The following is a 113,705-nucleotide window of genomic DNA, read 5'->3' as shown; positions in this document are numbered from 1 at the left end:
ATGATTAATTAATCATGAAACCCGCCACCTTGCCACAAGACATCATGTTCAGTGATGAGTTTATGACAGCCATGCGGTCGTGAAGCTGACGGCTGGCTGACATTTTTGTCAGCTAACGCCGCCGCCGGATAAAAAACGCGTTAACTGACACGAATGTTATCTGCGGGTCACGTTGAGGTCAGTTTGCCGCTCGTACAGTAACCTTTGGCCGCTTTGTGGCGCGCCGCGCAACCCTTGACCCAGCATCTAAAAGGATACGGACTCATGAGCCTCAAAATCGCCTCTCTTGCTGTCGGCGTGGTGGTGGCCGCTACTTCGCTCTCTTTGTGGCTGGTGGTGGCCGCTCGCGATACGCCGCCAACTGCACCGCCGCCACCGCCACGGGTCGGGGTGGTAACGTTGAAAAACGAACCTATACCCCTGACCAGTGAACTGCCGGGACGGGTTGCCGCCTTTCGCAATGCGGAAGTGCGGCCACAGGTCGGGGGCATAGTGCAAAAACGCCTGTTTACCGAAGGGGAACAGGTCAAGGCGCAGCAACCGCTTTACCAAATCGACCCGGGGCTGTTTCAGGCGGAATACGATCGCGGCAATGCGGCCTTGGTGCGAGCGCGGGCACAGCTGCGTACCGCCGCGTTGTTGATTCAACGTTACCGGCCGCTGGCAGAGAGCCGGGCCATCAGTCGTCAGGTGTATGACGACGCCGTAGCCGCTCATCAGCAGGCGGTGGCCGACGTGCAGTCTGCGGAGGCCCAGTTGGAAACGGCACGTATCAATCTGGTTTATACCCGGGTGCTGTCACCCATCGACGGCATTATTGGACGTTCGCTGGTGACCGAAGGGGCGCTGGTGACGGCGCAGCAGGCCGAGGCGGTGGCGGCGGTGCAGCAGATAGATCCGATTTATGTGGACGTGACCCAGTCCAGCGTCCAGCTTTTGCGGTTGAGAAATGCGCTGGAAAGCGGCGCGGTTGCTCAGGCCGACGGCCCTCAGTCTGCGGCGGTCACTCTGACACTGGAAGACGGCTCTCGCTATGTCCACGGTGGCAAATTGCAATTTTCAGAAATCACGGTGGATCGTTCCACCGGCTCGGTGGTGCTGCGCGCGGTATTCCCCAATCCGGAACGCAAGCTGCTGCCGGGCATGTTTGTGCGAGCCCGGCTGTTAGAGGGCATGGCCGCGCAAGGGGGGCTGCTGGTGCCGCAGCGGGGCATTACCCGCAACCCGCGCGGTGAAGCGACCGCCCTGGTGGTGAACGAGGCGGGCAAGGTTGAGCTGCGCGAACTGACCACCGAACGGGCGATGGGGGACAGTTGGCTGGTGTCGACCGGGCTGGCGGCGGGCGATCGGGTGATTGTCGAAGGCGTGCAGCAGGTCAGGCCTGGCGCACAGGTCAATGCGGTGGAGTGGGCTCCGGCTGCCACAACGCTGTTAAGCAGCACTCGTAAGGAGCCGGCGCATGGCTAAATTCTTTATCGAGCGCCCGGTGTTTGCCTGGGTGCTGGCCATCATCATGATGCTGTGTGGCCTGCTGTCGATTGCCAATCTGCCGGTGGCGCAGTACCCAAGCATCGCGCCACCCACCGTCAGCATTCAGGTCAACTATCCCGGTGCCTCGGCGAAGACGGTGCAGGATACGGTGGTGCAGGTGATTGAACAGCAGATGAACGGTCTCGACAATCTGCAATACATTTCCTCCGAAAGTAATTCCGACGGCAGCATGAGCATTGCGTTGACCTTTGCGCAGGGCACCGATGCCGATACCGCTCAGGTACAGGTGCAAAACAAGCTGGCGCTGGCACAGCCGCTGTTGCCGCTGGAGGTACAGCAGCAGGGGATCCGCGTTACCAAGTCCACCGCCAACTTTATGATGGTGATGGCGTTTGTCTCGACGGATGGTCGCATGACCCGGCAGGACCTGGCGGATTACGTCGCCTCCTATGTACAGGATCCGATCAGCCGCACCAACGGCGTGGGAGACTTCCAATTGTTCGGTGCGCCTTATGCGATGCGCATCTGGCTGGATCCTGCTGCGCTGGTGAACTACAGCCTGACCGCCACCGACGTCAGCAATGCGATTCAGGAGCAGAACGTTGAGGTTTCATCCGGTCAGTTGGGGGGACAACCGGCGTTGCCCGGCCAGGAGCTGAATGCCACGGTAATTGGCCCCTCACGCTTGCAGACCCCGGAGGAGTTCGGCCAAATCCTGCTGAAAACCGATCCGGACGGTTCGCGGGTTCGCCTGGCCGACGTGGCGCGCATTGAGCTGGGCGCGCAGAACTACGCGATTGATAGCTACTACAACGGCAATGCGGCGGTCGGGCTGGGCGTGCGTCTGGCAACCGGTGCCAATGCGCTGCAAACCGCGCAGGCGGTGCGTGCCACGCTGGCGGAGCTGAAACCCTTCTTCCCACCGGGAATGGAAGCCGTGGATGCCTATGACACCATTCCATTCATTAGCCTGTCGATCGAAAACGTGGTGCGTACGCTGGTGGAGGCGGTTGTGCTGGTGTTTGCGGTGATGTATCTGTTTTTGCAGAACTTCCGGGCCACGCTGATCCCGACGCTGGCGGTGCCGGTGGTGCTGCTGGGGACCTTTGGCGTGCTGGCGGCCTTCGGTTACTCGATCAACACGTTGACCATGTTTGGCATGGTGCTGGCGATTGGCCTGCTGGTGGATGACGCCATCGTGGTGGTGGAAAACGTCGAGCGGCTGATGCATGAGGAGGGGCTTTCACCTAAGCAGGCAACCCGTAAATCGATGAGCCAGATCACCGGTGCCTTGATAGGCATCGCCATGGTGCTGTCGGCGGTATTTGTGCCGATGGCGTTTTTTGGCGGTTCAACCGGCGTGATCTACCGGCAGTTCTCCATCACCATTGTCTCCTCGATGGTGCTGTCGGTGATGGTGGCGGTGGTGTTTACCCCGGCGCTGTGCGCTACGCTGCTCAAGCCGGTAAAGCCGGGAGAGCATGCCGCACGCAAAGGTTTCTTTGGCTGGTTTAACCGCCGCGTCGAGTGGGCCAACCGCAGTTACGCGGCTTCGGTAATGCGCGGTCTGGGCCGCCCACGTCGGCTGATGCTGATTTATCTGGTGATTGCCATTGCCACCGGCTGGCTGTTTACCCGCATTCCGACCTCGTTCCTGCCGCAGGAAGATCAGGGCATGTTGTTCGCGCAGGTACAGGCACCGGCCGGGGCCACCGCAGAACGGACGCAGGCCACCTTGCGCGGTGCCACGGAGTACCTGTTGAAAATGGAGAAGGACAGCGTGCGTTCGGTGTTCGCTATCTCCGGGTTTAACTTCGGCGGTCGCGGGCAGAACGTCGGCACCCTGTTTATTCGCCTGCATGACTGGGACCAACGGCCGGACGCCTCGCAAAAGGCCGACGCGGTCGCCACCCGCCTCAACGCCATGTTCGCACGCGACTTTCGCGATACCCGTATCTTTGTGGTTTCGCCCCCGGCCGTACGTGAATTGGGCAACGTGGCGGGCTTTAACTTCCAACTGATGGATCGCGGCGGTATTGGGCATCAGCCATTGCTGGCGGCGCGCGACAGGTTCCTTGCCGCTGCCCGGCAGAGTCCGGTGTTGAACAACGTGCGTGCCAACGGCCTGGAGGATGCGCCCCAGTATGAACTGCTGATCGACCGCGAGAAGGCGCGGGCGCTCAGCGTACCGATCACGGAGATTAACCGCACGCTGTCGCTGGCCTGGGGCTCGGGTTATGTGAACGACTTTATCGATCGCGGTCGGGTGAAGCGGGTTTATGTGCAGGGAGATGCCTCGTCACGCATGCTGCCGCAGGATCTGGAACAGTGGTTTGTGCGTAACGACAACGGGGATATGGTGCCGTTCTCCGCCTTTGCCAGCGCCGAATGGACCTACGGTGCGCAGAAACTCAATCGGTACAACGGCGCACCGTCGTTTAACCTGCAGGGCGAACCGGCGGCGGGCTTCAGCTCCGGCGACGCGATGGCGGAAATGGAACGCATTGCCGCCACCATGCCGCCCGGCGTGGGCTACGACTGGACCGGACTGTCGTTTGAAGAACGGTTGTCCGGCGCCCAGGCACCGGCACTCTATGCGATTTCACTGCTGGTGGTCTTCCTGTGTCTGGCGGCGCTGTATGAAAGCTGGAGCGTGCCCAGCGCGGTGATGCTGGTGGTGCCGCTCGGGGTGATTGGCGCGGTGGTGGCCACGTTGCTGCGTGGGCTGGCCAACGACGTTTATTTCCAGGTGGGGTTGCTGACCACCGTCGGGCTGGCGGCCAAAAATGCCATTCTGATCGTGGAGTTCGCCAAGGCGCACTTCGAAGCCGGCGCCAGTCCGGTAGAGGCGGCGGTGCAGGCCGCCAGACAGCGGCTGCGGCCGATCCTGATGACCTCGCTGGCGTTTATTCTCGGCGTGGTGCCGCTGGTGATTGCCAGCGGGGCGGGCTCAGGCAGTCAGAATGCCATCGGCACCGGGGTAATCGGCGGCATGCTGACCAGCACCTTCCTGGCCATTTTCTTCGTACCGGCGTTTTTCGTCATCATGCTGCGGCTGTTTCGGGTGAAACGGCTCAGCGAACGCCGCCGGGCGGAGGATGAAGCGGAGATAACTGCCCCGGCGCCGGGAGCTGAGCCATGATAAAACTTTTGGCTATCATGCTGGCCACTGCCACCCTGACGGGCTGCTCGTTGACGCCGGACTATCAACGCCCCGCTGCGCCGGTAGCGCCAGCCTATCCGGATTATGGCGTCGCGCAGGTCGACGGAACGGCAGCGGCTATCGGTTGGCGTGAGTTTTACCGCGATCCGCTGCTGCAAACGCTGATTACGCAGGCCCTGACGAATAACCGTGACTTGCGCATTGCGGCGCTGAACGTGGAGGCGGCTCGCGCCAGCTACCGCATTCAACGGGCAGATACGCTGCCCACCCTGGCGGCGCAGGGCAGTGGTTCGGTACAGCGTACCCCGGGCAGTCTGTCCGCAGGCGGGCAGTCTGCGGTGGGGCGCAGCTATCAGGTCGGGGGAGCGCTGTCGTGGGAGCTGGATCTGTTCGGGCGGCTTCGCAGCCTCAACCAGCAGGCGTTGGAATTGTATTTGGCACAGGATGAAACCCGGGCCGCCGCGCAACTGGCGCTGATCGCCGAAACCGCCAACGCTTATCTTTCGCTACGCGCCGATAGCGAACTTCTGGCGCTGGCGCAGGAAACGCTGAGCTCACAGCAGGCGGCCTTTGGGCTGGTGGAACAAAGCTTCCAGCTCGGTGTGGCGACCGAACTGGATCGCAGCCAGGCGGAGGTTGGGGTACGGACGGCGCAGCGTGATTTGGCTCAGTATCGGCGTCAGGTTCGGCAGGACACCAATGCCCTGACGCTGTTGGTTGGGCAGCCGTTGGGCTCGGCGATGAGTTCGCGTCTGGCGCAGGCCAGCACCTTGCCGGACGATCTGTTGCCGGAAACCATTCCGGCCGGGCTGCCGGCAGATTTGCTGACCCGGCGGCCGGATATCCGAGCGGCAGAGCATCAGCTACGCGCCGCCAATGCCAATATCGGCGCGGCGCGGGCGGCGTTCTTTCCGTCCCTCAGCCTGACCAGTTTCGGCGGCACGGCCAGCGCCGGCCTGGACGGTTTATTTTCTGCCGGTTCCGGTGCCTGGAGTTTTGTGCCGCAGCTCTCGCTGCCTATCTTCTCCGGCGGCTCTTTGCGTGCGGGATTGGATCTGGCGGAGGTGCAAAAACGCATTGAGGTGGCGCGTTATGAGCAGGCGATACAACAGGGATTTCGCGAAACCGCCGATGCGCTGGCCGGTCGCGACACGCTGGATGAGCAAATCCGGGCGCAAACGCAGTTGGTGGCGGCCAATCAACGCGCTTACAGCCTGTCGCAGCAGCGTTTTCAGCAGGGCGTGGATAACTACCTGACCGTGCTGGATTCCCAGCGTTCCCTGTATGCGGCGCAGCAGGTGTTGGTGGATACGCGCCTGGCGCGATTGACCAATCTCGTCGATCTTTACCGTGCGTTGGGCGGCGGGTGGCGCGAATAAGGGTTTTGCCAACAGGCGCGGCCTTCACCGCGCCTGACGTGGTTGCCGGTTAGCTGAGCTGGTAACGGCTGTCCGGCCGTGCGGCCGCCGGTAAATCCGTTTCGTCGTTCATTTCGCGCAGGTTGATCTCAATCGCGTTGCACATGGCATTGAGCGGCAGGTCATTGGCGGCGGTGCCGAATGGATCTTCCAGTTCCTCTGCCAGCGAGTCCAGCGAGATGAAGGTGTAGGAGATAAACACCGACACCAGCGGCGTCATGTAATGCAGATCCGGCACCAGCGCGAAAGGTAGCAGGGTGCAGAACAGGTAGACCGTGCGATGAACGATCAGGCTGTAGGCAAAGGGGATCGGCGTATTGGCGATGCGTTCGCAGCCGCCGAGGATCTCCGACAGCCGGTTGAGGTTTTGGTCGATGCTGTGAAACAGCATGTCCGACAGCTGTGCCGATTGTCGTTTTTCGCCCAGCCATTGGCCCATCATCAACAGCAGCCGGTTGCAGGGGGACATGCTGTTTTCTATCGCTCGCAGATCGACGTTGGGCAGCAGCCGTTGCAGGTCGGCGCTGCTATCGGTGCCGCGCAGCTGGTGTTTCAGGCAGTAGCTGAACGCGATCAGCAGGGCGGCAAACTCGCGCGCCGCCTGATCCTGCTGCGGTAGCAGACTCTTGATCTGGCGCAGCAGCGAGCGCTCAACGATCAGCAGGCTGCCCCACAGCAACCGCGCCTCGGTGAAACGCGCATAGCTGACGCTGTTGCGGAAGCCGAGAAAGATAGCGATCGCCACGCCCAGCAGGCTGAAAGGCGCCAGGGTCAGTTTGACCCCCAGATGTTCGTACCATTGAAAACACAGCACGGCGACGATGGACATCGCCACGTTAAGGCTGAGGCGAAACAGAATTTTGGATAGCACTGAACCGTGCCAGACGAAGAGCCGCCTGAACCAGTGTTGCTGAGGTCTGACAATCATATGTGTGGTGATGTCTGGGGAATGAGAGCCGCTGTTGTAACAGATTTGCGGTCGGTACATCAACGATCTGAGTATGAAAAGTTAAAAAGCCCGCCGAAGCGGGCCCAGATCCTTCATCATCAGCGGAACGGCGGCTCGTTAAAGGTACGCAGCTTGCGGGAATGCAGGCGATCGCCCTCGGCGCGCAGCAGGTCGATAGCGCAGATACCGATCTGCAGGTGTTCCGAAATGGCCCCTTCATAAAAGCGGTTGGCCTGGCCGGGCAGCTTGATTTCACCGTGCAGCGGTTTGTCGGACACGCACAATAGCGTGCCGTAAGGCACCCGGAAACGGTAGCCCTGAGCGGCGATGGTGGCGCTTTCCATATCTACCGCGACGGCGCGGCTGAGGTTAAAACGCAGCGCCGACGCGGAATAGCGCAGCTCCCAGTTGCGATCGTCGGTGGTGACCACGGTGCCGGTGCGCAGGCGTTGTTTTACCTCTTCGCCAGGCATGCCGCTGACCATTTTGGTGGCGTCATACAGCGCACGCTGTACTTCGGCAATGCTGGGGATCGGGATATCCGGTGGCAGCACCGAATCCAGCACGTGGTCGTCCCGCAGGTAGGCGTGCGCCAGCACGTAGTCGCCAATCGACTGGCTTTCGCGCAGGCCGCCGCAGTGGCCGATCATCAGCCAGGCGCTGGGGCGCAGCACCGCCAGATGGTCGCAGATGGTTTTGGCGTTGGAGGGGCCGACGCCGATATTGATCAGCGTGATGCCCTGGCCGGTGCGAGAGATCAGGTGGTAGGCCGGCATCTGGTGGTTTTTCCACGCCAGGTCGGAGACCGCCTGATCCGGTGCGGTGGTTTCTGGCGTGATATAGATGCCGCCGGCGCTCGACAGCGCAATATAAGGACTGGCCGGATCGGCTATTTCGGCGCAGGCCCAGCGGACAAACTCATCCACATAGCGGGTGTAGTTGGTGAACAGCACGAAGGGCTGAAAATGCTCCACCGGGGTGCCGGTGTAGTGCCGCAGCCGCGCCAGCGAAAAGTCGGCGCGCAGGGCGTCGAAGTGTGAAAGCGGGAAGGTGCTGGTGGCGTGAAACAGGCCATCGGCAGTCTCATCGCCAATTTGCGCCAGCTCGGTGGTGGGGAAATGCTGCGCCAGGCTGGCGCTCATCGACCGATCCAGCATCAGGTTTGAACCGTCGATCACGTAAGGGAAAGGTATTTCCTGCTGTGACGGTCGCACTTCGATATGCGCATCGTACTCCCCGGCCAGCAGGGTCAACTGTTCGGTCAGATAATGGCGGAACAGATGCGGGCGGGTGATGGTGGTGGTATAGCAACCGGTGTGGGTGAAACGGCCATAGGCGCGGGTTTTGGTTTGACCGGGCGATTTTCCGTCCCAGCTGACGCGCAGCTCAGGGTAAACAAATAGCCCTGCCGCGCGGGTCTGCGCGTCGGGCAGACTGCCATGGCTGATAAAGTCACCGACCGCCTGGCGCAGCGCCTCAACCGAGGCGACATACAGCGCTTCCAGTTGTTCGACTGCCTGAGCGGGGGTGAGGCCGGTGCCGGATTGCTGACTGCTCATATTCTCTCCTTGGTTCTCCCGGCTATGCGGCGGGGAGGCATACGGATGCCGATATCAATTCACAGCAACAGGTTAGCCGAAGATGGGCGCAAAAGCTTTGGACAAACGGCAGGGGGCGAATAAATTCGCCCCGAATAACGCGGGCGCCGCATGCAGCGCGATGATCAGGAGGCGGGGGCAGCCTGTTCCACTTTCAGCGAGACCAGGCCAATACCCAGTTTCTTCGGTACAAAACCGCCGCTGGCACCTTCTTGTGGTTCCGTGGGGGCCGGCGGCGTGATGCTGATGTTTCTGGCTCCGGCAGGGTTGTCGAAGCGCAGCGTCACGGTGGTGTCCTGTTCGCTGAGCGTCACAAACTGTTCCTGATTGCCGACGCGCACCGAGATAGGTTCGCCGACGTTTTTACCGTAGGCGCGGGCGCGCAGCACCAGATCGAATGCTGATGGCAGGGGATCGACGTAATCAATATTCACCGTCGGCGCCAGGTTGGCGTCTGACCAACGGCCCCAGTCTTCGACGCTGGAAACGCCGGTGATCGCCTTCACCTGTTCCGGCATGCCCGGCAGCATAAAGGCGATGGCGTCCGCGTGGTATTTAACGGCGGCGTCGTCGACTTTCAGCTTGTCGACGGCGCTTTGGTAGGTGGCGATGCTATCGTTTGGCGGACGCTCAAAGTCTATTTTGCCGCGATAGCTGCCCCCTTTGGCCTGCACGATGTGCGGTGGGGCGGCCAGGCTGCCCGACGCGATGCAGGTGTCGGTGCTCAACGCCAGTTCTGGCGACCACACCCGACCGATTTCATAACACTTGTCGACCCAGACGAATTTCTCGCCCGCCCCCAGTCCGGCAAGCTGTTTTTTCAGCGGCGTGGACAGGTAGACGTTAAACATCGGCTCAATTTTGTTGTCCGTCACCTTCAGAATAAACGGCACCTTAAAGGTGATGCCGGAGAAGGTAAAGCGGTTGCCCCGATCGTCGAGACTGTAGTTTGTGATGCTGTTCGGGAAGCCCCATTGCTTGACCACCGCTGGTTTCCAGGCGTTGATTTTTTCGTCGATATTCAAAAACAACGTCGCCAGCGTTGGGCTGGACAGGCTGCTGCGACCGAGGCCAATGTAGTTATCGCCACCCATCACGTCCAGCACGGTAGCGCCGTTGTCCAGCGTGCTGCGCTTCTCGTTATGCAGCGCGGTCTGCGGGCGGGTGCCGTCGATAATAAAGAACAGGTTGCGGCGTTTCTGCTTGGTCAGGATGTCATAGGCGGTATTGTTCATCGCCAGATGGTCAGAAGACACCACGATAACGGTATTTTTGAAGTAGTCGGACGCCTTGATTTTGTCGATCAGCGCGGCGATATGCTGTTGGCTGCAGGCCACTGCGCTCAGCGACCGATTCTCTTTATTCTGCCAACGGAACGACTTTTTGCTGCAGCTGGCGGAGATAAAGCCGTCCGGGTGATGGGTGTCCACGGTCAAGGCGAACAGCGAGAACTTTTTGTTCTGCTTCGACAGCTCGACGAATTTGTCGAACACCACGTCCAGCACGGTATCGTCGTACCAGCCCCAGTCATTTTTGTAGCCCGGGTCGCTGACCTGTCCGCGTAATTCCTTAAAGCCGTAGGCATGGTCAAAACCGTGCGATTTCAGGAAGGTGTCCTTGCCGGCGAAGGCCAGCTCGGCGCCCTGATAAAAGTAGTTGTCGTACCCGGCGGATTTCAGCACGTCGCCCAGGCAGACGTTTTCCGGGTAAAAGGTGGATACCGCGCTGGAGGCGTTGCCGTCAAAGGGCGCAAACAGTGGGATACCACACTGTGAAGACACCATACCGGCGATGGTGTAACCGGTGCCGGGCAGCTGTTGGGTATTGCTGAAGTCGATGCTGTTTTCGCGGTGCTGGTTCAGTTCGTCGGTCAGGCCGGGGAAGGTTTGTTGGTCGAAGTAGGTTCTCTCCAGGCTTTCAGCATAGATATACACCAGGTTCGGCGCTTTGCCCTGTACGGTTTTCTTCGGCGCTTTGTAATAGGTGTCAAAGTCGGCGGTATCGCCGCTAATCTGGCTCTTCACCAACAGCGAGATGTCCTGAAAGGCGGGAGTAGTGCCGACGGAAAACAGCGCCAGCATCACGGCGAGCACGCTGTAAACCACGCTGCTGCTTTTCGCCTTGCGCCGTACCAGACTCCAGGTCAGCAGGGTGAAGATCAGCGCCAGCACCGCCAGCAGGCCGACAAACGGCAGCAGGTATTTGCCGACGCCGGCGCCCTTCAGGCTGCTGGTGAGGGTGTAGATCACCGCATCGGTAATGCCGTCACCGGTAAAGTAGTTGCTGGCGATCAGCACCACGTTGAGGATCAGATAGCTGCCCAGCAGCGTCAACAGGGTGGCCAGCCACCAGCGGTTGGCGGCGGCACGGGTGCGGTAGATTAAAATTGAGGCTAAAAAAAGTGCAAACGAGATTAATGCTGAAACCATCCACCGTACCCTGTCTGATTAAAAAGGAAATCTTAACTGCCCTGGCAAACGCCGCCGACCCAAGCACGACGCGAAAGAGGAAGGGTATAGCGCATTGAAAGCGCCAGGGTCAATGCGTGTTTGCGCTGCCCTGGCGTGGCAGAGTGCGATCGGTCGTTTTTGTGACAATAGTGTGACATGAATCACGCCAGCGAGGCGAAAAGCGGCTGAATGTTGCTCATCCGAGGTTTGGCTCTAGCCTTAACGGAGAGCGTTGACGAAACACCTACACCCTTTTTTCAGGAGAAAGCCATGCATAGCATTCCCGCCGCCGTACTCGATGATTTGGCTCCGCAGGGGATCCTGCGTGCGGCCATCAATCTGGGCAATCCGGTGTTGGCGCAGAGGGGGCCAGACGGCGAACCTCAGGGGGTATCCGTGACGCTGGCCGGCGCGCTGGCCCGCGAGTTGGGCGTGGCGCTGGAGTTGGTGACCTATGATGCCGCAGGCAAGGTTTTTGCCGCGTTGGAAACCGGAGACTGGAACATCGCCTTTATGGCCATCGAACCGGTGCGGGCGGCGCAGATCGCGTTCAGTGCGCCTTATGCGATCATTGAGGGGACCTACCTGGTGGCCCAGGCGTCTGCCTGGCAACAGGTTGCCGAACTTGACCGGCCCGAGGTGCGCATTGCCGTAGGCCAGGGAGCGGCTTACGACCTGTATCTGTCGCGAACCTTAAAGCAGGCGCAACTGGTGCGTGCCGATACCTCCGCCGACGCGATCGCCTTGTTCCTCGAACAGGGGTTGGATGCGGCTGCGGGCGTGCGTCAACCGTTGCTGGCTGCCGCAGCGCAAAACCCGGGGTATCGGGTGCTGGCCGGGCATTTCACTGCCATCCAGCAGGCCATGGCGGTTCCGCGACAAAAAGCGTCGGGGGCAGCCTATGTGCGTGATTTTGTGGAGCGGTGCAAGGCGAGTGGCCTGGTGCTGCAGGCTTTGCAGCGCAGCGGTCAGGGTGACGTTACCGTCGCGCCTTCTGCCTGAGGGGGAATGGCAGGGGCGCGGCATACTGCGCCCCTGATAAAGCGAATAACCTTTAATTCAGCTCCACCGCGTATTGCTCCACCGGCGTGATTTTTTTGATCAGCTTGTTGTCGAACAGGAATTGTTCGTAGGCTTGATAGCGCGCTTTATCCAGCTTCGCCGGATCGGTTGCGAACAGCGGCAGGCTGGCTTGCCAGGCCTGTTTGTTCAGCTCGGTATTGAGTTCCGGATGGGCTTTGGCGAACGCCAGCCAGCTTTCCTGCGGATGGGCGTGCAGATAGTCGCTGCCTTTTTTCAGCGCCGCGAGGAATTTTTTGATTTTCGGCTCGGCCAGCGAATCGCGATTGGCGACGATAATCAGCTCGTCGTAGCTCGGCACACCGTAGTCTTCCACGTTAAACACCACCGGATCTTTGCCCTGCAGTTTCAGCTCCAGCGCTTCAATGTTGCGATAGCCGCCGATTACCGCATCGACCTGGCCCGCCAGCAGGGCGCTGGTCAGTTGGAAATTAACGTTAATCAGTTTGGTTTCATTGGGGTTGAGGTGTTCATGCTCAAGCATGGTCGCCAAGGTGGCTTGTTCGATGCCGCTGACCGAATAGCCGATTTTTTTACCCTTAAGTCCTGCCGGGGTGGTGATGCTTTTATCCAGCGTCATCACGGTATTGAGCGGTGAGTTAATCAGGGTGCCTACGCGCACCAGCGGCAGGCCCTGATCGGCAAAAAAGTGCAGCTGCGGCTGGTAGGTGATGGCCAAATCGGCCTGTTTTGCCGCCACCAGGCGCGGCGGCAGCGCCGGGTCGGAAGGGGGCACAATCTTGACGTCCAACCCTTCGGCCTTGAAGGCGCCGATCTGCTCGGCCACCATGATGGGCGCGTGGTCGGGGTTAATATACCAGTCGAGCACCAGCGTCAGTTTTTCCGCGGCATTGGCCTGGCTTGCCAGCGTGGCGCCGAGCAGCAGCCCGCAGACGGTATTTTTAAGCATGGTTGTTACCCTTGTTGTTGTGAGGCGATCAATCATTTTCCGGTGCCCAGTCGATCAGGCGCAGCAATAGCGCGTCTACCGTCACCCATAGCAAGACGGTCATCAGCACCAAAATAAACAGCGCGGCAAAGCAGATGTCGGTCTGCATGCGCGCGTTGGCGTTAAGCATGACGTAACCCAGGCCTTCCGCCGAGCCAACCCATTCGCCGATGATGGCGCCGATAGGGGCGACGGCGGCGGCCATCCGCAGCCCGGAACCGAAAGCCGGTAGCGCCGCCATCAGCCGCACGTGACGCAGTTGGGCCCAGGGAGAAGCACGTAGGGTACGGGCCAGATCGAGATAATCGTTATTGACCCGGCGTAGCCCATCGAAGAAGGCGGAAGTCACCGGGAAGAAAATCACCAGCACCGCCATTACCACTTTGGCGCTCATGCCAAAGCCGAACCACAGCACCAACAGCGGCGCCAGCGCAAACACCGGGATCGCCTGGCTGGTCAGCACCAACGGCATCAACCAGCGCTGCAGGCGCGGCGAAAAGATCATGCACAGCGCCAGCGTGGCACCGAGCAAAACCCCGGCCAGCAAACCGCAGGCGATCTCCGAGGCGGTGATCAGCGTGTGATAAGCGAGGTACGCCCGGTTGTCCCACAGCGCCTGTGCCACCGCCGAGGGGGAGGGCAACAGGAAGGCGGGGATATCGCCCAGCGTGACCAGTGCCCACAGCAGCAACAGGCCGGCGAACACCGTCAGGCTGCGACGCATCCGCGACAGACGGCTTTCAGGGAGGGTTTTCATCCGGCGGCCCTCACCAGTTGCAGCAGCAACTCGCTCTGGCTTTTCAGCAGTTGAGGATTGTCCGGCGCTCGCGGCGGTAAGCCCTCGATAACATGACTGTCGTCCAGCCCCGCCGGATAACGGGACAGCACCAGCAGGCGGTGGCTTAGGCGGCAGGCCTCCATGGGGTCGTGGGTGATCAGCAGCACGGTATGCTGCGCCAGCAGTTCGGCGGCCAGCTGCTGGATCATGGCGCGTGTAATGGTATCCAGCGCGGAGAAGGGTTCATCCATCAACACAATCGGCTGGCGCTCATACAGCGTGCGGGCAATAGCGGCACGTTGACGCATGCCACCGGACAGCGCGGCAGGCAAGCTGCGGCCATAGCCGGTCAAGCCCACGCGTTCCCGCAGATGTTCCGCCCAGGCGCGGTCGACCTTTTCGCCGCGCAGCCGCGCACCGAGGCTAATATTCTCGTCAATTGTCAGCCAGGGATAGAGCAGATCCTTTTGCCCCATATAGGCGATACGCCCGGTTATCGGCAGGCCATCGCTGCCGATAACCGTACCGGAGGTGGGTTTCGCCAGCCCGGCGATGATCTTCAGCAGGCTGGTCTTCCCCGCGCCGCTGGCGCCGAGCAGGGCAACGAAGCTGCCGCCGGCGATATCGAAATTCAGACCATCGAAAATCACCTGCTGACCAAAGCGCAGGGTCAGATCCCGTACCTGAATACCGGGCCGGGCATTGCCGTGCTGCGTGTCGCCGAGGCTCATTGGGCATTCAACCCCATCTGCCAGAAGGCGGATTCCAGGCGGGTGGCGGTGGTGAAAATCGCCGACAGTTCGTTCAGGCGGCTTGGGGCACCCCGCTGGAGGCCAACGTTTTCCAGCAGGTCGAGGGAGGCTTGTACGCCGCTCAGATACGCGGGATCACCATAGTTGCGGATCCACGAGGCATAGGGATTGCCTTCCATCACGGTGTTGGGATCGTTGAGCAGGCGCAGGCCGATTTCGGCATAGCCGGCGACGCAGGGCATTAACGCTGCCAGCAGATCCAGAGCATCTCCGGCGTGGCCGATATCGAGCACATAGCGGGTGTAATTGAGGGTTTCCGGCGCTTCTGGTTCGGCGGCTATCTGCGGTTCGCTCAATCCCCAGTCGGCACAATAGGCCAGGTGCAGGGGCAGTTCGGCGACAATCGCATTGAGCGAAGCGGTAGCGGCACGCATTTCCGGCAGGGTGCGCAGTTTGCTGACCAGCAGGGCATAGGCGCGGGCAAAGTGGATCAGGAACAGATAATCCTGCGTCAGGTAGCGGCGAAAAGCGGGTTCCGGCAGCGTACCGGCGGCCAGTTGCTGAATAAAGGGGTGTGCCACATAGTCCTGCCAGTGACCGCCGGCCTGTTGGCGCAGCTTTCCGTAAAGACCGTTATCGAATAAGGGAGTAAACATGGGACCTCCAAAAGTGAGTGGAGATCCGGGCGCGCTGAGGTGAGGTATGAACAGGCAACCGCCGTGAGGGGATTGCCGACCGTCCCTTCGCTGGCATGACCCAGATCAGGTTCAAAGGGTTCGGCTTGCGCCATCTCAGCCCGTAACAGGACACCCCTCGGAGGAGCCTGTTATACGATATTTACTTTTTGATTACAATGCTCAGGCAGTGTGGCGTCGTGGCGTAAAAGGATCCGTTTAGTGCGATCGGCCACGATATTTCTGGCCGGAAGGGGGCGATTTTTGTCACTGTAATCCGGTCATTAATGAATCTAAGGATCACCCCATGAAGAAAATCGGCTTCCTTTCTTTCGGCCACTGGACGCCTTCGTCGCAGTCGGGCACCCGTTCGGCGGCAGATGCGCTGCTGCAATCCATTGATCTTGCCGTGGCGGCAGAAGAGCTGGGGGCGGATGGGGCTTATTTTCGCGTACACCACTTTGCCCGCCAGCTTGCCTCACCATTCCCGCTGTTGGCGGCCATCGGCGCCAAAACCCAGCGTATTGAGATCGGCACCGGCGTGATCGACATGCGCTATGAAAATCCGCTTTATATGGTTGAAGATGCCTGCGCCGCCGACCTGATTTCCGGCGGGCGGCTGCAACTGGGCATCAGCCGCGGTTCTCCCGAACAGGTGATTGATGGCTGGCGTTATTTTGGTTATACGCCTGCCGAAGGCGAGACCGAAGCCGATATGGCGCGCCGCCATACCGACGTCCTGTTGGAGGCGCTGCGTGGCGAAGGCTTTGCTGAACCTAACCCGCAACCGATGTTCCCGAACCCGCCGGGCTTGCTGCGGGTAGAACCTTTCTCCGCCGGGCTGCGCGATCGCATCTGGTGGGGCGCCAGCTCAAACGCCACGGCGATCTGGGCGGCGAAGCTGGGCATGAATCTGCAAAGCTCAACGCTGAAAAACGACGAAACCGGCGAACCTTTCCACGTGCAGCAGGCCAAGCAGATCCGCGCTTATCGCGATGCCTGGAAGGCCGCAGGTCATGCACGCCAGCCGCGGGTGTCGGTCAGCCGCAGCATCTTTGCGCTGATGAACCAGCAGGATCGCAGCTATTTCGGCAACAGCGGCCAGGACAGCGATCAGGTGGGGTATATCGATCAGCAGACTCGCGCGGTATTCGGCCGTAGCTATGCCGCCGAGCCGGAACTGCTGATCAAGCAGTTGGCGCAGGACGAAGCGATTGCCGAAGCCGATACCTTGCTGCTGACCGTGCCCAACCAGCTAGGCGTTGACTACAACGCCCACGTGATTGAGTCGATCCTGACTCATGTCGCCCCGGCGCTGGGCTGGCGCTGATGAGAGAAACGCTTCTCAAACCGGGAGGCGTTATTGACTTATTTTGTCGATTTTGTATTTTAAGGCCATGCATACATTTCTGATTATCGTCCCCGAAGGGGGCATGCTGTTCGAATCGGCGGGGATCGCCGACATCCTGATGCAGGCCAACCGCTTGCGGCCCGATGACGCGCCGCTCTACCAGATGGCGATAGTCACCACGCAAACCCACCGGGTGGTGCATGGCTCGTCCGGTTTGAATCTGTTGGCCGATCATCGCCTGGCGGATCTCGACCCTGAGGTGGCACGCGATACCATTATCGTTACCGGCAAAGGGGCGACCGAGGAAGAAAGCGCCTTTGTGGTGGATTGGCTCCGCCGTGCGGCCCCCAAGGCGCGGCGCGTGGCCTCCGTTTGCGGTGGGGCGATGCTGCTGGCCGAAGCCGGTCTGCTGGACGGCCGCCGGGCAACCACCCATTGGCGGCTGCTGGAAACCTTGCAGGCCCGTTTCCCCAAAGTGAAGGTCGAAAATGGGCCGATCTACGTGCAGGATGGTGCGGTCTGGACCTCTGGCGGCGTCAGCTCCGGGTTCGATCTCACGCTGGCGCTGGTGGAGGACGATTACGGTTTCGTGCAGGCCCGCGAAGTGGCGCAGGATCTGGTGATGTTTTTGCGCCGCCCCGGCGGGCAGGCGCAGTTCAGCCGTTACCCACTGAATCAGGCCAAAACACCGGGCCCTATCCGCGATCTGCAGAGCTGGATCCTGGAGAATCTGGCCGAGGATCTTTCCGTTGAGAAACTGGCCGAACGGGTTGCCATGAGTCCGCGCAACTTTACGCGTGTGTTCACGCGCGAAACCGGCATTTCACCCGCCAAATTTGTCGAAGAAGGGCGCTTGTACATCGCCCGCCAGCGTCTGGAACAGAGCTCACAAGGCATTGAACAAATCGCCACCAGCAGCGGTTTCGGCAATGCGCTCAATCTGCGCCGCGTTTTCGAACGGCATCTGCAACTGACCCCAACCGAATACCGCGATCGCTTCCATTCACGCACTTTGGCGTAAATTGATCTACAAACGTCATTTACGACATGCTCCCTGCGGCTTAAATTTACACCAGAGCCAATAACGAAGGAGTAGATCATGGTCAAAGTAGGCATTAATGGATTCGGCAGAATCGGCAGGAATGTTTTGCGTGCTGCGTTAGGTCGCAGCGACTTTGAAGTTGTGGCGATCAATGATTTGACCGACAGCAAAACCCTGGCGCATCTGCTGAAATATGATTCGCTCTCGGGCCGGCTGGCGGCCAGCGTGGAGGCCGGTGAAAACCAGCTGCTGCTGGACGGCAGGCCGATTCATGTCTTCTCTGAAAGAGATCCGGGCGCCATTCCATGGAAAAGCGTGGGCGTTGACGTGGTGATCGAAGCGACCGGTTTTTTTGCCGACAAAGCCAAGGCGGAAGTGCACATCACCCGTGGCGGCGCCAAGCGAGTGATTATCTCTGCGCCGGCAAAAGACGACGACATTACGATAGTGATGGGCGTTAACCAGGATCAGTACGATCCGGCCAAGCATCGGGTGGTCAGCAACGGCAGTTGTACCACCAACGGTTTGGCGCCCGCCGCACAGGTGCTGCATCAAGCCTTTGGTATTGAGTACGGCCTGATGAACACCACCCATGCCTACACCAACAGCCAGGCGCTGCACGATCAGCCGGAAAAAGATTTACGGGGCGCCCGTGCCGCCGCGGAGTCGATTGTGCCTTACTCCAGCGGCGCGGCCAAAGCGCTCGGCAAGGTGATCCCGAGCCTGGATGGCCGCCTGACCGGTTATTCGCTGCGAGTGCCGGTGCCGGTGGTCTCTATTGTCGACCTGACGGTCACGCTGAAACGCGAAGTGACCAGCGAAGAAATCAATGCCGCTTTCCGCCAGGCTGCGGAGTCAGGGCTACTGAAGGGCATTCTCGGTTACAGCGATGAGCCTTTAGTGTCGAGCGATTATAAAGGCGATCCGCGCTCGTCGATTATTGATGGGCTTTCCACGCTGGTGATCGGCGGCAAGTTGGTCAAGGTGCTTGCCTGGTACGACAACGAGTGGGGGTTCTCTAACCGCCTGGTCGATCTGGCGGTGCTGATGGAAAAACGCGGGTTGTAAATGCCTCGCGGTCGAATATGTTCGTCCTTTCACTCAGGCAATAGCCCCCTCCAGGGGGCTATTCAACGTCAATTCAGAGCTGTGCAATACGCATTAACTCTTCTTTCGCCCCAGGGGCCACCGCCAGCACCGGCCCGCCGCGCAGTAAACGTTCCCCTTCGGTATTGAACGGGTGGGTCCAGCCACCGGCTTCGTTCACCAGACAGTAACCTGCCAGACAGTCCCAGGCGTGCATGTAGGGTTCGTAATAGCCCACCAGCCGTCCTGCCGCCACCCAGGCCAACATCATAGCGCCGGAACCGTTGCGGAAGAAACTGCCGCCCACGGCGGTGATTGCGGCGGCAATTTCGCCGACGCGTTCCGGTTTAACATAGCTGTTGGCACCAAAACCGGTGACGTGGTTTTGCATGGTGCGTTTGGGATCCACCCGCAGTGGTTTGCCGTTGAGGGTAGCCCCCGCGCCGCGCGCGGCCTTAAAACACTCCTGCTGGCAGGGGGCAACAATTACGCCGATCACCGGTTCGCCCTGATGGATCACCGCCACGGACACGCACCAGTTCGGCATGCCGTTAACGAATGGGCTGGTACCGTCGATCGGATCCACCACCCAGGTGTAACCGGAATCGCCGGGTTGCAGGCCAAACTCTTCGCCCAGAAAACCGTCTTGCGGGAATTGGCGGGCGATGTGTTCACGGATCAGCAGTTCAACCTCGCGATCGGCAATCGAAACCACGTCTTGCGCATCGCGTTTGGTTTCAATCACCAGGCTCTCGCGGCGGTTAAAATAATCCAGCGCCTTAGCTCCGGCTTCGCGGGCCGCCTGTTCTGCCAGCGTCAGGCGCTGAGTAATCTGTTCGTTCATTTTCATTCCTTAACGTTGTTAGGATCACTGGGCAATCAGTGCCAGACCCTGAGTTTTGAAGTCAATGGCCACACGGGTGGTCGGTGCCAATTGGCGTTCCATCTGCACATCGACAATAAACAGCGCGCCGAGATCGGTTTTTACTTCATATTCGATATGGTCCCCAAGCCAGGTGCTATGGGTGACTTCGCCGTTCAAGGCGCCGCTTTGCTCCGGCAGTAGGGTGATAAACTGCGGGCGTACCGACAGTTGCGCTGCGCCGGGACGCGCCTTACCACCCGGTACCCGGTACTGGCGGCTGCCGAGGGTGATCAGCGCTTCGCCGCCGACCACTTGTTCTATGTCACAGGGCAGGATATTGGCCTCGCCCATAAAGTCGGCGATAAACACCGACGCCGGCGAATGGTAAAGCTCCTGCGGCGCGCCCTGTTGGGCAATATGCCCTTCTTTCATGACGATAATCTTATCGGAGACCGCCAGGGCTTCTTCCTGATCGTGGGTCACATAGACCGCCGTGAAGCCGAGGCGCTGCTGCAAATCGCGGATCTCGGTGCGGACGCGGCGACGCAGCCGCTCGTCGAGGTTGGATAAGGGTTCGTCGAGCAGCAGCACCTGCGGTTCCAACACCAGGGCACGCGCCACGGCGATGCGCTGTTGCTGGCCGCCGGAGAGCTCAGAGGGCAGGCGTTGGCCCATGCTTTCCAGACCGACCAATTTCAGCCCTTCACGTGCCCGATCCTGTGCCTCTTTGCGCGACAGGCCGCTGGCGAGCAGGCCGTACATCACGTTATCCAGCGAGTTCATGTGCGGGAACAGCGCGTAGGATTGAAACACCATCGCGACGTCGCGCTCGTTGGCGGGCAGATGCGTGACCTCCTTGCCGCCAATCAGAATACGGCCTGAGGTCGGATGTTCCAGACCGGCCAGCAGGCGCAGGGTAGTGGTCTTGCCGCAGCCGGAAGGGCCAAGCAGCGTCACCAGCGTGCCGGGCTCGACGGTGAGTGAAAGCCCGGGCAAGGCGGTGAAATCGGCAAACTGTTTGGTGACGTTCTCAAACACCACCGAGCCGGAACGAATGGCAGTCATACGGCATTCTCCTGATGTAAGGCCGGTGGTGGCGTCACCGGCGGTGTGGTAATACGGATGGCGCGGCGCAGGCGACGTTCGCCCACCAGCAGCTGGAAAGTGAGGATCACCGCCAGCATCACCACGATAAGCACGGAGGAGTAGGCGATGGCCACGCCGTACTCCCCGTTTTCGACCAGCCCGACGATGTAGGAGGTGGCCATGTTGTACTGGGCGCTGACCAGGAAAATCACCGCGCTGATGGAGGTGATCGCGCGCACAAAGGCGTAAACCAGTGCCGCGCTGATGGCCGGTTTCAACAGCGGCAGGATCACTTTGCGCAGGGTGCGGAAACTGCTGGCGCGCAGGGTCAGCGAGGCTTCATCCAGGCTGCGATCCAACTGACTCATGGCGGCGATCCCGCCCCGGACGCCGACCGGCATATTGCGGAACACAAAGCAGGCGACCAGGATCAGGGCGGTGCCGGTGATTTCCAGCGGCGGCAGGTTGTAGGCCATGATGTAACTGACGCCAATCACCGTGCCGGGGATGGCAAAGCTGAGCATCAACATAAACTCGAAGGTCTGGCGGCCGGCAAACTTCTGCCGCACGATCAGCCAGGCGGTGAGCAAGCCGACGATGGCCGTGAGCGGTGCGGCGATCAGCGCGATTTCCAACGTGGTCCAGAACGAGTTCCATGCGACGCCGGTCCAGACGATCTGGCCGCTGTTCCAGTGGAAACCGAAGGCGCGAGCGTAATGGCCCAGCGTCAGGCTGCTGTCGAGTCCCCATGACTGCACGAAGCCGCCGATCAGGATCATGCCGTAGATAACCAGCGTGAACAGGCCCCAGGGGATCACCAACGCGTACACGCCGTAGCGCAAGCCCCGCGGCAATCCACAGTGGGTGCCGGAATCCCCTTTGCCGGTAACGGTGGCGAAGCTTTTCCCTGCCAACCACAGGCGCTGCAAAATAAAGGCGCTGAGGGTAAAGCACAGCAGGATAATCGCCAGCACGGCGGCGCGGCTCGGATCGTTTTGCGCGCCGACCACTGAGAAGAAGATTTCGGTCGACAGCACGCCGTGGCTGCCGCCCAGCACCATCGGGTTACCGAAGTCCGCCATGCTTTCGATAAAGCTGATCAGGAAGGCGTTGGCCAACCCGGGCGCCATCAGCGGCAGGGAAACGTAGCGGAAAGTGCGCCAGCGGTTGGCGCGCAGCGTTTGCGAAGCTTCTTCCAGCGAGGGGCTGACGCCTTCCACCACGCCAATCAACACCAGAAAGGCAATCGGGGTAAAGGAGAGCACCTGAGCAATCCAGATACCGGTCAGGCCATAAAGCCAGCGGCCGGGTTCAATGCCGAACACCCCGGCGAGCAGCTCGGTCACCACCCCGGCACGGCCAAACAGCAGCATCAACGCCAGGCCGATCACGAACGGCGGCGTAATGATCGGCAGCACCGTCAACATGCGCAGCCCTTTTTTGAACGGCAGTGGCGTGCGAGTGGCAGCCAGGGCAAAAGCCAGGCCGAGCAGCGTGGATCCGCTGGCGGTCATCAGCGCCAACGTCAGGGTGCGCCAGGCGGTACCGCAGCTGCCGCCCTTCAGGCAGCTCAGGCTCCAAATGGCCGGATCCTGCATATTAGCGATCAGGCCGTCGGGCTTGAACGATCCGTCCACGTCCTGCACCGAGGCGACCAACATGCTCAGCACCGGGTAAAGCACGAAAGTGGTGACCAGCGCGACCAGCAGCACAATGGCGGCGACCACAAAGGCATCGCCCTTCAGCACGCCGCGTTCGGCCAGCGCGAAAGAGAACAGCAGCAAAAATGTGGTGATCAGTAAAATAGCGCCGGCGCCAAAAGCGGGCTGGCCGTCGCTGAGTGCGCCGAACAGGTGTTCGCTCCACTGCCAGTTCCAGCCGCTGTAACCAATGGCATGGCCTTCAAACAGCAGAAAGACCACGCCGACCAGGCTGGCAGCGATCAGCAACTGCGAGCGAAAACGGCCAATTTTCAGCAGGCGAGCCAGTGCGCAAACCAGCAGCATCAGCAGGGCAATCGCCAGCCAGGGGCGTTGAAACGTCAGTATTTGCCACAGAGCGGGTGCACTCGCCTGATCCTGCCACAGCGTAGTTAGCCAGCCAAAGTCGAAGAACCCGGCTTCCTGGCTGTACCAGGGCAGCAACAACAGTGCCAGTGCGCCCAGCACGAGGGCCCCGTCAAGGCGGCGGTTTTGAGCATTCATCTTAACCTCGAGAGTTCATATGTCCTTCACCGCGTCCTGCATGGGCGAGCGTGACCTCGCCCGGTTTATTACAGAGCGCATCGCATGCGGGAGGGAAGGGCTTGAATTACTGGGCGCTGGCGCCGATCTCTTTATCCCAACGGCTGAGCAGGGCCTTGCGTTTTTCTGTCGCACCGTAGGTTTTAAAGTCGTAGTCGATCAGCTTGATGTTTTCGAAGCGCGGTGCGTATTCGGAAATTGCCGCGTTGCGATTTGACGGCAACTGGAAGGATTTAGCGTCTTTCATGTGCGATTGGGCGTCAGCGCTGAGCGCCCAGTCGTACCACACCTTGGCTTCCTTGAGATTGCGTGCGCCTTTCACGATCGACATGGAGCCAATTTCAAACCCGGTCCCTTCGCAAGGTGCAACCGCCTTGATCGGGAAGCCATCGACCTGCATCGCGACGGCATCGTGCATAAAGACGATGCCGACGGTGGTTTCGCCGCGTGCCGCCGCTTTTACCGGTGCCGAGCCGGATTTGGTGTACTGCGAAATGTTGGCGTTAAGCTTTTTCAGGTAATCGAAGGCCGGTTCTTCCCCCATGATTTGCACCAGCGTGGCGAGGGTGTTGTACGCGGTGCCGGAAGAGTTCGGGTTGGCCATTTGGATTTCGCCTTTGTAAGCCGGATCCAGCAGATCGCTCCAGCAGGCGGGCACCTTGATTTTTTTCTCTGCCAGCAGTTTGGTGTTGTAGCCCCAGCCCAGAGCCCCGGCGTAGACGCCAACGGTACGGTAGCCGGCACTTTCGGCCTGTTTACGCGCCCAGTCGTGCTGCTGATCCAGCAGCGGTGACTGATAAGGCTGGGTTAACCCCTCGTCGGCGGCCTGCATATGCGGATCGCCAGTGCCTGCCCACCAAATATCGGTGCGCGGGTTGCGGGCTTCGGTGCGAATACGTGCATAGGCTTCCCCGGCGGAGAGGCGCACCATACTGACTTTGATATCCGGGTGCTGTTTCTCAAACAGATTGGTCATTTGCTCACAGACCACCACGTCGGCGGAGCAGATCATATTCAGTTTCCCGGCAGCCTGAGCTGGCAGGGCAGAGAGTGCTGTGCCGGCGGCGAGGACCGCCATCAGAGTAACGCGTTGCATGGTGTTCTCCTTGGTTGTGTAGGGTGGCGATACGTTGTCGCCTATTCTTTTTGCACGTGTGTGCAAATAACTAGAGGATAAAAATTGCGCTGTCAATCGCGTGATGAAACAATTCAACCTACTCGTCACAAAAATGAAACAAATTGACCGCTAAAAATTTGCACAGCTTTGCAAAATGCGGCAAACTTTTCTCAGAGCGCGTAACGGATGGAAGTGAAGATGGCGATGGACAAGGCGATGATCAGTGCGAAAGACGTAGCGGAACTGGCCGGGGTCTCCCGTTCGGCGGTCTCGCGGACTTATACGCCCGGCGCTAGCGTGTCGGCGACAACCCGCGAAAGGGTAATGCGAGCGGCCGAAGAGCTGGGTTATCACGTTAACCATTTGGCACGGGGACTGGTGCGCAACCGCAGCGGCATTGTCTGCCTGATCGTTTCGGAGCTGGCGACGCCTTATCGGGCCAGCCTGGTGCGATTGCTGACCCAGCATCTGCAGGATGCGGGAAAAATCGCCATGTTGATTAACACCGATCGCTCCGATGACAGCGTGTCCCAGGCATTGCAGCAGGCGATTAACTTCCGCGCAGATGCTTCTTTTGTACTCTCCGGCATGCCGGACAGCGGCATCGCCCGCCTGTGCCACAAACACGGCCAGCGGCTGGTGCTGATCAACCGTAACGATACCTTGCCCGGCTCGCTCAGCATCCGGCTGGATAACGAAGAGGCGGCCGGCAGGGTGGTGATGGCGTTTGCCCGTGCGGGCTGCCGACGCATTGCATTCGCCAACTCATTGGCCGGTACGCCAAGCCTGATGGCGCGTGAGCGCGGTTTTCTGCAGGCGGCGGAAGCTGCGGGGCTGGAGGTGAGCGTCGAGCGTTTTGGCACCACCTCTTATGAGAGCGGCCAGATCCTGGCGCACCGCTTGCTGACCCGGCGTGAACGCCCTGATGCGGTATTCTGCGTCACCGATTTGCTGGCCTGCGGTTTTATGGACGAGGCGCGCCATCGTTTTGGGCTACGCATTCCGCAAGATCTATGCGTCGCGGGCTACGACGATATTCCGCAGGCGGCGTGGTCCTCTTATAACCTCACCACCTTTACCCAGCCGGTGGCGTTATTTGCTCAGGATGCGGTTTCCTGGCTGATGGCGGAAGAGCAGAAGGAAGAGAATACGATGCCGACGCTGGGCCAGGAGATACCGGGTGAAACCCGGCTGTATCATGCCGATTTCGTCTGGCGCGGCACCATTCGCGGTGCCTGACACAAACCCGTTACCCATTCGGGCGTGTCATCTGTCGATCGTTCTACAATGTTCTCTGCATGCGAAGGGTAGCTAGAACGAGCCTCAAAAAGTTTGCGCGAAGTGGGAGCGTATTCAAAGGGCTCTGACAGTCTGCTCGGTGCCAAGAGCGGATGCTGTTTTCCAACACTTACCCCAGCCTGCGTGTAACCTTATCTTCATCCCTTAAATTCTCAACGTATCGATAACTGCTCGCAGAGCGGGCGACACATTGCGGTGCGGATAATAGAGAAATGAACCCTCCAGTCGCTGACTGTAGCGTTGTAAAACTCTGATGAGTGAACCCTGTTCTAAATCGTCTGACACTAACTCTTCCGGGACATAAGCCAGCCCCAAGCTCAGCCTGGCGGCTTTGGCTTCCATATAGCTGTCAGAAAACGCCCATTGACCCTGCGGCCGATGCGTGATTTTTTTGCCGCCCTGATTAAGTTCCCATGCGTACAGGCTGCCGTCGCCGAACTGATAAGCTATACAGGGATGAACAACTAAATCTGCGGGGACTTGCGGAAAGCCATAGCGACGAAAGTGATCTGGCGTACCGACAATGGTCATCTCCATGTCAGGGGAAATACGAACAGCAATCATGCCACTCCCAACTTCTGGCCCCAGACGTACACCGGCATCGAATCGCTCAGCGATAATATCGACAAACCGGCTTTCACTAATGAGTTCCAGTCGGATGTCGGGGTAGTGCTGCTTAAATATCGCAAGCTTCGGCAGGAGCACCTTATCAATCGCGTGCTGACTGGCATTGATGCGTACCGTACCTGATAGGGACTGGCGATAATTGGCCAGCGTGGCGAGTCCCATATCTAAAGCATCGAATCCTGACTCAAGGGTCCGGTAGAGTTGTTCACCGGCATGGGTAAGCGATAATCTGCGCGTGGTGCGCACCAGAAGTTGAACGCCCAGTCGTTCTTCAAGTTCGCGTACAGAGCGGCTGATTCCTGATTGTGCCAGGCCAAGGCGTTGTGCCGCGGCGGTAAAACTCCCTTCCCGCACCACCTGCATGAACAGGTATAAATCGTTATAGTTTCCCCGTTTAGCCATCATCCCTCCCTCGCTACCGGCGTTAATATTTAGAACAAAATGGTATTAATCTTAGCATTTTTCACCCCCTAATCAGCACTATTACTGCTAACTATAATGTGCGCATTAGCAGCAAAGCACAGCAGCGCTGTCCGTATGACACCTGTATCTATTACGTTTTATGAGGGGATTTTGATGACTGCTTTCACCAAAAAACTGACAGCCGCGATACCCGCCATGCTGCTATGCGCATCATTAAGTGGAGTCACAAATATGAGTTATGCCGATACAACTAATCCTAACGCGCCTGTTTCGCTGATCGTTAAATGGGATAAAACCTTTGCTGAAAGCACGAAAGTTGATCACCGTAAAGTGACCTTTCAGAACCGCTACGGGATCACCTTGGTCGGAGATCTCTACATTCCGAAGGATCGTGGCGAACGTAAGCTGTCGGCTATTGCCGTCAGCGGCCCCTTCGGTGCGGTGAAAGAGCAGTCCAGCGGCCTGTATGCGCAGACGCTGGCGGAACAGGGGTTTGTTACCCTGGCGTTCGACCCTTCTTATACGGGCGAGAGCGGTGGCTACCCGCGCAATGTCGCGTCTCCCGATATCAACACCGAGGATTTCAGCGCGGCGGTTGATTTCTTAGGCCTGCAAAATGAGGTGGATCGCCATCGTATCGGGCTGCTAGGTATTTGCGGCTGGGGCGGCATGGCCTTAAACGACGCCGTGATGGATACCCGCGTCAAAGCGGTGGCGACCAGCGTGATGTATGACATGAGCCGCGCGATGGGGCATGGCGTGGGCGATGGCAAAGACCGTTATACCACCGCCGATCGCCGTGCCGTTCTGCAATACCTGAACGCCCAGCGCTGGAAGGATGCGGAAAATGGTGCTTTCGCGCCCGGCGGGCATGATATCTATGTGGATGAGAAGGGCAACGTCAGTGCGTCGGATCGTATTTTGCCGGAAACGTTACCCGCCAATCCCAATCCTGTTCTGAAAGAGTTCTTCGACTATTATCGCATGCCTCGCGGTTTTCATCCGCGTTCGGTCAACTCAACCGGTGCCTGGAATGCAACCATGCCGCTGTCATTTATGAGTATGCCGCTGCTGAGTTATGCGAATGAAGTCACTATCCCTACACTCATCGTGACCGGCGAAAAAGCCCATTCACGCTATTTTGCTGAAGATGCCTTTAAGGCGATCGGCAGCAAAGAGAAAGAGTTAGTGATTGTCCCTGGGGCAAACCACGTCGATCTGTACGACAACGTTGCGGGTAAGATCCCGTTTGCTAAATTTGAGCACTTTTTCAAAACAAACTTAAGATAATGGCCTGAAGCCGTCTGATATTTGCAGGCGACTGTTCATCGCCCGCACTTCATTCTCAACCACGTTTTTGTCGTTATTCTCTGAATAACGTCTGTCCCGGCTGCGGCTGTATCTCGCCGGGGCGATATAAAGAGATGCTGATAATGTCCATAGTAAGTCTGAAAAAATCACCCAATAAAACAGATGCATACTGGGGGGGCGTATTTGCCATGACGCTTTGCGTGTTTGTGCTGATCGCTTCCGAGTTTATGCCGGTCAGTCTGCTTACGCTCATTGCCAGTGATTTACACATTACTGAAGGGCTGGCAGGGCAAGGAATTGCCATATCTGGCGCGCTGGCGGTACTGACCAGCCTGACTATCTCCCATGTTGCCGGAGATCTGAATCGAAAATATCTTCTGCTGGGGCTGACGGTCTTAATGGCCATATCGGGAATAGTTATCGCCATGGCGCCTAACTATCCGGTTTATATGCTGGGGAGGGCTCTGATTGGCGTCGTCATCGGTGGATTCTGGTCAATGTCGGCTGCAACTGCCATTCGGCTCGTGCCGCAGCACCAGGTTACCCGCGCGCTGGCGATTTTTAACGGCGGCAACGCGCTGGCTACCGTTGTGGCTGCCCCACTTGGTAGCTACCTGGGGACGACCGTCGGTTGGCGTGGGGCCTTTTTGTGCCTCGTCCCCCTTGCGATGGCCGCGTTCATATGGCTATGGGTCAGCCTACCTATGATGGATATCGATAAAAAACAAAAGCCACAGAGATCTGTGCTTCGTCTGTTCAGAGTTTCTATCGTACCAACGGGACTGATGGCCTGCGGACTGTTTTTCATGGGACAATTTGCCTTATTTACCTACGTGCGTCCCTTTCTTGAGACCGTAGCCCGCGTAGGTCCTTCCGGGCTCTCTCTGATTTTGCTCGCAATAGGCGTAGCAGGTTTTGTCGGTACAATGTTTGTATCGACGTTCCTGAACGCCAGGTTTTATCAGACCTTAATCATGATCCCCCTGCTTATGGCAGCGACTGCCGGCACGTTACTGTTGGTTGGACACAGCATCTGGGCTGTTGCCATTTTGCTAAGCCTGTGGGGGCTGCTGGCGACGGCTGCGCCAACGGGATGGTGGACGTGGATTGCACGGGCGTTGCCCGAAGATGCAGAGGCGGGTGGTGGTCTCATGGTTGCGGTGATCCAGTTCTCGATTGCGCTTGGTTCAACGGCTGGAGGTCTGATATTCGACAGTCTGGGATGGCGAAGTACTTTTGGTTTGAGTGGTTTTTTACTTCTGGGGGCGGTCGCGATGACATTTGTCACATCCCGTCAAAGCAGTAAAGCGTACTAGTATAATCCATTTATTTCTGGCGTGCTCTTTGTCATGGGATATGGCAGAGAGCCGAATGTCTGCTCTCGCTCATAGCAGACGCCATGTCCCTCGGGCCAGACCGTTTGGTACCTGGGCGGAGGTAAAAACCGGTTGTACTAATCATAGGGAACAATCACAGCTTATTAGCCCCCTCTACATGCTCAGAAGACGCATTTGAAACATCCAGTTGATATAGATAAATACTGGTTGAAAAGGTGCCAGGAATGTCTGAATAATATTCCTGTTCTATTGATATTTAGGTGAATTTGGAGCAATAAGTGGGAGCGTCTGAAACAGTAAATAAAATCGTTATGCTGGTAGTTGTGGGCAGCCTTGCTACGGGGTGCGTGCTGTTACATCCTTCCGGCTGCCATAAGACTACGGCGACGGGAAGTTGCAGTTCTGGCCGCTGGGATGATCAGGATGAATGGGGCGCGCAAGCGCGTGCAATCAGGGCTGCAGTTAATGCCAAACTTGTTGAGCCAGAAAAGTGGAAGGGAAGGCAATGCCGGTTGCATATAGAATTTGAACAGGATGGCTCGGCTTCAAACATATCAACTAGTAACGGCGATAAAGCATATTGCGAGGCGGTAAAATCAGCGGCCCAAAATGCAAAATTCCCAGTCTTCACCAACCCGGAGCTATATCGAGATTTTCAAAAATCCGGCTTCGATATGCGTGGTTAACCACATAATGATCATCTAAATGTCCGCTCCTCGCTCTCACCAGACCTTCAGCGTCACGTGTTTGTCTGCCGCGTGCCAACAGCGGACATTATGCTAATCAATGATCAGGTTGGAGCGTGCGTTTAGCCAGTTTCTTTTGCAGAATGATAACGATAATTGGGAACCCTGATGCGGAAATTGCACATATCGCCAGCAACGTGTTTATATTTTGTGGCGTCATGCCTTGATCAGGTAATAGAAAAGCGGACAGGAAAAATGCGACAGTTGTAATCAGATACATTATTGATGTCTGTAATGAAGAGAATCCCGCTCGATGCCCGTCATCAGGAAACTGAATCGTAACCGCCGAAGATGAAACCAGGCGACTGTAAGATGCGCTGAGAAACAAAGTGATAAATAGCGCCGCATGCGGATAGCCAAGGATGGGTATTAGCAAGCTCAGTATAAAGACGATGGTTGACCCTGTAGCCAGAATCAAAGTAGAAACACGGGAGGTTAACGCGCCTGTCATTTTTGTAGACAGGTACCCTGTAACACCTCCGCCGAAGAACAGCCAAGGCAACAGGTCTTGAGAAGCGCCCAATTGCTGTGTCATTAATGGTACCAGAATGGGAATGACCAGCATTGGACTAAACTGTACCAGCGCATTACTGGAAGCAAACAGTAAAGTATCCGCATCGAGAGGCAGCGCGTGGTGTGTGTCGAAAGAGACTGGGTCTTTAGGGATGATGGAGACAATCAGTGGTAATGCCAAAAAACACAGTGTGCTGATTAACCACAAAGCGACATGCCAATCATAATGAGTGCACAAAAATAATATAGTGGGCATTCCTACAATGCTTACCATCGAAAATGACGCAATCACCGTTGCCAACATTTTTCCGCGCAAGCTAGCCGGTGCGTGATTTATCAATATACTGATACCCACACCCATAGTCGTACCTCCAACCAATCCTGCACAGAATCGTAATGTAAGCAGAAGACTAAAATTGGAGGTGAATGTAGTCAAAAGTGTCAGCAGGCCTAGTAGTGCCATATTGGCGATTAAAAAACGTTTCTTATTGAAGCCACCAATCCAGTAAAAGGCGATAATCCCCGACAGGACTGCCCCAGACGTGTACATACCAGATACATAGCCTGAGAATGATACAGGAACTGAGAAATCTGCTGCCATAAAAGCAAAAACAGGGTTGAACATCATATATTCCAGCGCATTAGTGAACTGGATAAAAGCCATTACAATAGCTATCCGTATGAGGGTTTTATGATTAAATGGCTTTGAGAGCAGTAGCATAGCAAGCGACCTATAGATGAAAGATATCCGAGTTTAACTGCTATCAATAGTGCTCATTAGATGGTAAAAATGGCATTTATTATTATCATATATGGGATAATTAATGCGGTCGGCTCTTGATTTTAATACCCTCAAAGTGTTCATTGCTGTGGTTGAAAGAGAAAGTTTTGTTGGGGCAGCGAAAGTCCTCGAAATGCCGACATCCAATGTGAGTCGTTGTATTTCTCAGTTAGAAGAAAAACTGAATCTTCAGCTCATTGAGCGCAGCACCCGACATATGAAACTCACCCAGGCGGGGCACTTGCTCTATACCCGAGCGAAGCCATTACTGGAGGCGCTTGAGCAAACTGAGACAGAATTAACCTTGCGGCAAATGCAACTCAAGGGTCCATTACGCATCTGTATTCCCAATGAAATAGGTCCTGCATTGCTGGGTTCTGTTGTTGCCGATTTTGCCTGCCTGTACCCGGATCTGGAGATCAGCTGCGTCACAAATTTGTCCGGTTTTGAATCCCTGCGAGATGATCTGGATTTAGCTATCATTGTCAGCCGTGGTCAGATGGACGACAGTGACTATATAGCCCGTCATCTGGTGACTATCCCTTGCAGCATCGTTGCAGCCCCCTCCGTCATTGAGCGTTATGGCACCCCTTCGCGTATACAGCAATTTGAAGAATTACCCTGTATTACAACGGTAAGTGCACTGAAAGGTGCTCCCTGGCAGTTTGTTAATAACAAGGGGGGATTCGAGACTATTAAGGTCAAAAGCCATTATCGGGTAAACAGCGGAGAGATGGCAGGACGAGCGGCGATATCAGGTGTCGGCTTTGCCATTCTATCGAAACAAGCATGCCAACCCTACATCAACGATGGACGGTTAATCGAGATTGATTTTGAACAATCGGCAGCTCCATTGCAATTGTTCGCACTTTATTCAGATCGGCGTTACTTACCCGCTAAAACAAGAGCGCTCATTGATTTCATGCATCAGAAATTGAGTAACATATCCTTCGCAACATAAGGCAGCATTGAATAGTCACAGAGAGCCCCGTTGGCGCAATGAGCCTCAAAACACAGAACGCCTGCTTCCCCTCAAAGCTGCACATCAACGTCTGTCTGCTTTAAAAACAGTCTTGGTGGGGGATGCTTTCCGTTTTGTCAGCGGATCCCTTAAACTACCTCGCGCAGGTCACAACCTATGGGCTATGACCATGCACGGCCGTAATTCTGGGTTTTTAAACGGGTGAGTTAGCGCCATTGCCGGAATGTTCATCGGTGTCTGTTGATAAAATCCCTCGATCCGATTCGCGCTGACGCGCCAGGTGCCCCGACGAACCAAGAGGGAGGGCAGCTATTCATACCAAGGAAGTAAGATGTTTTTGCCAGATTCAAGCTTTACAAAAACCGTATATCAATCGTCATTTGCAGAATGAGTCGTCAGCTGTTTGTTGCTCTGGATGGGCCCAAGGGCGCCGGTAAAACCACACTGTTGGAAGCCATTACGAAAAGACTAAGGGCAGACAACAAGAAGGTGATCCGACTTTGTGAGAAAAAAAGCGATCCCTACAGGGCGGAAACCATGGCCCTTGTTAACAAACTTGCCAGAAATCCCACTCTGGATTTGGAACTGGAGGTCTGTGCGCGATTTGCGGATAGCCGTGCATGGATTTCCCAGCATGTGCTGACTAAACAGCCACCGGACAGCATTATCTTGATGGATCGCTGGTATCCCTCGGATGCCGCGTTTCGTCGGATGCTTCCATTTGCCGAGATTTTACAACTTAACATTGAACGAAACGTGCGAACGCCAGACCTGCATGTCGGGGTTATTACTGCGCCTGAGATCTCATGGGCGAGGGCGGCGGCTCGGCCGCGTGGGCTAAGCAGTACGGTGATTCATAAGCTGGAAGAGCATGTTGCTTGTACCCATGCGTTCGAGAGAGAAATTGCAAACCACGGCTGGTTTTTATGCCGTAATGAAGGCCTGCTCGAAGACGCAACGATGCAGGTGATTGCTGAGATCTACAAAGTGTCTGGATGCCCATAGTCATCGGTGGGCAGAGCTTGCGCCACTCTTCAACTCTGTGTGAGCCTCAGAAAAGCTATAGTGCTTCCTGGCCGAAAGCACTGAACACCGTTAACGCGGCATCGTTATGGATAACATCGGATTCTGTCAAAGATTCAGTAATCCCGAACAGCAAAAAGCCCGCTTAAGTTTCCTTAAGCGGGCTTCTCTAATATGGCTCCTCTGACTGGACTCGAACCAGTGACATACGGATTAACAGTCCGCCGTTCTACCGACTGAACTACAGAGGAATTGTCTGAACGGGGCGCATCATATCCAGCCACCTGGAGTGTGTCAACGCTAAATTAGCCGATTCGGTGCGACTGCTCAGCATCTGAGCAATGCGGCCGACTTAAGGCAGTTCCGCACCGCTATCGGCCTGAAGCCGTTGTAAACGCGCCAGCGGATCCTGCTTAAAGAAGCGGGTGAAATGTTGGTACAGCGCTGGAAAGCGGTTGGCCAACAGCTCGGGTGCGCTGAAAAAATACTCCGACAGTACGGCGAAGCACTCGGCTGGATCGGAGGCGGCGTAAGCGTCCATGCTGGCGGCTTCTTCGCCCACCATGTCGATCTCGTCCTGCAGATTTTCCATTGCTGCGTGCAAGTCATGTTCCCAGGCGGCAATGTCGCGCAGCGGAAGAGGGGGCACACCGGTGGCGCTGCCGCCGTTGCGCATATCCAGCTTGTGGACGGCTTCGTGGATCACCAGGTTAAAGCCGGAAAGATCGAACGAGTCCTGCACGTCCTGCCAGTTAAGCACGATCGGCCCCTGTTCCCAGCTTTGACCAGACTGCACCACCGGCCCGGTGTGCACCAGGCCGAAGTCGTCCTGCCATTCGTCCTCTACCACAAAGGGCGTCGGGTAGAGCAGGATCTCATTGAAACCGTCGAGGCATTCGGCACCCAGCTCAAGCACCGGCAGGGCGAACAGCAGGGCGATGCGTGCCTGCATCTGTGACGTCAACTGCAGCCCCTGCAAGGGGACGATGCTTTTTTGCTGTAAAATCTGCCCGGCAACGGCAATCAGCCGCTGTTGTTCCTGCTCATCCAAAGGAGAAAGCAGAGGGATTGCCAGCGCGTCTTGCCACTGGGCAAGCGTTTCCGCCTGCGGTTGTTGCGTTTTCCACGGCCATTTAATCATCGCGTTGCTCGTAAAATCGTCACTTGAACATTCGGCTGGAGGCTAACTCTGTAAAAATGCCGCAAAAAGGGGCATGATAGCAAGCACTTGAAGGAGAGATGCCGGAGCGGCTGAACGGACCAGTCTCGAAAACTGGAGTAGGGGCAACTCTACCGGGGGTTCAAATCCCCCTCTCTCCGCCATTATTCAATCACTTACAGATGATTTTGTCTGTGATCCACGCCTCACCCGTCCTCACGCGATAAAAAAACACCGCTGCCGTTATTCTTAATGATCCGTCACCCGAAACTCTTTGCGATATAAGGACGGGGACGTTTTGAACTGCCGTTGAAAATGCCTGCGCATTGACAGCGCAGTGGCGAAACCTGCAGCCTGTGCGATGCGTTCAACCGGCTGGTCAGTTTTCTCCAGGAAGCGCTGCGCCATCGCCAGTCGTTGGTTCAACAGCCACTGCATCACGCTGGTGCCGGTGGTTTGCTGAAAACGGCGGGTAAAGCTGCGGCGGCTCATGCAGGCTCTTTCCGCCAGTTGGTCCAGCGTCAGCGGCTGCTGCAGATTTTCTGTCGCCCAATTCAGCGTTTGCATAAATCTGTCCCCTCCGGCGGTGTTATACACCGGCTGCTCGATAAACTGCGCCTGGCCCCCTTGTCTATGCGGCGGCACCACCAACTGCCGGGCTACCGCATTGGCTGTCTCTGCGCCACAACGCTTGCGTACCAGATGCAGGCAGCAGTCGATGCTGGCGGCGGTTCCTGCCGAAGTGACGATATCGTCGTTATCCACGTACAGCACGTTCTTGTCTACGGAGACCTGCGGATAGCGCTGCAGGAAGTCCGACATCCACCGCCAATGGGTGGTTGCCGGTCGTCCATTGAGCAGCCCGGCTGCCGCCAGAACAAATGCCCCCATGCACAACCCGACCAGAGTGGCTCCGCGCGCATGGGCACTGAGCAAGGCATCGATTAACGGTGTCGGTGGCAGGACTTCGGGATCGCTCCAGCTCGGCACTATCACCATATCGGCTTGTGCCAGCGCCGCCAGCCCATATTCCGCGATAATCGAGAAGCCGGCGTTGGTTTTCAATGGCCCAGGCTCGGTGGCGCAAATCAATAATTGATACGCCGGTTCGCCCTTGCCGTTTAACGCCTTCTCAAAGACCGCGCAGGGGACCGAAAGGTGAAACGGGATGATATTGTTAAAAACCACGATACCCACTTTAAGTGGCGACATACGGCTTCCTTTGATGGTTAAACGCCGGCAGGAAATTTGGCCTGATGGTATCGCTTTTGGGTGTTGCGCTATCTGTTATCACGCCCCCAAAACCCACAGAATTTATCCCGACCCTGGCAGGATATTGCCTGCTGTTTTCTGCTCTAACAAGGATAAATGAGAATGAAAAAACTGATGGCTTGCAGCGCATTGACGCTCTCGATGGTGGCTTCCAGCCTGGCTTTTTCCGCCGACACGCCAGCCGCAACGACCATTCGTACCCTGAGTGGTGCCCAGCCAACGCAATCCTTATCAGCCAATGCCACGGCGCTGTTAGTGATTGATTATCAAAATGAATATTTTATAGGCAAAATGCCGATCCCCGACGGCGTTAAGGCGTTGAAAAATACGCAGCGCTTAGTCAGTTTCGCCCATCAGCATAAGATGCCGGTGTTTTTTGTGCGTCATCTTGGCCCGGCGAATGGCCCTCTGTTTGCCGAAGGGAGCAAGTTCGCCGAATTCCATCCTGACCTGCAACCCTCTGGCAGCGATCGTGTTATTACCAAAGCCACCCCCAGCTCGTTTGTCGGTACCGATCTGGATCGTCAACTTAAGCAGGCCGGTATCAAGCAGCTGGTGATCAGCGGTTTGATGACCCATATGTGTGTTTCATCAACGGCGCGCGACGCGGTACCGCTGGGATATACGGTGATTATTCCTGAAGATGCCACCGCCACCCGCGATCTGGCTACCTGGGACAACCAAATTGTCGACCACGCCGTGCTGCAACGTGCCGCGCTGGCCGGGGTAGCCGATGTGTTTGCCGAAATCAAAACCACCGATCAGGTATTGGCGCTGCCGGTGAATTGAGCGGCTTAATGGAGTGCCGCTGTGCTCAAACAGACAGCGGCATTGCGGCTTCTGCGCGGGAGGGGAATGGAGCCGGGGGACTACGAATGAAACGCGTTACGCGAAGATATAGTTTTTTCTCCAAGGTCAGATATACTCCTCAAAATTGGTTATCCGTCGTACATAACGCCGCGATCAGAAGCTTGGGTTGGGCAATGTTTTTGCTCCGACGCTGCTCTGTGCGCTCAAACAGTTTCTCTTCGTAGGCCTTAATAACAGGTGCGAACGCCGATGACGAATATTACGCCTTCCATCAAGCTGAGAAGTTTTCTCCAGATGGCCCCTTATCTGGCCATGCGAGGGGTATCGTCGTTGGAGTTCTTTCAACGCCTTGGCATTTCCCCAAACATTTTCCAAAACCCCGATATCTGGATCCCGCGATCGGCCTGTTTTCGTATTGCCAATGAAATGGCTGCCATCACGCAGGATCCTTTTGGTGGCGCCTATGTGGGGCACCTGACCGAAATTCGTTCGCTTGGCGTTTGGGGCGAAATGATCATGAACTCAACGAATATCGCCCAGGCCTGTGCGCTGGCGGCAACCCACGCGGCCATGCTGCATCAGGGGGGAGAAGTAAACATTGTCACCGAAGGCCGTACGACGAAACTCATCCACCAATTCACCGGGCAATATGAAGCCGATCCGCGGCAATTTATCCTCGGCAGTTTGGCGGTGCTCAGAAAAGTTCCGCTGATGTCCGGCGAGCCTTCTTCCATCCGTGTTCACATCAAGTCCTCGAGGGAAAGAGGGGACGACGCGCTTGAAGAGTGCCTGGGGCCGAATCTGGTGATGAATTCGAACTACAACATGATTGAGTTCGACCGCGATTTGCTCGAGATCCCGCTGAAAAATATCCGTGATGAGGCTTGGAAAACCACTGAAGCCTTGCGGACGACGGTTGAAACGGCAGGCGCGTTAATCAAACGGATCGCCGATCCGGAGCAGCCTAAACTTACCGTTATTTCCAAAAGCATCAGGCTGTCACCGAGAACCCTGCAGCGTCGTCTCAAGTATTGCGGTGTCGAATTCGAAGCCCTGCGTGATGAAACCCGTCGCTGCGAAGCTCTGCAGCTCATGGCCAGCGGCAAATACTCGGCGACTGAAATTGCCTATATGGTCGGTTACAGCGATCAGGCGCACTTTACTCGCGCTTTTAAACGCTGGACCGGAAGCACGCCGTCGTTTTACCGCTCAGCCTCAAAGAAAGGGTGAGCGTCAACTTACTCGCAGCCACAAACACGCCAAAGATTTCTCCCTCATTTTAATGCCTCCTGGGGTCATCCGACTCTGGGTGCTTTGCGTCACCAGCAATTTCTCCCAATCGATAACGCTCAGCAACAATAAAGCCCATCTCCCCTGTATTTTGCGTCCCTTATGCCTGCCGGCTTTATCTTTGGCGTCAAATGGCAAGTCTCTTTCGAGGCGTTCTTATACAGTCCGCTAAGACAATTCCTAGCGTCGCTGGCGATGTGTTCAGAGATCGCAAAATAAGAAAGGATTGGCATTGGGAAACTGTATTAATTCATACCATCAGGGGGGTTACATGACTTATCTATCCACGGCCAGCGTGGTCGCACTCACATTGGCAACATTGGCAAGTGCGAACGCTCAATCCGTCACGGGCGAAGTGATGCCGGTGGGCGTCGATAATTTTATCCGTGCTGAGTCCGATCTCTATATGGGCAATATGGTGCAGGAGGGCGGCCTGGGACGGTTTGTGCATAGTCGCGAACCCGTTGCCATTGACGCGCAAAGTGTCATCCGTATGAATCGGGATACGCTTTATTCGAGTGCGGTATTCGATCTTGATGCCGGCCCGGTCACCATCAGCTTGCCTGAAGCGGGTAAAAGATTCATGTCGATGCTGGTGGTCAATGAAGATCACTACGTACCCGCCGTCTTTTACGGCGCCGGCAGCCGTACTTTAACCAAAGATGCGGTCGGCACTCGCTATGTTTTTGTCGCGATCCGTACGCTGGTCGATCCCTCCGATCGCAAAGACCTTGAGCAGGTACATGTACTGCAGGATGCCATCAAGGTCAGTCAGGCACGGGCAGGGGAATTCGTCGTACCGAAATGGGATCCGGTGAGTCAGAAAAAGATGCGCGATGCCCTATTGGTACTCGGCGCTACGCTCCCTAACTATAACCAGGCTTTTGGTACCAAGAGCTCGGTTGATCCTATTCAGCATTTGATTGCCACAGCTTCCGGCTGGGGCGGCAATCCGAGCAAGGACGCCATCTATCTCGGCGGCGTGATGCCGAAAAATGATGGGAAAACCGTTTATCGGCTCAAGGTCGGGCAGGTTCCGGTTAAAAGTTTCTGGTCCGTGAGCGTTTATAACGCCGCCGGTTATTTTGAAAAGAACCCCTATGATGCTTATTCGTTAAATAACCTCACCGCTAAAAAAAGTGATGATGGCTCGATTATGATCCAATTTGGGGGCTGCGACGGCAAGATCGCCAACTGTTTGCCGACAATGCCAGGCTGGAATTATACCGTCAGGCTTTATCAGCCTGGTAACGAAATTCTTAACGGTAAATGGCATTTCCCACAGCCGCAGTGATCCGTTTTATTTAGTCGAGGCGACCAGCTTGCATGGCTTAAAATAATCGCCCCCGGTAGCGGTGGATTTATAACGTGGCCGGGGCAAGTATTCATGATTTGGCTGTTTTTTCGCGGCAGAGAATTCCGTCCTGAACCGAATAACACGGTGGGGTAATTACTGCGAGGCAATGAGAGTGCCATTCCCCCTGCGGCATAAACCGAATCTGGAGGCAACAATGAAAAAATCATGTCATCTCTTATATCTGATCGCGCCGTTAGCCGGTCTGTTGTATTCCGGCATTGCGGCGGCGAATGACACGGGCCCGGTGATTACGGACCCTCATTTTAAGCTGGCGCCAGGCTACCTGGAACCCGCCAGCCTACCGGTGCATTTAGCCTTGCTGGGGGCACCGCCAAAACCGGACTCTGCGGCCTTCGCACGCGATGAAGAAGCCAGGCGGGCCGCATTGGCTCTACGCGGCAGCGCTCGTGAAAAGCTGGCCGCGACGGATGCCGAGTTGATGTTCCCGGCCCCGGCTCAGGCGTTTTCGTGCGCGCTGGGCACTGACATCAACCAGAAAAATACCCCGCACCTCTACTCTATGATGCAGCGCGTATTGACGGATGCCGGTGGCTCAACCTATGCCGGAAAGAACGCCTATAACCGTACTCGCCCGTTTGTGCAGCACAACGAGGGAACTTGCCGCAAGGACATGGAGCCCCTGTTGAAAAATGACGGTTCCTGGCCGTCCGGGCACTCGGCGGCAGGCTGGGCGTGGGGATTGGTGTTGGCCGAAATCCAGCCGGCACGGGCGACAGAGCTGTTGGCCCGTGGTTTGGCCTTTGGCCAAAGCCGTGTGATTTGTGATGCGCATTGGCAAAGTGACGTGGACGCGGGCCGCATCATGGGCGCCGCCACGGTAGCCGTTCTGCATGGCAATCCCGCTTTTATGGCAGATTTGGCTGCCGCGAAGCGCGAGGTGCAGGAGGCAACCAGGGCGAGCCTGAAACCTACCGAATCCTGCGCGGCTGAACGTGTTGCGCTCTCCCTGAGTATGCATTGAGAGGGCCATGGTCATGATGAACGGTGACAATCGATCACACAGGTGTGCCGGACGCTTCCTGCCCGCTGCGTTATTAGTTTCTGGCGTTATCAGCTTCCCGGCAGAGGCGGTTCAAGCGTTATCTGCGGGCTATCAGGCGGCGGACGAATGGCAGTTCACATTCGCGCCTTATGTATGGGCCGCAGGGATCCGGGGAGATATCGGCCACCGCTCGACCGGAACGCAGTTTATGAAAACGGATTTCTCCGACATCGCCCGCGATCTCGATGTGGCGGTGATGGGCATGGGGGAGGCGCGTAAAGGGCGTTACAGCCTGCTGGTGGACTTGATGTACATCGATACCACGACCCGTAACGATTTACCCGATGGCGCGCCGGCAGATCGCCTGAAAGTGGATAACAGGACGGTGTCCGGGTTCCTGGGCGGGGGATATACCCTGCTGGAAAAAGGCGGTGGTCGCCTTGATGCTGCGGGCGGTGCCAGGGTCTGGTACAGCAGCACCCGGTTAACTTTCCAGGGGGGAGATGCCGGCGGGATATCGGGTAGCGATCGAGCGACCTGGATAGATGCGGTCGCGGGATTGCGCGGGCACTATGCGCTGACGCCGACAGTCTGGCTGTCGGCCTGGGGATTGGCCGGGGGCGGGCAGTCCCGATTGGACTGGGATGTGGCAGGATTGGTGGGGTGGGAATTTATGTCGGGTTTCTCTGCGGTGGCCGGTTACCGGGCGATGGGGGTCGACTATCGTCATGACGGCTTCGTGTATGACGTGGTGCAGCAGGGGCCAATATTGGGGGTGAGCGGCAGATTTTAACAGGGGAAATATAACGATCTCTCTGAAGGCTTGTCAGCCTGCGTGCCGCCAAAAATAATTAATACTGCTCAGAGAGTGGAATAAAAAACCTTAATTTAAAAATAATATCATTGTGCCACTGGCAGCGTGAATTACGTTGTGATTTTAAATTAACAGCTTGAGTAATTGTTTATCATTGAATTGTTTTGCAAGCCACTTTCACATGTTTAGTGGCTTTTGGGCTGGCTTCTATTTACAGGCAGAGAATAAGAGGGGCTATTTAAGAAACTGCTAGCAAGGTGAAAACCATTATTAATGGGGTTGGGTAAACTCGGATTTTAATTTTCCATATTTAAAACAATAACCGGATGCGGCGTGTTCGGCGCTTATTTTCGCTTGCCGGAATAAAGGGCGACCTGACCGCGAAACAGACGAGTATTTAAGGAAGAATGACATTATGGCAATTAGCAAAAGAAAGCGGGTCCATGCTTTTTGGTTGATGGCTGCGCTACCGCTGTGTGCAAAGGCAGCTGCGCCGGTGGAGCAGGCGGTCAGTACCTCTGTTGCGCCACATTCGGCTGCAAGCGAGGCGATCCCTACCTTTGCGTTGGGGGCCGGGGTGGTGGTTAGCCCGCTGTATGAAGGCTCCTCGCGTTACGCGGTTTTCCCTTCACTGGTGGCGAAAGCCGTGATGCCGACGGAGAACTGGGGCACGTTTACGGCTGCATTTCCTGAAGGACTGCGGTGGGATCTGCCGAACCTGCCGACGTTCGGCGTAGCGCTGTTGGTGGGTTATGATCCTGGCCGCAAGGAAAAAATCCGTACCCTGGGGGGCCACAACAGCTACCTGAAGGGGATGGGGGATCTGGACAACTCAGCGATGGTGGGGGCGGAAGCCTACTGGGGGCTCTCCGCCAGTCGATTGTTTGTTCGCGGCTGGCAAGCGACCCGCAGCCGTGAATACGGTGGCGAGGATCTGGGGCACACGGCGTATCTTGAAGCGGGGGCCTCCAGCGCATTGCCGCTGTCTTCTGCGCTGACGCTGGACTCCGCGCTATACGGCACCTGGGGTGATAAGGACGACATGATGGCTCACTTCGGGGTGACAGGCGAACAGGCGGCACGTACCGATTTTCGTGAGTATCACACCGGTGGGGGCATGCGGGATGTGACGCTCAAAACCGGTCTGACCTGGCAACTGCAGCCTCACCTGGCGTTGCAGGGCGGGATGAAGCTCTATGCCCTGACCGCAGGGGCACGCCGCAGCCCGTTGACCGATAACAGCGTCGGCGCAGGCTTTTACCTGAATGCCCTGTATCGATTCTGATTCTGTCTTTGGTTGAATCCTGTCCCTCGCCACCTTCAGGGTGGGCTGGGGGACAGGCCCTAGTGGTGTTTATCGAAGCGGTAAACCAAGGCTAAAGCTATCAGCAGCAACAACAGCGGTGGGGCCAGCGTCGTGAGTGGAACATTGAGCGAAAACAGCAGCCCGAGGTTGAGGATAATCTGGTAGATAATGTAGGTCAGCAACCCCACGATCACCCCTACGGCTAAACGGCTGCCTAGCCCGGGTGCGCGAGGAATACTGAAGGTGAAGGGGATGGCCAATAAAATCATCGCCAGGACCAACAGGGGGCGGCCCAATTTTTGCCATAACGCGATCCGGTACTCGGTGCTGGGTTGCTGCGAACTTTGCAGGTAGGTGATGTACTGTTTCAGCTGTTTGATGGAGAAGCTGTCGGCAGGCAAGGTCAGCCCTTTGAGGTTCATTCCGGCAAAAAGGGATTGCCAGAGCAAAGTATCCTGGGTTTGTACGCTCTCTTTTTTGTTGTCCCATTTTTTCTGCATAACTTTATGCAGCGTCCACTGTCCGTTATCGGCCGTGATGGCCGTCTCCGCATACACATAAGACTCCAGCGTGAGGTCGTCTTGGTAGCGGAATATCTCAATCCCGACGGGTTGGCTATGCTCGTCCAGAGATTTCACGGTAACAAATTCATTGCCCTTTCGGGCCCACAGGGCGTTACCCGCATCTGTGGCATTGCCGGTTTTTGCCAGGGCGCCGTCTTTAAGCTGCAATGCGTGTTGTTGCAGAGGGGAAGCGACCCATTCATCGAGTGCGCCTAACGACAGGTTGATAAACAGGCCGGCGTAGAGCGTTACCAGAGCAATGCGGAAAATTGAAAAACCGGCGGTGCGGATTGCCGTTAATTCCAGGCTTTTCGACATTTGGCCCAGCCCGATGATACCGCCAAGCAGCGCGATAAAAGGCCCCAGATCCACCAGGCTTCGGGGCAATGTCATCAACACTACCAGTAATGCCTGGTTCCAATGGTAGCCGTTAGGGGTGACGTCCTCGAGTTCATTGATCAGATTGAAGGTGGTAAACAACGGGATTAACAATCCGGCCGCGGCGGCAAAGCCGATAAAAAGATTACGGATCAAATAACGGCTGAAGATGTTCATCGCAAGGGCTTCCGCAGCAGGGAAAAATCGCGCGCAATCAGGATCAGCATCCCAGCCAGCATGAGTATCGGCACCAGCCAGACGCCCGGCGTGGTGGGGAGGGTCCCGTTAGCGACCAATGTCCGACAGATATTCCCGCCATAAAAAATGGCGGTAAACAGCACGGTCAGGGGCAGCAAGGTGGCATAACGCCCCTGACGGGGTTTGATGCGGCTAAAGGGGATCGCCAATAACACCATCAGCAAAGTGGTGACGCCGCGGCTTTCCCGCCATTGTAATTCTGCCCGGTCCGCGGGATCCGATGAGCGCGACAGTTCCCCCAGCGAGGCTGATTTACGCTTCACTTCCAGGCTTTCGATAAAGGGCTTCAGTGATATCTTGAAGTTATTGTAATTCTGCATGTTGTCGTCGGTACCTTTGCGCTCCAGCACATAGGCCGTGCCCGTTTTCAGTATCACGGAGGGGCTTGAAGGCGAAGGATCTATGACCTCGACGGAATGAGCCCGATAGAGGCTGGTATTATTGGCCGAACGTGAATAAATCAATGCATCCGTCAGGTGATTTGAGGCCGGGTCAATGCGTGAGGCCATGATCATTCGGCCGCTGCCATTAACGTTAAACTTGTTCGCCTGCAGATGGCTGACATCCAGCACCGATTGCGACTGGCGTTCCAACTGATAAATGTTGCCGTACGCCCAGGGTCTGCCATACAGGGACAGCAGGGTGACAAACAGGGCCAGCGGAATGGCGAGTACCAACACCGCTTTGTACAGCCGCCACGGGCTGGCGCCTGAGGCGTGAATGGCGGTGATTTCGGAATCGCTGTAGAGCTGCCCCAGCGCCACCGCGACGGAAACATAGAGGCCTACCGGCAGCAGCATCTCCAGGGCAATCAATATTTTATAGCAGACAACGTCGAATACGATGTGCAGCGCCAGTGTGCCGTTGGCGGCCTCGGTGAGATAGCGCTGGGCCGAATAACTGGCAAACATGAAAATCAGAAAACCCACGATGATCATCACCAATCGGCGGATTTCAACCATGATATAGCGCTCAATCAACACCATAATTTATAGACGTCCCTTATTATCAAACGCATGTTTTGCGGAAGAAGACCGGCTTTCAGCCCGTGTTTCATCATGATTGATCATGGTTAATCAGCTTTTGCAGCAGGGCGATGACCTGGTTAACCTCATCAGGGGTCAGAGCACCGTCTTTTGCCCATTGGACGCGGCCTTGTTTATCCAGCACCAAAATGGTTGAGCTCTCTTCTGGCAGATGCCAGGCTTGACGTACCAGCCCATCGCTATCGACGATAAATTGCGCCCAGGGATAATGCCTTTTGTTTTTCTCAATTTTGCCGCGGACGAAAAAACCGGTACCGGGGATCGCATCGTCAGTATTGACGATGGTGGTGGGCTGAAAACGGTCGTTTGGAAAGTTCGCCTCTTTGACGGCGGTAATCAGCATCGAGTTCTTCTTTTTGGCCGAGGTGCGGCCGGCGATGCACTGGATCACCCGCACTTTGCCTGCCAATTCTGCACTGTCCCATTTCTTATAGCTGAAAGTGTCATTTTCAAGCAGCAACTCACCCCGATCGGCGATGACAACCGGTACGACAGGCTTACCCTGAACAAAATTATGCGCGGATGCCATCAGCGGCAACAGCAGCAGTGACAAGGGCAGTAACCTGCGTAGCATCATGAAAATAACCCTAATTTATCAATGGCTGCGGCTGGGGGAGCGGTAATTCCCCCCCAGTAACAGTTACATAGGATAGCGCTCGAGAAGTAACTCCAGGCGTTGGCGGATATCGACATCCAGCATTGTGGGTTCGTCATAGGATTTCCCCCCCGCCAGCTTGTCCGCCACCATCACATCGTGGCGATCTCCCATTAGCCCGTTAATCGCGGCCAGGAATCTGGAGATCTGCAGAGCCTCGCGGTTACCTGGATCTATCGACCTCAGCGTGTCATAAAAAGAGACTTGCTGGCTGACGATTTTCCGCACGTCGTGGAACTGCTTTCCCGTGAGCTCTGGGTTGACAATGAGCTCCTGGAGCGCGCGCATTTGTTCCTGCCGGTAGGCAATAAAGTCACTCTCGGTTTCTAACTGAATATGCCGCAAAGCATAATTCACCAGCGACCAGACCGGCCTGCTGAGCAGCAGCCGGAGAAGATTGCCGTAGAATTTCAGGTTCTGTTGGTTGCCATTGCGAAACGCGTCCTGAAAATGGCCGAGCACCACGGTGGTGGTGTGAAAAAGGCGGCCGGCACTGTGCTTTTTGCTGTAAAGACGCTGGGCAAAGCGTAAATGTTTATAGCGCGCACGAATGTATTTGTAGCGCATGCGCGTCGCGGCGGGTAAGTCTGAATCCTTAAGAAAATCATTTACTAAGCCCAGGAGTTCTCGTCGGGTGAAACCGTCCTCCCAAAATTGCAGGCACAGGGCGTAATTATCCTGAATGCTCTCATAGGAACATTGCAAATCAATATGTTGTGGCAAACTGATATTTGCATCAACAATGTCATCCGTCTCTACGGCAATAAACAGTAACTGCGTAGTTTCAGCAGAGAATTTTTTCCCGTTGCTGCTATTCATCATTGATTACTCTCTCTGGATACATTGAATCCCAGTAAATAGCGATTACGGTAAGCGCCTATCGTCGGTATGAGCGTCAATAAAACGTCCAAACATTGGCCTGCCAGATAAGCGAAGGCCGCACCCTGCACACCAAACAGATGAGACATGCCCACCAGCAGCGCTATATAGGCGACCGCAGAAAAAGTCTGCACAATCAAGAAGGCCCGCTGTTTGCCCGCCATGAACAATAAGGATTCCTGCGGGAAGCCCAGCATGGAAACGATAATGGCGCCCAGCATGATTTGGATTAGATCATAGGCTTGCAAATACTGCTGACCGAACACAAAGGAAATTAATGGCTTACCTACGACGATGACCAGCAGCGCCACGGCGAGACCTATGCCTCCAGCCAACAACGCCGATCTGAGGCCCAGCATCCAGGGTTTGCTGGTTCGGGGATCCAGACGCATGATCTCAGGGTAGAAGCTTTTTTCCAGCAGCTTGGCCGGGGTCCCCGTGGCGTCAAAGAAGGTCATCGCGATTTTGAACAGCCCGGCGGCGGCCGGCCCCAAAACGACGCCGACTAACACCGTGCTGCACGAGTTACGGGTAGCCCAAATAGTATGGGCAAAATTGGTGGTCCAGACGAAATTCCAGGCGCCTTCGATACGACGTGCGGTTTTGAATAGGCGTGGTTTCAATGCGTTATGAATATCTCTGCGGTGCAGTTCACGCGCGGCGAACCACCAAAATAGCGTGCCGCCGATCAAGTTGGAGGCATACCATGTGACGATGAACCCTGGAAATCCCCAATCAAAATAATAGGACAGCACGCTGCCGACGGCCTGCAGGAAGGGCTTGATGGCCTGCTGAACGGCAATCAGGTCGAAGCGATCAAACGCGCGTAAAATTCCCGTAGGGGTGGACGACGTCATCGATGGGATTAAGGTGCAGTAAAGGATCGCGAGCCAGAAACTTTCGGTATCCAACCCTAAGGCGTGCGAAAGGAAAGGGAGCAGCAACATGCCGCCCAGTACCGCAATGGTGCCGCTGGCAATATCCAGACCGAACGAAAATGAAATGACGTCACGAAAGCGTTGAATGTTTTGGCGTTCCAGCGCCGGAGTCCCAAATTGGACAACGAATTGCCACGTCTGAAACTTGATAAAGTCGCTGACTGCTTTGGTATAGGCTTGAATAACAACCAGAACACCAAACATTTCAGGCGACATGCCTTTGCCGGCGCAAGAAAGCGCAAGCAGCCCGAGCAGGGCGCTGGCTACACTGCCGGAACCTAAATAAGCGGCGTTACGTAAGATGGAACGAAAAGCGCCATCGGAAAACCAATGCTTCATGGTAAAACCAGCCATACTGACCACTTCAGGTTATCAATAGCTCAGCGGACATAAGCTGGCCTTGCATACATATCCGGTACGACGAAACTCAGAGATATGTATCCGTTCATGGAGTGAAAAGTAAAGAATCGCCCGTTTTGCTTGGCGACACTCTCACCAGGATTGATAGCGGCTCAATCCCTATTTTACATTGCGAGCGACAGGCTCGGGTAAAACTTTCACACCTGAAATATAATCATGAAAATCTCTCCGATAATACTTTTCCAGGCTGATAAAATTTTACCATTCAATGCTGTTTAGTCATCCTTCCGGTACTGGCATTCATTTTAAAACATGATCAAAAAGTGCGTTTTCCTGATTTTTTGGTAATAAACATTAGCGTTGTTTACCCCTGAATCTTAATAGTGAACGATATTATCGACATGTCTGTAGATGAATGAATTCGCTATCCGAGATAAGCCTGGGGACGCGAAGGGATCATTGCGACGGAGGATATTGCATTCAGCGCTTTTTCCAGTACTTCATCGTAAGGCGCTTTAGCATCCAACTCTATAATTCTGGAACCATTATATTGCAGCCGAACCATGGCAGAGATTTTGTCCTTCAGTTCTTCGTAGCTGTGATCGGGCTTACGTGAAAAGGCGGTATCGACATCAATATCGAGGCGAATGATAAGTTCGGGGCGGCATAAGGCCATTGATTGATATAAACGTTTTTCGCGTGCGGCTAAGCGAGTCATTAACCAGCCTTTTGCCCGCTCTACGCCAATGCCCGGCCCGTCATAATAAAAACCGGAAATCTCGGCCTGCGGAAAACGGTCGCTAATCACCAGCACGCCGCTCTCTGCCAGACGCTGTACTTTGCGTAAATTAGCCGCACGCCACACTGAAAAACCATACATAATCAGGGCTGCCCAGAGTGCCGGCGGTTTATTGCTCATGCGCTGAGTCTTGTCGGACTTCGCGGCCAGGCGGCGTTCAAGCCAGACACCAATAACCGGCAGGCGCTTAATTTTGTCGCCATCTTCACCGGAGATCAGCCCTAAATAACGCCGTTCCGTTGCCCGGTATTTTTGCAGGTTTTTGACCAAATCGGCGGTAAGCGTGGATTTCCCCGTACCGTCACTGCCCACGACCGCAATCAGGCCGGTAATCACGGTCGATGAAGCATCGCTGGCGGTATTTGATTTATCTGTTTGCATTTTTTTCAGTATTAATAAGTTATCGGCAGACTAAACCTTGGGTGTCGCCAGGGAGGTTCGAATGGCACGCAGCGATTCATCAAGAATTTTACCCGCCGGCTCTCGCCCATCTAAATCCAGTATGTTCGCGCCGTTAAAAGTAAGATGCGGAATGACGGCAATCTTTTCGCGCAGCGCAGAAAGTTTATGATCGGGTTTGCGCGAGAATGCGGTTTCTTCATCAATATCCAGACGAATCAATAAGAAAGGCGGATATGATGCCATCCACTGATACAGCCTTTGCTCATGTTTTCTCAACCAGCGTACCCAGCGATTACCGCCATCCGTTTTTGCCAGCTGCGGCCCATCGAAACGAAAACCCGCCACTTCCGCTTGCGGATAGCGATCGGTGACCAGTAATTGTCCTCTGCGGCTTTTTGCCAGCATGCGGCGAAACTTATAAACGCGCCAATATGACAACAAAAAGATCACCAGCGTGGTCAGATTACCCGGCGGCGTTGAAGGATGTTCATGAACGCGATCGGACTTCGCCAGTAAATAACGACCGAAGGGTGCGCCAATAATCGGCAAGTTGCTGATCCATTCCCCAATACGTCCCGAAGACTGGCCGAGATAAAGTAATTCTGTCGGTTCTTGCGATGAGAGATGATTGACCAGACTGGCAGCCAAGGTCGATTTTCCCGAGCCATCACAACCCGTTATTGCAATTACGCGCACGGGGGGATGATTAGCAATGGGCATTGTCTGTTGACTCACAATAATTGGTCCAACTCAAAGAAACTATTGTATTATAACCAGCCTTGGGTTCAAGATATTTATTGAGTATTATCTCAGTGCTATTCAAATTTCTTTATTATTTGTGATTATGTTTTGGTGAGTCCGTCTTGTTTTTTTGTGCTAACCACAGCTGGGATTGTTCTTATAGCTCTTAATGCTAATTAGGCGTTGCCGCACCGGGTAATGGAACAGGTTTCTTCATTGTTTTCTTAATCTTTTGTGTGCTTTGGTCTGGGGGTGGCAATATTTATTCCCCATGGCTTTGATAACGTCATTAAGCGACTTTTTGTTTTCGAAATGGTACATTTTTACAGGTGTCTTAGAAGAGAATCTTATTATGAATTCAAAATTCCCGCCGCTTATTGCGGTAATTGGCAGCGATGGCTCGGGTAAGTCTACCGTTTGTGAATATCTCATTGAGTATGTGAAAAAATACGGTCCTGCAGTGAAGGTGCATCTGGGTAAGCAGGCAGGAAATGTCGGGCGTGCGGTTTCGCAACTCCCGCTGATGGGAAATTCTGTTGGCAAGGCCATCGAACGCAACACTAAAAAAGTGAAATCCAAAAAATCCAGGGTGGGGCTGTTGCCGGGTTTGGTCATCATCACTTTCGTTTTGCGTCGGCTGCTGCGTTTTCGCCGGATGTTGGCTTTTCGTCGACAAGGTCTGATCGTATTAACCGACCGTTTCCCGCAGGTACAAATCCCCGGCGCCTACGATGGCACCGTATTTCCCGAAAATACTCAAGGCAGCCATTTTGTCAGATGGTTGGCGGGGCGCGAACGCAAAGCTTTTCAATGGATGGCGGATAATAAGCCAGACCTGGTGATCAAGTTGAATGTGGATCTGGACGTCGCTTGCGCACGTAAACCCGATCATCGCAAAGAAGCGTTAGCCAAAAAGATTGCCGTTACGCCACTGCTCACTTTTGAAGGTGCGGAAATTGCGGATGTCGATGCCAATAAACCGCTCGATGAAGTGTTATCCGCCGCTGAAAAAGCCGTCGCGGAATTTATGCAAGCGCAGGGATATAGCTTTGTAGTCGAAGGCGAATCGGTAGCGACCCACTGATTATTTCAGTTCTCGCAGTCAGAAAGTTTGATTCCAGTGCCGATAACTTTTTCGGCACTGGCAGGCAAGGTGAAGAGTGTTTTCGATGGGAACACTGCCCATGAGTTTTATGAGCAGCGGGACGTCATTATTTTTTTAGCGCGGCAAAAGCCCCAATGATCTTATCAATCTCTTCATCACTGTGCGCGGCGTTAACGCTGCATCGCAGCAGCGTTATGCCGGCCGGTGCTGCCGGAGGTAACACCAGATTGACATAAACACCTTTGGCGATCAGGTCGCGCCAGAATTGCAAACCCTCTTCTTTCGAGCCAATCATCACCGGCACCACCGGGCTGATGCGTGGCCCCAGCTCGTAGCCCAGCTTGGCCAGTCCCTGATAGAGCCGATGCGCGTTGCTCCAGAGTTTTTCCCGCAGTTCAGGATGTTGCGCGATCTTTTTCAAAGAAGCGCGCACCGAAGCGATACTGGATGGCGAAGGCGAAGCGGTAAAAATATAAGGACGGCTGCTGTAGCGCAGCACTTCCATATCTTTGCCGCCCACGGCAAAGCCACCGATAGAGGCCAGGCTTTTACTGAACGTGCCCAGAATAATATCAACATCTTGCTCAACGCCCAGCTCTTCAGCCAGACCGCGCCCGTGAGCCCCCATCACGCCGAATGAATGCGCTTCGTCTACCAGCAAATAACCGCCGAGCCGCTGTTTGATGTCGACGATTTCAACCAGCGGAGCAACGTCGCCCAGCATGCTGTAAATGCCTTCGACGATGATGATCGCGTCTCGGGCCCGTTCGCCAAGGCGCACCATGCGACGTTCCAGATCTTTGGCATCGTTGTGGCGGAAGCGAATGATTTCAGCGCCGCCCAGGGCGCAGGCATCATAAATACTGGCGTGGCTGTCCGCGTCGATCAGCACGACCGAGCCGGGGGTGGCCAGAGTACTGATGACCGCCAGGTTCGCGGTATAGCCGGTGGAAAAGACGATGGCGGTGGGGCGATCAAAGAACTCCATCAGCTCTTGCTCCAACTGCAAGTGAGAGCCATAGCTGCCGTTCGCCATGCGTGAGCCGGTTGTGCCGGTGCCCTGAGCGGCTAATGCCGCCTGACCCTCGGCAATAGCCTGCGCATCGAAGGTCAGGCCCAGGTAGTTATTGGTCCCCGCCAGAACAATTTTCTGATTGCCAATGCGCCCTTCGGTTGCCGAGTAAACCTCATCGATACAGGTGCCAAAGGGGTTCAGGCCATCGGCCTGGAATTGCTTACGATCCTGGGTAAGCCGCGAAAATTTATCATAAAGACCCATTGGTTTTCTCCAGGCGAGGGAGTAGAGCGTCAAGCAGCTGCTCTGGCGTTCTGACATCAAGCAATATATTGATAGGAATAGAAATATCGAATTCGTCTTCTAACATCATCAGCAGATCCAGGACTCTGATGGACTCCAGGCCAAGATCGTTGACGAGATCGCTATCAGGTTTGATTTCTAATCCGCCTTCGACCAGACCTTGCAGGCAAGTCAGAATATAATTCATAACAGCGTCGCGATTTCGCATAAAAATTTTTGGCAAACCTCTAATTTAGATAATTAAAATAAACCTTCACGCAGTGCGCGCTTCAAACTGACCTTGGGGACCCAATGAGTATCTTCGGACAGGCTTCGATTGTTTGCAGACCAGTCCGGATAGGTTAATTCCCGTATTTTGTTGTGGGTCAGCATCGGTTCTTTGTTGGTCAACCGGCTCAGCAACATGCTGCCATCGGCCAAAATTTTCAGCAGGGGCAGCGGGATCCCCACCAGCCTCACCGGGCCATTGCGTACGGTGGTCCCTATTTCCCGTAATCGCTGCCAGCTATAACCGCCGGCAACCCCGTCGCAAAGTTCATACGTTTGCGTCTGCGGGACAGGGGCCAATAGCCACTGGCTTACGGCTTCGGCTAAATCGCTCACGTGAAGGAACGTCAGCTTTGCTTCCGCTGCGCCCAGCCGTGGAAGCACGCCGCGCAGAAGCCAGCTGAATATCGGCTTAAGCTCTTTATCGCCGGGCCCGTAAACCGCGGTGGGGCGAAAAATGCCCAGTGAAATATCCGCAGCCATAGCGGTTAGCCGTTGTTCAGCAACGTGTTTTGAATTGGCATACCAGGACAGCTCCGGATGGCGAGCGGCAAGAGAAGAGATAAACAGGAAGCGCTTGCAGCTGCCGCTTTGTCTGGCCGCCTGCATCAGGTGTTGGCTGCCGCTGACATTACACCGGGTGAAGGTTTCTTCCGTGCCTCCCCGCACCTGGCCCGCACAATGCACCACGAATTCAGCTCCGCGAACCAGCTCGATGAGCGAGTCCTGATCCTCCAGCTCCCCCTGGATCCAGGTCAGGTTAGGGGGGGCGATTTGACCTGCACGCCGGGTGAGGGCGCGCACGGTAAAACCACGGGAAAGCAGATTCTGAACGATATGCCGGCCAATAAAGCCGGTTACGCCAGTGACTGCCACGGTGCCTGTCATTGTGCAAAGCCTGCCAGTTGCTGCATCGGCGGGCAGATGGAGGTGGTCAGCCAGCGCTTCTTGGCCTCCGCACGGGCAGGTTTCCCCGAAGAGGTGCGGGGAATGCTGTGGGGCGGCAACAGCTCAATATCCACCGCAATGCCGAACTCGCTTTGAATTCGGGCGCTCAGCGTGTGGACGATTTGCTCCCGACGATCTTCAGAGCTGACCCGGCACTGGATTTGCAGAATAATTCTGGCGCCGTCACCGTGCTCTTCGGTCACGAAGGCAATGGCGTCGCCAGAGCGGATTTCCGGCTCGGATTCCGCAACATATTCAATATCCTGCGGCCAAATGTTACGACCACGAATGATGATCAAATCTTTCTTGCGGCCGGTGACGTACAGGTAGCCGTCCAGCAGATAGCCTAGGTCACCGGTATCCATCCAGCCGCTTGTCTGGATTTGCTGTTGAGACGCATCGTCGCGGAAATAGCCATTCATCAGGCTGGGGCCGGAGATACAAATACGGCCGACCTGCCGCTCAGGCAGCGGGAGCCCGGTTTCGCTGCGAATTTCGATACGGTGACCGGGCAGTGGCTTGCCGCAATTGACAAAGGTCGATGTGACCCGCGTTTTTTTGCCGGGTGCTACCGCCTTACCTTCGTATTCCAAAATGTCGCGGTCGACCTGGTTGATGGGCGCACCGGAAGCTTCGTCATAGAAACTGACCGCCAGGGTGTTCTCGGCCAAACCATAGCAGGGCATCAACGCCTTGCGGTCAAAGTTAAGATGGCCGAAGTGCTCAGCGAACTGAGAGAGTAAATCTGACGGAATAGGTTCAGCCCCTACGCCAGCCACGCGCCAACTGGAGAGATCCAACTCGGTGATCTCTTTGTTGTTGCTGTAGCGCAGGCATAAATCGTAGCCAAACGGCGGAGCGACGGACACGGTGCCGCGATTTTTGGCGATCAGTTTTAACCATTGCATTGGACGCATGGCAAAATCTTGCGTACGCAAATAGTCGACGGACAGCTGAGTCGCCACTGGGGTAAGCAGGAAACCGACCAGGCCCATATCGTGATAGAAGGGCAGCCAGGAAACGCAGCGATCGCCCGCGCGCAGTTTGATCCCATCATGGCTAATCACGCGCAGGTTAGACATCACCGCACGCTGGGTAATGATCACCCCGCGTGGAAAGCGAGTGCTGCCCGACGTGTATTGGAGATAGGCAATATCGTTGGGCGACGGTGCCTGCAGCTCCACATCCCGCTCAGGCAGAGCGTTAAAATCTGCGTCGCTGAGAATATGGGTTGGCGGTGCATCCAGGGTCGCAGAGCTGATCAGCGGTACCCATTCTTCGCTGCTGATAATGGCGGCAGGTTTACAGCTGTTGATCAGGCCCTGAAGCTTGATGGTATAAGAGTCCCGTTGCCCGACCCCCATAGGAATGGCCAGGGGCACGGCAACCAAACCGGCATATTGGCAGGCAAAAAAAGCCTCGACGAAACCCGCGCTGGTTTCCGCGATAAGTGCAACCCGATCGCCTTTATTGAGGTTCAGGGATAACAGGCGCCGCGCACCCACTATCGCGCGCTGTTTCAGCGTGCGATATTCCAGTACGGCCACGAGCTGATTACGACGATCGTAAAAGTTCATTCCTGTACTGCCCTGCGCTGCATAATCTAGTGCCTCCACCAGAGTGGGGAAATCTGCATAACGCATTGGAAGAGAATGAGTGGAGCTTGTTTCAGACATATACAAATTAGCCATAGAGTAAAAATCACCAAAAGAGATAAACGACTATTGGCGAGAGAGTTAATGTTTTTACAATGAAAATGTTTTGAATATATTTGTTATTCAATCATTTTCTTTCATTCCACAAACAGATCACCCTGGAATTAATAACCAGCATGTCTACTTAGAACTAAAGGCGAGGGATTAGCCGTGGATATTACCTGGTCTTTTTCACGTGAGGACCATGACAGAAGAACGGCGGATATAGGTGCTGTCACAGCCAGCTCCTGATATCTCCATCCTTTGCCCGACAGCCTTGACCGGGTGCCTGTTATCGACACATTTCCGGAAGGCAATAATCGGCGATTCATATGATCTGATCTTGCGCATGGCTATCTCCGTACTTAAACATATCCTAAACAGTATCCGGAAGACGGACAAAAGTGAAAGCCTCATTTAACCCCAGGGATAGAAAAAGCATTTAATGTTAAAATATGCCAATGCGTCTCCAGACCAGAATTAGTAAACTAAAAAACGATTGGTTTTTCTTTGCTGGAAATAGCACGAAATAATAAAAAGCATAATTTGCTCAGATCACTCACGCCTCTGTCTGGCATCACTTTTGATAAAGAACAGCACGTGTCAGTGGAAACTCTGCTCGGGTAACATCCTGCAGGATAATAGGTATTAATTGATTTTTCTTATCTCTTAAAGCGATAAGTCATAACCGAGAGCGGATCTCATTTCAGAAAATATCACTGGCGTTATAACGTTCTTTTTTTGAGCATGTCACTAAATTGTAAGGTTATTTATGATTCATATTGAGCAAGTCCTCGATAAGCGTGATCTTAAGGCATTTATCGCTTTTCCTTCCTCCCTGTTTCGTGACGATCCTAATTGGATTGACCCTTTGTATTTAGAGCGCGAAGAACATCTCTCTAAGAAGAATCCTGGGACTGACCATATAGAATGGCAGGCATGGGTAGCCAAAAAAGAGGGCAAGGTGGTCGGGCGGATAACCGCTCAAATTGACGCTTTGCACCGCGAACGCTACGGCGAGGATACCGGTCACTTTGGCATGATCGATGCCATCGAGGATCCGGCGGTTTTTAGCGCGTTATTTGCCGCGGCAGAAGCTTGGCTGAGGTCTAAGGGCGCATTAAAAATCACCGGTCCCTTCAGTCTTAATATCAATCAGGAAAGTGGCCTGTTGGTCGAAGGGTTTGATACGCCGCCGTCGGCGCTGATGACGCATGCCAAACCCTACTACGCAGCCAATCTGGAGCGCCAGGGATATACGCAGGGCATAGATTTGTTGGCTTATTGGATGAAGCGCACGGACCTGCATTTTTCGCCTTCCCTGGCCAAAATGATGAGTCAGGTGCGTAAAAAAGTGACCCTGCGCCGCCTCAATCGCAAAAGGTTTAGCGAGGAAATGCAGGTGCTGCGCGAAATTTTCAATTCCGGTTGGCAGGATAACTGGGGATTTGTGCCTTTCACCGAGCATGAGTTTGCCACCATGGGCGATCAGCTGAAGTTCCTGGTGCCTGATGACATGATTTATATTGCCGAGGTCGATTCAGTACCCTGCGCTTTCATCGTCGGTTTGCCCAATATCAACGAGGCAATTGCCGATCTCAACGGCAGTTTATTTCCCTTTGGCTGGGCGAAGCTGTTGTGGCGTTTGAAAGTGAGCGGGGTGCGTACCGCGAGGGTGCCGCTGATGGGCGTTCGCCAGGAATATCAATTCAGCCGAATAGGGCCGATTATTGCACTATTGCTGATCGAAGCGTTACATGACCCCTTCGAGAAACGCGGTATTGATGCGCTGGAGATGTCCTGGATATTAGAGTCGAATACCGGCATGCGCACCATCCTGGAGCGAATTGGCGCGGTGCCTTACAAGCGTTATCGCTTATATGAAAAACAACTCTAACCCCTCGGCAAGACGCTGATTTTATCGGCCCTTCACAGGATGTAAAACGCACTGCGCTCAGAGAATACCTATGGCCAAAATTGCCTTTTGGTTGTTGGCGATTCAACGTTGCCGGAAAAACAATGTCACACGGGTGATTATTTAATTTCATTAACCAATTTCGTTATAAGTTACTGTGCGTTATTGATTGGTATTAAAAATCACCCGGTTTTTATAAGAGTAAGATGCATGTCCTTTGAAAAGAAAAAAGGAATAAATCGCTTAATAAGTAGCATAAAAAACTCACTGGCGGGCCTTGTTGATGCCGTTTTTACCGAAGATGCTTTCCGTCAATTGCTGGTGATTAACGTAATATTACTGGTTGTTACATTTACTTTAGATATTACAAAAGTAGAAAGGATGTTATTGATTGCCAGCAGCTTCATTTTACTGGTTGTTGAGTTGCTTAATACTGCCATTGAGAGCGTTGTCGATCGCATTTCTCTGGAGATACATCCCTTATCCAAGCGGGCCAAGGATTTGGGCGGTGCTGCGCAGTTGGTTGCGGTGGTGATGACGATAATGCTTTGGCTGGTGGTCTTGTTGGGCTGATTAATACCCTCGGGGCACCCGGGTTTTCCGGAAGAAACGCCAGCTTTCGGCTGCCTTCATCAAGGAAGCAAAATATTCTTTGCAGGATAACGTTCTGTCGCTCATTATTTGAAATGTTGTTTCACTTTTATCTCATGAGCCGATCTTGAACTTATACGCCGCCCTGCGCCAGCGCGTGGAAAATACGCCCTGGTATCCTAAACGCAAAAGCTATCGCGTGCTGTTTTGGCGTGAGATCACGCCGCTGGCGGTGCCGATCTTTATGGAGAACGCCTGCGTCTTGCTGATGGGGGTGCTGAGCACCTTTTTGGTGAGCTGGATCGGCAAAGAGGCGATGGCCGGGGTGGGGCTGGCGGACAGCTTCAACATGGTAATCATCTCGTTCTTCGCCGCGGTGGATCTGGGCACCACGGTGGTGGTGGCTTTTAGCCTCGGCAAGCGGGACAGAAAAAGAGCGCGAGCGGCTGCACGCCAGTCGCTGGTGCTAATGACCCTGGTGGCCTTTGCCTTGGCGATCGGCATTCATTTGGCGGGCGAACAGATTATTGATGTGATCGCCGGTGCCGCCACGCCGGAGGTAAAGGCGTTGGCGCTGTCTTATCTGCAAACCACGGTGTGGAGCTACCCGGCCGCCGCCATTGCGTTGATTGGCAGCGGGGCGTTGCGCGGTGCAGGCAACACCAAAATCCCGCTGTTGATCAACGGCGGCATGAATATTCTGAATATCATCATCAGCAGCATACTGATTTACGGCATGCTGGGCTGGCACGGGCTGGGGTTTGTCGGGGCCGGGCTGGGGTTAACCATTTCCCGCTATATTGGCGCCCTCGCGATCGTTTATGTCCTGATGATCGGCTTTAATCCGGCGCTGCACATCACGCTGAAAAGTTACTTTACCCCGTTGAAGCTGACCATCCTGTGGGAAGTGCTGGGGATAGGTATTCCTGCCAGCATCGAATCGGTGTTGTTCAACGGCGGCAAGTTATTGACCCAAATGTTTGTTGCCGGCATGGGCACCAACGTTATCGCCGGCAATTTCATCGCTTTTTCTGTCGCGTCGTTGATTAACCTTCCGGGCAACGCTCTGGGGTCGGCATCGACCATTATTGTGGGAAAACGGCTGGGCAAAGGGCAAATAGCTCAGGCGGAGCGCCAATTGCGCCACATTTTCTGGCTGGCAACGATAGGGCTGACGGTGATTGCCTGGGGCACGGCGCCCCTGGCGGGGGTATTCGCCTCGTTTTATACCCAACAAGACGACGTGAAGGAGGTGGTAAAGGTGTTGCTCTGGCTCAATGCCGCCTTTATGCCTATCTGGGCGGCGTCATGGGTGTTGCCCGCCGGTTTGAAGGGCGCGCGCGACGCCCGTTTTGCGATGTGGGTGTCGATGCTGGGCATGTGGGGTTGCCGCGTGGTTGCCGGTTATACGCTGGGCATCATGCTGGGCATGGGCGTGGTTGGCGTCTGGCTGGGGATGTTTATGGATTGGGCGGTACGCGGTGTCTTGTTCTACTGGCGTATGGTCAGCGGACGGTGGCTGTGGAAATACCCGCGCATAAAATCGAACTCGCTGGCGGAAAATATCCGCGCAGAGAAAAGCGGCGAGTAAGGATCAGGCGTTCGCTGTTACTTCGCCCGGCACCGATGATGCCTGACTATTCTCCAGACGCCATTTGGCCGGCGAGAGGCCGTGGACCTGTTTAAAGGCCTTGGAGAAGTGCAGTTGGTTTTCATACCCCACCGAAATTCCCACCACCTTGATTGACGTCTGGCTATTGCACAGCAGGCTGGCGGCGATGTTCATGCGGAAGTTCAGCAGATATTCCTTTGGCCCAATGCCGTAAGTGCCTTTAAACAGCCGACACAGGTAACTGCGGTTGATGTTGCAGTAGGCGGCCAGGCGTTCAATGGTGAGGGGTTCATGGTAGCGGTTTTCAATGAGTTTTACCGCCTTGCGCAGATGCTGCGCCTTGTCGCTTGGCGGCTCGGCGATGCTTTGCAAAGCGTTATCAATCAGCGAAGAAAAAAACAGATAGCTCAGGCCCAGCGTTTTTAACCGATGTTCATCACCATGGCTAATGAGTTGCCGCAGATAGCGCAGCGCCAGAGGGGCGTCTTCGTTCTGGCGGGGACGATAAATCGGCAACTGGCGGCTCAGGCGGCACTCTTCAAAAATCTTGCCGGCCACCAGCCCGTCGACTTCCAGCCACATATAATGCCAGGGATCTTTAGAGTCGGCGCGGTAGGTAGTCACGTCGTGCGGGTGGATCAAAAAACCTTCTCCGGCCACCACCGGAAAAGAGCCATATTCGCTGCTCAGTACTCCGGTACCGCTTATCACATAATGAAATAAATAGTGTTGGCGTACCGCCGGTCCAAAGCTGTGCCCCTTGTCACAGTTCTCCTCGCCATACTGGTACAGGTTCAGCTCGATATTGTCGGTACGACTCAGAGTAAAACTCTTATGCATCAGTCATGGCCCCTGTGTTTTCGCTTACTGTAGCAGTGTAGTCGTGGCACGGCGGTGGGGCGATCTTCAGATCCAGACCTGGCTCACAGTTTTCATGCTGCGTCATTTTTCGCCATAACAAGGTCACATTTATCCCTATATTGCGAATGCGTTGCCGCGTAGTTTCAGCTTATCGAAAACCACAGCAGCGGAGAAATACGATGATTAAAGTGACTTTTATGGGAGCAGGCAGCACCATTTTCGCCAAGAACGTTCTCGGCGACATCATGGCAACGCCAGCCCTGAAAGAGGTGGATATTGCGCTGTACGACATTGACAGCGCTCGTCTCAATGAATCTTTCGCCATGCTGAGCAATATCAACCGCAATATTAATGCGGGCAGGGCGAAGATCACCCCTTATCTCGGGGTAGAAAACCGCCGGGCGGCACTGAAAAACGCTAATTACGTGGTAAATGCCATTCAGGTCGGCGGCTACGATCCCTGCACCATCACCGATTTCACCATCGCCAGAAAGTACGGCCTGCAGCAGACCATTGCCGATACCCTGGGCATCGGCGGCATCTTCCGCGCGCTGCGTACCATTCCGGTGCTGTTTGACTTTGCCCGGGACATTGAGGCGGTCTGTCCGGATGCCTGGTTGCTGAACTACACCAACCCAATGGCGGCCTTAACCGGAGCCATGCTGCGCCATACCGGGGTGAAAACGGTGGGGTTATGTCACAGCGTTCAGGTGTGTGCGGAGACCTTGCTGAAAAGCGTCGATATGCCTACCGACGACGTACAGTTTCACATTGCCGGCATCAACCACATGGCCTGGCTGCTGGACGTTCGCCGTCACGGCGAGGATCTGTACCCGGAAATCAAACGTCGCGCCAACGCGCTGCAGGGCAAGCATGACGACATGGTACGCCATGAAATCATGAAAACCTTTGGTTATTACGTCACTGAATCTTCCGAGCATAATGCCGAATACATGCCGTATTGGATTAAACGTCATTACCCGGAGCTGATTGAGCGCTTCAATATTCCTCTCGACGAGTATCCGCGCCGTTGTATCGAGCAAATCGACCAGTGGCAGCAACGCAAGCTGGCGTTGACCCACGACGCTAACCTGACGCATTCCCGTACCCACGAATATGCCTCGTACATTATCGAAGCGATGGAGACCGACCGGCCGTACAAGATTGGCGGCAACGTGCTCAACACCGGTCTCATCACCAACTTGCCGGCAGAGGCCTGCGTAGAAGTGCCTTGTCTGGTGGATGGGCAGGGGATCAGCCCTTGTTACGTTGGCCATTTACCCGAGCAACTGGCGGCGCTGAACCGCACCAATATCAATACCCAGCTATTGACCATTGAAGCGGCGGTGACCGGCAAACGCGACGCGATTTACCATGCGGCGCTGTTGGACCCACATACCTCCGCCGAGCTTTCCATTGATGATATACGTAAGCTGTGCGACGAGCTGATTGAGGCTCACGGCAGTTGGCTCCCTGCCTATCACTGATCGTCGAATTTAACCGTATCTCCTCCTCAAAACGCACAAGGCGCGGGGCTTCCTGCGCCATCAAAAATAGGGTGGTGAGCCATGTTTTATTTGAGAAACAAGAATTTTTGGATCTTTGGGGCCTTCTGTTTTTTCTACTTTTTCATCATGGGGGCGGTGCTGCCGTTCTTTCCTATCTGGCTGCATGACGTCAACCAGCTTGACCAGCAGCAAACCGGGTTGGTGTTTGCCTGCATGGCGCTGTTTGCCCTGGTGTTTCAGCCGATTTTCGGTTTCGTCACCGACAAATTTGGCCTGAAGAAACATCTGCTGTGGATGATCATCTTCCTGCTGCTGTTTCTGGCGCCGCTGTTTATTTATGTGTTTTCGCCGCTGCTGCAAAGCCATTTTGTTTGGGGGGCCTTGCTGTGCGGGGTTTACCTGGGGCTGGTGTGCAGCGGCGGTTCACCGGCCATTGAAGCTTATATCGAAAAAGTGAGCCGACGCAGTCAGTTCGAGTATGGGCGCGCCCGGTTGTTCGGCTGTATCGGCTGGGCCATATGCGCCTCGATCGTCGGCTATATGTTTACCATCAACAACCAGTTCGCGTTTTGGTTGGCCTCCAGCTTTGCGCTGATCCTGGCCGGTTTGCTGTATTTGTTTAAACCCGATCAGAGCAGCACGCTGGCGGTGGCGGACGGCTTGGCGTTAAACCACAAACCCATCAAGTTAAAGGCGGCGTTGAACCTGCTGAAAATGCGCAAATTCTGGTGTCTGGTGATGTATATCGTGGGCGTGGCCTGCGTGTATGACGTCTTTGATCAGCAGTTCGCCAACTTCTTTACGTCGTTTTTCAGCGACCGACATGCAGGAACGCAGGCGTTTGGTTATGTAACGACGCTGGGCGAGTTTCTTAACGCTTTCATCATGTTCTTTGCGCCGTTGATCATTAATCGCATTGGCGGCAAGAACGCGCTGTTGATAGCTGGGGTGATTATGTCGGTGCGGATTATTGGTTCATCGCAGGCGGATTCGGTCACCGCGGTCATTATTCTCAAAACCCTGCATATGTTTGAGGTGCCGTTCCTGTTGGTGGGCATTTTCAAATACATCACCACCCAGTTTAACGTTAACCTTTCGGCGTCGATATACCTGTGGGGCTTTTGCTTCTTCAAGCAGCTCTCGGCCATCGGTATGTCCTATGCGGCAGGCCTGATGTACGTCAATTACGGTTTCAAAACCTCTTACCTGATCCTCGGCTGCATTGCGTTGCTGTTCACGTTGATTTCAGCCTTTGCCCTTAGCGGTAAGGTCGCGGTAGTCAAGCAGGAGGGCACACTGCCAGTTGCGGCGAATTAGTGCCGGCTCAACTCAATACAGCAGCGTCATAAGGCTAAAAAACAGCAGCGTCAGGACAATGATAAACCCGGTTTGCAGCGTCTTGCGCATCAGGCGACTGTGGCCCCAGCGGGTGGCGCTCAGACGACTATCGATGGCGAACAGTGCCGGAACCATCAGCAGCACGTAAATCAACATCAGCATGGCGGTTAACGGCTGTTGGCTCATTCTGGCGTCTCCGTGCTGAGGTAGACCGGGGGTGCCCGCAGGGGGGCGATGCTGCTTTCTTGCCGGTGTTTGTGCTCGACCATGTGCCTCCAAATAGGGCCGCCCGAAGGCGGCCGCCGGTTACTGCTTGCGATATGAAGATGATTGTCGGCCACTGCCGGGGCCAACGCAGATATAATATTGCGAATGATAATCATTATCAATAGTTGGCGTGAAATTTTATTGCAGGATGAGGATGGGCGGTGGGAAAGCTTTTACTGTGGTTTTAAAGTGACAGAGCACGCCATCCGGCGTGCTCTGTGACAAGACTATCCTCTGCGATTATTTCTCGTCTGGCAAGGCGTAAGCGACAATATAGTCACCCAGCTTGGTGCCGAACGAACCATGACCGCCGGCGGAAATCACCACGTACTGCTTGCCGTTGACCTCATAGGTCATTGGCGTTGCCTGGCCACCGGCCGGCAGCCGCGCTTCCCACAGTTTTTCACCGTTGGTCACGCTGAAGGCGCGCAGATAGTTGTCCGCGGTTGCGCCAATGAAGAAGACGTTACCGGCGGTGGACACCGGCCCGCCCAACATCGGCATGCCCATTTTGAACGGTAACGGCAGCGGAGAACTGTCGCGTACGGTACCGATACGTTTTTTCCACACGATGTCGTTGGTTTTCAAGTCCACGGCGGAAATATAGCCCCAGGCCGGCTGTTTGCACGGCAGGCCAAACGGCGACAGGAACGGATTCAGCGTTACGCCGAACGGCACGCCATACTGCGGTTGAACGCCGGACTCGGTGCCGGATCCGCCTTTGTCATTTTCGTCAGGCTCGATCGGGTTGCCCGGACCGCGTGGGATCAGTTTGGAAACAAACGGCAAGGCGATAGGGTTGGCGATAGCCACCTGACGGTCGGTATCTACAGACAGACCACCCCATTCGAACATGCCCAGGTTACCCGGGAACACCAGCGTGCCCTGCTCGGAAGGCGGCGTGAAGGTGCCTTCGTAACGCAGGCTGTGGAACATCACCCGGCAAACCAGTTGGTCATAAATGGTGGCACCCCACATGTCCGCGCCGGTCAGCTTTTTCTCTGGACGGAAAGTCAGTTCAGAGAAAGGCTGGGTCGGTGACAGACGGTCGCCCTTGGCTGGCCCCTGAGGAACCGGTTTTTCCGGCGCCGGAACCACCAACTCGCCATTGGTGCGGTTCAGAACGAAAATGTTACCGGTTTTGGTCGGCACATAAATCACCGGCACCTTGTTACCGTTTTTATCGGTAATGTCCGCCAGCGTCGGCTGTGCCGGTACGTCCATATCCCACAGGTCATGGTGCACCGTCTGATAGAACCAGACCAGTTTGCCGGTGGTGGCGTTCAGCGCCAGCAGGCCGCTGGCATAACGCTCCATTTCCGGCGTGCGATCGCCACCCCAGATGTCCGGCGTGGTGACGCCCATCGGCAGGTAAACGATATCCAGCTTGGCATCGTAGGCTGAAGGGGCCCAGGAGTTAGGGGAGTTCGGGGTGAAGTGGTGCTCGTCCGCCGGAATGGTGTTCGGATCTTTCGCGCCCGGATCGAAGGCCCACAGCAGCTTGCCGCTGTTGACGTCAAACCCGCGGATCACGCCCGAAGGCTCGCGGTTGGAGTAGTTGTCGGTCACTGCACCGGCTATCACAATCACCTTGTCGGTGATCACCGGCGGCGACGTTGGCTCATAATGGCCCGGCGTCGCATACGGCATATTGCTTTGCAGGTTGAGCTCGCCGTTATTGGCGAAGTCGGCGCAAGGCTTGCCGCTATCGGCATCCAGAGCGAACAAACGACCGTCATTCACCGGCAGGATAATGCGTCGTGCGCACAGCGCCGGGGAGGCATCTGCGGCTGCACCTGTGGCGGCAGGCGTTTCATGATACGAAACGCCACGGCAGGTGATGTGCTGGAAGGTCGGGTTAAATTTCAACTGAGGATCGAACTGCCACTTTTGCTTGCCAGTGGCGGCATCCAGTGCGAACAGCTTCTGGTGCGGGGTGCACAGATAGAGCGTGTCGCGGATTTTAATCGGGGTCACTTCGTTGGTGATTTCCCCCGGATCGTTGGCGGTTTTCAGGTCGCCGGTCTGGAAAGTCCAGGCTTCCTTGAGTTTGCCGACGTTCTTATCATTGATTTGGCTCAGTGGAGAGTAACGCGTGCCTTCCTGGGTGCGTCCATAGGCCGGCCAGTCGGCGTCTGACGCCTGAGGTTCGACTTTTACCTGCGCAGGTTCGAGGGTGCCGTTGATCTCTTGTGGATCATTAAACACCGCATAGGCCAGCGCCACCACGGTGACGACCAGCGCCAGGCTCAGCGCGCTGTAGGCCAGTTTGCCCCTGGCGTGCAGCTTGCGATAGATAAAAGGCAGTACCAGCCACAGGCCGAAGAAGAAGGTGACGTCCAGACGCGGCGTCAGTGCCCAGAAGTCGGGCCCCACTTCCCACAGCGCCCAAATTGTGGTGCCGAGTAAAAAGATCGCGTACAGCAACAGAGCGGTTGCACGACGGCGGACCAGTAACCAGGCGGTGATTAGCAGTACCAGGCCGGCGATGATGTAGTACAGCGAACCGCCGAGCTTGGCCAGCCAGATGCCGCCTCCCAGCAGATAGAGCCCACTCAACGCGGCGAACAGTGCCGTGATGATGATGAGCGGCGATGATGACGCTTTATTTTGCATAGTATTATCCTTACCAAAATGAAAAGTCCCCGATTTAGAGATTAAGCCATATCCAAAAAAACACGCGGTTTCTCCCCAAAAATCCATCCCCGGTGTCTGGCATATTCCCCTGTTGCCAAGGCTAAAAGGCAGCGGCAATCAAAAATAAGGCGGACAGTTTTGGACGTTGAATAAACGCTCTCGTCAGAGATAAAGCCCAAACGGGCTGAATCAGGCGTAGCCGTTTCGATGATGTTGCACGGATGTGACGGCGCCGCCCAAAGCGCGGCTAGGTTACTCTAATTATTCTGCTTTTATTGAATACCTTGTGCTTTTTTTTTAGCGCCTTGCGGGTTTATGAATTGAGCTCATAAGCTCATGCATATTCAGCGCGTAGTTATTTGCCCGGTTGCCTCTTACAGTGATCGCACCTGGTCGCCCCGCACAAGCGGTGACCCATTCGTACACATCGGAGGAAAAATGCAAAAACGTAAGCTGGGTAACAGTGGGCTGGAGGTATCAGCGTTGGGACTGGGCTGCATGGGGCTTAGCTTTGGCTATGGCCCGGCCACCGACAAACAGCAGGCGATTGGCTTGATCCGAGCCGCTGTGGATCAGGGCGTGACCTTTTTCGATACCGCAGAAGTTTATGGCCCCTTCACCAATGAGTCACTGGTGGGCGAGGCGCTGGCGCCGGTACGCGATCGGGTGGTAATAGCCACCAAGTTTGGTTTCGAACTGCCGCAGCCGGATGGCAAACAGGTGCTCAACAGCCGGCCGGAACATATCCGCCAGGCGGTGGAAGGGTCGTTAAAGCGTCTTAACGTCGAAACGATCGATCTGCTTTATCAGCACCGGGTGGATCCCAATGTGCCGATTGAAGACGTCGCCGGTACGGTGAAGGCGCTGATCCAGGAAGGGAAGGTGAAGCACTTTGGCCTGTCCGAGGCGGGGGCACAGACGCTGCGCCGTGCCCATGCGGTGCAGCCGGTGACGGCGTTGCAAAGTGAATATTCGCTGTGGTGGCGGGAGCCCGAGCAGGAAATCTTGCCGACGCTGCAAGAGTTAGGCATTGGGTTTGTTCCTTTCAGCCCGTTGGGGAAAGGTTTTCTCACCGGGGCGATCAACGAAAATACCACCTTCGACAGCAGCGATTTCCGCAATGTGGTGCCGCGTTTCAGCGAGCAGGCGCGCAGAGCCAACCAGGGGCTGGTGGACGTGCTGGGGCAGATAGCTCAGCAAAAAGGGGTCACCCCGGCACAGATAGCGCTGGCCTGGCTGCTGGCACAGCAACCCTGGATTGTGCCGATCCCGGGGACCACTAAACAGCATCGCCTGCAGGAAAACCTCGGGGCCGCGTCGCTGTCATTGTCGTCGGAAGAACTGCGCAGCATTGAAGCGGCACTCGCGGTTATTGAGGTTCAGGGCGATCGCTATCCGGCGCATTTGCAACAAAACGTCGGACGTTGATGCGGCCGTTGCCCGCGGTAGCTTTTGAACCGCCGTCACCGACCGGCGAAAAGGCGCGCACGCTCTACAATTATCCTGTCAATGTTAACGTCGGCAGCCTTTGCCGAACTGGAGAAACAAGTGAAAATTCAACGCAGCGGTTCCCAACCTTCTCGTCCGGGGCCAGAAGAGTACTTTACCGGCAAAGTTCGCATCGATGCGCCTTTTGCCGGTAGCGAACCGGCCCGCGTGGGCGGCGCCACCGTGACCTTTGAGCCCGGAGCCCGTACCGCCTGGCACACCCATCCGCTCGGCCAGACGCTGATCGTGACTCAGGGGCGCGGTTGGATCCAGCTGTGGGGTGAAGAGATCCAGGAAATGAACCAGGGCGATATTGTGTGGATCCCGGAAGACGTCAAACACTGGCACGGTGCGACGCCGGACACCGCCATGACCCACATCGCCATCGCCGAATCGTTAAACGGCAGCCCGGTAGACTGGATGGAGAAGGTCAGCGACGCGCAGTACCACAAGCCTGCCCTGAACGGCTAGCCGCCAAAAGGGTCAGGCGTCGCCGATTTGCTGGCAAAAACGCAGCCGGTTGCCAAAGGGGTCGGTGAGGTTCAGCTCTTTCCCCCAGTCGAGGGTTTCAACGCCTGGCCGGGCATAGCGGTACTGCCTGGCTGATAGCTCCTGGTGCAGCGCGTCGATATCCTCGGTGGGAATAAACACTGCGGAACCCGGCGTGCTGTCACCATAGTGCTCACTGAGATGCAATCTCAGACCGGAACGCGTGATCTGCATGTACAGCGGCAGATCTTCACTGAAACGGTGCTCCCAATCCAACGTGAAACCGAGAAAATCCAGATAAAACTCCCGGGCCTTTTCAACCGAAAAGATGCGAAGAATGGGAACGGCAGGGGATAACTCCATTGTTGACCTCGTTTAAGCGGCTGCTAAAGGTAATCAGGCTTTACCGGCCCGCGTGAGCGGGCCGCATAAAAGCAGCGGGTGGTTAGATCCCCAACCCGCCCAGGCACAGGTACTTTATCTCGAGATAATCTTCGATACCGTACTTCGATCCTTCACGCCCCAGTCCGGAGTTTTTAACCCCGCCGAAGGGGGCCACTTCGGTGGAGATCAGCCCTTCATTGATGCCTACGATGCCGTATTCCAGCGCTTCGGCAACCCGCATTACCCGGCCAATGTCGCGACTGTAGAAATAAGAAGCCAGACCGAAAGGGGTATCGTTGGCCAATTCAATGGCTTCGGCTTCGCTGTCGAAGCGGATCAGCGGCGCTACCGGGCCAAAGGTCTCTTCATGGAAGATTTTGGCCTGCCGCGGCACGTTGGTCAGAATGGTCGGCGTAAAGAAGTTATTGCCCAGCTCATGGGGCTTGCCGCCCAGCAGTATTGAGGCGCCGTGCTGCACCGCGTCGGCGATATGCTCGCTGACTTTTTCCACGGCGGCCGAATTAATCAACGGGCCGATGGTGACACCATCATCCATGCCATTACCGACTTTCAGCTTGGCCACTGCCACCTTCAGCTTTTCGGCAAAGGCGTCGTAAATACCGTCCTGTACCAGGAAGCGGTTGGTGCAAACGCAGGTCTGGCCGGCGTTGCGATATTTGGACGCGACGGCACCGGCGACGGCGGCGTCCAGATCGGCATCGTCAAACACGATAAACGGCGCATTGCCGCCCAGTTCCATACTGGTTTTTTTGATGGTCGGGGCACACTGCGCCAGCAGTTGCGCACCCACTTCGGTGCTGCCGGTAAAGGAGAGTTTGCGTACGTCCGGGTTGGCGGTCAGTTCGCCACCGATAGCCTGGCTTGGGCCGGTGATCACATTGCACACGCCGGCCGGTAAACCTGCACGTTCGGCCAGCACGGCGAGCGCCAACGCCGAGAAGGGGGTCTGACTGGCGGGACGGATCACCCCGGTACAGCCCGCCGCCCAGCCGGGACCGGCCTTGCGGGTGATCATTGCCGCCGGGAAATTCCACGGCGTAATGGCGGCGAAAACGCCAATCGGCTCTTTCTGCACGATAATGCGGCGACCGGACAGATTCTGCGGGATGGTGTCGCCGTAAACCCGCTTGCCTTCTTCGGCGAACCACTCGATGAAGGAGGCGGCGTAGGCAATTTCGCCCCGGCTTTCTGCCAACGGCTTGCCTTGCTCGGCGGTCATGATAATGGCCAGATCCTCCTGGTTTTCCATCATCAGTTCGAACAGTTTGCGCAGCTTGCCGGCACGCTCTTTGGCCGTCAGCGCGCGCCAACCAGGCTGGGCTTTTTTGGCGGCGGCGATCGCCTGCGCGGTTTCTTTGGCACCCAAGGCCGGCACCTGACCGACCAGCTCGCCGGTGGCGGGGTTGTGGATCTTGATAGTTTGGTCGCCTTTGGCCGCCAACCACTGTCCATCGATGTAGTTGGCTTCGCGGAACAGCGTGGGATCTTTCAGGCGGGCGGAGAAGTTAGTGCTCATCGGTTATCTTCCTTTTTCAGAATTCAACACGGGTTGACCTACCCCAAACGGCTACCCTTTACCCTAGCAAATTTTTCCGCCTTCATTTGCCCGATCCTTGGCAACCGATCAATTTATCGCCATTCGCACCTTCTGTACAAAAAATGCCCGCGCTCAGGCCGATACTGAAATCAGCAGGCATATGACCCTTTTTGAAATGACCCTAAGACCCTGAAAGGAGCGTGCAGCATGATGACTTCAGTGAGTCGGCACCTTGCGGCCTACAGCAGCAACATGGATTTTTTGGCTTCCAGCATTGCGCTGATGGAGTGGCAGGGGCGTGAGATCGACGCCGGCAAGGTGGCGGGCAATATGTCCGAAGCGCAAAGCCGCTTGTTCTTTGAACGCCTGAGTTATTTCCGCCAGCTTTATCAGGCCGCCGCGACGGCGGAACACAGCGTATAAATTTAGCTAACCCCGCCTCTGCGGGGTTTTTTATGCCGGCTGTGACCACACGCCGGTGCTCAGCGTGGCCGGCGAATACGTCAGATTGCGCCCGCGCCACGGCAGGGCCTGTGAAAAACGCCACGCGCTGCGGATATCGAAGCGCCAGTAACGTTCCGCCCCCGTGACTCCCTGGCCGATTTGCGCCTGCCAGAGGATCTGCGTTTCTCCCTGCAAGTGCAGAACATCACCGCGCTCAAAATCGATAAACAGCAGCGCAGCCCTGGGTTCCGCCAGCAGGTTCCCCAGCGTGTTCATATAGCGGTTGCCGCGAAAATCCGGTATCCACAGGCTGCGATCCTGAAGATGGATAAATCCCGGTTTGCCACCCCGGTGTGAGATATCCACGCCACCTTGTTCCAGTGAGCTGTGGGCGCAGCTGGCGACGAAGCAGGTATCCGCCTGGCGAATCAATGCCTGTGCCGCCGCGTCCAGCGTCGCGAGATGCTCAATCGGCGCGGGATGGGTGGCTACCGGATACAGCTCGCGTTGCTGGATATACTGCGGACAATTGCCGAAGCTCTGACTGACGGCAATTTCCAGGCGGTTTTTATCGGTCCGCGTAATGTGCCCGTTGGCTCGGTTGCGTCGGCGGTTGCTGAAGTCCAGCCCTAACGCTCCCACCAGACTCCCGGTTTGCAAGGCCGCCTGCGCCGGGTCGTCCTGGCGACGCGGGGCGCTGATGCGCAGGTGGTTGCTGTCCGGCGTGCGTAAAAATCCAGGGGGGCCATTGAACAGCGTGGCCACCGGCCAGCCCTGCTCGTCCAGGGTGGCGACGAACAGGTAAGGCAGCGCGGCGAAAAATTCGCGGTGCTGCTCGGGCATGCTGGTGTAAATGTTGCCGCCGACGCGGTCAAAACCGGCCAATGCCTGGGCGCGCAGTTCGTCAGGGTGAAACATCGGCTGGGTCATAGGATTTACCTTTGCGCAGGGTGCGGCAATGCGGGCATCGCAAAGAAACCGGGCAGTGCGGCGATGCGCGCCACCCAGCGCCGGATGGCCGGATAGGGCGCCAGGGAGATACCGCCCTCCGGTGCCACCGCCACATAGCTGTAGCAGGCCAGATCGGCGATGGTGGGCTGCTCTGTCGCCAGGTAATCACGGTCGCTCAGATGCTGCTCCATCTGCGGCAAGAAACGTGCGCTAATCGCCAACGCAACCCTATCGTCCTCCGGTGCGGAAAATTGGGCGATCAGGCGGCAGGACGCCGGACCGTAGCGTACTTCTCCGGCCGCTTTGGACAACCACGCCTGCACCTGCGCCGCCGCCAGTGGCGTCTCCGGTAGCCAGTGGCTGCCCGGCGCGTAGTTTTTCGCCAGATAAACCAGAATGGCATTGCTGTCGGCCAGCGTTAAATCGCCGTCCACCAGTACCGGGATCTGGCCGAGAGGATTAAGGCGGCGAAACGCTTCGCTTTGGCGAACCTCGGCCGGGGATTCAATAAATTCGTAGGGCAGCTCCAGCATGCTTAGCAGTAATGCCACGCGGTGGACGTGGCCGGAAAGCGGGGTGCCGTACAGTTTGAGCTTGTGCATGGTCAGACTCCTGAAGAATTTTTACCAGCATACTCTTGCAGTCAGCGAGCGGAATCCGGCAATGTAGAAATTGATAATTTCACTTTTTGGAACAGTCTATGGATCGCCTGGACGAATTGGCTATTTTTGTGGCGGTAGTCCAACACGGCAGTCTGGCGGCGGCGGGGCGCAAGCTGCGACGCTCCGCACCTGCCGTCACCCGGGCTATCGCTTCGCTGGAACAGTGCTTTGGTGCCCGATTGGTCGAACGCACCACCCGAAGGTTAGCGCCGACAGAGGCAGGGTTGCGGTTGGCGGAGCGTGCGCACTTGCTGCTTACTGACTATCAGGCCGCGGTGCTGGACACGGCGGACACTCAGCTCACCGGATTATTGCGTATTACCTCGCCGGTGCAGTTCGGGCGTAAGCATGTGGCACCGGTGGTGATGGCGTTTCTTGACCGGTATCCGCAGATGCAGATTGAAATGGTCCTCAACGATCGCAACCTGGACTTGATTGACGAGGGGCTGGACGTTGCGGTGCGCATTGGTCATTTGCAGGATTCTTCGCGGGTGGCGCGCCGGTTGGGGCAGGTGTCCCGGGTGACCGTCGCCAGCCCGGACTATCTGGCGCGGCGCGGCGAACCGCAGGAGCCGGCGCAACTGGCGGAGCATGACACCATCGTGGGTACCCAGCGGGCATCGCTGCGCGAATGGCGCTTTGGTCCGCAGGAGAATGGCGAGCGGGTGAGGCTAACGCCACGCTTGTTGCTCAATGACGTCGAAACGCAGTTACTGGCGGTGCGAGCGGGCAAGGGCATCGCCCGGCTATTGTCGTATCAGGTGGCAGACGATTTGGCCGCGGGGACGTTGGTACGCCTGTTACCGGCGTTTGAACCTTTGCCGATGCCGGTGCAGTTGGTGGCGCAAAACATGCAGCGCATGCCGCTCAAGGTACGCACCTTCTGGGATTATGCCTGGCAGGAATTAAGCCAATTAGCGCAAATTCAGGCGCGATAAAAATAGGTATTGACGCCAAATAAGTTTCACTGGTTAAACTTATTTGGCGCGAAAAAAGATTTATATTACCGGGCGCGCATTGCTGTAACGCCTCTCTTGACAATATTTTGACGACTGCTAATAGTTAACGCATATCTTAAATAATAAACGAAGTTTAATATATGAAACTTGTTGCGGGGAGTTACGACAACGGTAGCACGGTGGATAATGAAGATGAGATACTCAACTCATTTCAAATTCGCAGCCAGGCGGTTTATCAAAAAACTCGCAATGAGTGCAATATTGCCTATGGAAATTCACCGCGAGAAGTTTTTGACTGGTTATATTCCGACAAGCCGGGTAAAGGGACCTTAATATTTATTCATGGTGGCTATTGGCAGTTTTGTCGTAAGGATGATTTTGCTTTTATTGCGCAGGTGCCGTTGTCGTTAGGTTTTGACGTCGTGCTGGTGGAATATACGCTGGCGCCCGAGGCCCGGCTTGACGATATTTGCCGGCAAACCGGTGCGGCGCTGGACGCCATTCAACAACGGCTTTCCGTCTGTCAGCCGGCGCCAGTGTACCTGTGCGGCCACTCTGCCGGCGGGCATCTGGCCAGCGTCTGGCAGCATCACCCGGTGGTCGACGCGACCTTACCGATCAGCGGCATTTTCGAACTGGAGCCGCTATTAAACACCTACGTTAACCGACGACTGCAGTTGACCAAGCAACAAATTACCCAACTGAGTCCGGTGCGGCATATTCCGCAGCGTATCAAGCCGATGACGCTGTTTTACGGTGCCAATGAGCTGCCGGAATTGATTGGTCAGTCAAGGCACTATTACGCTGCGCTGAAGGAAAAAGGCCAGCCTGTCACCCTGGTCGCCGTCGCCGGCGCCAACCATTATAACGTGCTGGATGCCTTGTTCGCCTGGGATGGCGCCCTGACTCACCTGCTAACCACTACGGGGAAATAAACCATGCGCACCATCATTGACACCGGCCTGCCGGAAATCGGTCAACCTTTCTCCTGGGCCACTCAGGGCGGCGGCATGTTGTTCACCGCCCATGGCCCGGTCAGAGCCGACGGCAGTATTGAAACCGGCGCGCCGGAAAAGCAGATCGCCCTGACATTCGATAATTTGGCTCAAACCCTGAAAGCGGCAAATAGCCACAGCGATAAGGTATTACAGGTCATTATTTATCTGACCGATGTCAATGACGTTAAATTACTCGATGAAATTTATAAAAAATACTTTAACTTCCCTTATCCCAATCGTTCAACGGTGATAGTCGATAAACTGGTGGTGCCCGGCATGAAAATAGAAATAACCGTTAGCGCCACCGTCTGATTTATCTATTACTTAATTCCCACCTGCTCATTCATTCAATAATGAATAAAGGAATCGCTATGTTTAATCACATTGGCCGTTCGCCGGCCGATCCTATTATGTCGTTGATGGAAGCTTATTTACAGGATGGAAATAGCCAGAAAGTGAATCTGGGCATTGGTCTTTATTACGATCGGCAGGGCAGGATCCCGCTGATGCAGGCGGTAGAGGCGGCGGAGCAGCGCCTGCTTGAGCGGCGCAGCCCGCACGGCTATCCGCCAATCGAAGGTTCAGCGCTGTTTGCCCAACAGGTGCAGGCATTGTTGTTTGGCGAGGCGGCAACAGCGTCGATAGCTACGGTACAAACCGTCGGCGGCTCCGGTGCACTGAAGCTGGCGGCGGATTTTATTCATCACTTTCTGTCGCGCCGTGACATCTGGGTCTCTGATCCCACTTGGGCCAATCACTGGGCCATCTTTGAGGGGGCCGGGCTCACGGTGCACACCTATCCGTACTTCGATGAGGCCAACGGTGGGCTGCACTTTGACGCGATGCTGGATACGTTAGGCAGTCTGCCGGAAGGCAGCGTGGTGCTGCTGCACCCCTGCTGCCATAACCCGACCGGCACCGATCTCAGCCAGGCACAGTGGCGTGCCACCCTCGAAGTACTGCAGCGCCGTCGCCTGTTGCCGTTGTTCGATATCGCCTACCAAGGGTTTGGCGAAGGGCTGGATGAAGACTGCTTTGCCCTGCGTGAGGCGCTGAAAACGGATCTGGAATTTATGGTCGCCAACTCATTTTCGAAAAATGTCGCCCTCTATGGTCAACGGCTGGGTGGGCTTTCGGTTCGTTGCGCCGGCCCAGAGAGTGCGGAGAACGTCAAAGGCGCATTAAAAACGCTGATCCGCCGCAGTTACTCCTGCCCGCCGACCCATGGCAGCCAGATTGTGGAAAACCTGCTGACGGACCCCGATTTGCGTCAACAGTGGGAGAGCGAACTGGCAGGCATGCGTCAACGCATTCAACAGATGCGTCAAATTCTTTCCGCCGGCTTGGAGCAGGGGGGATCGCAACTGGACTACCGTCGCATCCGTGACCAAAAAGGGATGTTCAGCTACACCGGCCTGAACCCCCAGCAGCTTGAACGACTGCGGCAACATTACGCCATCTATCTGGTGGCGCCTGGTCGCATGTGCCTGCCGGGCCTGAACCAAAACAATGTCGACTACGTTACTGCCGCCATTCTGGACGTCACCCGCACTGCATGAAAAGGTAGGAGACTGCTATGAAACAGATAAAAGGTTTTGACGAAATCGCCCGGCGGCAAGGCGGGTTGCAGAAACAGCTCACCGCCGGGCAGATGTCGATGCTGGCGATCGGCGGCGCTATCGGTACCGGGCTGTTTCTCGGCAGCGCCTATGCCATTCAGATGGCCGGGCCCAGCGTATTGCTGAGCTATTTTATCGGCGGCATCGTGGCGTTATTACTGATGGGATGCCTGGCGGAAATGACCTCAGAACACCCGACGCCGGGCTCGTTTGGCGACTATGCCGAATTTTACATCAGCCCGCTGTTTGGTTTTCTGGTGCGTTATTCTTACTGGTCCTGCGTGGTATTGGCGGTGGGGACCGAGGTGACAGCCATCGGCATGTATATGCAGTTCTGGTTCCCGACCACGCCAATTTGGCCCTGGGTGCTGTTGTTCTCTGCGGCGGTGATCCTGATTAACGTGATTGGCGTTAAATCGTTCGGTCAGGTGGAATATGCGCTGTCGACCATCAAGGTGGTGGCCATTGCCGCCTTTATCGCCATCGGCATCGGTATTCTGATGTTTTCTGCCAACCCGGCCTTTGGTCTGCAAAACTTTACTGCCAACGGTGGCTTCTTCCCGTTTGGCGTGAAAGGCATGTGGTTTGCGGTGATCGTGTCGATTTTCAGCTACCTGAGCATTGAGATGATCGCCGTCGCCGCCGGTGAGGCCAAGAACCCGGTAATTGCGGTAAAAACCGCGTTCAAGGGCACCATTTTACGACTGTTCATTTTCTACATGCTGTCGATTGCGCTGATGCTGGCGATCGTTCCCTGGCGGCAGTCCGGTACCGGCGAAAGCCCGTTCCTGGTGGCGATGAACGTCATCCACCTGCCTGCCGCCGCCGGTATCTTCAACTTTATCGTTCTGGTGGCCGCGCTGTCGGCGATGAACAGTCAACTGTATATCACCACCCGCATGATGTTCTCGCTGTCACGCGCTGGGCAAGCTCCGGCTGCGCTGGGCCGGGTCAGTAAACGCGGCATCCCGGTAAGCGCGCTGGCGATGTCCTGCATCGGCATCGTGGTGTCGATCGTGTTGAGTCTGGTCTACCCGCAAAAATCCTTTGCCGCCATGATGTCTATTTCGGTGTACGGTGCCTGCTTTACCTGGCTGATGATTTTTGTCACGCACCTGTTTTTCCGCCGTCAGCACCGGCAAACCCACCTTAAATTTCGCATGTGGGGCTTTCCTTACACCACGCTGGCCGGTGCCGGTTTGATGGCCGCGTTGCTGATCTCGACGGCGTTCACCGAATTTTTCAGGATGACGCTGTGGTTTGGCATTCCGTTTACCCTGCTGTTGGTGGCTATCTACTTCTTCTACAGCCGTCATCAGCCCGTACCCGCGGTAATGGAAACACCGAGCGTGGAGTAAACCGGTTCACTGAAAATGTGAATATGTGGCTCTGGTGATAAACCACTTTATCCGGAGAATAAGCCTTTTCTGGGGTTATGGAGTGGTTTGCAATGAGCAGTGGGACAGAAAAACGGCGCCTTATTGGCTGTAGCAACAGTATGCCGGTGGCCAGGCATTCGGCGCAGGGATGGATCAACGGCTTTCTGGGCATGTTGATTTTCAGCGGTTCTTTGCCTGCCACTCGCGTGGCGGTGCAAGAGTTTGATCCCATGTTTCTCACCGCGATGCGCGCGGTGCTAGCGGCCTTGCTGGCTCTGAGTGCATTGACGCTGATGCGCCAGCGTTGGCCGCAGCGCCGCGACCTGGCGCCGTTGGCACTCACCGCGCTCGGGGTGGTGATCGGTTTTCCTTTGCTCACGGCGCTAGCCTTGCAGCACACCACCTCGGCGCATGCGCTGGTGTATATCGGGCTGTTGCCGCTGGCTACCGCCTGCTTCGGTGTACTGCGGGGCGGTGAGCGGCCCAAAGCCGCTTTCTGGCTGTTTTCGGTGTTGGGGAGCCTGCTGGTTGGCGCTTTTGCGTTAAGCCAGGGGGCGACTGGCTCCTGGCTTGGCGATCTGCTGATGGTGGCCGCGGTGCTGCTTTGTGGCCTGGGCTATGCGGAAGGCGCCGTGCTGACGCGCAAGCTTGGCGGCTGGCAGGTGATCTCCTGGGCGCTGGTGGTGGCTTTGCCGTTGACGGCAGCGGCGGCCGTGGTGACGGCCCCGCCAGCCTGGCCACAGGTCAGCGTCGGCGCCTGGTGTTCTCTGGGCTACATTTCGCTGTTCAGCATGTGGATTGGCTTTATCTTTTGGTATCGCGGTTTGGCGCAGGGGGGCATCGCCGCCGTGGGACAGCTGCAATTGCTGCAGCCGTTTTTTGGTCTGGCGCTGGCCGGGCTGGTGCTGCATGAAAGCATTCAACCTTCAATGATTGCGGTAATGGTCGGCGTATTGGTTTGCGTATACGGCGCGAAGCGTTTTTCGCGGTAAGTATAAGACGGGGTAAGGCCTGCCTTACCCCGTAGCCAAGGCCACCAGCACCCGGTTCAGCTTTTGGGCCGCCTGATGGATCTGCTGTTCCGTGTAGCCTCCCAGCCCGAGTATCAATCCGTTTTTCCCGCTGCCGGGGCTATACATCGGCGAAAGTGCACCGACGGCTACCCCGGCCTCGGCGGCTTTACGGACAACCTGCCGATCGTCCAAATCCGCTTTTAACCACAGCAGCATATGCATGCCCTGATCGCTGGGGTGCAGAGTGGCCAGCTCGGCAGAAACCTGCGCGTTGATGGCGTCGGTCAGCACTCGCCTTTTTTCCGCATACACGCCGCGCATTTTACGAATGTGGCGATCCAGATGCCCCTGCGCCATAAAACTGGCCAGAACGTATTGATCGGCACTGGGGGGGTGGCGATCCATCAGCACTCGCGCACCGCAGAAGGCATTCACCAGGGGCTGAGGAACGATGGCGTAGCCCAGACGCAGCGAAGGGAACAGCACCTTGCTGAAGGTTCCCAGGTAGATAACCCTGGCCGGATCCAACCCCTGCAACGAAGGAAACGGGTGGCCGGAATAACGCATTTCACTGTCGTAATCGTCTTCGACGATCCAGGCCTGCTGCGCTTTGGCCCATGCCAGCAGCTCAAGCCGGCGCGACATGCTCATGGGCATACACAAGGGGTACTGATGCGAGGGAGTGACAAAGGCGGCTCTGGCCTGCGGCGCGATTTTCCTGCCTGCGGCGACCGCTATGCCTTCGCTGTCCACCGGCACTCTGGCCATCTCCCGGTCTCTGAATATGGTGTTAAAAATGGCGGTAATGCCGTGATAAGCGGGATCTTCAACCCAGGCGGTCTCACCGGCATCCAGCAGAATCTGCGTGGCGAGATAGAGCCCCTGCTGTGTACCGGAGGTGATGATCACCTGTTCCGGCGTGCAGTGCACCGAACGGGACTTGCGAACGTATTCGCATATCGCCTCACGCAGCGGCAATGCGCCCTGCGGTTCGCCATAACCGGCGGGGGCGCCGGGGCCTCTGGCGCGGATACGGTTGCCGAGCCTGCGCCAAACGTCGTCGGGCGCGGTATCGTTGATCGGTACCGAGACGGTGAAGGGGACCGGTGGCAGAGGGCGCAACTGGGCGGCAAAGTGCTCCAGGGCCAGCGCCTGATCGGAAAGCGGCATATCGCCGGCGTCCGGGTATTTGACCGGCGCGGGGACCGGGCGGGTGAGCGACAACGCCACCCGAGTACCCGACCCGGGCTGCGCTTCGAGAAATCCTTCCGCCGTCAGTTGCTCGAAGGCGGCCAGCACCGTTCCTCTGGCAAGCTGTAATGCGCCCGCCAGTACGCGGGTTGAGGGCAGCAGATCGCCCGGTTTAAGTTCGCCTTTGCCTATGGCAGCGCGCAGCGCCTGGGCAAGTTGCAGGCTAAGCTGCCCCGCATGGCGATCAAGCTCGCCGATAGCGGGGACTTCAACCGTTTTGGCCGTTCTGGGCATCTATTCCGGTCCAGATAAAAGTGGGTTAACAGGGTGTTTACTGTAAACCACTTTTGGTCTGAATAGCGGTTTTCGACAGGATTAAAGCTGGCTTTTCGGGATCAGGTGGTCGCCAAAGCTCAGGCGTTGACGGCCCGGTTCAATGGCGGTCAGTGGCGCAACCTCCTGCAGCGAGGATTTACAGCGTTCAACCAGATCGTGGTATTCGCGCGTACCGGCGACTTTCCACGCCAACTCCTGTTCGGTCAGGTCACGCAATACCCGCGCCGGGCTGCCGACCACCAGCTTATTGGCCTCGATCACTGCGGCGGCCTTGACGAATGCCATGGCACCGACGATGGTGTTTTCGCCGATCTCTGCACCGTCCATGATCACCGCGTTCATGCCGACCATGGCGTTACGGCGGATGCGGCAACCGTGCAAGATGGCGCCGTGGCCGATGTGCCCGTCCTGCTCCACCACGGTGTCCTGCTGCGGAAAACCGTGCATCACGCAGTTGTCCTGAATATTGGCACCATCGCTAATCACCAGCCGGCCAAAGTCGCCGCGCAGGCTGGCGTTGGGGCCGATATAAACCCGTTTGCCGACGATCACATCGCCAATCAGTACGGCGGTAGGGTGTACGTAACTGCTGGGATCGATCACTGGCGTCAGGCCGTCAATCTGATACACGGGCATAGCAAAGTTTCCTTATACTGTAGGGTCGCGCGGCAGGCCGCCGAAGCGCCGATAATAGCAGGCTGCCGGGGCAGGCAGAGCGCCGATAGTGGTCTCGGCCATGGCGCTGACATACTCGGTCGCTGCGCGGTCTACCCGCTGATAAATATTGATGCACAGGTTACGGGCAATCTGTCCTTCCCACTGCGCCGGCAGCAGGGCGTCCGGCAGCAGAGGATCTTTGAGCACCACGCGCCGGAAGAAGTGGATCAATAATAGCTTAATCTGGAAACAGCGCTGGGGCGTCAGCAGCGCTTCATCGGCTTCGCGCAGCAGCGCCATCAGGGGGCGGAAAGAGACGATAAATTCGTGATAATCGGCAGCGACGTCAGCCAGCGCCCAGCAGTTGGCCACCAGCTGTTGCAGGGTTTTCTCCGAGCGGTTATAGGGATAGTCGGCGCGGAAGTAGATCACCTGTTCGCTGGCGTTAAGTTCGCCGAGCAGGGCGGTGACGTCGGTTTGCGCGTGGGTGGGGGCCGCCATCAGATTGCTGGCTATTTGGCCGAAGCCCAGCCAACCCAGCTCTTTTTTCAACCGTGCCCGCTCCTCCTTTTCCGCGCTTTCCAGCAACAGCAAATCCCATTTCCCGTCCCAGGCGGGCGGTTCGCTGAGATAGATTTTCGACTCGGCATGGCGGAACTGACGCATACCCTGATCGGTCACCCGATAGAAGCTGCGACGGCCGATTTTTTCAACCTCCAGCCAGCCCTCTTTCTGCAGGCGAAATACCGAGGTGCGCACGAAGCGGTCACCAAAACCCAGGGCCTCCAGCAGCGCGCTCAGGCTGCCAAGCCAGACTTCGCCGCCCCGGTGGCTCAGCGCATCGCCGTAGAGGGAGATAATCAGCGAGGTGCCGCTGATCGGCTGAGCCTCTATAGCATGGCGGATAAACTCATCCAGTTTATGTTCCATATTTTTCCATGGGTTAGCCGACGGTGAAGCACAACATTACCACAAATCATTCGGGCGTCATCCGTGACGCCGGGGCAATCAGCGAGGCCGCAGATCGACCACGCGCTGGGCTTTGCCTTCTGAACGCGGGATATCGCCGCAGTTGGCGATGCTGACATCGGTGCTGACGCCGATAATCGACTTGATATGGTGGCGTAACTGGTGGCAAATCTCACAGCGTTGCTGGTGGCTGAGGCTGAGCGCCGCTTCCTTCAATTCAACGCGCACCGCCAGGGTATCCAGGTGCCCGCTGCGGCTGACCTGTAGCTGATAGTGTGGCGACAGCTGTTCGAACTGCATGATTTGCTCTTCCACCTGCGACGGGAACACGTTGACGCCGCGGATGATCAGCATGTCGTCGGAACGGCCGGTAATTTTCCCCATGCGACGCATCTGGCGTGCGTCGCCCGGCAGCAGGCGGGTGAGGTCGCGGGTACGGTAGCGAATCACCGGCAGCGCTTCTTTGGTCAGCGTGGTAAACACCAGCTCGCCGTGTTGGCCGTCCTGCAGCGTCACGCCGGTTTCCGGACAGATGATTTCCGGCAGGAAATGGTCTTCCCAGATGGTCGGGCCGCCGCCGCTTTCGGCGCATTCCATCGCCACGCCCGGCCCCATCACTTCGGACAGGCCGTAAATATCCAGCGCCTTGATGCCCATGCGGCTTTCAATTTCATGCCGCAGCGCTTCGGTCCAGGGTTCGGCACCAAAGACGCCGAGGCGCAGCGAGCAGCCACGGGCGTCGCCGCCCATTTTGCGTTCCAGCTCGTCGATCAGCGTCAGGCAGTAGGACGGTGTCACCATGATCACATCGGGTTTGAAATCCAGGATCAGCTGCGCCTGCCTTTCGGTTTGTCCTCCGGACATCGGGATCACCGTCGCCCCGAGTCGCTCCGCGCCGTAGTGAGCCCCCAGCCCGCCGGTGAACAGGCCATAGCCGTATGCCACGTGCACCTTGTCTTTGGCGGTAGCGCCGGCGGCACGCAGGCTGCGCGCGACGATATCGGCCCAATTATCGATATCCCGCTGGGTGTAGCCGACCACCGTCGGTCGGCCGGTGGTCCCTGACGAGGCATGAATACGCACCACCTGTTCCATCGGCACGGCGAAGGTGTCGAACGGGTAGTTGTCGCGCAGATCCTGCTTGGTGGTATAGGGGAAGCGAGCCAGATCGCTCAGCTGTTTGAGATCGCCGGGATGGACGCCCGCCTGATCGAACTTGCGTCGGTACATCGGCACATTGTTGTAGGCGTGGTGCAGCGTCCATTTAAGGCGCTCCAGTTGCAGCGCCTCAATCTCATCGCGCGAGGCGAACTCAATGGCGTCGAGTGGCTGTGGATTCATTGTCATAGTTAGCCTCGGGGGTCAGACTCGCTCAATAATCATGGCGATGCCCTGGCCGACGCCGATGCACATGGTGCAAAGCGCGTAGCGGCCGGAACGCCGTTCCAGTTCGAACAGGGCAGCTAACGCCAGACGCGCGCCGCTCATGCCCAGCGGATGGCCAAGGGCAATCGCGCCGCCGTTGGGGTTCACCTGCGGGGCGTCGTCAGGCAACCCAAGCTGGCGCAATACTGCCAGCGCCTGGGCGGCAAAAGCCTCGTTCAGTTCAATGACATCCATTTGCGCCAGGCTCAGCCCGGCCAGTTCCAGCACTTTACGGGTGGCTGGTAGCGGACCTATGCCCATTAAACCGGGTTCGACCCCGCAGGTTGCCGTCGCGACGATGCGCGCACGCGGTGTTAACCCCTGACTCAATGCCATTGCCTCCGAGGCGACGATCAGCGCCGCTGCGCCGTCGTTCAGGCCGGAAGCGTTACCGGCGGTCACCGTGCCAGGTTGGCGGAACGGGGTTTTCAGCGCCTGCAGCTGTTCCAGCCGCGTATCTGCACGCGGGTGTTCGTCCTGGTCAAACAGGGTGACCGCGCCTTTTTTGCCGCTGAGGCTGACCGGCACGATCTCCTGCGCGAATATCCCCAACGCTTGCGCTCGCGCGGCCCGTTGCTGGCTGCGCAGAGCGAAGGCGTCCTGATCGGCGCGGCTGACGTTGAATTTTTCCGCTACGTTTTCGGCGGTTTCGGGCATGGATTCGGTGCCGTATTGCGCCTGCATCAGCGGGTTGATAAACCGCCAGCCGAGCGTGGTGTCATACAGCTGCGTCTGACGGCTGAAGGCGCTGTCGGCCTTACCCATCACCAACGGGGCCCGGGTCATCGATTCTGCGCCGCCGGCCAATACCAAACCGGCTTCACCGGCCTTGATGCTGCGGGCCGCCGTCGCCAGCGCGTCCAATCCCGAGCCGCACAGGCGGTTGAGGGTGGTACCGGAAACGTTAACCGGCAGGCCCGCCAGCAATGCTGCCATACGGGCCAAATTGCGGTTGTCTTCCCCGGCCTGATTGGCGCAGCCGAGGATCACGTCGTCAACCCTCGACCAGTCCACCTGCGAGTGGCGGGCCAACAGGGCACGCAGCGGCAGTGCGGCCAAGTCATCGGCGCGGACGTTGGCCAGGGAGCCGCCGTAACGGCCAATCGGCGTGCGGACGCCGTCGCAGATAAAAGCCTGGTTCATGCTTGCTCCCCTAAAATGGCGTGACCGAGCCGATGTGCGCGGCCGCGGAACCAGGCGACGGTCTTGCCCAGTTGATTGACAATCTCCACGTCATACAGACCGGTGGTTTTGCCCTGATGGCGCATCTCGGCGCTGGCCGTCAGGCGATCGCCTGCCAGCGCCGGGCGGATAAAGTCTATGCTGCAGCCGGACGCTACCGCCGCCAGCCCCTGGCTGTTGCAGGCGTAGGCGAAAGCGGTGTCCGCCAGGCTGAACAGTTGCCCGCCGTGGCAGGTCTGGTGGCCGTTGAGCATCTGCGGCCCGACGGTCATGCTGACTTTTGCGAACCCGGCGTCGACGGCATCCACCCGCATGCCCATCGCCTGGGCGCAGGTGTCCTGCTGAAACATCTGTTCGGCGCAGCGTTGCGCCAGCGCGTGGGGCGTATTGGCATTCATCATTGGGCTCCTGAAGAAAGGGATGCGTAGTGGCGCAGCAACGGCATCGGGCGATAGCGGGGTTCGCCGTAGAAGCGTTGCAGATTTTCCAGCGTGGTCAGGATGTGTCGCCAGCCTAATGACGCACCCCATTCCAGCGGGCCGCGCGGGTAGTTAACCCCGCAGCGCATGGCGTGGTCGGTATCGGCGGCGCTGGCGACGCCCTTTTTCACCACGTCGAGCGCTTCATTCGCCAACATGGCGAGGGTGCGCATCACCAGCAGGCCCGGGTAGTCCGGCAACAGGATCACTTTCTTGCCAAGGGATTGCAGCAGACGTACCACAGTGGCGTTGTGTCGGGCATCGTTTTGCGCCGCGCAGCTGATGGCGACGGTGGAGGCCTGGGCATACTGGGCAGACAGATCAAACAGCACCACGGGGGTTCCGGTTTCATCGGCGACCTGGCTGGCTGTTTTACCATTTGTTAACATAAATGTAACTTCATCGATCTGGGCAAAAGCACTGGTCTGGCCGGGTTGTATGATCGCCTCCGCATTTCCTGCCAGTAACTCGGCCAGCAGAGTGACGCCTGCCGCGTCGCCGTGCAGCTTAATGCTGTGCGGCAATTCAGCTGAGGATGCAGGTAACCCGGCGACAATTTGAGGTGGCGCTTGTTTGTCATAGCGATAAAAGCCGCATCCGCTTTTGCGGCCCAGACGCCCGGCGGCCACCCGTTCCTGCTGCACCAAAGACGGCGTGAAGCGCGGATCCTGGAAGAAGGCCTGAAACACTGATTCAGTGACGGCGTAATTGATGTCCTGACCAATCATATCGGTCAGTTGCAGTGGCCCCATGGCGAAGCCGCCTGCGTCGCGCATTACCGCATCCAGCGTGGCGGCATCGGCAACTTGTTCTTCGAGCGCGCGCAGGGTTTCGGCGTAAAAAGGTCGTGCCACGCGGTTAACGATAAAGCCGGGCGTGGAACGGCACAGCACGCTTTGTTTGCCCCATTGCCGGGTCAGCGCCTGCAGTTCGGCAACGATTTCGGCGCTGGTGTCCAACCCGCTGACGATCTCGACTAGCTTCATCACCGGGGCCGGGTTGAAGAAGTGCAAACCGGCCAGGCGCTGTGGATGGTGCAGTGCACCGCCGATGGCAGTAATCGACAGCGATGAAGTGTTGCTGGCGAACAGTGCGGCGGGGGAACACAGCGCTTCCAGCTCACGAAACAGGCTCTGTTTGATCGCCAGTTTTTCCGCCACTGCTTCTATCACCAGTGCGCTGTCGGCCAACTGGTCAAGCGACTCGACCGGCTGAATACGGCCCAGCAGGGCCTCGGTGGCATCGGCGTCGGCCTTGCCGGACTCGACCCTTTGGCGCAGGCGTTGGCCTAACGCATCGAGTGCCTGCCGGGCGGCGGCGGCATCGATATCAAACAGCCACACCGGATGCCCGGCCCCGGCCGCCACCTGGGCGATACCGATGCCCATGGTGCCGGCACCAATCACGGCGACCCTTGCGTTGACGTTCGGCAGGTTCATGATTATTTCCCGCTGAAATTAGGGGGGCGTTTGGCGAAGAAGGCGCTGACGCCTTCGCGGTAGTCGTCGCTGCGGCCGCCGAGGCGCTGCAGGTCGCGTTCCAGATCGAGCTGCTGATCGAGGGTATTGTTCGCCGAGCTGTAGAGGGCTTTTTTAATCAGCCCCAGCCCGTAAGTGGGTTGGGTGGCCAGGTGTTGTGCCAGCGTTTGGCTGGTGGCGGCCAGTTGGTCCGCCGCTACCACCTGCCAGATCATGCCCCATGCCAGCGCCTGTTGTGCGCTGACTTTATCTCCCAGCAGCGCCATGCCCATGGCGCGGGCGTGGCCTGCCAAACGGGGCAGGAACCAGCTGCCGCCGGAGTCCGGCACCAGCCCCAGACGGCAGAAAGACTGAATAAAATTGGCGTTATCGGCGGCGATCACGATATCGCAGGCCAGCGCCAGCGCTGCGCCGGCCCCTGCAGCGACACCGTTGACGGCGCACACCACCGGCTTTGGCAGGGCGGTCAGACGACGGATCAGCGGATTGTAAAAACGCTCTACCGACAGGCCGAGATCCGGCGCCTGCTGTTCGACGCTGACGTTGCGATCGTTCAGATCCTGCCCGGCGCAAAAGCCACGTCCCGCACCGGTGATCAGCAGGCAGCGTACGGTTTCGTCCCGCTCGGCGAGGGTCAAGGCTTCGCTCAGTTGGCGGTGCATCTCGTCGTTGAAGCTATTGAGCCGGTCTGGCCGATTGAGGGTCAGCGTCAGCACCCCGGCTTCAAGGTGGGTGAGAATCAATGCGTTTTCCATAAATCAGCGCCCCTGATAGTTTGGCGTACGTTTTTCGAAGAAGGCGGCGATGCCCTCGCGGCGATCGTCGGTGGCGGCCAGGGTGGCAAACTGCTGGCGTTCGATGAGCAGCCCTTGGCTAAGGCCGGTTTCCTCAGCCTGTTTCAGCGCCTGTTTGGCGGCGCGCAGTGCCAGCGGTGCCTGCCTGCTGATGTGTTCGGCGATCTGCTGTGCGCGTTCCAGCGTCAGGGCGTCGACGCACACTTCACTGACCAACCCGCACTGCAATGCGCGCGAGGCGTTAATGGCTTCGCCACTCAGCACCATCTGACTGGCGAAGGACTTGCCGACGCAGCGAATCAAGCGCTGAGTGCCGCCGGCCCCTGGCATCAGGCCGAGGGTGATTTCCGGCAGGCCAAAGCGGGCGCTTTCGCCGCAAATGACAATGTCGCAGGCCAGCGCCAGCTCGCAGCCGGCGCCGAGCGCGTAGCCGTTCACTGCCGCCAGCAGCGGTTTACTGAACTGCGCCAGCCGTTGCCACAACAGCGGGCGGCGATCCGTCAGCGTAGCGGGCAGGTCCTGCCGTTGCAGTTCGTGCAGATCGGCACCGGCGGCAAAGAAACGCGTTGTGCCGGTGATCACTACTGCGCCAATGGCGGTATCGGCATCGGCCTGTTCCAGTAAATAAACCAGCTGCTCCAGGCAGGGTGTGTTCAGGGCATTGCGCGCTTGTGGACGGTGCAGTTCCAGCGTCAGCACGCGCGCCTGGCGATGTTGCAGGATCAAAGGGGTTTCCATTGGCGGCTCCTATACGTCAAAGTCCAGCACCACACCGTCACCGCGTGGCCACGACTGGCAGCTCAATACGTAGCCTGCCGCGAGTTGATCCGGCTCCAGGCTGTAGTTGACGGCCATGTCCACCTGACCGGCCTTTAACCGGCACTTGCAGGTGGCGCACACGCCGCCTTTGCAGGCATAGGGAAGATCGGCACCCTGACGCAGCGCCGCGTCCAGAATGCTGTCGTCCTGCGAACCTACCTCGATATCCAACCGGCGGCCGTCGAGCAAAATCGCCACTCGCGTGGCGTTGCGGGGGGTGTCGTTGACCGGGCGGGCGATCACGCCGCTGGTGTTAAAGCGCTCGCTGTGGATACGCTCGGCGGCTACGCCAGCCTGTTCCAGCACGCTTTGGGCGTCGTCCATCATGGTTTGCGGGCCGCAGATAAAGGCATGGTCATAGTCGCGGTAATCCAGCAGCGCGCCGCCGATCGCCAACAGGCGCTCGCGGTCGATGCGCCCACTGAGCAGCGGGCTGTCGAGGCTCTCCTGGCTGAACAGATACAGCGGCTGAAAACGTTGTGGATAGCGGTTTTTCAGATCGGACAGCGTCTCCTTGAACATCACCGAACGGCTGCTGCGGTTGCCGTAAATCAGCGTGAAGCTGCTGTTTGGTTCAAGTTGCAGGGTGGCTTTGATGATCGACAGCATCGGCGTGATGCCGGAACCGGCGGCAATCGCCAGATAGTTGCCGCTGTTTTCCGCCTGTGGCTGGTAGCCGAAACGGCCCTGCGGCACCATCACCTCCAGCGCGTCGCCGACTTTCAGTAGCCGATTAACGAACGAGGAAAAGCGGCCCTGATGGATGGCTTTAACGCCGATCTGCAGCAGCCCATCCTGAGGAGCGCTGCAGATGGAGTAGCAGCGGCGCAGCTCTTCGCCGTCCACCTGCGCCTTTAGCGTCAGATGTTGGCCGGGGGTGTAGCAGTAATGACTTTTCAGCTCTTCGGGCACGCGCAGAGTGATAGCTACGGCGTCCGGCGTTTCGCGCTCGATGGCGGCGACGTTCAGGCGATGGAAGACCGTCATGGTTTTCTGCGCTCCTAAATGCATTTGAAATAGTCGAAGGGTTCGCGGCAATCGCAGCAGCGATACAGCGCTTTGCAGGCGGTGGAGCCGAATTCGCTGATTTTTTCGCTGTGGGTGCTGCCGCAGCGCGGGCAGGGCACCGGGCCTGCAGCCTGCGGTTTGTCGCAGGTATGGCCCTGTGGCGGTGCGACGCCGTATTCACGCAGCCGTTCACGCGCCGAGGCGTTCATCCAGTCGGTGGTCCACGCCGGGCTGAGGCGAATGTCCACTTTGATCGGGGCAAAGCCGGCCTCGGCCAGCCGCTGCTCGATGGCTTCGAGCAGGAACTCGGTGGCGGGGCAGCCGGAGTAGGTTGGCGTAAAGGTAATGCGCCAGCCGTCGCCGTCGGCTTCAACGTCGCGAACCATGCCCAGATCGGTAATCGACAGCACCGGCAGTTCCGGATCGCTGATCTGTTGCAGGCAGTGCCAGATTTGCGGAATTTCCGCGGCCTGCAGCCGGGTAATGTTCATAGCGGCCCCTTACCAGTTTGCGTTGGGATAGGCGCGTTGCAGGAACTGCATCTCGGCCAGCAGCGGACCGAGATGTTCGCTGTGCCGACCCTGTTTACCGCCGTGGCGGAACGCCTGCTCTGCCGGCAGCGTCAGGGTGGCCTGTTGCAGCGTTTCTTCAACCAGCGCCAGCCACGGAGCCTCAAGCTGGCGCGGATCGGCGGCGATACCCTGTTCTGCCAACTGAAGTTCAAGCTCGTCGGCATGGAACAGCTCGGCGGTAAAACGCCACAGGCCATCCAGCGACTGCTGCATTTTTTGGTGGCTGACGGGACTGCCGTCACCCAGACGGATCATCCAGCCACGGCTGAAACGCAGGTGGTAATGCGCCTCTTTCAGTGACTTGGCGGCGATGGCGGCGAGTTGCGCATCGCGACTTTGGCTCAAGGCCAGATGCAACTGCACGTGGTAGGCGTCCATCAGGAACTGCCGCACCAGAGTGTCGTTGAAGCCGCCGTTGGGTTGTTCCGCCAGCAGCAGGTTATGGAACTCACGTTCGTCACGGCCGAAGGCCAGTCGGTCTTCGCTGAATTGCGGCCCGGCCAGTTCGGCGGCATAACCGAGAAAGTTGCGTGCCTGGCCGAGTAGGTCTAGGCCGATATTGGCCAGCGCCAGGTCGATCTCCAGTTCCGGCGCGTGGCCGCACCAGGCGCACAAGCGCTGGGCGAGGATCAGTGGCGTATCGCCCTGACGCAGGACATAGGTGACGAGTGGATCGTTATTGAAGGTCATGGTCGCCCCTACATGTTCTTGATGCCGTCGGGAATGGTGTAGAACGTCGGATGACGGTAGATCTTGTCATCGGACGGATCGAAAAAGGCTTCGCGATCTTCCGGCTGCGAGGCGATCAGGTGGCTGGATTGCACCACCCAGATTGAGCAGCCTTCGTTGCGGCGGGTATAGGCATCGCGGGCGTTTTCCAGCGCCATCTGGTCGTCGGCGGCGTGCAGGCTGCCGACGTGACGGTGCGCCAGCCCTTGTTTGCTGCGGATAAACACTTCATACAGTGGCCATTGGGCATGTGTCATCATCGGTTCCTTATGCGGCAGTTGAGGTGTTTTTTGACGCGTGGGCCAGAGCGCCATCGCGTACCCAGGCACCGTTCTCCCAGGCGCGGCGTTTGGCTTGCAGCCGTTCGTGGTTACATTGGCCGCGCCCCTTGATCACCTCATGCAGTTCACTCCAGTCGATTTCGCCAAAGCGGTAGTGGCCGGTGGCTTCGTCCCAGGCCAAGTCGGCGTCCGGTGCGACCATGCCCAGGGCTTCCAACTGGGGGACGGTGTTGTCGACAAATTTCTGCCGTAACTCATCGTTGCTGTGGCGTTTGATTTTCCAGGCCATGCTCTGCGCGCTGTGCGGTGAATCGGTGTCGCTGGGGCCAAACATCATCAGTACCGGCCACCAGAAGCGGTTAATCGCATCTTGCAGCATGGCTTTCTGTTGTTCGCTGCCGTTTGCCATCGCCATGACCGCTTCGTAACCCTGGCGCTGGTGGAAGCTCTCTTCCTTGCAAATTTTCACCATTGCTCGCGCATAGGGGCCGTAGGACGCACGACACAGCGCCACCTGGTTAACGATGGCCGCGCCGTCAACCAACCAGCCGATCACCCCGATATCCGCCCAGTTGAGCGTCGGGTAATTGAAGATCGAGGAGTATTTCATCTTGCCGTCGAGCATCTTCTGGTAGATATCCTGACGAGAGCAGCCCAGGGTTTCCGCGGCGCTGTACAGGTACAGGCCGTGCCCCGCTTCGTCCTGCACCTTGGCCAACAACACCGCTTTGCGGCGCAGGGTAGGGGCGCGCGTCAACCAGTTGGCTTCCGGTAACATGCCGACCACTTCGGAATGGGCATGCTGGCCAATCTGGCGGATCAGGTTTTGGCGGTAGGCGTCCGGCATCCAGTCTTTGGCCTCAATCGAGGTATCCGCCGCAATTTTGTCGTCGAAGTGCTGCTGATGTTGCGCGTCAGTTGTCATGCGTGCCTCTTGGTGATTCGTATTTTTCACATTAAATATAAAAATGTGAATCACATTAACTAACCATAAGGCTACAAACTGATAACAAAAAGATCAAACGGCATTTGTGTGGTTTTGCGAGGGTGCTCACAAGGAGTGTTGTTATAATGTTGTTTTTAAATGAGATTAAAAATTAATTCATGAGGGTAAAACGCCTGTCTGAGCGCTTTCAATGTCTGGTTGTTTTTATTTTGTTAAATTTCATTCTGGTGAAAACTGGACAATATGTGATACGTAATTAATCCTTGTGGTGTAAATTTATGAATTCCGGAGGAGCAAATGCAGCAGCTACACAGTTATCTTTCTGGCGCCTGGGTGTACGGCCAGGGCAAAGCCCGTGAAATCCACCATGCCGTCACCGGCCAACCGCTGTATCAGGTTTGTTCCGACGGGCTACCGCTGGCCGCCAGTCTGGAGTATGCGCGCAGCAAGGGCGGCAAGGCGCTGGCACAGATGACCTTCCAGCAGCGCGCGCAAATGATGAAAGCGGTGGCTAAGCACCTGCTGGCCAACAAAGAAACGCTGTATGAGATTTCGTACCAGACCGGCGCGACTCGCAGTGACGGCTGGGTGGATATCGAAGGCGGTATCGCCACGCTGTTTGCCTATGCCGGGCTGGCAGGGCGCGAACTGCCGGACGATACCCTGTGGCCGGAAGACGAACTGATCCCGCTGTCCAAACAGGCGCAGTTTGCCGCCCGACATGTGCTGACTTCACGCCCTGGCGTGGCGTTGCATATTAATGCTTTTAACTTTCCCTGCTGGGGGATGCTGGAAAAACTGGCGCCCACCTGGTTGGCCGGTATGCCGGCGATCATCAAACCGGCGACCGCCACGGCGCAGCTGACGCAGGCGATGGTCAGACTGATTATCGACAGCGGTCTGGTGCCAGAGGGCGCGTTGCAACTGGTATGCGGTGGCGTCGGCGATATGTTTGAACATCTGGATTATCAGGATGCGGTGACCTTTACCGGCTCGGCGCAGACCGGTCAGCAGCTGCGTGCGCACCCGCGCCTGTTGCAAAAGTCGATTGCTTTCACCATGGAGGCAGACTCGCTCAACTGCTGCGTGCTGGGCGAGGACGTTACGCCGCAGATGCCGGAGTTTGCGCTGTTTATCAAAGAAGTGTGCCGCGAGATGACCGCCAAGGCCGGGCAAAAATGTACCGCAATTCGGCGGATTATCGTGCCGGCGAAACGGGTGGCAGAGGTACAGCAGGCGCTGTTGCAGCGGCTGAGTGGCGTCACGGTGGGCGATCCTAAACTGGAACAGGTGCGGATGGGGGCCTTGGTCAGCCGCGAACAGCGCGACGATGTGCAACAGAAGGTGGATTACCTGCTGCATAACGGTTGCGAACCGTTGTGCGGCGCGAGAACGGATAACCTGGAGGTGAGCGGGGCAGGCGTGCAGCAGGGGGCATTTTATCCGGCCACGCTGTTGTACTGTGCCGATCCCTTTAGCCATCAGGCGGTGCACGGCACCGAAGCATTCGGCCCGGTAGCGACGCTGATGCCCTATCAGCATACCGAACAGGCGATTGAGCTGGCGTTAATGGGCCAGGGAAGTCTGGCTGGCTCACTGGTGACCGCCGATGAGGCGCTGGCGACGCGCTTTATTCGCGCCACCGCCTGCGCGCATGGCCGAATGCTGATCCTGGATCAACAGGCGGCGGTGGAGTCCACCGGCCACGGTTCTCCGTTGCCGATGCTGGTGCACGGCGGGCCAGGGCGAGCCGGTGGCGGTGAAGAATTGGGTGGGCTACGCGCGGTAAAACACTATATGCAACGCACGGCCATTCAGGGCAGTCCGGCTATGCTGGCGGCAATCGGCCGTGAGTGGGTGCGCGGTGCGACGGTGATTGAAGAGCCGGTACATCCGTTCCGCAAATATTTCGAGCAACTGCGCCTTGGCGAAAGCCTGCTGACGGCGCGGCGTACCGTGACCGAGGCCGATATCGTCAATTTTGCCTGCCTGAGTGGCGACCACTTCTATGCCCATATGGACAAGATCGGCGCGGCCGAATCGCTGTTTGGCGAGCGGGTCGCGCACGGCTACTTTGTGGTTTCTGCTGCCGCCGGGCTGTTTGTTGATCCGGGCGTCGGACCGGTGATTGCCAACTACGGTATGGAAAACCTGCGCTTTATCGAGCCGGTGAAGATTGGCGATACCCTTCAGGTACGGCTGACCTGCAAAAAGAAAATCCGTAAGCCGCAGAAAACGGCGGAGGATCGTCCACACGGCGTGGTGGTATGGGATGTTCAGGTACTCAACCAACATCAGCAGGCGGTGGCGCTGTACAGTATCCTGACGTTGGTGGCGCGGCAGGAAGGGGACTTCGGTCCGACAAGCTAAAGGCCGGTGAGATGGTGCCATGGTAAGATGCACCATCTCCTGACACAGAGTTTGTGGCGACGATGATCCAACAACTCCAACTGAGCGGTTTTCGCTCTATACGTAATTTGCAGCTGCAATTGGGCCGTCTGAATGTGATCAGCGGCCCGAACGGTTGCGGAAAATCTAACCTGTATAAAGCGGTGCGATTGATCCACGAGGCCGCCTGTGGGCGGCTTTCTGCTGCGTTGGCTGAAGAGGGGGGCATTCAGAAGGCGATGTGGGCCGGCGGATTGCGACCGGGTGATCGCCGGGGCGATCCGAAACGGATGCTGTTGTCAGCCACTCTGGATGATTTCGACTATCAGCTGCAGCTAGGCTTCCCTGAGCCGACCGGCAGCCTGTTTCAACTCGACCCGCTGGTCAAAGAGGAGTCACTGTGGATCTCGGGCCACGGTCGTCGACCTTCAACCCGGGTACTCGAAAGGCGCAACCAGAGTGCATTCCTGACGAATATCCAGGGCGATCGCGCCACTTATCCTGCCAGTCTCCATGCAGAGGAATCGGTATTTGGTCAGCTTGCCGATCCGCATCTGTATCCTGAAGTGTCCCAGGTACGAGAGAATCTGCGGCAGTGGCGTTTTTACCACGAGTTTGCCGTGTGGCCCGGTTCACCGTTGCGAGCGCCACAGGTGGGTATTCGCGCGCCGGTACTGGCGCATGACGGCAGTAATCTGGCGGCCGCTTTTGAAACCATCTGCGAGATCGGCAACGGCGAGTTGCTGCGCGACATTCTGGCGCAGGCGTTTCCCGACAGCGAATTTGAAATTCAGGCCCCTCAGGGACGCTTCCAGCTATTGATGCACCGTGCCGGCATTTTACGCCCCTTGGAGAGTGCCGAACTTTCCGACGGCACGCTGCGTTTCCTCTGTTTGGCGGTAGCGATGCTCAGCCCGCGGCCGCCGGCATTTATGGCATTCAATGAACCTGAAAATAGTCTGCATCCGCAACTGTTGCCGGCATTGGCCATGCTGATCGCCGAAGCCAGCCGTTATAGCCAATTGTGGATCACCAGCCACTCACCGCAGCTTGCCGAACTGATTGGTCGCCATAGCGAGGTTACCCACTATCAACTGGCACAGCAGCAGGGTGAAACCCTGCTGGCGGAACCGGATTAGATCAAGGGCTGGTGTAGCAGGGTTTCCAGTACCTTGAGCGGTGATTGCTGTGGATTTTTCATTGCGGTGACGGGCAACAGGAAAGTTTGCTCCAGCATAAACTGACCCGCCATCGCCGCGTGTGGCGTCTGATCGGAGAAACAGATCCAACTGCTGCCCGGCGGCAAGTCGAGCGCCAGCTGCGGGCCCTGTTGCTGATAGTGCTGGTCGGCTTTCATGGCATCATGCAGTTGCAGCATCAGGTGGTCGTAATGACTGCGGCGCCGTTTGGTGATGCCGACCTTGTGCTGCAGCCAGCTGTTCAGCGGTGAATAGCGGCCCAGGCGCGGCATAAAGCGTTGCGCCAGTTGAGGAAAGGGTTCGCCGATGCGCCATTGGCGAAGTTCGCCATTGGGGTTGATGTTGGTGAAGATGCGCAGAATGCGCTCACCATAGTTCGGGCGCGACGGGAAGGCATCGACGTGCAGCCGGCTATCATCCTTGCGCCATGAGCTGGTCTTGCGCCAGGCCGCAACCGGATGCAGGCGCAGGGTGTTGACCGGCGAATGCAGGGCTTGTTGGTAGTGGGGGAGCAGGGTGGCAACCAGTTGCAGGCAGGTTTGATAATAGCGTGACAGCAACGTCTCGACCTGTGGCTGCTGCGCGGCTATTGCTACGCCGGATAATTTGCTCGTTTCTGGCCAGTAGCTGATGTTTTTACGTTTTGTATCGACCAACGCGGGATCCAGCAGCGCCATTTCACCGGCTAACATAGGAAACGCCAGTTCAGGCAAAAACACGATTTTACCTTGCTCGAGTGCCTCGACGGCAGAGGGGGAAAAGGGCACTGGGGCGCTATCCCACTGTTGCTGTGGCAACGTTATTAACACCTGTTCAGGCGTAAGATTATCCGCGCGCATAATATCTCCTTGCGATGGGGGGATACTTTAATTGTTTTTTATTTGAAAGGGATTTATAACCAGCGGGAATTATTGTTGAATTGAACTAGTTGATGCTAATGGCTGGATTAAATTATCCTAGCACTATTAAAATGCGCCCAAAAGTAAACAGATATTAAACGATGCGGCTAATGGCACGAATGGATAAAAATAGATTTAATGGGCATTAATTAATTTATCAGCGAAAGTAGATTAACGATTTAAATTAAATTTAGTTTTATGATCAGCGGGTTGATTTTGATTTTCCGAGCGAAAAAAAACAAATTCAGGGGCCGCCTCCGGGGGAAGACGGCCCAATGGGTCAGGCGGGATAAATGCGGTTTTTCCCCTGGGCTTTGGCTTGATACAGGGCGCTGTCGGCCTGATTAATAAAGCCGATTGGCGTGTCGTTATACATATGCGGCACTTTGGCGAAGATGCCAATACTGATGGTGACAATACCGTGAGGGTTGCCCGTATGCGGTATTTTCAGCTCACGCACCGATTCAATCACCCGTTCGGCGAAAATCAGTGCGCCCTGAGTGTCGGTATCCGGCAGAATAATGGCCATTTCCTCACCGCCATAGCGGGCCATAATATCGTTGCTGCGGCACGCCAGCCCTTTCAACGTTTGTCCAATCTGTTGCAGACACTGATCGCCGGCTACGTGACCGTAGATGTCGTTATATTGTTTGAAACAGTCGATATCCAGCATCAGCAACGCCACGCTGCGGTAATTGCGCGAAGCGCGCATCAGTTCGTTCTTCATGGCGATATCAAACTGACGGCGGTTGGCCAGGCCGGTTAACCCGTCCAGCAACGCCAACTCTTCCAACGTTCGGTTGATGGTAGTGAGCTGATCGCGGGTGCGCATCAGTTCAGCTTCGGTGCGTACGCTGTGGTTAATCTGGCGCATCAGTACCAGACCCATCGCCAGTAAAATGATTAACAGCGTCGCGCCACCCAGGGCAAACACGCCGGTATCATTACGCCAGTCGGACAGCGCATCTTCCTTCGACAGTCCGGCAGCTATCACCAGCGGATAGCGATTAACCCGCGAATAACCGTAGATCCGTTCCACCTTGTCGTACCGCGAAGTGATGGTGGCATTGCCGAACTCAGAGTGGGGTAGAATTTCGCGGAACAACACGCCTTCCGAAATATTTTTGCCAATCGCGGCAATGGAGTAGGGGCGGCGGTAGAGAATGGTGCCGTCCGCCAACAGCAGGTTGAGCGAGGCGTCACTGTTCAGTGCGAAGGTGTCGTAAAATTGGCGGAAATAATCGACATACAGCGTGGCCAGCACCACCCCATTAAAGCTGCCGTCCGGGTTGTTGATCCGACGTGAGACCGGAATGATCAAATCACCGGTAGAGCGGCTGCGTACCACTTTGCCGATAAATATCGCGTTGCTGTTGTGGCTCAGGTGGAATTTGAAATACTCACGATCGGCATTGTTGGCATTTTGTATGAACCGGCCCGATGAGGTGACGATCCAATTCCCCTGAGCATCGTAAACAAACAGGCCATGCAACTGGGGCAGGTTGCCAACCTGCGTTTGCATCACTTTCTGTAGTCGCAGCTGTTGCGGTTGGCCCAGGCCGTCGGTCTGAATGCGTTCGGTCAGATCGGACAGCGTAGTGTCGGTCTGCATAAAGGTGTCATCGGCATGCTGTGCCAGAGAGCGGGCCAGGTTGGCCGATTCATTTTCGGCACTTTGCAAGTCGCGCTGGTGCGCATTCCAAATCTGCCAGCCGTTAAACAGAATCAGCGTGACGGCAACGATGACGACAAATACGCCGGCCTGAAAAAGTAACGGGGAATTTTTACCGTTGCGTGGCCGTTCGGCATCCTGCGGTTGCTGCTGTGTCATGTCACCCTTGTTATAAAGTCTTTAAATCGTGTTAAGAACAATCTTACATCTTATTCGTTAATCACGCCGACCACTACTCCCTTAACATCAAAAATGCATGAGCCACTCAAGCGGAGTGTTACAATTCGCCGCAAAACCGGCATAGAAAATACAGGGTTCACGCATATGTCTGACTACATCATTATTACTTTGCTGACGCTGGTGGTTTATTACCCGCTGACCTTGGGTGTGCTGGCGCTAATGATGATTTTTGCCTGGCGGCAGCGTAAATCGCCCTATTGGCGTTTGGGACTGGTGCTGTTGACGGTGCTGTTTGTGCTGTTCGCGATGGCGGCTTATGACTGGTATCACTACCGTTGATCTTGGCACCAGGGTATCCGCTGTCGGTGGCGGACACCCTGGCGGGATGACGGGTTATTCAACGTTAATCATCCAATTGACCCCGAACTGGTCGGTCAGCATGCCAAAACCCTTGGCCCAGAAGGTGGCCTGGTATGGCATGGTGACCTGGCCGCCCTGCGCCAGCTTCTCGAATAATGCTCGGCCTTGCTCCACGTCGCTCGGATCCAGCGACAGGGCAAATCCTTTATGCGAAGCTTCGCCGCCGTCCTGCGGACACCCATCGGAGGCCATCAGCGCCGTTTCGCCAATCAGTAAACGGGCATGCATGATGGACTCTGGATTGACGTCCTGAGGACCGCCTTGCTTGGCCTCCTCGGGCATATCTTTGTAGCGCATAATCATTTCGATTCTGGCGCCCAGCTGCTGCTGGTAGAAGTTGATCGCCTGTTCACAGTTACCGTTAAAAAAAAGATAGGGTTGAATCAACATGACATTGACCTCTGTTGTGGCCCGTCAGGCGTTTTGCATCCCACGGGCGAGGAACAATAGTTTCTGGTTGTGACTATTGCTGCCGGGAACTTACAAGTGTAGTGCGATTTACGCCGAATGCCCGGCGGGCGATCACGCTGTGGAAATTAACGGCCTGATCGTTGCTATTGACCGAAAAAGCGGGATGGTTCATCCCAATTTGGACAGATTATCTGAGCGGTCACAGTTTCTATACTCGTTGCAACCTTCACTAACGGAGTCACTGTAATGAGCAAGCAATCTTTGAATGGAAAAGTGGTGTTGATCGCCGGCGGCGCCAAGAACCTGGGTGGCCTGGTGGCGCGTGATTTGGCCGCCAACGGCGCGGCGGCCGTGGTGGTGCACTACAACAGCGACGCCACTCGTGCTGCCGCGGAGGAAACGTTGCAGGCGGTTAAGGCGGCAGGTGCCGAGGCGATTGCGGTGCAGGGCGATCTCACCCAGCCGGCTAACGTGGCGCTGCTGTTTGAGGAGGCCGTCAAGGCGTTTGGCAAGGTGGACATTGCCATCAATACCGCCGGTCTGGTGATTAAAAAACCGATTGCCGAAGTGACCGAAGCCGATTACGACAGCAGTTTCGACATCAATGCCAAAGCGGCATTTTTCTTTATCCAGCAGGCCGGTAAACATTTGGCCGATAACGGCCGAATTGTGACCATTGTCAGCTCGCTGTTGGCGGCCTATACGCCATTTTATGCGGTCTATCCGGGCAGCAAGGCGCCGGTGGAGCACTTTACCCGCGCGGCTTCCAAGGAGTTTGGCGAACGCGGCATCAGCGTGAACGCCATTGGTCCGGGACCAATGGATACGCCGTTCTTCTATGGCCAGGAAAGCAAGGAGGCGGTGGCGTACCACAGCAGTGCCGCCGCGCTGAGCAAGTTCTCGAAAACCGGTCTGACCGATATCGAGGACATTGCGCCGATCGTTAAATTTTTGGTCACTGACGGCTGGTGGATCACCGGGCAGACGCTGTTCGCCAACGGTGGCTATACTACCCGTTAACCTTAATTCTGCTGCGGCCCGGGCCGCAGCCTGTTAATCAGGACGCACAGCCGGTGGATAAAATAGGGAGATTACGGGTTTTTATCCAGGTTGCTGAGGTGGGCAGTTTCATCCGCGCTTCGCAAATCCTGTTGATGCCAAAAACCACGGTTTCGGCGGCGATACAACAACTGGAACACGAAATGGGTGCCCGCCTGTTTCACCGCACCACTCGCCGGGTGCAATTGACCAGCGACGGTGAGCTGTTGCTCGAAAAAGCGCGCAGCCTGTTGTTCGACGTTCAAACACTGGAAGGCCTGTTTCATCGGCAAAACGGCCCGATCGACGGTCGTTTGACGGTCGATGTGCCCAGTCGCATAGCCCGGCGAATGATAGTGCCTGCGCTGCCGGACTTTTTTGTGCAGTACCCCGACATTCAACTGTTTCTCAGCGCCAGCGACCGTTCGATCGATTTGATCCAGGAAGGGATCGACTGCGTGGTGCGCGTCGGCAGTCTCAGCGACAGTAGCCTGGTCAGCCAGCCGCTGGGGCGATTAAGCATGATCAACTGCGCCAGCCCGGACTATTTGCAACGTTATGGCACGCCGGAGCATCCTGAGCAGTTGGCGGGGCATTGGGGTGTAGGCTACGCGCAGCCGACTTTGGCCGGGGCAGATACCTGGGTTTGGCAGCGGGGCGATCAGCACATGGAAAAAATCTTGCGTAGCCGGGTCACGGTAAACAATGCGGAAAATTATATTGGGTGCTGTCTGGCAGGGTTGGGGATGATTCAGATACCGCGCTTTGATGTTCAGCACTACCTGGAGGACGGGAGCTTATGCGAGGTTTTGCCGCAGGCCCGGCCACCGGCAATGGGCATTGCCTTGCTTTATCCTCACCGCCGCCAACGTTCGGCACGTTTAACCGCCTTTGCCGAGTGGTTCAGCCACCTTATCAAGCCCTTTTGCGAAAATTGAGGCCCGGTAGCCAATGGGATTTTTATCCAAACGGCTCGCTATTTGTCATTCGTTTTCAACTGATTAAATTTGCAGACAAAACAAGACACATTTAAAACCACTCGAAAAGTGACAAAGCGCGTGTAACATCACTGGAACAACAAGGCGGCAGAACCGTCCCAGGCGGCGGCCAGCGCATAGATTGCAGCCAGTATCAGCAGAAACGGTGTGTTGGTCATGGTCTGTCCCCCTGCAGCAATATTCACCTGTTGTTATAGCGCGGAGTAATGACAGTTTGATGAATGCGGTTGATTTTCGCACAGCTAAATTCAGACACACGGAAATGGGTAAACTGCTGATATTTGTCTATAGTAACAGTGTGAATATGCGTGTTTATCAAGATTCACCCTGCATCGCGCTGCCGTTAACGGTCAGCACAGGGCAACAGGATTGTGGTTGTGAAAGTATCGTCAGGGTTGGATCAGGCGCCGACGCGGGCCTGAAAACAGAGTTTCTTTGGGCAAAAAGTAATAGGGAGAGTAAAAATGGGCATCATTTCCTGGATCATTTTTGGGTTAATCGCCGGTATCTTGGCTAAATGGATTATGCCGGGCAAAGACGGCGGCGGCTTTATCGTAACCGTTATTCTGGGGATCATCGGTGCGGTTGTCGGCGGCTATATCAGTACCTTCTTCGGTATGGGCCGTGTTGATGGCTTCAACCTGGGCAGCTTTGTTGTCGCGGTCATCGGTGCCCTGGTGGTGCTTTTTGTCTACAGAAAGATCAGAAATTAATCAGTTGCTGATCAACAGGGTCGCTGCGGCGGCCCTTTTTCGTTAAATCACTGCGGTCGAGCGGCAGAGCCGACGATCGGAAGGGGAATACCATGGGTCTGTTTGATAGCGTATTGGGCAACATTCTGGGCGGTGCCAACGGTAAGGGCATTGATTACGTCGCCATTATGCAATGGGTTGAGCAGCAGGGTGGCCTGCAGGCGATTCTGGACAAGTTCCGCCAGGGTCAATTCGGCGATGTGGTCGGCTCGTGGCTGGGCAACGGTGAAAACCAGCAGATTAGCGGCGATCACGTGCAGCAAGCGCTTGGCAGCGATGCCATCAACCAACTGGCGGAAAAGCTGGGGATCGATCCGGCTCAGGCTTCAGCCACCATTGCACAGTTCCTGCCAACGGTCGCTGACGCGGCCTCGCCAAATGGCGAAGTGCAGTCGAACAGCAACGAACTGGGCGACATGGTCGGTAAACTGTTCAAATAATCTTTATGCCCCTGGCACCTTGTCGGGGGCTTTGTTCACCCTAATTCCCTCAATACTCCCCAACGCCGCCAGCAAATAATCTACCCAGGCCCGGACTTTACCGGGAATAAACCGCGCTGCGGGGTAAACCGCATGCAGCGCCATCGGCGGATAATGCCAGGCCGTTAACACCGGTACCAGGCTGCCGTTGGCCAGTTGCCGACCAATCAGCGGGCGCTGTGCTCCGCCAATACCCAATCCTGATTCGATGGCCGCCAGCAGCGAAAACGTATTGTTGGCGCGAAAGACCGGGCGCAGGTTCACTATCTCGGCACCCTGAGGGCCAAGTAAGGTCAGCGCATCGCCGTCGCTCAAGCCGCTATAGCGGATATGTGGATGTCTCGCCAGCTCTGCGGGAGTTTGCGGCTCGCCCTGGGCTGCCAGATAGGCCGGGGAAGCCACTAAAATACGCTGTAATTCCCCCAGCCGGCGCGCCACCGTGCCCGGCGTATTTATTTCGCCAAAGCGGATTGCCACGTCGATACCTTCACCGATCACGTCAGCCCGGCGATCGTCGAGCAACAGTTCGATATTCAATTCCGGATGCTGTTGCTGAAAAGCTATCGCCAGCGGCGTCAGGTGCTGTTGACCGAAGCCGGTCGGGGCATGGATGCGCAAGGGGCCCTGCAGCCGCAGATGCATGCCGTGCAGCGCTTCCTCTGCTTCACTCACCGCCGCCAGAATCGGTTTGATTTGCCGATAATAGCCGCCGCCAGCGTCGGTCAGCGTGACGGAGCGGGTGCTGCGAAACAGCAACTGCACGCCCAGTTGTTGTTCCAGACCGGTAATCTGCTGGCTGACCGCCGGCTGCGTCAGGCCCAAATCGCGGGCGGCTGCCGAGAGGCTGCCCAGTTCCGCGACCCGCATGAAAGTCTTCATGGCGTTCAGCTTGTCCATCAGCGCTCCAGTTATAGATTTTACTTATAAGTGTTAGTAACACTACGCCTCTACCGCAAGCTTTGCTAATCACTCACAGTGAGGGCCTCAAACAAAAGCGAGCGGGGTGACCTATGCAAAATGAAAAACTGGCGTTGGTAGTCGGGGCTAACGGCGTGATTGGCGGCAAGCTGATTGAAGAACTGGAACGGCAAGGTTGGCCGGTGGTTGGCCTGTCACGACGCGGGGGCGTCAATCGGCCGCAAGTGCGCTATGTGGCGGTCGATCTGTTGGATGCTCAGGCGACGCGCAATGCCTTGCGCCCGCTAACCGAGGTCAGCCATATTTTCTATGCCGCTTATCAGGATGCGCCGGACTGGGCGGGGCTGGTTCCACCGAATCTGGCGATGTTGGCCAATGTGGTGGAGGCGCTGGAGCCGGTAGCGCATGGGTTGGAACACATCAGCCTGATGCAGGGCTATAAAGTTTACGGCGCGCATCTGGGGCCATTCAAGACGCCGGCGCGGGAAAGCGATGCCGGGCACATGCCGCCGGAGTTTAATCTTGAGCAGCAGAGCTATCTTGAACGGCGTCAGCAGGGCAAAAATTGGCGCTGGAGCGCGATCCGGCCCAGCGTGGTGGGGGGCTTCTCGCTCGGCAATCCGATGAACCTGGCCCTGACTATCGCGGTCTATGCCTCCATCAGCAAGTCTCTGGGGTTGCCGCTACGATTCCCCGGCAAAGCGGGGGCCTATCACAGCCTGCTGGAAATGACCGATGCGGGTCTGCTGGCGCGCGCCACGCTATGGGCTGCGACGGAACCGGCGGCGGCCAATCAGGCGTTTAATATCAACAATAGCGATCTGTTTCGCTGGAGTGAGATGTGGCCGAAAATTGCCGGCTACTTTGGTCTGGAAGTGGCGCCGCCGCTGCCTATGCCGCTGACGTCGGTGATGGCAGACAAAAGCGAGTTGTGGCAGGCGCTGGCGCAGCAGCATGGCCTGGCCGAAGCGGATTATCGCGCTGTGGCGAGCTGGCGCTTCGCCGACTTTGTTTTCTCGTGGGATTACGACATGTTTGCCGACGGCAGCAAGGCGCGCCGCTTTGGCTTTCATCAGTTTGTCGACACCGAAGCGATGCTGTTCGCACTGTTTGACGAATTCCGTCGTCGCAAGATTATTCCTTAAGCCCGCTGGCGGGGGATAGGTTTTTTATGGCAATCTTTGGCTGCCGCCAGATACGGCAGCCAAGAGGCCGTCACCCCGACAGGCCCAGGCCGATGAGAATGAGGAAATAAACGTGACAGGGATTACCGCCATACTGACGCTTTTGCTGGCGCTGGTGACTATTGCGCCGCTTTCAAAGCATGCAGCCTGGTGGATTCGGGTGTGGGATTTTCCCCGCCTGCAGATACTGGCGCTTTCGCTACTGGTGTTGTTGCTGAATCTGCTGTTTGTGCCGCTGTCGCCTTGGGTGTGGGGCATGATGGCGCTGAACCTGGCCTGTGTGGTTTACCAGGCGGCCTGGATTTACCCTTACACCCGGTTGAGCAAACCGCAGGTGCTGGACTTTACCGGCTATCAAAAAAAGCCGCGTATCCGCATTCTGGTGTCCAATGTGTTAACACCCAATCGCCAGGCGGATAAGCTGCTGGCGTTGGTGGCGACCGAGCGTCCGGACGTGCTGGTGGCGGTGGAAACCGACTGCTGGTGGGAACAGCAGCTCTCGGTGCTGGAGCAGGATTACCCGTACACGTTGAAATGCCCGCTGGATAATCTGTACGGCATGCACGTTTATTCGCGGCTGAAACTCAGCGATGCGCAGATACAGTATCTGGTCGATGAACAGATCCCGTCGATGCACATGATGGTGCATTTGCCGCATGGGCCGCAGGTGCGCCTGCACTGCGTTCACCCGATGCCGCCGAGCCCGACTGAAAACGAGGAATCGGAAGACCGCGACGCCGAACTGGTGATGGTCGGGAAAAGTGCGGCCAAATCGGAGTTTCCGGTGATTGTGACCGGCGATCTGAATGACGTGGCTTGGTCGACCACCACCCGGTTGTTCCTTAAAGTCAGCGGTTTGTTGGATCCGCGCCGTGGTCGGGGCATGTTCAGCACCTTTCATGCCGGTTATCCGTTCCTGCGTTGGCCATTGGATCACGTGTTTCACAGCGATGATTTCGTGCTCGGATCGCTGCGTCGGTTGACCAGCGTCGGTTCAGATCACTTCCCGATTATGGTGGAGTTGGTGTATTCGCCGCAGCAGGGGGCGCAGCAGGAAAGCCTGGAGAAAGACAGCGAAGATGAAGCGCTGGCGCAGGAAAAGTTAGACAGTACCGACTCAACGCCTGAAGACGTGCATACGCCAGGCAGATGAAACAGGCCCCGCAGCCTAGGCTGCGGGGCACAGATTAGAGGGTCAGCATGATCTTGCCGATGTGCTGGCTCGACTCCATCAACGCATGGGCTTCGGCTGCTTGTTCCAGCGGGTAGGTTTTGAAGATTTGCGGTTTTAACGCACCGCGATCCAGCAATGGCCAAACCTTTTGCAGCAAATCGGCGGCAATACCCGCTTTGTCTTCAACGCTTCGCGAACGCAGCGTAGAACCGGTGTGGGTCAGACGTTTGAGCAGCAGCGGCATCAGGTTCAACTCCTTCACCACGCCATTCTGGGTGCCAATTTGCACAATACGGCCATCCATCGCTGCCGCCTGGTAGTTTTTCGCCAGGTAGTCGCCGGCGATCAAATCGACAATCACGTCTGCCCCCTTGCCGTTAGTTGCGTGCCGGGTCTGCTCGACAAAATCCTCGTCGCGATAGTTGATCGACACATCGGCACCCAAGGCCAGGCTGGCCTGACGCTTCTCTTCCGAGCCAACGGTGGTAATCACATGAGCACAGAAAGCTTTCGCCAGCAGGGTGGCGACGGTACCAATGCCGGAAGTGCCGCCGTGGATCAAAACGGTTTCGCCAGCTTTCAGGTTGCCGCGCTGGAACACATTGACCCACACGGTAAAGAAGGTTTCCGGGATGGCTGCTGCCTCAACCAGGCTAAATCCTTTGGGGACCGGCAGCGCATTGCTTTCATGCACCTTGCAGTATTCGGCATAGCCGCCACCGGCAATCAGGGCGCAGACGCTATCGCCAACGGCATAATTTTGCACACCAACGCCGGTGGCGACCACCACGCCAGCGATCTCCAGGCCCGGGATATCCGATGCGTCGGGAGGCGGTGCGTATTGGCCGCGGCGTTGCAACACGTCAGGGCGGTTAACCCCGGCGGCGGCGACCTTCACCAGGATCTCCCCTTGTTGCAGGGACGGCAGCGGCCGCTGTGCGACAACCAAAACTTCCGGTTCGCCGGGCTGGCTGATCTCAATGGCTTTCATGGTGCTGGGCAGTTGCGGGTTCGCAGACATGACGATTCTCCTCGGTTGGCATTCAGGCGCAGTGACCCATCTAGGTAACCAGCTGCAGTAATTGATGATTTATCTTACTGAAATGCTAAGGAGAGAGTGTAGCTCACAGGGCGATTTTTTCGGGGGAAGGGGGCGCCGCCGCAAGGGCGGCATAACATCAATCATTTGGCGGGATGCGAAAACCTTTTAGCGAGACGATAAAGTGTTCTTTACCTTTGGAAATCTTGGCACCTCTATCACACCACAGGCTGGCGAGCTGGAAAAAATCATCGCTGTCGATGTCATAGGCCAGTTCGATTTTTTTCGCCGTACCGTAGCGGATCAGCTTTTCGGCTTCCTGGTGGTTTGTTGCTTTAATCATGGTGGTCATAACGAAATCCTTGGTGTTGAGCCAGTGCGGATAATCGCCGACCATGATATGGCTATATTGTGACAATTTTGTGATAAAAAAATGACAGAGCGCAGTTGTGTGGCCTGAGGCACGGCGTCGATGCCGTACCCCGGCCACTTTTGCGTCAACGATCGTGCGGACGCAGCAAAGTACTTTTCTTCTGTGATTTAAAGTGTTTATACAGTGCGAAACCTGCGATGCCGGCTAACACTGCCAGCAAAGATAAATATTCAGTCGCCATCTGGCCAACCTCCGATAAAGCGTGGCTTGAGAGCGGCTATTTGTGACAGCTATCACGTTATGCCGCAATGAGACCATTCTGTAAGGGCGGAACGGACTGGTATTCAGACATAAAAAAAGCGCCTATAGGGAGGCGCATAAAAAATTGCAACACAGCTTGTTGTGTCCAGCACCAGGAGGAGTGGTGAACAGGTGGCCATTATATAAAGTGCGCGTTTGCGCAGATATAGGGATAACTCTTAAAGCGTGGTTACCATTGATAACCCATGTTCACGCTGTACTCGGGATCCTGATTGGTGGAATAGGGATCAGACTGGCGACGGCGGTCGGTTTTTTTCACCGGGCTGTTCAGCGATGAATACGGTTTGGTGCGCTTCTGGCTACACCCGGGGTGATCGCATTCCAGATCGACCCGAAAACCGGTTTTCTCTTCTGTTTCTGACCACACCACGGGCGCCTTGGCGGTTTTTTCCGCGGGGCCGAGCGCGGCTTTGGGCGCGGGCGCGGGTTTGATGCTGGGCTCAGGTGCCTTGTAGGAAAGATCCAGCGCCTGGGCTGGGGCGCTCAATATTAACAGCGTGGTGCAGCAAAATGCTGCCAGCGTATGCCCTCTAAGCATGGTCAATCTCCCTTTATAGTTACGCTGCGCAACTATAAAACAGTCAGACGAGAATTACTATCATTTGTGACCTCTGAGGGGCCGGTGCCAGAGTTGGCGGCGTTCAGGTTCAGGTCTAGTATATGAGCAACTTCCCGTTATAAGACATTGGACTATGACCACTGACACTGCGGCGCTTAGTTTACGCCAGCGCAGCTATCGGCTGCTGTTCGACAACCATTCGCGCATCGGCCGCAGGATGGAAACCTTTTGGGTCGCTACCGCGTTGCTGAGCGTGATTTTGTTGTTCCTCGAACCAGGGGGCAGTGCCCTTTACGCGCCCGGTCGGCAGGCCATTTATCTGTTCTTTTGGGCGGAGGTGGTATTTACCTTCATTTTTACTCTCGAGTATCTGTTACGCCTGTGGAGTACGCCGCGTGAGCAGCACTATGCCCTGAGCTTTTTCGGCATGGTCGATTTGTTGACGGTACTGCCGCTGTACATCATCTGGTTGTTCCCGCATATGACGGTGGAATTTGTGATGCTGCTGCGTGTCCTGAGGGTATTGCGGGTATTGCGGGTATTGAAACTGCTGCGTTACATGAGCGAAATGGGCATGATTTGGCGCAGCATCAAGCTGGCGCGCCATAAGCTGGCAATGTTTTTTGGCTTTGTCGCCGTGGTGTTGTGCGTGTTTGGCGGTTTGATGTATGCGATAGAGGGCGGTAGCGGCGGGTTTACCAGCCTGGCGGCGTCTATCTATTGGGCAGTCGTCACGCTGACCACCGTAGGCTACGGCGATATCGTCCCCCATACTCCGCTGGGCCGATTATTGACCTCCGTCCTGATTCTGGTGGGCTATTCAATCATCGCGGTGCCGACCGGGATTCTGACGGCTTACATGTCGCAAGAACTGCAGCGCAGTCGTGAAAGGCGAAATTGTGAACAATGTCAAAGAGGTGGCCATGAGACAGAGGCGATATTTTGCAAATATTGCGGCAGCCGATTACCCCCATTATCGGGTAAGCAGAGCCAGAAGTGACCAAAAAACAAGCGAAATGGGTTAAATCCTGTGCATTTGGCCCCGTTTCCACAGAGGGGCAAACAAAAAGAGTTGCTATTAAAGTCCCATCGTGAGTTAATGCTTCTCGGCCTGTGGTACAGACCTATTTATGCACGACATTTTGAGTAAAGTAGTTCAAATTTAAAGCGTTATCCTAGATAGCACTTCACTGACGAATTTCCTTTCTAGTGCCTCCATAAGTAACTGATGACCGGCTATATCTTGCCCATGGTGGCTTACATTTAATATTGAAGGAATTAGACATGTCTAACATGATCAAAGGTCAAGTGAAGTGGTTCAACGAGTCTAAAGGTTTTGGTTTCATCACTCCAGCAGACGGCAGCAAAGACGTGTTCGTACACTTCTCTGCTATCCAGGATCAAGGCTTCAAGACCCTGGCTGAAGGCCAGAACGTACAGTTCTCTATCGAGAACGGTGCTAAAGGTCCGTCAGCGGCTAACGTTACCGCTATCTAATCGGCTCTTCTGCTGATTAACAAAAACCCGCCAAGGCGGGTTTTTTTGTGCCTGCAATTTGGCGCAGGCAAAAAAAGCCCGCAAGTCTGCGGGCAAAAGTTCCTTGTTACTTCTTCATTTGCTGATACTTCTCTGGGGGGAAGCACCAGGAAACAGACTAACCGTTGTGCGCTTAAGATTCTGCGGACAAAACGTTAAGAAAGTGAAAAGCTGAGGGGCTGGTGGACTGCTACGCTTTAGTGAGAACCGCACAGGCGAGTGGCGAATTCCCTGTCGGTGCAGTATTTTTCTCACCGCATTTTGTAATACACTGACATCAATGATAAATGATGGGGTACGGCATGAAAGTGAACGATCTGGTCACCGTAAAGACGGATGGCATACAGCGGCGTGAAGGGGTGATCCTGGCGGTAGAAGAGTTTAATGAAGGGATTATGTACCTGGTCTCTTTGCCGGACTATCCTGCCGGTGTCTGGTTCTTCAACGAGATTGACAGCCGTGATGGGACCTTTGTTGAGCTTAGGCAGACGGAAACCAGGTCATAGTCTGATACCGAGCCAATACTTCTCTGGCGCATTAATTTAATCTGCAAAACTTCCGTGAGGGAATTATTCCGGAGGGGGAAGAATACTCGGTCTTTTAATGCGGGAATACCCGTCGCGGCCGAGAGTATCGTCGCGAACAGGTATTTAGGTTATTTAAATGCGTGGTATCCAGCAGGGCACGCTGAAAGACATTTAAAACCAACGTTTGCAGAGTAAGCAACAAACCTTTTACCTAGCGGCTATTGACGAATATTCCACTGGTTAAGGTGTCGGTTAAACGAACAACATGGTAAATAATCTGCTTGTTGTGCGTTTTAATTTTTCTTTTGATATTTCCCTTATGGGAAGAGACGGTTTTGGCCTTAATTTGCATCTGGTCGGAGATCTGGATAGTGCCCTGGCCTGACATCCACATGCGCAACATGTTTGACTCAGTTTGGCTAAGGGTAACCGGAGTCTGGTCAAACGAGGTTTTCTCGGTACGAGGCGCTTTTTTCTCCAGATAGTGACTAAGTAGTTGATTCATAGTCTCTGGTTTGATGGATTTTGACGAGATGATGACATTTTTACGAACATATAAATAATCGTCGAAATGTACGTTGGTGATGGCCATAAAGATGAAGAATAAGGTGTCAGGGTGCAGTGAAATCACCCCCTTTATACGTTCCGTCGCGTTAGCTTCGTGTATAAAGCAGTCTTCATTTATAAATACCAGGCTGGGTTTCAACTTGCTGCATTTTTCATGCAGGTCGTCGATATCATTGATGGCATTAATCTGGCGTTTTTTTACTCCGTGTGTTGTCAGGTAGTCTGTCAAACCTAATCTGGTATAGCTGCATGAATCCATAATGATCGTTGGCATATCTCACCCCCACTTAAATCCGTTTTACCGCGGTAACAAAAAGAAAAAGCCTGAAGCCTTAAAGGCAAATAAAAAGCACAAAAAATTCACGTAGAAGCAGTGTTCTATCAATAAACACGGCTGTACTCAACGATATTTTATTACTAAACTAATTAACACTGTGAATCTATAAGTTTAGCTTAAGTCAGAATAATCTGCTGGCGCAGGAATTGCTGTGAGGTAACGCCAATTTGGGCTTGAACCGCGTGCCTGCTGGTCTTTTTGTCATTGATTCAACCCATCATGTCACGAAACGAAATATTAGATTGCTAGGAAAATTCTTAAAAAAAATTCATGTGTTGTTTTTTTAACATTTTTTAGCCTATTTATTGAGCTTTAGAAATACACTCTGATTTGTATGATTTTATTTTTAATAATATTATCATAATGTTATCTGTTATTCTCTTGTTTTTGATAATGATAATTCTTCCATTTTTTATCACTTGCGATAATCAATAATCACATAGAGTTAACATTAACGCGTTTTTTTGTTAAGAAAAGTGACGATATAACAAGAGGTTGGTGTGATTATTCGTGCTATTTCAACCAATGTGAAAAATGTCAGTGAGTGATTAATTGGTTTTACTGAACTATTTTCTTTCGCAACAGGGCTGTAAATTATCAATTATTGATAAAGGTTTACGGCCGCATGGTGACGACCGTAATAATAGAGCGACCCACGCAGGAAACACCCTTGATTTTTCCCTATCAGCAAGGTTCTGGCAAACAATAACGCATCGATTCCAAGGCTAAATGAATATCGCTTTCCTGCGTCATCCAATTGACCAGGGCAGCGCGTATCCCTGGTTGTCCATGGTAGTAGGTAGGAGTACAGCGTACGATGCCATGCCGATCGAGGCGGGCGATAAAACGGTCGCGTGCTGCAACGGCATCGCCTTTATTGTCTTTCAGGGCAAAGCACACCACGTTTAAATTGACCGGCGCCAGCAGATGAAAGCCTTCGCTGGCCGCCAGCTCTGTGCCCAAAAGCTGCGCCAATTGGACATTTCGCTCCACCATATCCCGCATGCCGCTGTGGCCATAGGCTTTCAGCGCCATCCATAAAGGGAGTGCCCGGAAGCGCCGCGAGTTTTCAGGGGTCAGATGCAGATAGTTGTCCGGCCGTAACGTGGGGGCTTCCAGATAGGCCGAATGGTTTTGGAACACCTGCATCTGCAAGGCCAGATGACGGCTGAATTGAATGGCGCTGTCATAAGGGACGTTTAGCCACTTGTGAGCATCAACGGTGATGGAATCCGCCTGCTGCCAGCCAGCCAGGCGCGCTGCATAGCGCGGTGAACAGGCCGCCACGCCGCCAAAGGCCGCATCGACATGTAGCCAGAATGGATAACGTTCCCGCAGCGCCAATAACTGCTGCAGGTCGTCGAAGGCCACGGTATTCACCGTGCCGGCACTGGCCAGGACGAGAGTAGGTATGCCGACGCTGCTAGCCAGATGCCGTTCCAGCGCCGCCGGATCTATAGCTTCGGAGCCGGGAAGACAGTCGATAATTTTCAGCGCATCACGACCGATCCCCAGCATGCTGAGCGCTTTCACACTGCTGGCATGCGGATTCGCCGACAGCACCTGTACGGGGCCCAGGGCCGCAACCCCCTGTTCGGCGACGTCAATACCGCGTTGCTGGCCGAGCCATTGGCGACCGATGGCGATACCGACAAAGTTGGCCATGGTCGCCCCGCTGACAAAACTGCCATTGAAGGTTTCCGGCAGCCCCAGCAAGGTTTTTAGCTGGTCTACCGTCGCCAATTCAATCGCTGCGGCAACGGTATCCTGGCTCAATTGACTATTTTGGTCGATAGCGCTAACCAGCCAATCCGCCGCCAGTGCCGCCGGGGTTGCTCCACCGGTCACAAAGCCAAAGTAACGTGGCCCGGCGCTGGCGGAGATCCCCTCGGCATAACGCTGCCAGAAGTGGTCCAGTGCCGCGATCGCGCCCTTGCCACCTTCGGCCAGTTGGTCATCACCCGGCTGAAGTTGCTGTGCATCCAGGGGCGGGCAAACCGGGCGCTGTTTTATGCCGCCCAGAAACGTTTCGGCCAACTGACGGGTGTGATCGAGGATCTGTGGAAACTGGTCAAGGTCTTGCTGCAAACGTGGGTGCATCGATAACTCCGGACGTAAGGGGGAATAGTGACACCCTAAACCCTTTACTTTGGCGCGAAAATCGATGAAAAATACCCTTTTTGGATAGCAGGGCTAACCAATGTTCGATGAGCGTATTCCTTTACACTTTCTGCCGACCTTTGTAATTGCCGCCCGGCTAGAGAACCTGCGCGCGACCGCCCAGCAGGTGCACCTTACCCACGGTGCCGTCAGTCAGCAGATCCAGCAGCTTGAACAGGCGATGGGCTGTCCGTTGTTTGAACGGCAGGGGCGGGGGCTGCGTCTGAACGCTGCCGGGCGCGAGCTGTTGGCGGTGGCCGAACCAACGCTGGAAGCATTGCAACAGGGGATTGGCCGGGTCAGGCGCGTTGCGCAAAGTCAGGCTCTGCGTATCAGCGTCTTGCCTTCTTTCGCTCATTACTGGCTAATGCCGCGGTTGTCGTCTTTTCACGCGGCCTGCGCCGATATTACGTTGGATATCGATGCCTCGCTGGCGGTGCAGGATCTGACGCGCAAAGGTTTTGATGCGGCTATTCGTCTTGGCAATGGGCAATGGGCGGATATGCAGGCGCAACTTATTGCCAGGGGAGAGGTGGTGCCGGTCGCAACCCCTGCGTTGGCGCGCCAATGGCAGGCGGCCTTCGACGATGGTACGCCAGGCATGCCGCTGCTGGAGCATGATGTTACGCCATGGCGCAGTTGGTTTTTGGTGCATCAGCAGAGGGAGTATGGCAGGCCTCTGGCGTCGTTCAATGACGCTGGCTTGTTGATCCGCGCGGCCGAACAGGGATTTGGTATCGCGCTGGTGAAAAGACTTTTGGTGAGCGATGCGCTGACCGAGGGCCGACTGGTGGCGTTGGCTGCGGCTCGGCAACTTGAACCGGTTGATTTTTATCTGGTCTGGCCGCAAAACTCCGGGTTGACGCCGGCGGTTGAAGCCTTGTTACATTGGTTGCAGCGTCAATTGGCCTGAGTTCAGCGTCGTAGCCAGACCGGTTGCGAGCGGCCGAGCGGGGTGGCCGGCAGTACCCAAAGTAGCGCGGTGCCATTGAGCCATAACGCGGGGTTAAGACGTTGCGCCGGGCCCCAGCAGGTCAGTTCGGTTTCCGGGTTTTCATCTGCATCGACCGGCGGCGCCAGTGGTTTTCCCGGATGTTGTGGCGGGTACGGATGACGCAACAGCAGCTCTGCCGTTCGGGCCAGCGACAGCCGGGCGCTGTAGCCGGTGCCATTTTGCAGACGTTGGCGGATGCCCTGCAGCACCGCCGTGGCCATCAGGTAACCGGTGGCGTGATCCAGCGCCTGAACCGGCAAGGGTACCGGTATCGCGGCGTCTTTCCATTTCATGCCCGCCTCTGCCAGACCACAACTCATCTGTACCAGACTGTCGAAACCGCGCCGCCCGCGCCACGGGCCGCTCCAGCCATAGGCATTCAGGCAAACGTCGATCAATCCCGGAGATAAAGCCTGTCGTTGTTCCGCGCCATAACCCAGTTTTTCCAAGGCTCCGGCGCGATATCCGTGCACGATAACATCGGCGTTTTTCAGCAGATGTTCAAAGGTATGGCGATCGTGGGCGTTGGTCAGGTTCAATCGTGCACTGCGTTTGCCGAGCATCACCTCATGCTCAACAGCGGGTTCGTCCCAGCCGTAGGGATCGATACGCAATACGTCCGCCCCTAAACCGGCGAGAAAACGGGTGGCTACCGGGCCGGCGATAATCCGCGTCAGATCCAGCACCCGTATGCCGTGCAGCGGCCTGGCGTTGGGCAGCGTCCAGACTGGCGTCGCCGCTTCCTGAAGTTGCGTCTGATGGATCAGCGGTTCCAGGGCAACGCTTTTACCCTGGGTATGCTGCCGCCACGCTTCGACAGAAAGCATTTGCGCCGCGCAGCCACCGGCCTCTATCACCGCCTGCTCCAGCTCGTTTTTTTTCCATGCCAGCACCTTTTGCGCCAACCCATTTTTATCCTGATGCGGACCGAGCACTTGCTCTACGGCTTTACGGTGATGCGGTGCATTGGTATGCAGGCGGATCCAACCGTCGCTGGTGGCATAATCGCCCGCCAACGCGTCCCAGGCCGCAGGCAATGACCAACCTAGCGGGCGTAGCGTCCAGCCGAACCATAAGGACGCCAACCGTCGATCGACAAACACCTGCGGTGCTGCGCTGCGATTCTGTTGCAGCAGTCCGGCGCAGGCCAGCCCGGCGGCGGCCCAGCAGGCGGTCGCCAATTCGCTGACTGGGAATGCGCTGCTCAGCACACCTTCACCGCTGACCGTCACCGACCCCGTCGAAAAGGCGTCGTGACCAAAGCTTTGCCCGATCTCTGCGAGCAGCGTTTGAGTAAGGCTATCCATTATCAACTCCAGCGGTGACGGTCAGGGGACTGAACCTAGCGTAGTTCACCCCGACCGGTGTTGCTATGGCGTAACGTTCAGGGTGCGACCGTCCGCCAGTTTGGCACGCAGACTCTGGGCGGCTATGCCGTCGAACGGCTGCTCGCCAAAATTGGCGGTCAGCGTGGTGCCGTCGCTGAAGATGGTTTGCTGCACCCACCCGGCTTTATCCAACCAGCGGAAATCGATCAGCGCTTTA

At 56.3% G+C, this 113,705-nt stretch carries 105 protein-coding genes, 2 tRNA genes and 1 riboswitch (1 of these 108 only partly in view); of the genes, 48 read left to right on the top strand and 59 right to left on the bottom strand.

Going from position 1 to position 113,705, the window contains the following annotated elements:
* Nucleotides 1-264: 264 nt before the first annotated feature.
* Genes M2407_RS09685 through M2407_RS09675 form a run of 3 tightly spaced genes read left to right on the top strand, consistent with a single transcriptional unit; the run spans nt 265 to nt 6,033 of the window.
* Nucleotides 265-1,467 (top strand): efflux RND transporter periplasmic adaptor subunit, encoded by a 1,203-nt coding sequence (locus M2407_RS09685; protein WP_142814927.1) that lies wholly within the window; start codon nt 265-267, stop codon nt 1,465-1,467.
* Nucleotides 1,460-4,633 (top strand): efflux RND transporter permease subunit, encoded by a 3,174-nt coding sequence (locus M2407_RS09680; protein WP_259217805.1) that lies wholly within the window; start codon nt 1,460-1,462, stop codon nt 4,631-4,633. Before M2407_RS09685 ends, M2407_RS09680 begins: the two co-directional genes overlap by 8 nt.
* Nucleotides 4,630-6,033: an efflux transporter outer membrane subunit gene (locus M2407_RS09675; RefSeq protein WP_259217804.1), complete on the top strand. Its 1,404-nt coding sequence runs from the start codon at nt 4,630-4,632 to the stop codon at nt 6,031-6,033. The genes M2407_RS09680 and M2407_RS09675 overlap by 4 nt, the downstream gene beginning before the upstream one ends.
* A gap of 49 nt (nt 6,034-6,082) precedes the next feature.
* Here the strand turns inward: M2407_RS09675 and M2407_RS09670 are convergent, their stop codons facing one another.
* From M2407_RS09670 to opgB, 3 genes are all read right to left on the bottom strand, one after another.
* Nucleotides 6,083-7,000, bottom strand: a complete 918-nt coding sequence (locus M2407_RS09670; protein ID WP_041415501.1) for a bestrophin family protein — start codon at nt 6,998-7,000, stop codon at nt 6,083-6,085.
* 119 nt (nt 7,001-7,119) lie between these two features.
* On the bottom strand, nt 7,120-8,580 hold the full coding sequence (locus tag M2407_RS09665; protein ID WP_142814930.1) for an AMP nucleosidase: 1,461 nt from the start codon (nt 8,578-8,580) through the stop codon (nt 7,120-7,122).
* A gap of 164 nt (nt 8,581-8,744) precedes the next feature.
* Complete coding sequence (opgB, locus tag M2407_RS09660; protein WP_259217802.1) at nt 8,745-11,048, bottom strand: phosphatidylglycerol--membrane-oligosaccharide glycerophosphotransferase; 2,304 nt, start codon at nt 11,046-11,048, stop codon at nt 8,745-8,747.
* Nucleotides 11,049-11,339: 291 nt separating this feature from the next.
* On the opposite strand from opgB, the gene M2407_RS09655 reads away from it, so the two are divergent.
* Nucleotides 11,340-12,071 carry an ABC transporter substrate-binding protein gene (locus tag M2407_RS09655; RefSeq protein WP_259217799.1) on the top strand — a complete coding sequence of 244 codons (732 nt, stop codon included), beginning with the start codon at nt 11,340-11,342 and terminating at the stop codon, nt 12,069-12,071.
* Between the two features lie 52 nt (nt 12,072-12,123).
* Here M2407_RS09655 and M2407_RS09650 read toward each other — a convergent pair whose 3' ends face one another.
* The 4 genes from M2407_RS09650 to M2407_RS09635 are packed head-to-tail and all read right to left on the bottom strand — an operon-like array spanning nt 12,124 to nt 15,284.
* Nucleotides 12,124-13,059 carry an ABC transporter substrate-binding protein gene (locus M2407_RS09650; RefSeq protein WP_020827667.1) on the bottom strand — a complete coding sequence of 312 codons (936 nt, stop codon included), beginning with the start codon at nt 13,057-13,059 and terminating at the stop codon, nt 12,124-12,126.
* Between the two features lie 28 nt (nt 13,060-13,087).
* Nucleotides 13,088-13,855, bottom strand: coding sequence for an ABC transporter permease (locus M2407_RS09645; protein ID WP_046373164.1), 768 nt, complete (start codon nt 13,853-13,855; stop codon nt 13,088-13,090).
* Nucleotides 13,852-14,607, bottom strand: coding sequence for an ABC transporter ATP-binding protein (locus M2407_RS09640; protein WP_129983863.1), 756 nt, complete (start codon nt 14,605-14,607; stop codon nt 13,852-13,854). The genes M2407_RS09645 and M2407_RS09640 overlap by 4 nt, the downstream gene beginning before the upstream one ends.
* A complete protein-coding gene (locus M2407_RS09635) occupies nt 14,604-15,284 on the bottom strand; it encodes a TenA family protein (protein ID WP_020827664.1) in 681 nt (226 codons plus the stop codon). The genes M2407_RS09640 and M2407_RS09635 overlap by 4 nt, the downstream gene beginning before the upstream one ends.
* A gap of 65 nt (nt 15,285-15,349) precedes the next feature.
* Nucleotides 15,350-15,452: riboswitch (TPP riboswitch) on the bottom strand.
* 157 nt (nt 15,453-15,609) lie between these two features.
* Between M2407_RS09635 and M2407_RS09630 the strand changes: the two genes are divergently transcribed.
* The 3 genes from M2407_RS09630 to gap all read left to right on the top strand — a co-directional run bounded on the left by M2407_RS09630 (nt 15,610) and on the right by gap (nt 18,763).
* Nucleotides 15,610-16,632: an LLM class flavin-dependent oxidoreductase gene (locus M2407_RS09630; RefSeq protein WP_046373166.1), complete on the top strand. Its 1,023-nt coding sequence runs from the start codon at nt 15,610-15,612 to the stop codon at nt 16,630-16,632.
* A 67-nt stretch (nt 16,633-16,699) separates the two neighbouring features.
* The gene (locus tag M2407_RS09625) at nt 16,700-17,674 is read left to right on the top strand and encodes a GlxA family transcriptional regulator (protein ID WP_130016397.1); all 975 of its coding nucleotides are present in this window, start codon (nt 16,700-16,702) and stop codon (nt 17,672-17,674) included.
* A 78-nt stretch (nt 17,675-17,752) separates the two neighbouring features.
* A complete protein-coding gene (gene gap, locus M2407_RS09620) occupies nt 17,753-18,763 on the top strand; it encodes a type I glyceraldehyde-3-phosphate dehydrogenase (RefSeq protein WP_259217791.1) in 1,011 nt (336 codons plus the stop codon).
* Nucleotides 18,764-18,836: 73 nt separating this feature from the next.
* On the opposite strand, the gene M2407_RS09615 is transcribed toward gap, so the two are convergent.
* The 4 genes from M2407_RS09615 to M2407_RS09600 form a co-directional block, all read right to left on the bottom strand.
* Complete coding sequence (locus M2407_RS09615; protein WP_046373168.1) at nt 18,837-19,625, bottom strand: inositol monophosphatase family protein; 789 nt, start codon at nt 19,623-19,625, stop codon at nt 18,837-18,839.
* A gap of 24 nt (nt 19,626-19,649) precedes the next feature.
* Nucleotides 19,650-20,711, bottom strand: a complete 1,062-nt coding sequence (locus tag M2407_RS09610) for an ABC transporter ATP-binding protein (RefSeq protein ID WP_048762334.1) — start codon at nt 20,709-20,711, stop codon at nt 19,650-19,652.
* On the bottom strand, nt 20,708-22,936 hold the full coding sequence (locus M2407_RS09605; protein ID WP_259217785.1) for an iron ABC transporter permease: 2,229 nt from the start codon (nt 22,934-22,936) through the stop codon (nt 20,708-20,710). Before M2407_RS09605 ends, M2407_RS09610 begins: the two co-directional genes overlap by 4 nt.
* 106 nt (nt 22,937-23,042) lie before the next feature.
* Nucleotides 23,043-24,071 carry an ABC transporter substrate-binding protein gene (locus M2407_RS09600; RefSeq protein WP_201896239.1) on the bottom strand — a complete coding sequence of 343 codons (1,029 nt, stop codon included), beginning with the start codon at nt 24,069-24,071 and terminating at the stop codon, nt 23,043-23,045.
* A gap of 219 nt (nt 24,072-24,290) precedes the next feature.
* Between M2407_RS09600 and M2407_RS09595 the strand changes: the two genes are divergently transcribed.
* A complete protein-coding gene (locus M2407_RS09595) occupies nt 24,291-25,331 on the top strand; it encodes a LacI family DNA-binding transcriptional regulator (RefSeq protein ID WP_020827656.1) in 1,041 nt (346 codons plus the stop codon).
* A 204-nt stretch (nt 25,332-25,535) separates the two neighbouring features.
* Here the strand turns inward: M2407_RS09595 and M2407_RS09590 are convergent, their stop codons facing one another.
* Entirely contained in the window at nt 25,536-26,420 is an 885-nt protein-coding gene (locus M2407_RS09590; RefSeq protein ID WP_020827655.1) for a LysR family transcriptional regulator, read from the bottom strand.
* 174 nt (nt 26,421-26,594) lie between these two features.
* Here M2407_RS09590 and M2407_RS09585 point away from each other — a divergent pair, with 174 nt between their 5' ends.
* The 3 genes from M2407_RS09585 (at nt 26,595) to M2407_RS09575 (ending at nt 29,775) form a co-directional block, all read left to right on the top strand.
* Nucleotides 26,595-27,731, top strand: coding sequence for an alpha/beta hydrolase (locus M2407_RS09585; RefSeq protein ID WP_201896241.1), 1,137 nt, complete (start codon nt 26,595-26,597; stop codon nt 27,729-27,731).
* A 143-nt stretch (nt 27,732-27,874) separates the two neighbouring features.
* Nucleotides 27,875-29,068, top strand: coding sequence for an MFS transporter (locus tag M2407_RS09580; RefSeq protein WP_041415494.1), 1,194 nt, complete (start codon nt 27,875-27,877; stop codon nt 29,066-29,068).
* Between the two features lie 332 nt (nt 29,069-29,400).
* Nucleotides 29,401-29,775: a cell envelope integrity TolA C-terminal domain-containing protein gene (locus M2407_RS09575; RefSeq protein WP_201896451.1), complete on the top strand. Its 375-nt coding sequence runs from the start codon at nt 29,401-29,403 to the stop codon at nt 29,773-29,775.
* 97 nt (nt 29,776-29,872) lie between these two features.
* On the opposite strand, the gene M2407_RS09570 is transcribed toward M2407_RS09575, so the two are convergent.
* On the bottom strand, nt 29,873-31,069 hold the full coding sequence (locus M2407_RS09570; protein WP_259217783.1) for an MFS transporter: 1,197 nt from the start codon (nt 31,067-31,069) through the stop codon (nt 29,873-29,875).
* Nucleotides 31,070-31,172: 103 nt separating this feature from the next.
* Between M2407_RS09570 and M2407_RS09565 the strand changes: the two genes are divergently transcribed.
* A complete protein-coding gene (locus M2407_RS09565; protein ID WP_020827651.1) occupies nt 31,173-32,090 on the top strand; it encodes a LysR family transcriptional regulator in 918 nt (305 codons plus the stop codon).
* Nucleotides 32,091-32,498: 408 nt separating this feature from the next.
* Nucleotides 32,499-33,116: a dTMP kinase gene (locus tag M2407_RS09560; protein WP_201896242.1), complete on the top strand. Its 618-nt coding sequence runs from the start codon at nt 32,499-32,501 to the stop codon at nt 33,114-33,116.
* Between the two features lie 193 nt (nt 33,117-33,309).
* Here the strand turns inward: M2407_RS09560 and M2407_RS09555 are convergent.
* Both M2407_RS09555 and mtfA read right to left on the bottom strand, forming a co-directional pair.
* Nucleotides 33,310-33,385, bottom strand: a tRNA-Asn gene (locus M2407_RS09555).
* 101 nt (nt 33,386-33,486) lie between these two features.
* Nucleotides 33,487-34,275, bottom strand: a complete 789-nt coding sequence (mtfA, locus tag M2407_RS09550; protein ID WP_201896243.1) for a DgsA anti-repressor MtfA — start codon at nt 34,273-34,275, stop codon at nt 33,487-33,489.
* Nucleotides 34,276-34,367: 92 nt separating this feature from the next.
* Here mtfA and M2407_RS09545 point away from each other — a divergent pair.
* A tRNA-Ser gene (locus M2407_RS09545) sits at nt 34,368-34,457 on the top strand.
* 85 nt (nt 34,458-34,542) lie between these two features.
* Here M2407_RS09545 and M2407_RS09540 read toward each other — a convergent pair.
* A complete protein-coding gene (locus M2407_RS09540) occupies nt 34,543-35,505 on the bottom strand; it encodes a GlxA family transcriptional regulator (RefSeq protein ID WP_142814935.1) in 963 nt (320 codons plus the stop codon).
* A gap of 162 nt (nt 35,506-35,667) precedes the next feature.
* Between M2407_RS09540 and M2407_RS09535 the strand changes: the two genes are divergently transcribed.
* The 6 genes from M2407_RS09535 to M2407_RS09510 all read left to right on the top strand — a co-directional run bounded on the left by M2407_RS09535 (nt 35,668) and on the right by M2407_RS09510 (nt 42,124).
* Nucleotides 35,668-36,354 carry a cysteine hydrolase family protein gene (locus tag M2407_RS09535; protein ID WP_201896244.1) on the top strand — a complete coding sequence of 229 codons (687 nt, stop codon included), beginning with the start codon at nt 35,668-35,670 and terminating at the stop codon, nt 36,352-36,354.
* A 270-nt stretch (nt 36,355-36,624) separates the two neighbouring features.
* The gene (locus tag M2407_RS09530; RefSeq protein WP_041414736.1) at nt 36,625-37,605 is read left to right on the top strand and encodes an AraC family transcriptional regulator; all 981 of its coding nucleotides are present in this window, start codon (nt 36,625-36,627) and stop codon (nt 37,603-37,605) included.
* A 331-nt stretch (nt 37,606-37,936) separates the two neighbouring features.
* Nucleotides 37,937-38,959, top strand: a complete 1,023-nt coding sequence (locus M2407_RS09525) for a DUF1254 domain-containing protein (RefSeq protein WP_197821113.1) — start codon at nt 37,937-37,939, stop codon at nt 38,957-38,959.
* A 217-nt stretch (nt 38,960-39,176) separates the two neighbouring features.
* On the top strand, nt 39,177-40,004 hold the full coding sequence (locus tag M2407_RS09520; RefSeq protein WP_259217777.1) for a phosphatase PAP2 family protein: 828 nt from the start codon (nt 39,177-39,179) through the stop codon (nt 40,002-40,004).
* A 229-nt stretch (nt 40,005-40,233) separates the two neighbouring features.
* On the top strand, nt 40,234-40,818 hold the full coding sequence (locus M2407_RS09515; protein ID WP_230090324.1) for a hypothetical protein: 585 nt from the start codon (nt 40,234-40,236) through the stop codon (nt 40,816-40,818).
* Between the two features lie 436 nt (nt 40,819-41,254).
* Nucleotides 41,255-42,124 carry a MipA/OmpV family protein gene (locus M2407_RS09510; protein ID WP_259217775.1) on the top strand — a complete coding sequence of 290 codons (870 nt, stop codon included), beginning with the start codon at nt 41,255-41,257 and terminating at the stop codon, nt 42,122-42,124.
* Between the two features lie 59 nt (nt 42,125-42,183).
* On the opposite strand, the gene lptG is transcribed toward M2407_RS09510, so the two are convergent.
* The 7 genes from lptG to M2407_RS09475 all read right to left on the bottom strand — a co-directional run bounded on the left by lptG (nt 42,184) and on the right by M2407_RS09475 (nt 49,143).
* Nucleotides 42,184-43,263 carry an LPS export ABC transporter permease LptG gene (gene lptG / locus M2407_RS09505; RefSeq protein ID WP_259217773.1) on the bottom strand — a complete coding sequence of 360 codons (1,080 nt, stop codon included), beginning with the start codon at nt 43,261-43,263 and terminating at the stop codon, nt 42,184-42,186.
* Nucleotides 43,260-44,330: an LPS export ABC transporter permease LptF gene (lptF, locus tag M2407_RS09500; protein WP_020827640.1), complete on the bottom strand. Its 1,071-nt coding sequence runs from the start codon at nt 44,328-44,330 to the stop codon at nt 43,260-43,262. Before lptF ends, lptG begins: the two co-directional genes overlap by 4 nt.
* 70 nt (nt 44,331-44,400) lie before the next feature.
* Nucleotides 44,401-44,967 carry a YtfJ family protein gene (locus M2407_RS09495; RefSeq protein ID WP_041414735.1) on the bottom strand — a complete coding sequence of 189 codons (567 nt, stop codon included), beginning with the start codon at nt 44,965-44,967 and terminating at the stop codon, nt 44,401-44,403.
* A gap of 63 nt (nt 44,968-45,030) precedes the next feature.
* The gene (locus M2407_RS09490; RefSeq protein ID WP_082144857.1) at nt 45,031-45,867 is read right to left on the bottom strand and encodes a hypothetical protein; all 837 of its coding nucleotides are present in this window, start codon (nt 45,865-45,867) and stop codon (nt 45,031-45,033) included.
* Complete coding sequence (locus M2407_RS09485; RefSeq protein WP_041415487.1) at nt 45,864-47,201, bottom strand: lipopolysaccharide biosynthesis protein; 1,338 nt, start codon at nt 47,199-47,201, stop codon at nt 45,864-45,866. The genes M2407_RS09490 and M2407_RS09485 overlap by 4 nt, the downstream gene beginning before the upstream one ends.
* Before the next feature lie 445 nt (nt 47,202-47,646).
* Nucleotides 47,647-48,402 (bottom strand): hypothetical protein, encoded by a 756-nt coding sequence (locus tag M2407_RS09480; RefSeq protein WP_259217769.1) that lies wholly within the window; start codon nt 48,400-48,402, stop codon nt 47,647-47,649.
* A 30-nt stretch (nt 48,403-48,432) separates the two neighbouring features.
* On the bottom strand, nt 48,433-49,143 hold the full coding sequence (locus M2407_RS09475; protein WP_232807852.1) for a hypothetical protein: 711 nt from the start codon (nt 49,141-49,143) through the stop codon (nt 48,433-48,435).
* A gap of 373 nt (nt 49,144-49,516) precedes the next feature.
* Between M2407_RS09475 and M2407_RS09470 the strand changes: the two genes are divergently transcribed.
* Nucleotides 49,517-50,248, top strand: coding sequence for an ATP-binding protein (locus M2407_RS09470; RefSeq protein WP_020827634.1), 732 nt, complete (start codon nt 49,517-49,519; stop codon nt 50,246-50,248).
* 127 nt (nt 50,249-50,375) lie between these two features.
* Here the strand turns inward: M2407_RS09470 and spt are convergent, their stop codons facing one another.
* Genes spt through M2407_RS09450 form a run of 4 tightly spaced genes read right to left on the bottom strand, consistent with a single transcriptional unit; the run spans nt 50,376 to nt 54,478 of the window.
* Nucleotides 50,376-51,548 (bottom strand): serine palmitoyltransferase, encoded by a 1,173-nt coding sequence (gene spt, locus M2407_RS09465; protein WP_201896246.1) that lies wholly within the window; start codon nt 51,546-51,548, stop codon nt 50,376-50,378.
* Nucleotides 51,535-51,795 carry an acyl carrier protein gene (locus M2407_RS09460; protein ID WP_020827632.1) on the bottom strand — a complete coding sequence of 87 codons (261 nt, stop codon included), beginning with the start codon at nt 51,793-51,795 and terminating at the stop codon, nt 51,535-51,537. The genes spt and M2407_RS09460 overlap by 14 nt, the downstream gene beginning before the upstream one ends.
* Nucleotides 51,796-51,827: 32 nt before the next feature.
* Nucleotides 51,828-52,742 carry an NAD(P)-dependent oxidoreductase gene (locus tag M2407_RS09455; protein ID WP_201896247.1) on the bottom strand — a complete coding sequence of 305 codons (915 nt, stop codon included), beginning with the start codon at nt 52,740-52,742 and terminating at the stop codon, nt 51,828-51,830.
* Nucleotides 52,739-54,478 carry a fatty acyl-AMP ligase gene (locus M2407_RS09450; RefSeq protein ID WP_185959386.1) on the bottom strand — a complete coding sequence of 580 codons (1,740 nt, stop codon included), beginning with the start codon at nt 54,476-54,478 and terminating at the stop codon, nt 52,739-52,741. Before M2407_RS09450 ends, M2407_RS09455 begins: the two co-directional genes overlap by 4 nt.
* A 790-nt stretch (nt 54,479-55,268) precedes the next feature.
* On the opposite strand from M2407_RS09450, the gene M2407_RS09445 reads away from it, so the two are divergent.
* From M2407_RS09445 to M2407_RS09435, 3 genes are all read left to right on the top strand, one after another.
* On the top strand, nt 55,269-56,393 hold the full coding sequence (locus M2407_RS09445) for a hypothetical protein (protein ID WP_044552281.1): 1,125 nt from the start codon (nt 55,269-55,271) through the stop codon (nt 56,391-56,393).
* A gap of 228 nt (nt 56,394-56,621) precedes the next feature.
* Nucleotides 56,622-56,984, top strand: coding sequence for a diacylglycerol kinase (locus M2407_RS09440; protein ID WP_020827628.1), 363 nt, complete (start codon nt 56,622-56,624; stop codon nt 56,982-56,984).
* Nucleotides 56,985-57,129: 145 nt separating this feature from the next.
* Nucleotides 57,130-58,593, top strand: coding sequence for an EmmdR/YeeO family multidrug/toxin efflux MATE transporter (locus tag M2407_RS09435; RefSeq protein ID WP_046373189.1), 1,464 nt, complete (start codon nt 57,130-57,132; stop codon nt 58,591-58,593).
* Between the two features lie 3 nt (nt 58,594-58,596).
* Here M2407_RS09435 and M2407_RS09430 read toward each other — a convergent pair whose 3' ends face one another.
* A complete protein-coding gene (locus M2407_RS09430) occupies nt 58,597-59,454 on the bottom strand; it encodes an AraC family transcriptional regulator (protein WP_020827626.1) in 858 nt (285 codons plus the stop codon).
* Nucleotides 59,455-59,654: 200 nt separating this feature from the next.
* Between M2407_RS09430 and M2407_RS09425 the strand changes: the two genes are divergently transcribed.
* A complete protein-coding gene (locus tag M2407_RS09425) occupies nt 59,655-60,962 on the top strand; it encodes an alpha-glucosidase/alpha-galactosidase (RefSeq protein ID WP_020827625.1) in 1,308 nt (435 codons plus the stop codon).
* An 81-nt stretch (nt 60,963-61,043) separates the two neighbouring features.
* Nucleotides 61,044-62,300 carry an MFS transporter gene (locus M2407_RS09420; RefSeq protein ID WP_116690215.1) on the top strand — a complete coding sequence of 419 codons (1,257 nt, stop codon included), beginning with the start codon at nt 61,044-61,046 and terminating at the stop codon, nt 62,298-62,300.
* Between the two features lie 12 nt (nt 62,301-62,312).
* Here M2407_RS09420 and M2407_RS09415 read toward each other — a convergent pair whose 3' ends face one another.
* Nucleotides 62,313-62,507, bottom strand: a complete 195-nt coding sequence (locus M2407_RS09415; RefSeq protein ID WP_044552266.1) for a hypothetical protein — start codon at nt 62,505-62,507, stop codon at nt 62,313-62,315.
* A 321-nt stretch (nt 62,508-62,828) separates the two neighbouring features.
* A complete protein-coding gene (locus M2407_RS09410; RefSeq protein WP_259217761.1) occupies nt 62,829-65,204 on the bottom strand; it encodes a glucose/quinate/shikimate family membrane-bound PQQ-dependent dehydrogenase in 2,376 nt (791 codons plus the stop codon).
* Between the two features lie 459 nt (nt 65,205-65,663).
* Here M2407_RS09410 and M2407_RS09405 point away from each other — a divergent pair, with 459 nt between their 5' ends.
* Complete coding sequence (locus tag M2407_RS09405; RefSeq protein ID WP_046373192.1) at nt 65,664-66,653, top strand: aldo/keto reductase; 990 nt, start codon at nt 65,664-65,666, stop codon at nt 66,651-66,653.
* A gap of 120 nt (nt 66,654-66,773) precedes the next feature.
* The gene (locus tag M2407_RS09400) at nt 66,774-67,184 is read left to right on the top strand and encodes a cupin domain-containing protein (RefSeq protein WP_046375018.1); all 411 of its coding nucleotides are present in this window, start codon (nt 66,774-66,776) and stop codon (nt 67,182-67,184) included.
* Nucleotides 67,185-67,196: 12 nt separating this feature from the next.
* On the opposite strand, the gene M2407_RS09395 is transcribed toward M2407_RS09400, so the two are convergent.
* On the bottom strand, nt 67,197-67,565 hold the full coding sequence (locus tag M2407_RS09395; protein ID WP_020827619.1) for a glyoxalase superfamily protein: 369 nt from the start codon (nt 67,563-67,565) through the stop codon (nt 67,197-67,199).
* Nucleotides 67,566-67,647: 82 nt separating this feature from the next.
* Nucleotides 67,648-69,123, bottom strand: a complete 1,476-nt coding sequence (gabD, locus tag M2407_RS09390; RefSeq protein ID WP_142814943.1) for an NADP-dependent succinate-semialdehyde dehydrogenase — start codon at nt 69,121-69,123, stop codon at nt 67,648-67,650.
* A gap of 228 nt (nt 69,124-69,351) precedes the next feature.
* Between gabD and M2407_RS09385 the strand changes: the two genes are divergently transcribed.
* Entirely contained in the window at nt 69,352-69,567 is a 216-nt protein-coding gene (locus M2407_RS09385) for a glycogen synthase (RefSeq protein WP_020827617.1), read from the top strand.
* Nucleotides 69,568-69,597: 30 nt separating this feature from the next.
* On the opposite strand, the gene M2407_RS09380 is transcribed toward M2407_RS09385, so the two are convergent.
* Together M2407_RS09380 and M2407_RS09375 are read right to left on the bottom strand one after the other, a co-directional pair.
* Nucleotides 69,598-70,518, bottom strand: coding sequence for a pyridoxamine 5'-phosphate oxidase family protein (locus tag M2407_RS09380; RefSeq protein ID WP_046373194.1), 921 nt, complete (start codon nt 70,516-70,518; stop codon nt 69,598-69,600).
* A 5-nt stretch (nt 70,519-70,523) separates the two neighbouring features.
* Nucleotides 70,524-71,141 carry a glutathione S-transferase gene (locus M2407_RS09375; protein ID WP_046373195.1) on the bottom strand — a complete coding sequence of 206 codons (618 nt, stop codon included), beginning with the start codon at nt 71,139-71,141 and terminating at the stop codon, nt 70,524-70,526.
* Between the two features lie 98 nt (nt 71,142-71,239).
* On the opposite strand from M2407_RS09375, the gene M2407_RS09370 reads away from it, so the two are divergent.
* From M2407_RS09370 to M2407_RS09345, 6 genes are all read left to right on the top strand, one after another.
* Nucleotides 71,240-72,139: a LysR family transcriptional regulator gene (locus M2407_RS09370; RefSeq protein WP_259217756.1), complete on the top strand. Its 900-nt coding sequence runs from the start codon at nt 71,240-71,242 to the stop codon at nt 72,137-72,139.
* Nucleotides 72,140-72,300: 161 nt separating this feature from the next.
* Nucleotides 72,301-73,095 carry an alpha/beta hydrolase gene (locus M2407_RS09365; RefSeq protein WP_046373197.1) on the top strand — a complete coding sequence of 265 codons (795 nt, stop codon included), beginning with the start codon at nt 72,301-72,303 and terminating at the stop codon, nt 73,093-73,095.
* Nucleotides 73,096-73,098: 3 nt separating this feature from the next.
* Nucleotides 73,099-73,470: a RidA family protein gene (locus tag M2407_RS09360; protein ID WP_020827612.1), complete on the top strand. Its 372-nt coding sequence runs from the start codon at nt 73,099-73,101 to the stop codon at nt 73,468-73,470.
* A gap of 59 nt (nt 73,471-73,529) precedes the next feature.
* Nucleotides 73,530-74,717: an amino acid aminotransferase gene (locus M2407_RS09355; RefSeq protein ID WP_046373198.1), complete on the top strand. Its 1,188-nt coding sequence runs from the start codon at nt 73,530-73,532 to the stop codon at nt 74,715-74,717.
* A gap of 17 nt (nt 74,718-74,734) precedes the next feature.
* On the top strand, nt 74,735-76,135 hold the full coding sequence (locus M2407_RS09350; RefSeq protein WP_020827610.1) for an amino acid permease: 1,401 nt from the start codon (nt 74,735-74,737) through the stop codon (nt 76,133-76,135).
* 140 nt (nt 76,136-76,275) lie between these two features.
* Nucleotides 76,276-77,148: a DMT family transporter gene (locus M2407_RS09345; RefSeq protein ID WP_046375019.1), complete on the top strand. Its 873-nt coding sequence runs from the start codon at nt 76,276-76,278 to the stop codon at nt 77,146-77,148.
* Between the two features lie 24 nt (nt 77,149-77,172).
* Here M2407_RS09345 and M2407_RS09340 read toward each other — a convergent pair whose 3' ends face one another.
* The 14 genes from M2407_RS09340 to paaA all read right to left on the bottom strand — a co-directional run bounded on the left by M2407_RS09340 (nt 77,173) and on the right by paaA (nt 90,014).
* Nucleotides 77,173-78,654, bottom strand: coding sequence for a PLP-dependent aminotransferase family protein (locus tag M2407_RS09340; protein WP_046373199.1), 1,482 nt, complete (start codon nt 78,652-78,654; stop codon nt 77,173-77,175).
* Between the two features lie 81 nt (nt 78,655-78,735).
* On the bottom strand, nt 78,736-79,332 hold the full coding sequence (gene paaY / locus M2407_RS09335; RefSeq protein ID WP_020827607.1) for a phenylacetic acid degradation protein PaaY: 597 nt from the start codon (nt 79,330-79,332) through the stop codon (nt 78,736-78,738).
* A 12-nt stretch (nt 79,333-79,344) separates the two neighbouring features.
* On the bottom strand, nt 79,345-80,283 hold the full coding sequence (gene paaX / locus M2407_RS09330) for a phenylacetic acid degradation operon negative regulatory protein PaaX (protein WP_046373200.1): 939 nt from the start codon (nt 80,281-80,283) through the stop codon (nt 79,345-79,347).
* A gap of 78 nt (nt 80,284-80,361) precedes the next feature.
* On the bottom strand, nt 80,362-81,669 hold the full coding sequence (gene paaK / locus M2407_RS09325; RefSeq protein WP_046373201.1) for a phenylacetate--CoA ligase PaaK: 1,308 nt from the start codon (nt 81,667-81,669) through the stop codon (nt 80,362-80,364).
* 15 nt (nt 81,670-81,684) lie between these two features.
* Nucleotides 81,685-82,890: a 3-oxoadipyl-CoA thiolase gene (gene pcaF / locus M2407_RS09320; protein ID WP_259217749.1), complete on the bottom strand. Its 1,206-nt coding sequence runs from the start codon at nt 82,888-82,890 to the stop codon at nt 81,685-81,687.
* Nucleotides 82,887-83,327, bottom strand: coding sequence for a hydroxyphenylacetyl-CoA thioesterase PaaI (gene paaI, locus M2407_RS09315; protein ID WP_129940991.1), 441 nt, complete (start codon nt 83,325-83,327; stop codon nt 82,887-82,889). The genes pcaF and paaI overlap by 4 nt, the downstream gene beginning before the upstream one ends.
* Nucleotides 83,327-84,847 carry a 3-hydroxyacyl-CoA dehydrogenase gene (locus tag M2407_RS09310; RefSeq protein WP_259217746.1) on the bottom strand — a complete coding sequence of 507 codons (1,521 nt, stop codon included), beginning with the start codon at nt 84,845-84,847 and terminating at the stop codon, nt 83,327-83,329. Before M2407_RS09310 ends, paaI begins: the two co-directional genes overlap by 1 nt.
* 2 nt (nt 84,848-84,849) lie before the next feature.
* Complete coding sequence (gene paaG, locus M2407_RS09305) at nt 84,850-85,641, bottom strand: 2-(1,2-epoxy-1,2-dihydrophenyl)acetyl-CoA isomerase PaaG (protein WP_020827601.1); 792 nt, start codon at nt 85,639-85,641, stop codon at nt 84,850-84,852.
* 3 nt (nt 85,642-85,644) lie between these two features.
* Nucleotides 85,645-86,418 carry a 2,3-dehydroadipyl-CoA hydratase PaaF gene (gene paaF, locus M2407_RS09300; protein ID WP_020827600.1) on the bottom strand — a complete coding sequence of 258 codons (774 nt, stop codon included), beginning with the start codon at nt 86,416-86,418 and terminating at the stop codon, nt 85,645-85,647.
* Between the two features lie 9 nt (nt 86,419-86,427).
* Entirely contained in the window at nt 86,428-87,486 is a 1,059-nt protein-coding gene (paaE, locus tag M2407_RS09295) for a 1,2-phenylacetyl-CoA epoxidase subunit PaaE (RefSeq protein ID WP_046373205.1), read from the bottom strand.
* A gap of 14 nt (nt 87,487-87,500) precedes the next feature.
* Nucleotides 87,501-87,998, bottom strand: coding sequence for a 1,2-phenylacetyl-CoA epoxidase subunit PaaD (gene paaD, locus M2407_RS09290; RefSeq protein ID WP_046373206.1), 498 nt, complete (start codon nt 87,996-87,998; stop codon nt 87,501-87,503).
* A 9-nt stretch (nt 87,999-88,007) separates the two neighbouring features.
* Entirely contained in the window at nt 88,008-88,769 is a 762-nt protein-coding gene (paaC, locus tag M2407_RS09285; protein ID WP_020827597.1) for a 1,2-phenylacetyl-CoA epoxidase subunit PaaC, read from the bottom strand.
* A gap of 8 nt (nt 88,770-88,777) precedes the next feature.
* Entirely contained in the window at nt 88,778-89,065 is a 288-nt protein-coding gene (gene paaB / locus M2407_RS09280) for a 1,2-phenylacetyl-CoA epoxidase subunit PaaB (protein WP_020827596.1), read from the bottom strand.
* Between the two features lie 10 nt (nt 89,066-89,075).
* On the bottom strand, nt 89,076-90,014 hold the full coding sequence (gene paaA / locus M2407_RS09275) for a 1,2-phenylacetyl-CoA epoxidase subunit PaaA (RefSeq protein ID WP_046373207.1): 939 nt from the start codon (nt 90,012-90,014) through the stop codon (nt 89,076-89,078).
* Between the two features lie 318 nt (nt 90,015-90,332).
* Between paaA and paaZ the strand changes: the two genes are divergently transcribed.
* Both paaZ and M2407_RS09265 read left to right on the top strand, forming a co-directional pair.
* Nucleotides 90,333-92,405, top strand: coding sequence for a phenylacetic acid degradation bifunctional protein PaaZ (gene paaZ / locus M2407_RS09270; RefSeq protein WP_046373208.1), 2,073 nt, complete (start codon nt 90,333-90,335; stop codon nt 92,403-92,405).
* A gap of 62 nt (nt 92,406-92,467) precedes the next feature.
* Entirely contained in the window at nt 92,468-93,562 is a 1,095-nt protein-coding gene (locus M2407_RS09265; protein WP_046373209.1) for an AAA family ATPase, read from the top strand.
* Here the strand turns inward: M2407_RS09265 and M2407_RS09260 are convergent.
* Together M2407_RS09260 and M2407_RS09255 are read right to left on the bottom strand one after the other, a co-directional pair.
* Entirely contained in the window at nt 93,559-94,461 is a 903-nt protein-coding gene (locus M2407_RS09260) for a Kdo hydroxylase family protein (protein WP_046373210.1), read from the bottom strand. The genes M2407_RS09265 and M2407_RS09260 overlap by 4 nt on opposite strands.
* Before the next feature lie 340 nt (nt 94,462-94,801).
* Entirely contained in the window at nt 94,802-96,352 is a 1,551-nt protein-coding gene (locus M2407_RS09255) for a GGDEF domain-containing protein (protein ID WP_020827591.1), read from the bottom strand.
* Between the two features lie 165 nt (nt 96,353-96,517).
* Here M2407_RS09255 and M2407_RS09250 point away from each other — a divergent pair, with 165 nt between their 5' ends.
* Nucleotides 96,518-96,712 carry a hypothetical protein gene (locus tag M2407_RS09250; RefSeq protein ID WP_020827590.1) on the top strand — a complete coding sequence of 65 codons (195 nt, stop codon included), beginning with the start codon at nt 96,518-96,520 and terminating at the stop codon, nt 96,710-96,712.
* Nucleotides 96,713-96,766: 54 nt separating this feature from the next.
* Here M2407_RS09250 and yjdN read toward each other — a convergent pair whose 3' ends face one another.
* On the bottom strand, nt 96,767-97,183 hold the full coding sequence (gene yjdN, locus M2407_RS09245; RefSeq protein ID WP_020827589.1) for a VOC family metalloprotein YjdN: 417 nt from the start codon (nt 97,181-97,183) through the stop codon (nt 96,767-96,769).
* Nucleotides 97,184-97,450: 267 nt separating this feature from the next.
* Here yjdN and M2407_RS09240 point away from each other — a divergent pair, with 267 nt between their 5' ends.
* The 4 genes from M2407_RS09240 (at nt 97,451) to M2407_RS09225 (ending at nt 100,432) form a co-directional block, all read left to right on the top strand.
* Nucleotides 97,451-98,224 (top strand): SDR family oxidoreductase, encoded by a 774-nt coding sequence (locus tag M2407_RS09240; RefSeq protein ID WP_048760362.1) that lies wholly within the window; start codon nt 97,451-97,453, stop codon nt 98,222-98,224.
* A gap of 53 nt (nt 98,225-98,277) precedes the next feature.
* Nucleotides 98,278-99,180 (top strand): LysR family transcriptional regulator, encoded by a 903-nt coding sequence (locus tag M2407_RS09235; protein WP_041414723.1) that lies wholly within the window; start codon nt 98,278-98,280, stop codon nt 99,178-99,180.
* A 524-nt stretch (nt 99,181-99,704) separates the two neighbouring features.
* Nucleotides 99,705-99,953, top strand: a complete 249-nt coding sequence (locus tag M2407_RS09230; protein WP_017893301.1) for a GlsB/YeaQ/YmgE family stress response membrane protein — start codon at nt 99,705-99,707, stop codon at nt 99,951-99,953.
* A gap of 92 nt (nt 99,954-100,045) precedes the next feature.
* The gene (locus tag M2407_RS09225) at nt 100,046-100,432 is read left to right on the top strand and encodes a YidB family protein (protein WP_020827585.1); all 387 of its coding nucleotides are present in this window, start codon (nt 100,046-100,048) and stop codon (nt 100,430-100,432) included.
* Between the two features lie 3 nt (nt 100,433-100,435).
* Here the strand turns inward: M2407_RS09225 and M2407_RS09220 are convergent, their stop codons facing one another.
* Nucleotides 100,436-101,368 carry a LysR family transcriptional regulator gene (locus tag M2407_RS09220; RefSeq protein ID WP_046373212.1) on the bottom strand — a complete coding sequence of 311 codons (933 nt, stop codon included), beginning with the start codon at nt 101,366-101,368 and terminating at the stop codon, nt 100,436-100,438.
* Between the two features lie 113 nt (nt 101,369-101,481).
* On the opposite strand from M2407_RS09220, the gene M2407_RS09215 reads away from it, so the two are divergent.
* Entirely contained in the window at nt 101,482-102,534 is a 1,053-nt protein-coding gene (locus M2407_RS09215) for an SDR family oxidoreductase (protein ID WP_259217739.1), read from the top strand.
* 112 nt (nt 102,535-102,646) lie between these two features.
* A complete protein-coding gene (locus M2407_RS09210) occupies nt 102,647-103,726 on the top strand; it encodes an endonuclease/exonuclease/phosphatase family protein (protein ID WP_122079737.1) in 1,080 nt (359 codons plus the stop codon).
* 34 nt (nt 103,727-103,760) lie between these two features.
* On the opposite strand, the gene M2407_RS09205 is transcribed toward M2407_RS09210, so the two are convergent.
* From M2407_RS09205 to M2407_RS09195, 3 genes are all read right to left on the bottom strand, one after another.
* Nucleotides 103,761-104,768: an NAD(P)H-quinone oxidoreductase gene (locus M2407_RS09205; protein WP_259217735.1), complete on the bottom strand. Its 1,008-nt coding sequence runs from the start codon at nt 104,766-104,768 to the stop codon at nt 103,761-103,763.
* Between the two features lie 157 nt (nt 104,769-104,925).
* On the bottom strand, nt 104,926-105,138 hold the full coding sequence (locus M2407_RS09200) for a hypothetical protein (RefSeq protein ID WP_041415483.1): 213 nt from the start codon (nt 105,136-105,138) through the stop codon (nt 104,926-104,928).
* A 511-nt stretch (nt 105,139-105,649) separates the two neighbouring features.
* Complete coding sequence (locus M2407_RS09195; protein WP_122079736.1) at nt 105,650-106,018, bottom strand: hypothetical protein; 369 nt, start codon at nt 106,016-106,018, stop codon at nt 105,650-105,652.
* A 154-nt stretch (nt 106,019-106,172) separates the two neighbouring features.
* Between M2407_RS09195 and M2407_RS09190 the strand changes: the two genes are divergently transcribed.
* The 3 genes from M2407_RS09190 to dsrB all read left to right on the top strand — a co-directional run bounded on the left by M2407_RS09190 (nt 106,173) and on the right by dsrB (nt 108,081).
* Entirely contained in the window at nt 106,173-107,039 is an 867-nt protein-coding gene (locus tag M2407_RS09190; protein ID WP_122079735.1) for an ion transporter, read from the top strand.
* 284 nt (nt 107,040-107,323) lie between these two features.
* Nucleotides 107,324-107,536, top strand: coding sequence for a transcription antiterminator/RNA stability regulator CspE (gene cspE, locus M2407_RS09185; protein ID WP_004946278.1), 213 nt, complete (start codon nt 107,324-107,326; stop codon nt 107,534-107,536).
* A 341-nt stretch (nt 107,537-107,877) separates the two neighbouring features.
* The gene (gene dsrB, locus M2407_RS09180) at nt 107,878-108,081 is read left to right on the top strand and encodes a protein DsrB (RefSeq protein WP_122080645.1); all 204 of its coding nucleotides are present in this window, start codon (nt 107,878-107,880) and stop codon (nt 108,079-108,081) included.
* Nucleotides 108,082-108,313: 232 nt separating this feature from the next.
* Here dsrB and rcsA read toward each other — a convergent pair whose 3' ends face one another.
* Entirely contained in the window at nt 108,314-108,943 is a 630-nt protein-coding gene (rcsA, locus tag M2407_RS09175; protein ID WP_122079734.1) for a transcriptional regulator RcsA, read from the bottom strand.
* A gap of 747 nt (nt 108,944-109,690) precedes the next feature.
* Nucleotides 109,691-111,106: a pyridoxal-dependent decarboxylase gene (locus M2407_RS09170; RefSeq protein WP_128865355.1), complete on the bottom strand. Its 1,416-nt coding sequence runs from the start codon at nt 111,104-111,106 to the stop codon at nt 109,691-109,693.
* Nucleotides 111,107-111,206: 100 nt separating this feature from the next.
* Between M2407_RS09170 and M2407_RS09165 the strand changes: the two genes are divergently transcribed.
* Nucleotides 111,207-112,079: a LysR substrate-binding domain-containing protein gene (locus tag M2407_RS09165; protein WP_116690240.1), complete on the top strand. Its 873-nt coding sequence runs from the start codon at nt 111,207-111,209 to the stop codon at nt 112,077-112,079.
* A 2-nt stretch (nt 112,080-112,081) separates the two neighbouring features.
* On the opposite strand, the gene M2407_RS09160 is transcribed toward M2407_RS09165, so the two are convergent.
* Both M2407_RS09160 and M2407_RS09155 read right to left on the bottom strand, forming a co-directional pair.
* A complete protein-coding gene (locus tag M2407_RS09160; protein ID WP_259217725.1) occupies nt 112,082-113,467 on the bottom strand; it encodes a CoA transferase in 1,386 nt (461 codons plus the stop codon).
* A gap of 63 nt (nt 113,468-113,530) precedes the next feature.
* A protein-coding gene (locus M2407_RS09155) for a glycoside hydrolase (RefSeq protein WP_259217722.1) crosses the window boundary here: on the bottom strand, nt 113,531-113,705 show its final stretch. 2,009 nt of this gene lie beyond the right edge of the window; 175 of the gene's 2,184 nt are visible here — the last part of the coding sequence; the start codon falls outside the window, past its right edge — the gene reads right to left on this strand; it ends in the stop codon at nt 113,531-113,533.

The sequence above is a fragment of the Serratia sp. BIGb0234 genome (genome assembly GCF_024809915.1).
GTDB lineage: Bacteria > Pseudomonadota > Gammaproteobacteria > Enterobacterales > Enterobacteriaceae > Serratia > Serratia liquefaciens.
Note: the sequence above shows the minus strand (reverse complement) of the source record. Positions and strands in the feature narration are given on the sequence as shown.

Excerpts from the sequence above, each read along its gene's own strand:
- M2407_RS09585 (WP_201896241.1), top strand. The coding sequence starts at position 26,595 with ATGACTGCTTTCACCAAAAAACTGACAGCCGCGATACCCGCCATGCTG.
- M2407_RS09170 (WP_128865355.1), bottom strand. The coding sequence starts at position 111,106 with ATGCACCCACGTTTGCAGCAAGACCTTGACCAGTTTCCACAGATCCTC.
- dsrB (WP_122080645.1), top strand. The coding sequence starts at position 107,878 with ATGAAAGTGAACGATCTGGTCACCGTAAAGACGGATGGCATACAGCGG.
- M2407_RS09265 (WP_046373209.1), top strand. The coding sequence starts at position 92,468 with ATGATCCAACAACTCCAACTGAGCGGTTTTCGCTCTATACGTAATTTG.
- yjdN (WP_020827589.1), bottom strand. The coding sequence starts at position 97,183 with ATGTTGATTCAACCCTATCTTTTTTTTAACGGTAACTGTGAACAGGCG.
- M2407_RS09220 (WP_046373212.1), bottom strand. The coding sequence starts at position 101,368 with ATGGACAAGCTGAACGCCATGAAGACTTTCATGCGGGTCGCGGAACTG.
- M2407_RS09540 (WP_142814935.1), bottom strand. The coding sequence starts at position 35,505 with ATGTCGCCACTTAAAGTGGGTATCGTGGTTTTTAACAATATCATCCCG.
- M2407_RS09260 (WP_046373210.1), bottom strand. The coding sequence starts at position 94,461 with ATGCGCGCGGATAATCTTACGCCTGAACAGGTGTTAATAACGTTGCCA.
- M2407_RS09360 (WP_020827612.1), top strand. The coding sequence starts at position 73,099 with ATGCGCACCATCATTGACACCGGCCTGCCGGAAATCGGTCAACCTTTC.
- M2407_RS09565 (WP_020827651.1), top strand. The coding sequence starts at position 31,173 with ATGCGGTCGGCTCTTGATTTTAATACCCTCAAAGTGTTCATTGCTGTG.
- M2407_RS09595 (WP_020827656.1), top strand. The coding sequence starts at position 24,291 with ATGGCGATGGACAAGGCGATGATCAGTGCGAAAGACGTAGCGGAACTG.
- M2407_RS09530 (WP_041414736.1), top strand. The coding sequence starts at position 36,625 with ATGACGAATATTACGCCTTCCATCAAGCTGAGAAGTTTTCTCCAGATG.
- M2407_RS09535 (WP_201896244.1), top strand. The coding sequence starts at position 35,668 with ATGAAAAAACTGATGGCTTGCAGCGCATTGACGCTCTCGATGGTGGCT.
- M2407_RS09385 (WP_020827617.1), top strand. The coding sequence starts at position 69,352 with ATGATGACTTCAGTGAGTCGGCACCTTGCGGCCTACAGCAGCAACATG.
- spt (WP_201896246.1), bottom strand. The coding sequence starts at position 51,548 with ATGGGTCTTTATGATAAATTTTCGCGGCTTACCCAGGATCGTAAGCAA.
- M2407_RS09615 (WP_046373168.1), bottom strand. The coding sequence starts at position 19,625 with ATGAACGAACAGATTACTCAGCGCCTGACGCTGGCAGAACAGGCGGCC.
- lptG (WP_259217773.1), bottom strand. The coding sequence starts at position 43,263 with ATGAACATCTTCAGCCGTTATTTGATCCGTAATCTTTTTATCGGCTTT.
- M2407_RS09470 (WP_020827634.1), top strand. The coding sequence starts at position 49,517 with ATGAATTCAAAATTCCCGCCGCTTATTGCGGTAATTGGCAGCGATGGC.
- M2407_RS09415 (WP_044552266.1), bottom strand. The coding sequence starts at position 62,507 with ATGAGCCAACAGCCGTTAACCGCCATGCTGATGTTGATTTACGTGCTG.
- paaD (WP_046373206.1), bottom strand. The coding sequence starts at position 87,998 with ATGAACATTACCCGGCTGCAGGCCGCGGAAATTCCGCAAATCTGGCAC.
- M2407_RS09380 (WP_046373194.1), bottom strand. The coding sequence starts at position 70,518 with ATGACCCAGCCGATGTTTCACCCTGACGAACTGCGCGCCCAGGCATTG.
- M2407_RS09445 (WP_044552281.1), top strand. The coding sequence starts at position 55,269 with ATGATTCATATTGAGCAAGTCCTCGATAAGCGTGATCTTAAGGCATTT.
- paaI (WP_129940991.1), bottom strand. The coding sequence starts at position 83,327 with ATGAATGCCAATACGCCCCACGCGCTGGCGCAACGCTGCGCCGAACAG.
- M2407_RS09575 (WP_201896451.1), top strand. The coding sequence starts at position 29,401 with ATGCTGGTAGTTGTGGGCAGCCTTGCTACGGGGTGCGTGCTGTTACAT.
- M2407_RS09410 (WP_259217761.1), bottom strand. The coding sequence starts at position 65,204 with ATGCAAAATAAAGCGTCATCATCGCCGCTCATCATCATCACGGCACTG.
- M2407_RS09560 (WP_201896242.1), top strand. The coding sequence starts at position 32,499 with ATGAGTCGTCAGCTGTTTGTTGCTCTGGATGGGCCCAAGGGCGCCGGT.
- lptF (WP_020827640.1), bottom strand. The coding sequence starts at position 44,330 with ATGGTGTTGATTGAGCGCTATATCATGGTTGAAATCCGCCGATTGGTG.
- rcsA (WP_122079734.1), bottom strand. The coding sequence starts at position 108,943 with ATGCCAACGATCATTATGGATTCATGCAGCTATACCAGATTAGGTTTG.
- M2407_RS09495 (WP_041414735.1), bottom strand. The coding sequence starts at position 44,967 with ATGATGCTACGCAGGTTACTGCCCTTGTCACTGCTGCTGTTGCCGCTG.
- M2407_RS09525 (WP_197821113.1), top strand. The coding sequence starts at position 37,937 with ATGACTTATCTATCCACGGCCAGCGTGGTCGCACTCACATTGGCAACA.
- M2407_RS09425 (WP_020827625.1), top strand. The coding sequence starts at position 59,655 with ATGATTAAAGTGACTTTTATGGGAGCAGGCAGCACCATTTTCGCCAAG.
- M2407_RS09345 (WP_046375019.1), top strand. The coding sequence starts at position 76,276 with ATGCCGGTGGCCAGGCATTCGGCGCAGGGATGGATCAACGGCTTTCTG.
- M2407_RS09675 (WP_259217804.1), top strand. The coding sequence starts at position 4,630 with ATGATAAAACTTTTGGCTATCATGCTGGCCACTGCCACCCTGACGGGC.
- M2407_RS09655 (WP_259217799.1), top strand. The coding sequence starts at position 11,340 with ATGCATAGCATTCCCGCCGCCGTACTCGATGATTTGGCTCCGCAGGGG.
- M2407_RS09405 (WP_046373192.1), top strand. The coding sequence starts at position 65,664 with ATGCAAAAACGTAAGCTGGGTAACAGTGGGCTGGAGGTATCAGCGTTG.
- M2407_RS09605 (WP_259217785.1), bottom strand. The coding sequence starts at position 22,936 with ATGAATGCTCAAAACCGCCGCCTTGACGGGGCCCTCGTGCTGGGCGCA.
- M2407_RS09310 (WP_259217746.1), bottom strand. The coding sequence starts at position 84,847 with ATGAACCTGCCGAACGTCAACGCAAGGGTCGCCGTGATTGGTGCCGGC.
- M2407_RS09610 (WP_048762334.1), bottom strand. The coding sequence starts at position 20,711 with ATGACTGCCATTCGTTCCGGCTCGGTGGTGTTTGAGAACGTCACCAAA.
- paaC (WP_020827597.1), bottom strand. The coding sequence starts at position 88,769 with ATGACCTTCAATAACGATCCACTCGTCACCTATGTCCTGCGTCAGGGC.
- M2407_RS09225 (WP_020827585.1), top strand. The coding sequence starts at position 100,046 with ATGGGTCTGTTTGATAGCGTATTGGGCAACATTCTGGGCGGTGCCAAC.
- M2407_RS09680 (WP_259217805.1), top strand. The coding sequence starts at position 1,460 with ATGGCTAAATTCTTTATCGAGCGCCCGGTGTTTGCCTGGGTGCTGGCC.
- M2407_RS09640 (WP_129983863.1), bottom strand. The coding sequence starts at position 14,607 with ATGAGCCTCGGCGACACGCAGCACGGCAATGCCCGGCCCGGTATTCAG.
- M2407_RS09455 (WP_201896247.1), bottom strand. The coding sequence starts at position 52,742 with ATGACAGGCACCGTGGCAGTCACTGGCGTAACCGGCTTTATTGGCCGG.
- M2407_RS09570 (WP_259217783.1), bottom strand. The coding sequence starts at position 31,069 with ATGCTACTGCTCTCAAAGCCATTTAATCATAAAACCCTCATACGGATA.
- M2407_RS09160 (WP_259217725.1), bottom strand. The coding sequence starts at position 113,467 with ATGGATAGCCTTACTCAAACGCTGCTCGCAGAGATCGGGCAAAGCTTT.
- M2407_RS09430 (WP_020827626.1), bottom strand. The coding sequence starts at position 59,454 with ATGCATAAGAGTTTTACTCTGAGTCGTACCGACAATATCGAGCTGAAC.
- M2407_RS09600 (WP_201896239.1), bottom strand. The coding sequence starts at position 24,071 with ATGCAACGCGTTACTCTGATGGCGGTCCTCGCCGCCGGCACAGCACTC.
- M2407_RS09205 (WP_259217735.1), bottom strand. The coding sequence starts at position 104,768 with ATGTCTGCGAACCCGCAACTGCCCAGCACCATGAAAGCCATTGAGATC.
- paaE (WP_046373205.1), bottom strand. The coding sequence starts at position 87,486 with ATGACGGTCTTCCATCGCCTGAACGTCGCCGCCATCGAGCGCGAAACG.
- mtfA (WP_201896243.1), bottom strand. The coding sequence starts at position 34,275 with ATGATTAAATGGCCGTGGAAAACGCAACAACCGCAGGCGGAAACGCTT.
- M2407_RS09255 (WP_020827591.1), bottom strand. The coding sequence starts at position 96,352 with ATGACACAGCAGCAACCGCAGGATGCCGAACGGCCACGCAACGGTAAA.
- M2407_RS09440 (WP_020827628.1), top strand. The coding sequence starts at position 56,622 with ATGTCCTTTGAAAAGAAAAAAGGAATAAATCGCTTAATAAGTAGCATA.
- M2407_RS09340 (WP_046373199.1), bottom strand. The coding sequence starts at position 78,654 with ATGCCCAGAACGGCCAAAACGGTTGAAGTCCCCGCTATCGGCGAGCTT.
- M2407_RS09195 (WP_122079736.1), bottom strand. The coding sequence starts at position 106,018 with ATGCTTAGAGGGCATACGCTGGCAGCATTTTGCTGCACCACGCTGTTA.
- M2407_RS09215 (WP_259217739.1), top strand. The coding sequence starts at position 101,482 with ATGCAAAATGAAAAACTGGCGTTGGTAGTCGGGGCTAACGGCGTGATT.
- M2407_RS09515 (WP_230090324.1), top strand. The coding sequence starts at position 40,234 with ATGAAAACGGATTTCTCCGACATCGCCCGCGATCTCGATGTGGCGGTG.
- paaZ (WP_046373208.1), top strand. The coding sequence starts at position 90,333 with ATGCAGCAGCTACACAGTTATCTTTCTGGCGCCTGGGTGTACGGCCAG.
- M2407_RS09250 (WP_020827590.1), top strand. The coding sequence starts at position 96,518 with ATGTCTGACTACATCATTATTACTTTGCTGACGCTGGTGGTTTATTAC.
- M2407_RS09630 (WP_046373166.1), top strand. The coding sequence starts at position 15,610 with ATGAAGAAAATCGGCTTCCTTTCTTTCGGCCACTGGACGCCTTCGTCG.
- M2407_RS09395 (WP_020827619.1), bottom strand. The coding sequence starts at position 67,565 with ATGGAGTTATCCCCTGCCGTTCCCATTCTTCGCATCTTTTCGGTTGAA.
- M2407_RS09475 (WP_232807852.1), bottom strand. The coding sequence starts at position 49,143 with ATGCCCATTGCTAATCATCCCCCCGTGCGCGTAATTGCAATAACGGGT.
- M2407_RS09165 (WP_116690240.1), top strand. The coding sequence starts at position 111,207 with ATGTTCGATGAGCGTATTCCTTTACACTTTCTGCCGACCTTTGTAATT.
- M2407_RS09190 (WP_122079735.1), top strand. The coding sequence starts at position 106,173 with ATGACCACTGACACTGCGGCGCTTAGTTTACGCCAGCGCAGCTATCGG.
- paaY (WP_020827607.1), bottom strand. The coding sequence starts at position 79,332 with ATGCCCGTGTATCAGATTGACGGCCTGACGCCAGTGATCGATCCCAGC.
- opgB (WP_259217802.1), bottom strand. The coding sequence starts at position 11,048 with ATGGTTTCAGCATTAATCTCGTTTGCACTTTTTTTAGCCTCAATTTTA.
- M2407_RS09480 (WP_259217769.1), bottom strand. The coding sequence starts at position 48,402 with ATGCAAACAGATAAATCAAATACCGCCAGCGATGCTTCATCGACCGTG.
- M2407_RS09230 (WP_017893301.1), top strand. The coding sequence starts at position 99,705 with ATGGGCATCATTTCCTGGATCATTTTTGGGTTAATCGCCGGTATCTTG.
- M2407_RS09665 (WP_142814930.1), bottom strand. The coding sequence starts at position 8,580 with ATGAGCAGTCAGCAATCCGGCACCGGCCTCACCCCCGCTCAGGCAGTC.
- M2407_RS09520 (WP_259217777.1), top strand. The coding sequence starts at position 39,177 with ATGAAAAAATCATGTCATCTCTTATATCTGATCGCGCCGTTAGCCGGT.
- M2407_RS09365 (WP_046373197.1), top strand. The coding sequence starts at position 72,301 with ATGAAACTTGTTGCGGGGAGTTACGACAACGGTAGCACGGTGGATAAT.
- paaG (WP_020827601.1), bottom strand. The coding sequence starts at position 85,641 with ATGGAAAACGCATTGATTCTCACCCACCTTGAAGCCGGGGTGCTGACG.
- gabD (WP_142814943.1), bottom strand. The coding sequence starts at position 69,123 with ATGAGCACTAACTTCTCCGCCCGCCTGAAAGATCCCACGCTGTTCCGC.
- M2407_RS09460 (WP_020827632.1), bottom strand. The coding sequence starts at position 51,795 with ATGCGAAATCGCGACGCTGTTATGAATTATATTCTGACTTGCCTGCAA.
- M2407_RS09420 (WP_116690215.1), top strand. The coding sequence starts at position 61,044 with ATGTTTTATTTGAGAAACAAGAATTTTTGGATCTTTGGGGCCTTCTGT.
- M2407_RS09635 (WP_020827664.1), bottom strand. The coding sequence starts at position 15,284 with ATGTTTACTCCCTTATTCGATAACGGTCTTTACGGAAAGCTGCGCCAA.
- M2407_RS09350 (WP_020827610.1), top strand. The coding sequence starts at position 74,735 with ATGAAACAGATAAAAGGTTTTGACGAAATCGCCCGGCGGCAAGGCGGG.
- gap (WP_259217791.1), top strand. The coding sequence starts at position 17,753 with ATGGTCAAAGTAGGCATTAATGGATTCGGCAGAATCGGCAGGAATGTT.
- paaB (WP_020827596.1), bottom strand. The coding sequence starts at position 89,065 with ATGACACATGCCCAATGGCCACTGTATGAAGTGTTTATCCGCAGCAAA.
- M2407_RS09650 (WP_020827667.1), bottom strand. The coding sequence starts at position 13,059 with ATGCTTAAAAATACCGTCTGCGGGCTGCTGCTCGGCGCCACGCTGGCA.
- cspE (WP_004946278.1), top strand. The coding sequence starts at position 107,324 with ATGTCTAACATGATCAAAGGTCAAGTGAAGTGGTTCAACGAGTCTAAA.
- M2407_RS09645 (WP_046373164.1), bottom strand. The coding sequence starts at position 13,855 with ATGAAAACCCTCCCTGAAAGCCGTCTGTCGCGGATGCGTCGCAGCCTG.
- M2407_RS09670 (WP_041415501.1), bottom strand. The coding sequence starts at position 7,000 with ATGATTGTCAGACCTCAGCAACACTGGTTCAGGCGGCTCTTCGTCTGG.
- M2407_RS09355 (WP_046373198.1), top strand. The coding sequence starts at position 73,530 with ATGTTTAATCACATTGGCCGTTCGCCGGCCGATCCTATTATGTCGTTG.
- M2407_RS09485 (WP_041415487.1), bottom strand. The coding sequence starts at position 47,201 with ATGAAGCATTGGTTTTCCGATGGCGCTTTTCGTTCCATCTTACGTAAC.
- M2407_RS09375 (WP_046373195.1), bottom strand. The coding sequence starts at position 71,141 with ATGCACAAGCTCAAACTGTACGGCACCCCGCTTTCCGGCCACGTCCAC.
- M2407_RS09685 (WP_142814927.1), top strand. The coding sequence starts at position 265 with ATGAGCCTCAAAATCGCCTCTCTTGCTGTCGGCGTGGTGGTGGCCGCT.
- M2407_RS09200 (WP_041415483.1), bottom strand. The coding sequence starts at position 105,138 with ATGACCACCATGATTAAAGCAACAAACCACCAGGAAGCCGAAAAGCTG.
- M2407_RS09510 (WP_259217775.1), top strand. The coding sequence starts at position 41,255 with ATGGCAATTAGCAAAAGAAAGCGGGTCCATGCTTTTTGGTTGATGGCT.
- M2407_RS09625 (WP_130016397.1), top strand. The coding sequence starts at position 16,700 with ATGCATACATTTCTGATTATCGTCCCCGAAGGGGGCATGCTGTTCGAA.
- paaK (WP_046373201.1), bottom strand. The coding sequence starts at position 81,669 with ATGACAATGAATCCACAGCCACTCGACGCCATTGAGTTCGCCTCGCGC.
- paaX (WP_046373200.1), bottom strand. The coding sequence starts at position 80,283 with ATGGAACATAAACTGGATGAGTTTATCCGCCATGCTATAGAGGCTCAG.
- paaA (WP_046373207.1), bottom strand. The coding sequence starts at position 90,014 with ATGACAACTGACGCGCAACATCAGCAGCACTTCGACGACAAAATTGCG.
- M2407_RS09580 (WP_041415494.1), top strand. The coding sequence starts at position 27,875 with ATGTCCATAGTAAGTCTGAAAAAATCACCCAATAAAACAGATGCATAC.
- paaF (WP_020827600.1), bottom strand. The coding sequence starts at position 86,418 with ATGGAAACCCCTTTGATCCTGCAACATCGCCAGGCGCGCGTGCTGACG.
- M2407_RS09370 (WP_259217756.1), top strand. The coding sequence starts at position 71,240 with ATGGATCGCCTGGACGAATTGGCTATTTTTGTGGCGGTAGTCCAACAC.
- M2407_RS09590 (WP_020827655.1), bottom strand. The coding sequence starts at position 26,420 with ATGGCTAAACGGGGAAACTATAACGATTTATACCTGTTCATGCAGGTG.
- M2407_RS09450 (WP_185959386.1), bottom strand. The coding sequence starts at position 54,478 with ATGTCTGAAACAAGCTCCACTCATTCTCTTCCAATGCGTTATGCAGAT.
- pcaF (WP_259217749.1), bottom strand. The coding sequence starts at position 82,890 with ATGAACCAGGCTTTTATCTGCGACGGCGTCCGCACGCCGATTGGCCGT.
- M2407_RS09490 (WP_082144857.1), bottom strand. The coding sequence starts at position 45,867 with ATGATGAATAGCAGCAACGGGAAAAAATTCTCTGCTGAAACTACGCAG.
- M2407_RS09240 (WP_048760362.1), top strand. The coding sequence starts at position 97,451 with ATGAGCAAGCAATCTTTGAATGGAAAAGTGGTGTTGATCGCCGGCGGC.